The organism is Streptomyces sp. CG 926, assembly GCF_003148825.1.
Lineage (GTDB): Bacteria > Actinomycetota > Actinomycetes > Streptomycetales > Streptomycetaceae > Streptomyces.
Genome location: NZ_QGGZ01000013.1, coordinates 1 through 113,017 on the forward strand (window position 1 = coordinate 1; position 113,017 = coordinate 113,017).

The window sequence follows — 113,017 nt, forward strand, 5'->3', positions numbered from 1 at the left end:
CCGATGCGACAAACTCGCCATCTCCTACCAGGCCGCACTCCACCTCGCCGCCATCCTCATCTGGGCACGGCGATGACCAAAGAGACAGAACCTAGCCGCCGAGGTCCAGGTGGGGGAACTGGGCGAGGAACGGTTCGGCGGTGGCGGAGATGCCCCGCCCGAACGGCGCGTCGAAGTCCCAGATCAGGAAGAGCAGGAAGGCGATCAGGGCGCTGAACAGGCCGGCCAGCAGCATCTCGCGGAACGACCGCCTGATCTGCAGGGTGAAGATCAGCCCCACGGTCACCAGGGCGCCGACGATCAGCCCGAACCACACCACCCCCGGCATGGTGGCCCCGGCACTGGACCCGCGTGCGCTGCGGGCGTCGTCCACCACCGCGACCTGGTCGACCAACGGTTGGTAGGCCTGTCCCTCGTGATCGGTCTGCGGCTCGTAGTCGGTGACGTCCCGGCGGATACGTTCCAGCAACTCCCCGCCGTGCTCGTCGAGCTCGCCGTGGTCGGCCATCCGCTTCCACTCCGTGTCCACGACGTAGGTCACGTACGCGTCGACGTCGGAGCGGATCCTCTTGCGCACCTCGGCCGGGTAGACCTCGGAGCGGACACTGATCTCGTGCAGGGCCTGGGCCTCCTGGCGCACGTATTCCTGGGCGGCCCCGCGGCCCTCCCAGACGCCGGCGATCGCGAGGCCCAGCACGATCGCATAGATCACCCCGATCATCATCGTCATGTACTCGATGACGTCCGGGGTCTCGTTGGGATCGTCGTCGTCGCCGATCCTCCTGTGGTTGAAGAAGGCGATGGACAGCACCACGGCACAGGCCGCGGCCATCGCGATGGACAGGACGAGCCATTCCGACAAGATGACTCCCAATCGGTTACTGGTGGGGCGGAAGAAGCGCTAGCGCGGGCGCAGCGCGACGATCGCGAGCACCGCGGGAGCGGCGGTCATCAAGGTGAAAGTCACCGGCGAGATGTGGTGCTCGACGGGTTTGCGGGCCGCCGCGTGATACGCGGGTCGGGCCACCGGTTTCGGCGGTACGGGTTTCACCTCTGGGGCGGGTGGTGGCGGTGGGGCAGGTGGTGCCGGTGGTGGTGGCGCGGGAGCCTTGACCACGCGGGGCGCGGGAGGCGCCGGCTTCGGCGGGGGCGGCGCCGGCAGGACCGGCTTCGGTACGGGCTTCGGCGCCGGCTCGGGAGGCGGCGGGGGCTTCGGCGGCTCGGGTTTCGGGGGCGGTGGGGGCTGGGGCGGTGGCGGCGGGGGAGTGGGCACGGGTGGCGGCGTGGGCTTCGGCGGCGGCTTCGGCGGGCACGGTGGAGGGGGCGGCGGCGGTGGGCAGTGGGGGTGGCCGTGATGACCCCCGCCATGCCCGCCTCCACGACGTTTCCCGTGGTCGGAGCCCTGGTCGTCACCGTGATGTCCGCCACGCGGGCCGCGGCCGCGGTCGCTGCCACCGGCCACCGAGGCCTTCACCGAGGCCACCACGGTGGCGGCCGGTCCGTCGCCGGAGTCGGTCGTCGGGTAGGCGCGGCTATCAGCCACGGCCGGCGTGACGGACAAGGCCGCCCACAGCAGGACCGGGACTGCCAGCAGGCGCCTGGCGCAGGCTCTGTTCACCCCGGGAGCATGGGCCCGCGCGCGCCCGGGCACGCGAGGCTCGGCCCCGGTTCGCCTGAACGGGTGGAGTGCCGACCAGTAAGGTTTGAGCCACTCGGGGGTCGGTAGTGTGGTGACTCCGATCGACCCTCGGTCAATTCCCATAAGGGACTTGTCGGTATCGGTCATTCCCTCGCCCGGGGCGGCGGCGCCTTTGGTGTGTGACGAAGAACGGATCGCCAATTTCCGCTTTTGCTCGCCCTGTTGGGAAATGATCAGTACATTCGGCTCGGACAGGAGTCCGACCGCACACGGACGACCGCAGGACCAACGCTTGGAGACCCCGATGGAGCGCCCCGCCTGGGCCCCGCCAGGCATCGACATATCGGTGCCGAGCGTGTCCCGCATCTATGATTACTACCTGGGCGGGTCCCACAATTTCGAGGTCGACCGCCAGACCGCGCGCCGCGCCATGGAATTCATGCCGGGCCTGCCCAAGATCATGCAGGCCAACCGGGCATTCATGCGCCGCGCCGTCCGGCACGCCGTGGCCGAGGGCGTCACGCAGTTCCTCGACATCGGCTCCGGCATCCCCACCTTCGGCAATGTCCACGAGATCGCCCAGGCCGCCAGCCCGCAGGCGCGCGTCGTCTACGTCGACCACGACCCGGTGGCCGTCGCGCACAGCCGGGCCGTCCTCACCGGAGACGACCACAGCGACATCGTCGCCGCCGACCTGCGCAAGCCCAAGGAGATCCTGGCCGCCCCCGAGGTCGGCCGACTGCTCGACCTCGAACGCCCGGTCGCCCTGCTGCTCGTCGCCGTCCTGCACTTCCTGGAGGAGACGGACGACCCGTACGCCGCCGTCGCCGAACTGCGGGACGCGCTGGCCCCCGGCAGCCTGCTGATCCTCACGCACGCCTCGTACGAGGGTATTCCGCTCACGCAGGAAACCGCCGCCGGCACCGTGGGCGTCTACCGCGACATGCGCAACCCCCTCGTCATGCGTACCCAGGATCAGATCAGCGGCTTCTTCGATGGATTCGAGATGCTGGAGCCCGGCCTCGTCTCCATGCCCGACTGGCGGCCGGACCGGCCCGACGACGGCGAGGACGGCGAGACACCGGAGGACCCCTACGCCTTCTCGGGCTTCGGCGGCGTGGGACGCAAGGCGTGAGACTTCCGGCACAGACGGCGGGCTCGCCGAAGGTCGCCGCGGCGCCCACCGCGGCACCGGCCACCGGGTCTTCGGCGGCCCCGCACGGCGGCATCGAGGACCGGATCGCCCGCTTCGCCACCATCTGGGGTCGGGCGATCTTCCCGGTCACGGCGACCTCGCTGACCCGCCCCGAGTTCGAGCGGCACCTCGTACCCCTCACCCGGACGCTCACCACGGCCCTGCACGCCCGGCCCTTCGACGCCTCGGTCGCCCAGCAGGTGGGGGCGGAACTCGTCGCCGTGCACTGCACCGACCCCGAGGCCCTGGCCGGCACCCTCGGCGTGATCGAGTCGTACCTGGTGCTCTACTGCGGGCCGGACGGATCCGAGGGGTCCGGCGTGGAAGGCACCGAGGAGTACCGCTCCCGCTGCGCCCGGCTCCAGCACGCCATCGCGGCGGGATACGCCCGCGCGCTGCGCGAGCGCACCCTTCGGGAGCAGGAGGCCATCGCGCGCTCCGCGCTCACCGCGCGCAGCGACGCGCAGCAGGCCCTGCACGCGAGCGAGGAGCGCTTCCGGGCGGTCTTCGAGGGCGCGGCCGTGGGCATCGGCATCGCCGACCTCGACGGGAACGTCCTGGAGGTCAACGACACCCTGCTGCAGATGTTCGGCGGCCTGGAGGGACACGTCCGCAGCCGCAACGTCAGCGAGTGGGGACACCCCGACGACACCCCGCACGTGTGGCGGATGTACGGCGAGCTGGTGCGCGGCGAGCGCGAGAGCTACCGCGTGGAGAAGCCGTACTACCGGCACGACGGCACCGTGCTCTGGACCAACCTGACGGTGTCGCTGCTGCGCGACGCCGACGGCAAGCCGCAGTACCAGCTCGCCCTGATGGAGGACACCACCGAACGCCGGCTGCTGAATCTGCGCCTGCGCTACGAGGCCACCCACGACGCCCTGACCGGTCTGCCCAACCGGACGCTGTTCTTCGAGCGGCTGGAGAAGGCCCTCGCCGGGTCCGGAGGCGACCGCTACGGCCTGTGCTACCTCGACCTCGACGGATTCAAGGCGGTCAACGACAGCCTCGGGCACTCGGCGGGGGACCGGCTGCTGGTGGAGGTCGCCGACCGGCTGCAGAGCTGTGCGACCGGTCCCGGCGAGGTGGTCGCCCGGCTCGGCGGCGACGAGTTCGTCGCCCTGACCACCGGCTCCGACACCGAAGAGAAGGTGACCGAACTCGCGGTCCGCATCCTGACCGCCCTGTCCACGCCGATCCGACTGGAGGGCCGGGAGCTGACGGTCCGGGGCAGCATCGGCATCGTCGAGGGCCGGGCCAAGGAACGCACCCCGGCGGAGGTGCTGCGCAGCGCCGACATCACGATGTACCGGGCCAAGGCGGCCGGCGGCAACCGCTTCGAATTCGCCGACGCCGAGGCGGACGCCCGCGCGATCACCCGCCACGGTCTGACCAACGCCCTGCCCGCGGCATTGGAACGCGGCGAGTTCTTCATCGAGTACCAGCCGCTGGTCCACATGCGCGACGGCAGCGTCCACGGAGCCGAGGCGCTGGTGCGCTGGTCGCACCCGCAGTACGGGGTGCTCGGCCCGGACCGCTTCATCCCGCTCGCCGAACGGACCGGGCTCATCGTGCCGCTCGGCCGCTGGGTCCTGGAGGAGGCCGTCCGCCAGGCCCGTATCTGGCAGCGCGAGCACGGGGGCGCGGCCCTGCGGATCAACGTCAACCTCTCGCCGACCCAGCTGCACCACCCGGGCCTGGTCGCCGACACCGTGGCGGTGCTGGAGAAGTCCGGCCTCGCCCCGGGTGCGCTGTGCCTGGAGGTCACCGAGTCGGCCCTGATAGGGGCCGACGACGAACTCCTGGAACCGCTGCGCCGGCTCGCCGCCCTCGGTGTGGACATCGCCCTCGACGATTTCGGTACCGGCTACTCGAACCTGGCCAATCTGCGGCGCCTGCCGGTCAGCGTGCTGAAGCTCGACCGCTCCTTCACCCAGGGGATGCAGCAGCAGCCCGCCAACCCGGTTGACGTGAAGATCGTGGAGGGGATCGTCGCCCTGGCGCACAGCCTCGAACTCGCGGTCACCGTCGAGGGAGTGGAGACCGGAGCCCAGGCCGCCCAGCTGCGCGCCCTCGGCTGCGACACCGCGCAGGGCTGGTACTACGCCCGGCCCGGAGCCCCCGACCGCATCCACACCCTCTCCCTCTCGGACGCGGTGCCCACACCTTCCTGACCTCCGCCGGCGGGAGGCCGGTGCCGGTGCCCGGGCGGGAGGTGGCCCGGGCCGCTGCTGGTTCCGGCGCGCGCACCCCGTCATGCCAGGCCGACCTCCGTCCCGCGGCCGGGGGTCCGGACGGCTTCCACGACCCGCTCGTACCGTTCGGAGGTGTCGGCCAGGAGCCTCGCGGCCACCGGCAGCCGCTCCGCCTCGTAGGCGTCGAGCGCCGCGTCCGCGTCCGGCCCGGTGAGGGCGGCGGCGAGGGCCCGGCCGAGCGCCGCCGCGTCCTCGATGCCGGTGTTCATGCCGAGCCCGCCGGCTATGGGGTGCACGTGCGCGGCGTCCCCGGCGAGCAGGACCCTGCCCTCACGGATCCGCGTGGCCATCCGGACGTTGACCCGCCAGGAGGAGAGCCAGGTGGGGTCCTCCAGCCGGATGCCCGGCACCCCCGCGCACCGCTCGAAGATCCGCTGGAAGCTCTCCAGGGAGGGCGGCACCGGCTCGCCGTGCTCGTCCTGCTCGGGTGCGGCCTGCAGTTGGAAGGAGTCCGTCCCCGGCATCGGGCACAGGAGTATCCCTCCGCCCTCCGAGGTGAACCACTGGTGCCAGGCGTCCCGGCCGAGCCCCGGAGCCCTGACGTCTCCGACGACCATCGCGGGCTCCTTCTCCCCGTTCCCCTCGAAGGGGATGTCGAGCAGCTTGCGGGTGGTGCTGCGTCCGCCGTCGCACCCGGCGAGATAGCGGGCCGCGATCACGCTTCCGTCCGCCAGCTCGACGCGCACAGCCTCCTGGTCCTGGGTGATGCCGACGAGCTCCGCCCCGTACTCGACGTGCACGCCCAGTTCGCCGAGCCGGTCGCGCAGCGCCTCTTCGGTCTGCCACTGGCCGATCAGCAGGCCGGCGTCCGCCGGGGTGGGTGTGTCGTTGATGTGCTCGCCGTCGAAGTACTTGCGCAGGACCATCCCCGCGGTGCCGGTGGCGATCAGGGGTTCGGCCATGCCGAGCTCCTTGAAGATCGCGAGGCTGCTGGTCCGCAGCCCCTTGCCCCGGGACTCGCGGTGCGGTGCGGTGCGCCGCTCGATGACACGCACGGCGACTCCGCGCTGTGCGAGGGAGCAGGCGAGCGTCAGGCCGGTGGGGCCGGATCCCGCGATCAGTACGTCGGTCATCGAGTCGGTCTGTACGTCGGTCATCGGAGGTTCCTCTCCTCGTCGGTGCCTCAAGGAAAGCGGCTTCCGACAGAAAAAGCAACCCGGTTAAAAAAGTAACTTGGTCACGTATTCGTGCTACGCTCTGCGGTATGGAGAACACGACGGGTCTGCGCGAGAACAAGAAGCTCCGTACGCGCCACCGGCTGGCGGCCACGGCGCTGGAGCTCTTCCTGGAACGGGGCTTCGATGCCGTGTCGGTGGCGGATGTCGCCGCCGCGGCCGAGGTCTCCAAGCCCACCCTCTTCCGCTACTTCCCGAGCAAGGAGGACCTGCTGCTCGACCGGTTCGCCGACCACCAGGACGAGGCGGCCCGCGTGGTGCGCGAGCGGCCCGCCGGCAGCACCCCGGTGGGTGCGGTGCACGCGCACTTCCTGGCGGCCCTGGCCGAGCGGGACCCGATCACCGGGCTGTGCGACCATCCGAACGTGCTCGCCTTCATGGGGCTGCTCAACAGCACCGCCAGCCTGAAGAGCAGGCTGAACCACTACGCCGACCGCGAGGTGGAACTGCTCGCCGCCGAACTGGAGTCGGAGGCGGTGCCCCCGCTCGCCGCCCGCCTGGCGGCCACGCATCTGGTGGCGGTCCGTCACGAGTTGGGCCGGGAGAACTGGCTGCGGATCGTTTCCGGTCGAAGTGCCGACCAGGCCTACGCGGCCGCGGTGGCCGACGCCGACCAAGCCTTCGCGATGCTGGCGGAGGGTCTCGACAAGGCACTACCGGTAGCCCCTGCCCCGCCGATATCCCCCGCGGCCCCCTGACGGCCGCCGCGCCCGCAGGGGCCCGGTCGCGGCGGAGTCAGCCGAGCAGTATGCGCTTCAGTTCGCGGGCCGCGCGCGGCGGAGCCACGTCGGTGCGGTGGGCCAAGGCGATCGTGCGGCGCAGCGGGGATCCGGCCATCCGGGTCACCCGCAGGCCCGGACCGGCGCGGTCCACCACCATCGCCGGGACCACCGCGATACCGAGCCCCGCCCGGACGAAGCCCAGGAGTGCGTCCATCTCGCCGCCCTCCACGGTGAAGACCGGTTCGAAGCCCTCCGCCCGGCAGGCCGCCACCGTGAGCTCCCGCAGGTCGTAGCCGTGCCGGAACATCACCATCGGCTCGTCCCGCAGCCCCGCGATGGTCAGTTCGCCGCCCCCGCCCGGCGCGGGCCGGTCCGCCGAGGAGACCACGACGAGGTCTTCCGTCAGCAGCTCCACCGTGGTCAGGGCCGGGGCCGAAGGGGGCAGCGGCAGTGCGATCAGGGCCAGGTCCAAGGCCCCGCGCGCGAGTTCCCGTACGAGGTCGAGCGACCCGCTCTCCTCGATCAGCAGCTCGATTCCGGGATGCGCGTCGTGGAAGGCGCGTAGCACGTCCGGCAGCAGCCCCGTGCAGATGCTCGGTGTCGCGCCGAGTCGGACGCGTCCGCGCCGTAGCTGCGCCAGTTCCTGTACCTCCAGCCGCGCGGTGTCCGCGTCCGCCAGGATCCGCCGCGCCAGCGGCAGCAGCGCCTCTCCCGCGTCGGTGAGCGTGATGTTGCCCCGCGCCCGGCTGAACAGCTCGGCCCCGAGTTCCCGTTCGAGTGCCTTGATCTGCTGGGAGAGCGAGGGCTGCGCCACGTGCACGCGCTCCGCGGCCCGAGTGAAGTGCCGGGTCTCGGCGACGGCCACGAAGTACAGGAGCTGCTGGAACTGCATCTCCCCAGACTAGCGGGCTCGATAGCCGCAGCCTATCGATATCAGCTCAATCATGTCTTTGCCCTTTCGGGGGTCGCGTCCTTACCGTCGAAGACATGGCTCTGGCAACGCGGACGGATCGACGGCCGTCCACCGCACGCACGATCTGGGACTCCTCCGTCGGCAAGAAGTCCGTGATGGCCGTGTCCGGCCTGATCATGCTCGGCTACCTCGTCGTGCACATGCTCGGAAACCTCAAGATCTTCTTCGGGTCGGCCGAGTTCAACGGCTACGCCCACTGGCTGCGCACCCTCGGCTCGCCTTTCCTGCATCACGAGTGGGCCCTGTGGCTCGTCCGCGTGGGACTGCTCGCCGCCGTCGTCGCCCACGCCGTGTCCGCGTACCAGCTCAGCCGTCGAGACATCAAGGCCCGCCCGGTGAAGTACGCCCACAAGCGGCGCCGCGCGAGTTATGCCACGCGCACCATGCGCTGGGGCGGGATCATCCTCGGCCTGTTCATCGTCTGGCACCTGCTCGACCTCACCACGCTCACCGTCAACGAGCGCGCCTGGTCCGGCCACCCGTACGAGAACGTCCTGTCCACCTTCTCCACCTGGTACGGGAACACCATCTACATCGTGGCGATGGCCGCCCTCGGCCTGCACGTCCGCCACGGCTTCTGGAGCGCCGCGCAGACCCTCGGCGCGGGCAGCGCCCGACGCGAGCGGACGCTGAAGTTCCTGGCCAACGGCCTGGCCCTCGTCCTCTTCGCGGGCTTCGTCTCCGTCCCCGTCGCCGTCATGACCGGAGTGGTGAGCTGACATGAGCAACGCCTACGCCCGCTTCACCACCGGCGAGTCCCTCGCCGACAGCAAGGCCCCCGAAGGCCCGATCGCTGACCGCTGGGACCGCCGCCGCTTCGAGGCCAAGCTCGTCAACCCGGCCAACCGCCGCAAGCACACCATCATCGTCGTCGGCACCGGCCTGGCGGGCGGTGCCGCCGGCGCGACTCTCGCCGAACAGGGCTACCACGTGGTCCAGTTCTGCTTCAGCGATTCGCCGCGCCGCGCTCACTCCATCGCCGCCCAGGGCGGCATCAACGCCGCCAAGAACTACCGCAACGACGGCGACTCGGTGCACCGCCTCTTCTACGACACCGTCAAGGGCGGCGACTTCCGCGCCCGCGAGTCCAACGTTCACCGCCTCGCCCAGATCTCGGTGGAGATCATCGACCAGTGCGTGGCCCAGGGCGTCCCCTTCGCCCGCGAGTACGGCGGCCTCCTGGACACCCGCTCCTTCGGCGGTGTCCAGGTCTCCCGCACCTTCTACGCCCGAGGCCAGACCGGCCAGCAGCTCCTGCTCGGCGCCTACCAGGCACTCTCCCGGCAGATCGCCGCCGGCAACGTCGAGATGCACGCCCGCACCGAGATGCTCGACCTGATCGTCGTCGACGGAGTGGCCCGCGGCATCGTGGCCCGCGACCTGATCACCGGAGAGATCTCCACGTACTACGCCGACGCCGTGGTCCTGGCCAGCGGCGGCTACGGCAACGTCTTCTACCTCTCCACCAACGCCATGAACTCCAACGCGACCGCCGTCTGGCGGGCGCACCGGCGCGGCGCGTACTTCGCGAACCCCTGCTTCACCCAGATCCACCCCACCTGCATCCCGCGCACCGGCGACCACCAGTCCAAGCTCACCCTCATGAGCGAGTCCCTGCGCAACGACGGACGCATCTGGGTTCCCAAGGCCGAGGGCGACACCCGCGCCGCGGTCGACATCCCCGAGGCGGAGCGCGACTACTACCTGGAGCGGATCTACCCCTCCTTCGGCAACCTCGTGCCCCGCGACATCGCCTCCCGGGCCGCGAAGAACGTCTGCGACGAGGGCCGCGGCGTCGGCCCCGGCGGCCAGGGCGTCTACCTCGACTTCGCCGACGCCATCCGCCGCATGGGCCGCGACAAGGTCGCCGAGAAGTACGGCAACCTCTTCGACATGTACGAGCGGATCACCGCCGAGAACCCGTACGAGGTCCCCATGCGGATCTACCCCGCCGTGCACTACACGATGGGCGGCCTGTGGGTCGACTACGACCTGCAGACCACCGTCCCCGGCCTCTTCGCCATCGGCGAGGCCAACTTCTCCGACCACGGGGCCAACCGCCTCGGCGCCTCCGCCCTGATGCAGGGTCTCGCCGACGGCTACTTCGTGCTCCCCTCCACGATCAACGACTACCTCGCCCGCCACCCCCACCGGAGCGCCGTCGACGACGCCCACCCCGAAGCGGTGGCCGCCGTACGCGAGACCCGCGAGCGACTCACGAAGCTCCTCGCCGTCGACGGCGACCGCACCCCCGACTCCTTCCACCGAGAGATCGGCGAACTCATGTGGGAGTACTGCGGAATGGCCCGCAACGCGGAGGGGCTGCGCAAGGCGCTCGACCGGATCCCCGAGATCCGCGAGGAGTTCTGGCGTCGGATCAAGGTCCCGGGCAGCGGCGAGGAGTTCAACCAGTCGCTGGAGAAGGCCAACCGCATCGTCGACTACCTCGAACTCGCCGAGCTCATGTGCCTCGACGCGCTCGCCCGCGCCGAATCCTGCGGCGGCCACTTCCGGGAGGAGTCCCAGACCCCCGACGGTGAGGCGGCCCGCCAGGACGAGGCCTTCTCCTATGCCGCGGCCTGGGAGTTCACCACCACCGGGGCCGCCCCCGTCCTGCACAAGGAAGACCTCGTCTTCGAGTACGTCCACCCCACCCAGCGGAGCTACGCATGAAGCTCACCCTGCGCGTCTGGCGCCAGCGCGGCGCCGACGACCCCGGCCACATGGTCTCCTACGAGGTCGACGGCATCTCGAAGGACATGTCCTTCCTGGAGATGCTCGACACCCTCAACGAGGACCTCATCCTGCGCGGTGAGGACCCGGTCGCCTTCGACCACGACTGCCGCGAGGGCATCTGCGGCGCCTGCAGCCTCGTCATCAACGGCGACGCCCACGGCCCGGAACGCACCACCACCTGCCAGCTCCACATGCGGTCCTTCGCCGACGGCGACACCATCGACGTCGAGCCCTGGCGGGCCGCTGCCTTCCCGGTGGTCAAGGACCTCGTCGTCGACCGCGGCGCCTTCGACCGGATCATCCAGGCCGGCGGCTACATCACCGCCCCCACCGGCGCCGCACCCGAGGCGCACGCCACCGCCGTGCCCAAGGCCGACGCCGACTTCGCCTTCGAGCACGCCGAGTGCATCGGCTGCGGCGCGTGCGTGGCGGCCTGCCCCAACGGCTCCGCGATGCTCTTCACCTCGGCCAAGGTCAACCACCTGAACGTCCTCCCGCAGGGCTCTCCGGAACGCGAGACCCGCGTGCTGGACATGGTGGCCCGGATGGACGAGGAGGGCTTCGGCGGCTGCACCCTGACCGGCGAGTGCGCCACGGCCTGCCCGAAGGGCATCCCGCTGCCGTCGATCGCCGCGATGAACAAGGAGTGGCTGCGGGCGGTGCGCAAGGGCCCCCGCTGACCGGCGGACGCCGCGCTTCGGCCGTCCCCGTCGGGGCGCGTTCCGTGGGCGCCGTCACGGTGGTGAGTCGCCCGCCGCGCGGTGCGCCCGGGCGACCTGTGCCACGTCGCCCAGCCGGTCCAGTCCGTGCACGGCCCGGGACATCCGCGGATTGCCCTCCAGCTGCGACCGGTGCCGGTCGAGGAAGGCCCAGTAGCCGACGGTGTAGGGGCAGGCGCGTTCGCCGGTGCGGTCGGTGGGCCGGTACCTGCAGCCCCCGCACAGGTCGCTCATCCGGTGGATGTAGGCGCCGCCCGAGGTGTACGGCTTGGTGGTCATCAGGCCGCCGTCCGCGTACTGGGACATGCCCACCACGTTGGGAAGCATCACCCAGTCGTAGCCGTCCACGAAGCACCGGTGGAACCAGTCGGTCACCTGCGTCGGCTCCCAGCCCCGTTGCAGGGCATGACTGCCGAGGACCATCAGGCGGGGGATGTGGTGTGTCCACCCCGTGTCCCGGACCTGAGCCAGCACGGTGGACAGGCAGCGGGCCGCGGGCGCGTCCGCATCCAGCTCCGCGAACCACGTGGGCACGGACGCGGTGTGGCGCAGGTCGTTGCGGTGGCGGTAGTCCTCGCCGAGGTGCCAGTACAGGCCCCATACGTACTCGCGCCACCCGCACACCTGCCGGATGAAACCCTCGGCGCTGTTGAGGGGCACGTGTCCGGCCCGCCAGGCCTCCTCGGCCCGGCTCACGCATTCCCCGGGGTCGAGGAGCCCGAGGTTGAGGGAGGAGGACAGCAGGCTGTGACTCATCACGGGGTCCCCGGCCAGCATGGCGTCCTCGTACGTGCCGAAGCCGGCCAGGCGGTGCGTGACGAAGTGGTCGAGCGCGGCCAGTGCCTCGCGGCGGCTCGCCGGGAACAGCCGTGGGCCGTCGCGGCCCACGAAGGTGATCCCTTCCTCGCGTTCCCAGCGGTCCAGGTCCCGCCGGACTCCTTCGTCGATCTCGTCCTCGCGGGGCCGGTACGGGGGCGGCGCGCCGAGGGTGTCCCGGCCGCGTGGCGGAGGTTCGCGGTTGTCGTGGTCCAGATTCCAGCGGCCGCCCGCCGGCCGGTCGCCGTCCATCAGGATGTCGTGGGCACGCCGGATGTGTTCGTAGAGGTTCTCCTGGAGCAGCCGGCTGCCCCTCTGCCGCGCGGTCCAGTCCGCGAACTCCCGGTGGCTCAAGAGGAACCCGCGGGCCGGGTGGACCGTTACCTGCGGCAGCGAGGACACGAGGGCGAGAGCGGCGCGGGAGGTCGGGTGGTGCACGGAAACGGGTGCGTCACCCACGGCCCCTTCGAGACCCTCCCGGTAGGTCTCCGCCGCGACGTACCGCGCGCTCGCCCCGAGATCCGCCGCCCGGTGGCGCATGGCGCTGAGGACCAGATGGGCCTTGGCCCGGTGGAATCGGCGACGTCGGAACACGGACCGCGACTCGATCAGCAGCCACCGGGTGTCGCGCGGTGTCCCGCCGCCGGCGGTCGCCGTGAAATGCGGGCCGAGCTGGTCGCCGAACAGCCAGTGGACTGGACTCATGCCCGCATCCAACCAACTCGGCACCGGCCGGCGGCGCCCGACTCGACCGCCCACACAATTCGAACGTCCCTGCCATACATCTCCCCGGCGCGCATCGCGCCGGGGACCGCCGCAGCCGCCGAGGCGGCGGACCTCCCGCCCCGGCCCGCGACGCCGGCCGGCGTCGGCGACGCCCGTGGTCACCCGCCCCGGACGGTCCCCAGGGCCCGCGCCAGGTACGGAGCCGTACGGCTGCCCGCCGCGGAGGCCACCTGCGACGGCGTACCCGCGGCGACCACCCGGCCGCCCGCGGTGCCGCCGCCCGGGCCCAGGTCGATGACCCAGTCCGCGCCCGCGACCACCGCCATGTCGTGCTCCACGACCACCACCGAGTGCCCGGCGTCCACCAGCCCGTGCAACTGCCGCAGCAGCACCCGCACATCGGCCGGATGCAGCCCGGTCGTCGGCTCGTCCAGCAGGTACAGGGTGTGGTCCCGGCGCAGCCGCTGCAGTTCCGTCGCCAGCTTGATCCGCTGTGCCTCGCCGCCCGACAGCTCGGTGGCCGGCTGCCCCAGCCGTAGGTAGCCCAGCCCGATGTCCTCCAGAGCCCGCAGACTGCGCGCCGCCGCCGGCACCTGCGCGAAGAACGCGGCCGCCGACTCCACCGTCAGGCCCAGCACCTCCGCGATGTTCAGGCCCTCGTGGCGGACCTTCAGGGTCTCGGCGTTGTACCGGGCCCCCGCGCACTCGGGGCACGGGGCGTACGTACTCGGCAGGAACATCAGCTCCACCGAGACGAAGCCCTCGCCCTGGCAGGTCTCGCACCGGCCGCCCGGCACGTTGAAGGAGAACCGGCCCGCCTTCCAGCCGCGCGCCCGCGCCTGCGGGGACGCCGTGAACAGCTTGCGCACCACGTCGAACAGCCCGGTGTACGTGGCCAGGTTGGACCGAGGCGTCCGGCCGATCGGCTTCTGGTCCACCTCCACCAGCCGCCGCACCGGGAAGTCCGCCTCCGCCAGCCGTTCGCCGACCTCCCGGGCCAGCACCTGCCCCACCAGCGTGGACTTGCCCGACCCCGACACCCCGGTCACGGCCGTGAACACCCCGAGCGGGAACTCCGCCTCCACCTCGCGCAGGTTGTGCCGGTCCACCCCGCTCAACCGGATCGCCCCGGTCGCCGGGCGCACCGGCCCGGGCGCACCGGCCGGCTCCCGCGCCGCGAACAGGTGCCGGGCCGTCGCCGACCCCGCCACCGAGGCCAGGTCCCGCGGCGGCCCGCTGTACAGCACCTGCCCGCCGTGCTCCCCGGCCAGCGGACCCACGTCCACCAGCCAGTCCGCGTGCCCCACCACATCGAGATGGTGTTCCACGACGAAGACCGTGTTCCCGGCCGCCTTCAGCCGGTCCAGTACGCCCAGCAGCGCCTCGGTGTCGGCCGGATGCAGCCCCGCCGACGGCTCGTCCAGGACGTACACGACCCCGAAGAGCCCCGACCGCAGCTGCGTCGCCAGCCGCAGCCGCTGCAGCTCGCCCGCGGACAGGGTCGGCGCGGTCCGGTCCAGGCTCAGATAGCCGAGCCCCAGCTCCGTGACCGGCCCGATCCGCGAGCGCAGGTCCTCGGCCAGCACCCGCGCCGCCTCCCCGGCCGACGGCGCGGAGGCCGGTACCGAGGCCGGTACCGAGGCCGGTACGGAAGCCAGTACGGCGTCCAGGTCGGTCAGCGCCAGCGCCGCCAGCTCCGCGATGGTCCGCCCGGCGAAGGTCACGGCGAGGGCCTCGGGGCGCAGCCGCCGTCCCTCGCACACCGGACACGGCGAGTCGGCGAGGAACTTCTCGGCGCGGGCGCGAAGGGTGGCGCTCTTGCTGTCGGCGAAGGTTCGCATGACATAGCGGTGGGCGCTCATGTACGTGCCCTGGTAGGGCCGTTGGATCCGCTCGGCCTCCCGCACCGGGTGCACGGTCACCACCGGCTGCTCCTCGGTGAACAGGATCCACTCACGGTCCTTCGCGGGCAGCTCCCGCCAAGGCCGGTCCACGTCATGGCCGAGCGTGTCGAGGATGTCCCGCAGGTTCTTGCCCTGCCAGGCGCCCGGCCAGGCGGCGATGGCACCCTGACGGATCGACAGCTCCGGGTCGGGGACCAGCAGCTCCTCGCTGGTGCGGTGGATCCGACCGAGCCCGTGGCAGGAAGGGCAGGCCCCGGCCGCGGTGTTGGGCGAGAAGGCGTCGGAGTCCAGGCGCTGCGCCCCCGGCGGGTAGCTCCCGGCCCGGGAGAAGAGCATCCGCAGGGAGTTGGAGAGCAGGGTCACCGTGCCGACCGAGGAGCGCGAGCCGGGCGAGGAGCGCCGCTGCTCCAGCGAGACGGCCGGCGGCAGCCCGGTGACGGAGTCCACCTTCGGCGCGCCGATCTGGTGGATCAGACGCCGGGCGTACGGGGCCACGGACTCGAAGTACCGGCGCTGGGCCTCGGCGTAGAGCGTGCCGAAGGCCAGCGAGCTCTTGCCGGAGCCGGAGACCCCGGTGAACACGGTCAGCGCGTCACGCGGGATGTCCACGTCGACGCCGCGCAGATTGTGTTCCCGGGCGCCCCGGACCCGTACGTAGGGGTCGAGGGGCGTGGGGGGAGGGACGGGGGTACCGGCGGCCTGGTGCATTCGTCCCATTTTAAAGGCTCGGGTTCACAGGCCCGCGATCCGGGCCAGCCGCGCAGAGGAGTCCAGCAGCGCCGCGCGGTCGTACGTGGAGGTGGTGACCAGCAGTTCGTCCGCGCCGGTCCGTTCCCAGACCTCGGCCAGTTCCGCGGCGACCCGCTCCTCCGTGCCGTGGATGTGGCCGGCCAGGGCGCCCTCGTAGAGCTCGCGCTCCTTCGCGGTCATCTCCAGCCCCTCGATCTCCTCGGCCGGGCGCAGCGGCGGGAAGCTGCCGCGGGTACGGGAGTGCGCGAGGGCCCAGGCCTCCGGGACCAGGATGCGGCGGGCCTCCTCCGGGGTGGCGGCGACCGCCACCGTCCCGGAGACCACGACGTACGGCTGCGCGCCCGGGGCGGAGGGCCGGAACTCCTTGCGGTACGCCTCGACGATCCCGCTCACCCGGTCGCGGGCCCGCAGGTCGCCCACCACCAGCGGCAGCCCGGCCCGGGCGGCGATCCCGGCGCCTTCGCCGGTGGCCAGGACGTAGGTCGGGATGCGCAGCCCTTCGGCGGGGTGGGCGTGCACCTCGGGGTGGGCCCGCTGGGTGCCGTCGAGCCAGCCCAGGAGCTCGGCCAGCTGCTCCTCGAAGCGGTCGGCGTCCCCGGTGTCGCGGCCCAGCGCCCGCCGGATGCCGCCGGTGAAGCCGACCGAACGGCCGAGGCCCATGTCGATCCGGCCGGGGAACAGGGCCTCCAGGACCCCGAACTGCTCGGCCACCACCATCGGCTGGTGGTTGGGCAGCATGACCCCGCCCGTGCCGACCCGGATCCGGTGCGTGGCACCGGCGACGGCGGCCGCCAGTACCGTCGGCGCCGATCCCGCGACACCGGGCACGCTGTGGTGCTCCGAGACCCAGAAGCGGTGGTAGCCGAGCTCCTCGGCGGTCCGGGCCAGCTCCACGGTGTCGCGCAGGGCCTGCGGGGCCGGGTGGCCCTGGCGGGTGCGCGACCGGTCGAGTATCGAGAGTTTTCGGATCACACAGGACTCAACGCCCGGCGGCCGTGAGGATTCCCCGGACGGCTCTCCTACGCTGGCGGCATGAGTGAGCACACGACCCGGCCGCTGGCCGTCTTCGATCTCGACAACACCCTGGCGGACACCGACCATCGCCAGCACTTCCTGGAGCGCCGGCCCCGGGACTGGAGCGGTTTCTTCGCCGCTGCTCCGGCCGATCCGCCGCTCGTGCGCGGGGTGGCGCTGGCGGTGGAGAGCGCTGACGACTGCGAGGTGGTGTACCTGACCGGGCGGCCCGAGCGCTGCCGCGCGGACACGCTCGACTGGCTCGCCCGCCATGAACTGCCCGAGGGACGGCTGTTCATGCGCGGCGACCAGGACCGGCGGCCGGCCCGCACCACCAAGTTGGAAGTGTTGCGGCGGATCTCCCGGGGCCGGGAGGTGCGGATGCTCGTCGACGACGACGAACTCGTCTGTCAGGCCGCGCGCGCCGCCGGATTCCGGGTGGTGCTCGCGGATTGGGCGGCGGACGCGCCGGAGCTGGAGTCCGCCCAGGAGGTCGACGGCCGGACCTGATCGGGGGAGCCGGGCCGGGCCACGGGGACCGGTGGGGTCCGCGGGTCCCACGGCCCGTAGGTTCCGGGAGGTCCGTGATGCGGACGGGCTCGGGATCGGGCTCGGGATCGGGCCCCGGGCCTTGGGGTCCGGGGTCCGCGGGCGTCGATCCGGGGCTCAGTCCTCACCGTCGAGGCGGAAGCCGACCTTGAGCCCCACCTGGTAGTGGGCGATCTCCCCGTTCTCGATGTGGCCGCGTACCTGAACCACCTCGAACCAGTCCAGATTCCGTACGGTCTGGCCCGCCCGGGCGATCCCGTTGCGGATGGCCTGATCGATGCCCTCGTGGGAGGTGCCGACGATCTCGGTCACCCGGTACGTGTGATTGGACATGGAGGTCTCCCGACAGTGGGTGGCTTTTGCCTGGTTCTACGGTGCCCCAGTAAGTCCGGGTCCGCGAACTTTGGGCGAACAGTCCCGAGCGAAAGGCCCTTGACCGGCCTATTGGTCTATGCCAATTTCGAGCCATCTGAGTCCGAGCCCAGAAGGTGGCCCTCTTGAAGATGCGATTCCTCGCCGTGTGCACAGCCCTCGTGGCCGCGACCGCCCTCACGGGCTGCGGCCGGTCGGCCGACCCGGCCGACGGGTCGCGGAAGGTGACGCTCTGGCTGATGAAAGGCAGCGCCTCGGAGGACTTCATCGGCAAGTTCACCGCGGCGTTCGAGACGGAACACCCGGGCATCGACCTGGACGTCAGGATCCAGGAGTGGACGGGCATCGGTGACAAGGTCGACGCCGTCCTCGACGGCACGAGCAAGGAGAGCGCCGACGTCATCGAGGTCGGCAACACCCAGGTCGCCCGGTACATCGAGACCGGCGGCCTCGAAGAGCTCACCCTCGAAGGCCTGCGCGAATGGGGCAGCAAGGACTGGCTCAAGGGCCTCGCCGAACCGGGAACCATCAACGGCGCCCAGTACGGGGTTCCCTGGTACGCCGCCAATCGGGTGGTCATCTACCACAAGGACCTCTTCGCGACCGCCGGGATCAAGACCCCGCCCCGGAACCGCCAGGAGTGGATCCAGGCCACCCAGAAGCTCGACAAGGGCGACCAGCAGGGCATCTACCTCGCGGGCCAGAACTGGTACGTCCTCGCCGGCTTCATCTGGGACGAGGGCGGCGAACTGGCCGTCGAGACCAACGGCAAGTGGGTCGGGGCCCTCGACGACGACAAGGCTCTGGCCGGCATGGACTTCTACAAGCAGCTCCAGGCCCTCGGTGACGGCCCCAAGGACGCCGACGAGGAGACGCCGCCGCAGTCCCAGGTCTTCGCACGCGGCCAGGTCGCCCAGATCATCGCCCCGCCCGGCCAGGCCGCCGAGATCGAGGCGGCCAACCCGGCCCTGAAGGGCAAGCTCGGCTTCTTCCCGATCCCCGGCAAGACCTCCGACAAGGCGGGTGCCGTCTTCACCGGCGGCTCCGACCTGATCATCCCGGCGCGGACCGGACAGCGGAAGGGCGCCGTGGACGTGATCACGGCCCTCGTCAGCGAGAAGTGGCAGACCGAACTCGCCCGGACGATGAGCTACGTGCCCAACAAGACCACCCTCGCCCATGTCGTCGACGGGAACGAGGGCGCGGCCAACATGGCTCCCGGCGCCGCGCAGGGCCGGGCCACCCCGACCTCCGCCCGCTGGGCCGAGGTCGAGGCGAAGAACCCGATCAAACCCTTCATGACCGCCGTACTCACGGGCCGGGACGCCAAGCAGGCCGCCAAGGCTGCCTCCGCGGAGATCGGCAAGGTGCTCAGCTCCGACCGCTGAGCCGCCGCCGAGCCGCCGCCGAAACGGGGGTACCGCCGAGTTCAGCGTCCGCACATCCGAGGGCCGCTGAGCGGTCATGTCGAATCCAGCCGGTCACGGAAGAAGTAAAGGAGCCAGGCCACGCACCTGCGGGTCTGGCCCTACGTGCCCGGATCAGGAGCCGCCATGACCATCGCACCCCTGTCCCCGTCCCCCCTCCCCGCCTCGGCGCCGGCCCCCGCAACCGCGACCGCAACCGCGACCACGCCCGCGCCCGCCACCCGCCTCACCCCCGTCAGGGCGCACGTCGCGGCGCCCGCCGCGCCGTCCGAAGGACCGCGCTACGCCGTCCGCCTCGCCCGTGACGAGGACGAGGTGCGCGCCGCCCAGCGCCTGCGCCACCAGGTCTTCGCCGGCGAGCTCGGCGCCCGCCTGGACGGGCCCGAGCCCGGCCTCGACGCCGACGCCTTCGACGCCTACTGCGACCACCTCCTCGTCATCGACGAGGAGACCGAGCAGGTCGTCGGCACCTACCGGCTGCTGCCCCCGGAGCGCGCCGCCGTCGCCGGCCGGCTCTACTCCGAGGGGGAGTTCGACCTCTCGGCCCTCGCCCCCATCCGCCCCGACCTCGTCGAGGTAGGTCGCTCCTGCGTCCACCCCGACCACCGCAACGGCGCAGTCATCGCCCTCATCTGGGCCGGCCTCGCCCACTACATGGACCGCACCGGGCACAACTGGCTCGCCGGCTGCTGCTCGATCCCGCTCGCCGACGGCGGGGTCCTGGCCGCCGCCACCCGGGAGACCGCCCTGACCCGCAGCCTCGCCCCCGAGGAGTACCGGGTCACCCCCCACCTCCCCTGGAGCCCTGAGGGCATCGCCTTCCCCGACCGCATGGAGCTGCCCCCGCTGCTGCGCGGCTACCTCCGCCTCGGCGCCTGGGTGTGCGGAGAGCCCGCCCTCGACGCCGAGTTCGGCTGCGCCGACCTGTACGTGCTGCTCTCCCTGCGCCGGACCAACCCGCGCTACCTGAAGCACTTCCGCTCGCTCGTCCCGGGCGCATGAGCGTCTGGCTGCCCACCTCGCCGTGCACCCCCGAGGCCTGCGCCGGCCACGAGGGGGACACCGCGAGCGTGCCCCGGGCGGTGCTCAGGCTCGCCGCCGCCGTCGCCCTGATCCTGCTGGGGATCCTGGGCGCCCCGCCGGTCCGGCTGCTGCCGGCCGGTCCCCGGCACGCGGTGGTACGGGCCTGGTCGGCCGCGCTGGTGCGGGCCTTCGGGATACGGATCACCGTCCACGGCAGCCCGGGGCCGGGCGGCGGCCGGCTCCTGGTCGCCAACCACATCTCCTGGCTGGACATCCCGCTGGTGGCCGCCGCACTGCCCTGCCGGATGCTGGCCAAGAGCGACATCCGGGCCTGGCCGGTGCTCGGGCGCCTCGCCGGACAGGCCGGCACCCTGTTCATCGAGCGCGACCGGATCCGCGCCCTGCCCGCCACCGTTACGGCGGTCACCCGGGCGCTGCTGGCCGGGGATCGGGTCACCGTCTTCCCCGAGGGCTCCACCTGGTGCGGGCGCGCCCAGGGCACCTTCCGCAGGGCCGCCTTCCAGGCCGCCCTGGACGCGCGGGTCCCCGTACAGCCCCTGCGCCTCACGTATCTGCGGTGCGACGGGCAGCCGGCCGGGGCGCCCGCCTTCGTCGGCGACGACCCGCTGACCGCCTCGCTGTGGCGGATCGCCCGGGCCCGCGGGGTGCGGGCCGAGGTCAGGTTGCTGCCGCGGATCCCGCCGGGCCGGTACGCGCACCGGCGGGACCTCGCGGCGGCGGCTCAGCGGGCGGTCGCCGGATCCGCGGCCACAGCCGCGATCACCACCCCGCTGAACCCGCTACCGGGCATACCCGCTCAGCCGGGCACACCGTCGGCCACCGACAGGGACAGCGCGAACCGGCCCGCCGCGTCCGTCCACCACTGGGTCAGCTCCAGCCCGGCCGCGGCGAGCTCCTTGCGCACGCCCTCCTGACGGAACTTCGCGGAGACCTCCGTCAGGATCTCCTCACCCGCCGCGAACGGGACCACCAGATCCAGTGCCCGGATCTTCACCACCAGGTCCGAGCGGGCCCGCAGCCGCATCTCGATCCACTCCTGCTCCTTGTTCCACACCGCCACGTGCTCGAAGTCGGCCGTGTGGAAGTCCGCCCCCAGTTCCCGGTTGATGACCACCAGCACGTTCTTGTCGAACTCGGCGGTCACCCCCCGCGCGTCGTCGTACGCCGCCACCAGCACGGCCTCGTCCTTCACCAGGTCCGTCCCCATCAGCAGCGCGTCCCCGGGCGAGAGCATCGCCCGGACGGACGCCAGGAACACCGCCCGCTCCGGCGGCAGCAGATTCCCGATCGTGCCGCCCAGGAACACCACCAGCCGGGGCCCGGGGGAGTCCGGCAACCGCAGCGCCCGCGTGAAGTCGGCCAGCAGGGCGTGCACCCGCAGCCCCGGATGCTCCGCCAGCAGGGTCTCGGCCGCCCCCCGCAGCGCGCTCTCGCTCACGTCCACCGGCACGTACGTGTCCAGCGCGGGCATCGCCTCGATGAGGTGCCGGGTCTTCTCCGAGGACCCGGAACCCAGTTCCACCAGGGTGCGGGCGCCGCTCTCGCCGGCGATCTCCCGCGCCCGCTCCAGCAGGATCTCCCGCTCCGCGCGCGTCGGGTAGTACTCGGACAAGCGGGTGATCTCCTCGAAGAGCTCACTGCCCCGCGCGTCGTAGAACCACTTGGGCGGCAGCACCTTCGGAGAGTGGGTCAGCCCGTGCAGCACGTCCTTGCGCAGCGCCGTCTCCGCGGCGTGCTCGTCGAGTGTCCGGGTCAACTGAAAGTCGTTCACGGGGAGTTCTCCTTGAGCGGGGTCAGTTCGACCCTTGTGCGGGTGGCGGTCAGCAGGGTCCGGTCGGGCGCCTCGCGCCACCGGGTGTCGTCGTCGTACGGCTCGGAGGCCACCACGGTGCGCCGCCGCTCCGCGTCGGCCAGGTACCAGAGCGAATCGCCCCAGGCCGTCGCGGCGATCGTGACGCCGTCCGTGAGCAACAGGTTCAACCGGGAGCCGGGAGCGGCCGAGGCCAGCTCCCGTACGGGCTCGGCGAGCGCCGTGCCCAGGTCGTCCCCGGCCCGCAGCCGATGCAGGACCAGCGCCCAGATCAGCGCCGAGTCCGTGCGCGCGGCCAACCGGAGCAGCGATGCCGGCGGCAGCCCGGCAGCGAGCGGGGCGGCGGACTCCGGCCAGCCGCGCACCGCGCCGTTGTGGCTGAACAGCCACGGCCCGTCCGCGAACGGAGCGGCCGCAGCCTCCCCGTCGGCCCCGGGATCCGTGGCGTCGCGAACGGCGGCCAGCACGGCTCGGCTCCGGACCACCCGGGCGAGATCGGTGAAGGTCAGGTCGCCCCAAACGGGCCCGGAGCGCCGGTACCGGGCGGGAACCGGGTCGCCGTCCGCGTACCAACCGACGCCGAATCCGTCGGCGTTGACCGTCCCGAACCGCTGGCATCGCGGCTCCCAGGACTGGCGGACCAGCGAGTGCTCCGGCTCGCTCAGCAGCTCCCCGAGGGCCATTTCCGGTCCCAGGTAGGCGAGATGACGGCACATCAGAGATCCCTCGCGGTCCGGAAGCCGGCGAAGATCTGGCGTCGCACCGGAAGGTCCCAGTTGCGGAAGGTGCCCCGGCAGGCCACCGGGTCCACGGCGAAGGAGCCGCCGCGCAGCACCTTGTGCTCGGGGCCGAAGAACACCTCCGAGTACTCCCGGTAAGGGAAGGGCCGGAAGCCCGGGTACGGCAGGAAGTCGGAGGAGGTCCACTCCCACACGTCGCCGATCAGCTGACGCACCCCGAGCGGGGAGGCCCCGGCCGGGTAACTGCCCGCCCGCGCCGGGCGCAGGTGCCGCTGCCCGAGGTTGGCGTGGGCGGGGGTCGGGTCGGCGTCGCCCCACGGGTAGCGGGTGGAACGGCCCGTCGCCGGATCGTACCGGGCGGCCTTCTCCCATTCCGTCTCGGTGGGCAGCCGCCGTCCCGCCCAGCGGGCGTAGGCGTCCGCCTCGTACCAGCTGACGTGCAGAACCGGTTCCTCGTCCGGCACCGGCTCGATCACCCCGAAGCGGCGGCGCAGCCACTGGCCGGCCTCCTGGTGCCAGAACAACGGCGCTTCGATGGAGTGCTCGCGGATCTGCTCCCAGCCCGGCGCCGCCCACCAGCGCGGATCGCGGTAGCCGCCGTCGGCGATGAACGCCAGGTACGCGGCGTTCGTCACCGGAACGGTGTCGATCCAGAACGGCGCGGTGTCCCGCACGTGCGACGGACGCTCGTTGTCCAGCGACCAAGGCTCGGCGGAGGTGCCCATGGTGAACGGGCCACCGGGGACGAGGACCTCGGCGGCGAGCGACGGATCGTAGGGGCCGTCCGGATCCGGGGCGGTCAGCACGGGAGCGCCCCGCCGGAGCTGATGGGTGATCAGCATGGTCTCGTCGTGCTGCTGCTCGTGCTGGGCGATCATCCCGAAGGCGAAGCCGTCGTCCAGGAGCGTGCTGCCCTCCAGCGGCGTGCTCTCCAGCAGGTCGAAGACCCGGCCGCGCACCTCGGACGCGTACCGGCGGGCCTCGGCGGGCCCGAGCAACGGCAGCTTGGGCCGTTCGGCGCGGGGGTGCTGGAAGGCGTCGTAGAGGGGCTCGATCTCGGGGCGCATCGACTCGCGTCCGGCGACGCGTCGGAGCAGCCAGAGCTCCTCCTGGTTGCCGATGTGCGCCAGGTCCCAGACCAGCGGCGACATGAGCGGGGAATGCTGGGCGACGAGCTCCTCGTCGGTCACGGCGTCGGTGAGGCCGGCGGTGCGTATGCGCGCCGCGGTCAGGGCGGCGGCCGCCCGCTCCCGCAGCCGGGAGGCGGACTCGGGGGCGGCGGGTGAGCCGGTGGTCATCGGCGGGCCTCTTTTCCGGTGAGCACCTGCGTGGATGCGTCGTCGGCCGGACATCGGCCGCGCAGTACATGGCGTTCGGCGAAGGCACCGACCGTGTCCCGGACGTGCGTGCTCGCGCCGAGCCGGGGCAGCGCCTCCATGGCCGCTCGGAAACAGGCCTTCGCGGACGCCCGCAGCTCCGGATCGGCCAGAGCGTCCCTGGCCGCCGACCGCCAGAGCGGATTGCGGGGCGCGGGCCGCGTGCCGTAGGAGTCGGCCAGCCCCTTGGCCACCCGGTACGCGGTCTCGGTGGCTTCCGGATCGTCGAACAGCGCGTGCACGACGGCCACCGGGACCAGCCAGCCGTCGTCGCCGGGCTGCGCGTCGATCATCCGCAGTTCCAGGTGACCGCGCGGCCGCACCGGTGGGAAGAGCGTGGTCAGGTGGTAGTCGAGGTCCTCGGCGGTGGGTGCTCGCAGCCCGGCGTCCCCGCCCGTGCGCAGCCAGTCACGGAAGGTCGTCCCGGGCGGGGCCTCCCACGAACCGTCGCCCTCGTAGGACCGGACGCACATCACCTCGGTGTCCAGGGCCTGCCGGGTCCAGGCGGCACGGGGTTCCGCGTCCAGCGGTGGGGCGAGCGCGCGCCGGGTGTCCAGGTCGCTCCAGATTCCCTGGCGGGCGCAGCGCCAGCCGGCGTACGGGCCCTCGTGCGCGGGGGAGTTGGCGAAGGCGGCCACCAGGACCGCGCCCAGCAGGTGGGCGAGGCGCCAGCGCCGGCCGTGGCCGAGCATGCCGGGCTCCTCGTACCCGGCGTCCACACAGACCTGCACGGAGGCGGAGGCGCACATCATCGCGCGTCCGGCCGGTCCGGTCCGGTCGAAGTAGGCCTCCATCGCGTCGTAGCGCGGGCTGTTCAGCAGCCGGCGGTACGGGAGGCGAGGATCGCGGCCGAGGCCCCGTAGGACCAGGCCCTGCGCCAGCAGGGCGGCGCGTACGGCGGTGAGGTCGGCCTGCAGGTCGTCCACGCAGCCCGTGAGGGAGGTGGCGGGGGCCGAGCTGAGTTCGAGCTGGCCGCCGGGTTCGACGGTCACCCGGGAGTGCAGGGGAAGTGCCCGGGCCGCGGCGTGGGCGGCCCGTAGTCGCTCAGGAGGCACCGGCTGCTCGGGACGCTCGGCGTCCAGGACCAGCCATTCCAGCTCGGCACCGAGGAAACGGGGCGGGCCGGTCTTGAAGCAGATGCCGTGGATCAGATCCTCGGCCTGCGTCTCGCTGATCGAGGGCACGGGGGTCGGGCCGGGCGCGGGTGGGGGAGCGGTTGAGTCCTGGGACATACCGGGTCCTCGTCTCCTGTCGTCGGTCGTGACATCACCCGTGCCTACCCCTCCTCGGGGCACAAATTCCTTTGCCGCCGGGAATCGCAGTACGGAGGATGGCGGCGTGAGCAGCAGATTGCGCGAGATCGCGCGGGAGAACGCGGAGATCCTGGCGGCCGGGGGGTACCGGACGCGGTCGGGACGGCAGGTTCCGCTGGCCGCCGCCCTGGCGGAAGCCAAGGCCGGAACCAGGATATATGGACCAAACCGAGTCATTCCAGATGAAAGACTCCCTTCCGGTGGCGGTGCGACCGTCGTCGAGGTCACGGGCGAGAGCAGCACGGTCGCCGCCCGTAGGCTCGCGACCCCCACCCCGGACCGGACGGATCCCTGTCCCGTCGCGGTCCTGAACTTCGCCTCGGCCCGTAACCCCGGGGGTGGGTACGTCCGCGGGGCCAAGGCCCAGGAGGAGGCGCTGTGCCGTGCCTCGGCCCTGTACGAGACCCTGCTCGAAGCCCCGGAGTACTACGAGATCCACCGTGCGGAGCGCAGCACCTTCTACACCGACCGGGTGATTCACTCGCCCGGGGTCCCGGTTTTCCGCGCCGACCGCGGCGAGCTGCTGGAGACCCCGTTCCGGGTCGGCTTCCTCACCTCACCTGCGCCGAACGCGGGCACGATCCGCCGGCAGGAGCCGGAGCGGACCGCCGAGATCCCGGTGGCACTGGCGCGGCGCGCCGAGCTCGTACTGGAGGTGGCGGCGCTCCACGGCTACCGGCGGCTGGTGCTGGGTGCGTGGGGCTGCGGGGTGTTCCGGAACGACCCGGCGCAGGTCGCCGAAGCCTTCCGGAGCCTGCTCGCGGACCGGTTCGCCGGAGTCTTCGAACGGGTCGTCTTCGCCGTCCTCGACCGCGACCCCACCACCCGCGAGGCATTCGCCCGGGCCTTCCCGGACCCGTCCTGCGGTGCGGCTTCGTGATCCAAGCGAGGAGCCGCCGTCGGTAGCGGCCGCGTCCGGCGGTGGCCCGGCGGTGTCGGCGCCGGTCCGACCCGCGTCACCGCACCCGGGCGGTCTCGGCGAGAGCCTGCTCGCGCCGGTCGGGGTCCGTGAAGCGGCCGTCGCGGCGGCACTCGTCGGCCGGCCGGCCGGCAGGCAACCCACCCCGGCTCCCGGGCACCTCACCGAACACCTGACCGCGCGCCCTGTCTCCGGCGGTGCCACGGTCGTGGGGTGGGGCGTCGGCCAACGACGCACATCGACCGCCGATCCGGCGATCCGAAAAGCGTGGACAAGCGTAAAGACATGTACATCATCGCAGGCCGGCGGCCTTTCTCCTAGGACGGAAAGCACAGTTCGTGAGCCTTGTCCGATCCGCACCCCAACTCCCAGAATCTGCATCTCGGATCATCCGCTGACAGGGGGAACATGGGGACGATCGATCACGACGCGGTACTACGGGCGCGTGTGCTGCTGCTCGCTTCCGGCCGGCCGGAACAGGGCGAACTCGTCGACGCCTACCGGACTCTGATGGAGGTGAACCCGAAGGCGTACGCCCCGCTGCTCGTCGACGCGCTCCTCTTGACGAACCACCGGAACCCGAAGGTGCGCCTGGCGTCGGCCCTCGAGGCCGTCGAGGCCGGCCGGAGGATCGAAGTGGGAGCGCCCGCCAGGAAGGAACGGCTCCGCAGGGCGCTGAACGCCTACCAGGCGGCCCTGTTCGCGCTCGGACGCCGAGCGGAAGGGCGCGCCGTCTGCGAAGAACTGGCCGAGGAGGGCTGGAGCGGGCGGCTCGCGACCGTCCTGGCCGAGGAAGGACGCTTCCGGGAGGCCGCGGAGCTCAACGAGAAATCGGTCCGCAGCGGCGCACCGGAGCACTCCGTCCCCGCCCTGATCGGGTGGGCGGCGAACCTGGAGGGCGCCGGCCTGCACGACGCGGCATCGGACGTCTTCCGCGAGGTCATCGACGTCGCCCGGCGCCGGGCCGACGAGCAGCGCACGTCGCCGGCCGTGCTCGTATGGGCGCTGGTCCACCACTCCCGGATGCGCGAGGCCGCCGGGCACCCCGGGCAGGCCGCGGCCGCCCGGCGGGAGGCCCTGACCGTCCTGGAGCGGACGGCTTCCACGGACGGGTCGAAGGGCGTCGACCACCTCACCGACTGGGTCAGGCTGTTCGTCCTGTCGGGACGGAGGGAGGAACCGGCCGCGAGCGCCGAGTCTCCGATGCCGCCGTTCGGCGCCGACCTCGGATGGTCCCAGGACACGTGGGATGCCTTTCTCGGCGCTCTCCCCTCGCTCGAAGCGGAGGCGGCGGCACTGCGCGAGGACGACCGGCTGCCCGAACTGGTCGACGTCCAGCGCCGGATCGGCATCCGCCTGGCCGCCCGGGACGGCCACCACCGTTACGGGTTCGCCGAGCGGCTCGAGCCGCACTTCGACGAAAGCGTGGCGCTCGCCCGCCGTCTGCCCGACGACCCGGCACGCCTCGCCCGGGCCCTGACGGACCGCTCGATGTTCCTCGTCGCCGCGGGGACCTTCGGGCCCGCGTACGCCGACCTCGCCGAGGCCGTGACCCTTCTCGACGGCCGGTGGTCGCAGGCGGATCCGGGGCGCCCGAGCCCGGCCTGATCGGCAGGGCACCCCTCGGTCCCTGGCCGGGTGGCGGTGGCCCGGCCCGCCGCGCTCAGAACGGCTGCGCCGCCCCCAGCAGGCTGTCCGGGAGATACGCCGACGAGACCCGGATCCGCCAGCCCCGACGACGGGCGTGGCAGGCCAGCGCCAGGATGTCGAAGTCGACCGCGGCGTCCGCCCCGGCACCGACCGGGCGGTCGCCCACCGAGTGGTGGTCGCGGTGGGCCTCCAGCGCGTCGGCCAAGGCCAGGTTGAAGCTCTCCTCGTCGCCCTCCACCAGTTGGGAGAAGAGCACCGCGGGCGACGGGGCGAACCCCCAGTCCCGGATCTGCTTCACGTCGGAGACGGCCCGATCGGTGGCGGGCTCCGGGTCCTCTCCCCGCAGGTAGTCGTGCAGGGCCTGCCGGTACGAGGCGAAGGCGGAACGGTCTTCTTCCAGGGCGGAGGGGCCGCTGAGGACCAGCGGGGCGAGTTCCGCACGGTTGCCGGTGATCAGGGCGCGCTTCAGGGCCTCGTACCAGTATCCGGGGCCGAGCGGGCGATCCGAGGGGGCGGAGCCTCCGGGCCCACCTCCCGCGCGTACGGCCTCGTACAGCTCGCGTACCAGGTACTCGGCGTGCCCGGCGGCCTCCGGCATGTCAGGGCGCTCGACGACCAGCGGGCCCGCGGCCAGCGCGGCGACGGCGTCCGCACGCCGCTCGGTCCCGTAGGGCCCCACGCGCGGCGCCGGCGTCGCGAAGCCGGTGACCAGCGCCCGCGGCAGGTAACCCGAATCGACGGGCGGCAACCAACCCTCGCGGCGCCGGCCGAGCGCGGCCAGCGCCAGCGGCAGCAGGGGCAGCAGGGTACGCGGCTCGGCCCGTGGGTCCCGCAGGCGGGAGTACGGCAGCAGCAGCGCGGTCAGCTCGACGCCGAAGGCCTCCCGGTCCCGGGCGGCCAGTGCGCGCAGCGCACGGAGCGCCCCGGTGGCGGGGTCGGCCGCCTCGACCGTCGCGACGGCCACGGGTTCGTCTGCCGCGGTCCGGGCTCCGGCCCGCCGGTCGGCGACCCGGCCGAGCGCGGCGTCCAGTGCGGCGAGCTTCTCCCGGGGGGTGGGCGGGAACTTCTGGTCCTCGTTCCCGAGGTCCCCGCTGACGTACGCCAACAGGCCGTTGATCAGCTCCACCGACGGGAGCCCGGGCCCGCCCGCCCGCTGCGGTGCCCGGCGCGCGAAGTGGAAGGCCTCGCCGTGCCGTTCGGCCTTGTCGGCGAGGACCGCCAAGCAGAACGCGTCGATCCAGCGGGCGGCGCTGACCGGCTGCGGGCTGCCCTCCGGGTCGGCGTCGTAGTCGAGCCCGAGGTTGACGTAGGTGAGGAAGACGTGGAAGTACGCATTCGGGTAGTAGGCGGCGAACGACACGGCGCCGGCGGCCGCTTCGGCCGCGTCGTCCAGGATCGCCTTGGCTTCCGGGGTGTCGAGTTCGGGGGTCACCGCGGAGAACGCACCGAGACCGTCGAGGAGCTGCAGCGTGATCTCCCACCAGGCGTAGGCGTCGATCCCGCCGCCCCGGGACCTGGAGTACACGTCGGAGATCATCCGGTTCGCGAAGTCCTCGCGCGCCGCCGCCAGGGCGGCCTCGCTCACCCTGTGTCGTTCTATTCGCATGACCGCTACTCCCTGTGTGCGCCTACGGCCCCACCCTAGGGGGTGTTCTGCCGATCGGGCCGGGTTCGCGGGGTCCGGCATCGCGCCCCGATCCGGGCTGGTCGACAAGGCTCCCGGGAGATCGCCCGGACGGTCCGGCCACGGACGCGGGAGAGCGGGGCCGTCCCGGACGGTGGCCGCGGGTGCGGACGCGACCACCGCCGGCGCTATTGCCAGCCGTAGCGCTCGCGAAGCCGGTCCACGACCCGGTCGAAGCGGCCGCGGTCGAGCGCGCAGGCCTCGCGGCGCATCCCCGACTCGTGCACCCGCAGCACCCGGTCCACGTCCACCCAGGACTCGCGTCCGGCGCTGTCCCACGGACCCGTCCCGATCGGCACCCACTCCCGGTCGTGGTCGTGCCGCTTGCTCGACAGCTGGACGGCGAGCAGGGTCCGTCCGCCCGCCTCCCGGGCCACGACCAGCACGGGGCGGTCCTTGCCGCGCCCGTCGTTCTCCTCGAAGGGGACCCAGGTCCAGACGATCTCGCCGGGGTCGGGATCGCCGTCGGGGTCCGGGGCGTACTCGGTCCGCACGGGGCCGATGGCGTGCGGATCGGCTTCCGTGGTCGCGGTGTCGCCATCGCGCCCGGGCTGCTCGACGTGGCCGTTGCTGTGGTGGGAAAGTGCCGTCATCCGGGTGAGGCTACTGGTTGCCGTGGCCCCGGTGCAGGAGGCGGGCATGCGCGCCCGCGCCACGGTTCAGTCGGTGACCAGGGCCATGACGAACCCGTCGTAGCCCTTGCTGCCGACGGTCTGCAGGGCGGTAGCGGTCAACCGCGGGTGTTCGGCGATGAGTTCGGTGAAGCGGCGCACGCCTTGGGCGCGCGGGTCGGAACTGTCCCCGTCGACGACGGCGCCGTCGCGGACGACGTTGTCGCCGATGATGACGCTCCCGGGCCGGGTCAGCTTGAGGGCCCACTCCAGGTACTCGGGGTTGGACGGCTTGTCGGCGTCGATGAACACCAGGTCGAAGGGGGCCTCGCCGGTGAGCCCGGGCAGCAGGTCGACCGCGGGGCCGCGCCGGATCTCGACGACGTGGTCCAGCCCGGCCCGGGTGATGTTGGCGGCCGCGACATCGGCGCACCGCTCGTCGACCTCCAGCGTGACGAGCCGCCCGTCGGCCGGGAGGGCGCGAGCCAGCCAGATGGTGCTGTAGCCGCCCAGTGTGCCGATCTCCAGGATGCGGCGGGCGCCGCGCACACGGGCGAGGAGGTTCAGCAGCTTGCCCTGGTTCGGAGCCACCTGGTGGGCGGGCAGGCCGGCGGCCTCCGAGTCGGTGGCCGCGGCGACCAGGGCCTCGTCCTGACCGACCAGCAATCCGTCGAAATAGTCGTCAACAGCCGTCCATGTCTGCTGAGTCATGGGTGGTGTCGCCCCTTCCGGTGATGTGACGCTTGTTAGTTCCCTGTGGGAACTTACAGGAAGGGGGTGTGGGCCCCGTCACCGACCCTGGCCCGGCCGTACCGCCGACCAGCCCTCCGCGGCCTCCACCTGCGCGGCCAGGCCGAGCAGCAGCGGCTCCGAGTCGGCCGGGCCCAGCAGTTGGGCACCCATCGGCAGTCCGTCGGCCGTGAGGCCCGCCGGGATGTTCACCCCGGGCCAGCCCAGCACGTTCCACGTCCAGGCGTACGGGCAGGCCGCGATCATCGCCCGGTCCGTGGCCATGGCCCCCAGCCCGGACAGGGCGCCGATCCGCAGCGGCGGGGTGGCCGTCGTCGGGGTCAGCACCACGTCGAAGCGGTCGAACACCTCACCGACCCGCCGCCGCAGGACCGTTTCCGCCCGGCGGGAGACCCGTAGCGCGACCCCGCCCAGGATCCGGCCCGTCCGTACGGCCTCGTGCGTGCGCGGGTCCAGCAGCGCGGGATCGGGCACCCGTGCCACCCAGTCCCGTACGCCACTGGTCGCGCGGGGTACGAAGGTCAGGCCGATCGGGCCGTAGCGCGGGTCCTCCGGAACCACCTCGTGACCCAGCGACTCCAGCCGCGCGACCAGCCGCTCCACCGCGGAACGGACCTCGGGGTCCAGGGATTTGGGCGTCGCCGTGAAGGCCATCGCGAAGGAGAGGGCGATCCGCAGCCGACGGGGCGTGCGGCGGACCGCCTCGACGGCGGAGATCCGCGCCGGACGGTGCAGGTCCTCGGGGTGCGAGCCGCTCGCCGCGTCCAGCAGGAGCGCCGCGTCGGCGACGGTGCGGGCCAGCACGCCGTTGACCGTGAGCCCGTGGAAGGACTCCGGCTCGGGCCAGGTGGATATCCGCCCGCGCTGAGGCTTCACGCCCACCAGATGGGTCCAGGCCGCGGGGATCCGGACCGAGCCGGCTCCGTCCGAGCCCAGGGCCGCCGGGACCAGACCCGCCGCCACGGCAGCCGCCGAGCCGCCCGAGGAGCCGCCGGGAGTGTAGGCCCGGTTCCACGGGTTACGGGTCTCGCCGAAGGCCCCGCCCTCGGTAAAGGGCCACTGCCCCAACTCCGGTGTCTGGGTCTTGCCGACGATCACGGCGCCGGCCGCGCGCAGCCTGCGTACCGCCTCGCTGTCGGCGGTCTTCGGGGCGAAGGCCCCCGCGCAGCCGAAGGCGGTCGGCTCACCGGTCACGTCCATGTCGTCCTTGACCGCCAGCGGAACGCCCAGGAGCGGCAGCCGCTCGCCCGCGGCCAGCCGCCGGTCCGCCGCGTCCGCCTCGGCGAGCGCGGCCTCGGCGCGGACGGTCCGGAAGGCGTTGAACTCCGGCTGGGCCGCGGCGATCCGGCGCAGCGCCTCCTCGGTCAACCGCCGCGCCGACACGGTCCCTTCGGCGAGTGCGCCGACCATGTCGACCAGGCCGGAGGCCGTCGGAACAGCTGACTCGGACATCGCGTACCACTCCCCATTACCCGTCGGTAGGGGAGACCGTAACGGGGAGTGGCCGGGTAGTTCTAGAGCCAGCCCTCCAGGGAGGCCATGAACCCGTCGAAGTCGTCCCGGTGGATGGTGTGTCCCGCCCCGGCGACCGAACGCACCTCGAAACCACGGCTCTTGAGCAGCTGCGCCCGCTCCCGCGTGATCAGGGTGCTCGGGTCGGCGAGCTGGACGAGGGAGGGGACCATCGGCGCGGGCGGCATCAGGTCGGCGCCGACCAGCGGCGCGAGGCTCAGCGCGGTCCGCTCGTCCCACAGCGCCAGCGTCTCCAGTTCGATGTCGACGTCCACCTCCTCCCAGCGCGGGCTCATCGCCTGGATCTGCTCCTTGGTCGCCGTCTTGAACTGTGCGAGCAGTTCCGGGCCGAAGCCGTCGGCCGGGGCGGACAGGTGGAACGCCGGGTCGGAGAAGACGGCCCGGGCGGGCCGCAGCCGGTCCACCGCGAGCGACAGCGTCAGGCCGCCGAGGGAATGGCCGATGGCGAGCTCGGCGCCCGTCGGGAGGGTCTCGACCACGTCATCAGCGAACAGCTCGGGGCTGTACGCGCCGCGGCCGCTGGCGCCGTGGCCCCGTAGGTCCACGGCGATGACGCGGTAGCCGTGGTCGGCGAGGGCGGGGCCGACCCGGCGCCAGGTCCGGTGGTCGGCCATGATGCCGTGGATCAGGAGGGCGACGCGGTCGCCCTCGCCCCAGGTCTGGGTGTGCAGGTGCACGATGTGCCTTTCTCGGCGGTGGATCTCGGTCGAGGAGTGGAAGGTGCGGACCGCCGGCGCGTCGGTGCATCGACGCGGGGCGGTGGCGCGGTGGCGCGTCAGCGCACGCTGCGGATCGGCTTCACGGCCAGGGCCCCCGCCACGGCCAGCACGGCCGCGACGACGAACAGCGCGGTGTACCCGCCGCTGACCGAGACGATCACCGAGGCGACGAACGGCGCGATGATCTGCGGGCCGGCGTTGGCGATGTTGAGCACACCCATGTCGCGGGCGGCGTCCTCGGCCTTGGGCAGCACCATGGTCACCAGGGCGGTGTCCACCGCCATGTAGCACCCGAACGCCAGCCCGTTGACCGCGGCGAAGCACAACATCGCGGTCCAGCTCGTCGACACGGCCGGGATGACGAGCGCGACGGCCGACAGCAGCGCGGAGGCACCGACGAAGAGCTTGCGCCGGTCGAACCGGTCCGACAGGTACCCGCCGAGGACCGTGGAGACGACCATCGCCACGCTGGTCAGCGGCATCAGCACCGCCACCGCGGCCTCCGGCTCCATGCCGTCGGGCAGCACGGTGTGGTCCTGCAGGATGTAGAGCTGGTAGCCGCTCACCGCGAAGTAGCCGAGGACGAGCAGCGCCCGCCCGATGAAGGCCCACCGGAAGTCGTGGTCGCGCAGCGCGCCGGTGAAGGCGGCGAGCTGCTCCTTGACGGGCATCGGGGCGCGGGCCGGGAGCCGCTGTTCGCGGCTGCAGGCGGTGAAGAGCACGGCGGCGCCCGCCACGAGCGCGCCGAAGACGAGGTAACCGGTGCGGAAGTCGTCGGAGAAGGCCGCGCCGATGAGCGCGCCGAGGGTGGAGCCGAAGGGCAGGCCGAGCCCGACGGCCGCGGAGGCCTTGCCACGGGCGTCCAGGGGCACCCGGTCGGGGACCACGGAGGTGATGGCCGCCTGGTAGACGTTCATGACGGCCTGCCCGAGGCACCAGGCGATCGTGATCAGCAGGATCGTGTCGGCGAGGCCCAGCAGGAACATCGCCGGTACGGCGGCGAGTCCACCGCCGAGGATCCAGGGGTTGCGCCGTCCGCTGCGGTCGGACAGGGCGCCGGCGACGGGGTTGAAGACCGTGGCGAAGATCGCCGAGACCCCCGCGATCAGGCCGAAGTTCGCCACCTTGTGCGCCGGATCGATGTCCTCGACCTGAAGCGCGAGCAGGACGCCGGCCACGCCGATGTAGAGGGCGTACATGGCGCTGTTGCCGACGAGCAGCAGGGTCAGCAGACCGCGGCGGGCGGGGCCGGGTCCGGCGCCGGAAGCGGCGGCGGACCCCGGGGGCGTGTCGGTGGTGGCTGCGGCCGAGCCGGTGCCGGGGGAGGAAAGGGCCACGGTGCCCTCCTGGGCAGATGGGGGCGGATGAGGGGAGGGGGAGATGCGATGAGGTGCGGTGGGGTGCGATGAGCTGCGGTGGGGTGCTCAGGGGTACGCAGGGGTGCGCGCCGCCCTGTCGCGACGGCGGGGGTGCGACGGAGCGCGGCAGGGCGGCGGCACGGCGGGGCACGGCGTCGACACATCGGACGTTGTGGGATGTGACGCCGTGGTTACACGTGTCAATGACTCGTGTAACCACTGTGTAGCATCCGTTTCCGGCCATCCGCTAGCCCTCGGGCGCAATCGGTCTGGAAAGATGCCACGGCAATGTCTCAGTCATCGAAAACGCCGAAGCCTCCCGCCCCGGCCTCGGGATCGGCCACCACGCCGCCGCCCCCCGTTCCGACGAGCGCCGACGTGGCCCGCCTCGCGGGCGTCTCGCGCGCGACGGTCTCGTACGTGCTGAACAACGCGGAAGCCGTACGCATCAGCGAGCCGACCCGCCGCAAGGTCCGCGAGGCGGCCGAGGAGCTCGGGTACGTCCCGCACGCCGCCGCCCGCAGTCTGCGCGCCGGACACACCAGGATCGTGCTGCTGCCCACCTCCCACGTGCCGGTCGGGCCGCTCTACAGCACCTTCCTGAACGAGCTCCAGTGGGCGCTGCGCCGCCTCGACTACACGGTGGTGCAGTACGGGAGCCTCGGACTCAGCGGCGACGAGGCCGTGCGGGCCTGGGCGGAGCTGCGTCCGGTGGCCGTGATCTCCCTCGGCGAGATCACCCTCTCCGCGCGCAACGTCGCCACCCTCAAGCGGGCCGGAGCCCGCGCGGTGATCACGATGGGGCCCGTCGGCGTGCCCGGGGCGCACGCGCTCGTCATGGACCAACAGGAGGTCGGCGTCCGGGCCGCCGCCCATCTCGTGGAGCGCGGGCGCACGCGGATCGGGGTGGTCGTCCCGGAGGAGGAGGGCCTGGAGCTGTTCTCCGTGCCCCGGCTCACGGGCGCGCGCTCGGTGCCGGGCGCCGAGGTCGCTGCCCTCCCGATGGCCTACTCCGAGGAGTCGGCCGCAGCGCTGGCGGCCCGCTGGCGCGGGCTCGGGCTGGACGCGGCGTTCGCGTACAACGACGAGTACGCGATGCTGCTGATGCGGGCCCTCCAGGACGAGGGGCTCCGCGTCCCCGAGGACGTCGCCGTCATCGGCGCCGACGACCTGCTCATCGGGCGGCTGCTGCGGCCCCGGCTGAGCACCGTTCGGTTGGAGATGCCGACCGGTGCCCACCTGGCCTCGCTGGTGGACCACGCGGTGCGCGAACCGTCGGAGGTCACGGAGCGGCACGACCTGATGGCGGCGGCCGCCATCCACCGGGAGTCGACCTGACGGTGCCCCGACGGCCCTCCGCAAGGACCGGACGGCCCGTCCGGTCCGCACGGTCAGGACGGTCAGGCGCACACGGGGTCCGGACGGCCAGGTGCACGTAGGGCCCGGGCGACCATGGGCACGCGGGGCGCGGGCGACCATGGGCACGCGGGGTGCGGGCGACCATGGGCACGCGGGGCCGGGCGCCTGCCGCCCCAGGGGGTGTCCGGTCGACCGGGCCGGGCCCGGGTCGCCTGCACCCGCGCGCTCGCCGCGTTCCCGCCGGTCGCCGGCGTTCCCGGACGCCCCCTCGGTCCGGGGAGCCGTTGACAGGCGGTGACGTGCGGACGGAGACTGCGGGCGCGCCCCACCGGGCGTGCCCGGCGGCGTGCCCCGGTGTCCACACCGGCACCGACGCGCCACCGCCCGTACGGATCCGCCCAGGAGAGACCCCATGAGCATCCGCACCGTCCGCGACGTCTACGTCGTCGACGCCGTCCGCACCCCGATCGGCAAGTTCGGCGGCGCCCTCGCCGGAGTCCGGCCGGACGACCTGGCCGCGCACGTCGTGCGCGCGCTGGTGGAGCGGACGCCGGACCTCGACCCGGCCCGCATCGACGACGTCGTCTTCGGCGACGCCAACGGCGCGGGCGAGGACAACCGGGACGTGGCCCGTATGGCGGTGCTGCTGGCCGGGCTGCCGGTGAGCGTCCCCGGCGTCACGGTCAACCGGCTGTGCGGCTCCGGCCTCGAAGCCGTGATCCAGGCCGCCCGCGCCATCGCGCTCGGTGACGCCTCCGTGGCCATCGCCGGCGGCGTCGAGTCGATGAGCCGCGCCCCCTGGGTCGTGCAGAAGCCGGAACGGGCCTTCCCGGCCGGGCACCAGCAGATGTGGTCCACGACCCTGGGCTGGCGGATGACCAACCCGCGCATGCCCGAGGAGTGGACGGGCTCGCTCGGCGAGGGCGCCGAACTCGTGGCGGACAAGCACGGCATCACCCGCGAGGCGCAGGACGCCTTCGCGTTGGAGAGCCACCGCAAGGCGGCGGCCGCCTGGTCCGCCGGGCTCTACGACAACGAGGTCGTCCCGTACACCGGCGCGGACCTGGTACGGGACGAGTGCATCCGGGAGGGTTCCACGCCGGAGGCGCTGGCCCGACTGAAGCCGGCCTTCCGGACGGACGGCACGGGCACGGTCACGGCCGGCAACGCCTCACCGCTCAACGACGGCGCCGCCGCGCTGCTGTTGACCGACGAGGCGGGGCTGGCGGCCACCGGCCGGGAGCCGCTCGCCCGGATCAGCGCGTCCGCCGTCACCGGGATCGAGCCCCAACTCTTCGGTCTGGGACCGGTGGACGCCGTCCGGCGGGCGCTCGCCAAATCCGGTCGCGGGCTCGCCGATCTGACCACCTTCGAGCTGAACGAGGCCTTCGCCGCACAGGCGTTGGGCTGTCTGGCGGCCTGGCCGGAGCTCGACCCGGCCGTGGTCAACCCGCGGGGCGGCGCCATCGCGATCGGCCATCCGCTCGGTGCCTCGGGCGCCCGGCTGGCCGGCTCCGTCGCGCACCAGCTGGCGGCGGCGGGCTCCGGCACCGGCATGGCGGCCCTGTGCATCGGGGTCGGCCAGGGCATCGCCCTCGTCCTGGAGCGCTGACCCGAGCCCTCGGGGGCGCCGCTCGGGGTGTCCCCGTACGGCCCCCCGGGGGGTTTCGTGACGTCCGGGCGTCGATCGTTTCCGGTCACCGCTCGGCGTCAACTGCCCAATAACTGAACAGATGTTGAGCCTCCTGTCTGGCACGATGGCGCGTGCTGCCGCCCCCCGCCCCGCCCATCCGCACCCGGAGGCCCCGCGCCATGCCGCTCCTCGATCCGACGCTCTGGCAGGACGGACCCACCCTCACCGGCGGCTCCGCCCCGGTCGTCGAACCCGCCACCGGCCGTACCCTCGCCACCATCGACCTCGCCGCGCCCGCCGATGTGGCGGAGGCCGCCGCACGGGGCCTCGCGGCGCAGCGGGACTGGGCGCGCACCACCCACCCGGAGCGAGCGGCCGTGCTGCGCCGCGCCGGGGACCTGTTCACCGCCCACGCCGACGAGCTGCGGGAATGGCTGGTCCGAGAGTCCGGCTCGATACCCGGCAAGGCCGACTTCGAGCTGCACGTCGCCGCGCAGGAATGCTACGAGGCCGCCGCGCTGGCCTCCCGCCCCGCAGGGCAGGTGCTGCCGAGCGAGGCGCCCCGGCTGTCCTTCACCCGCCGGGTGCCGGCCGGCGTGGTCGGGGTCGTGGCTCCCTTCAACGCCCCGCTGATCCTCGCGATCCGCTCGGTCGCGCCGGCGTTGGCGCTCGGCAACGCGGTGCTGCTCAAGCCGGACCGGCGCACCGCCGTCTGCGGTGGTCTCGCCCTCGCCGCGGTCTTCGCCGCCGCCGGGCTGCCGAGCGGGCTGCTGCAGGTCCTGCCCGGCGGCGCCGGCACGGGCGCGGCGGTGGTCGCGGACCCGCACGTCCGGGTGGTGTCCTTCACCGGATCCACCGCCGCCGGCCGGTCCGTCGGCGAACTGGCGGGCCGTCACCTCAAGCGCGTACAGCTGGAGTTGGGCGGGAACTCGGCTCTCGTCGTGCTCCGCGACGCCGACATCGAGTCCGCCGTGGCCCAGGCCTCCTGGGGCTCGTTCTTCCACCAGGGCCAGATCTGCATGACCGCCGGGCGGCACCTCGTGCACGCCTCGCTGTACGACGAGTACGTCGAGCGGCTCGCCGCGCGCGCCGAGGAACTGGCCGTGGGAGACCCGTACCGCGAGCGGGTCCACCTGGGCCCGCTGATCGACCGCGCCCAGCTGGACCGGGTCCACGCCCTGGTGGAGGCCAGCACCGGGCAGGGGGCCAAGCTCGTGGCCGGCGGCACGCACCGGGAGCTGTTCTACCGGCCGACCGTCCTGGCGGGCGTGGCCGACGACACCCCCGCCTACGCCGAGGAGGTCTTCGGCCCCGTGGCGCCCGTACGGTCCTTCGCGACGGAGGAGGAGGCGGTGGCGCTGGCCTCGGCGGGCCCCTACGGCCTCTCCCTCGGCATCGTGACCCGCGACGCGGCGCGCGGGCTCGACCTGGCCGATCGGATCCCGACCGGGATCGCCCACATCAACGACCAGACGGTCAACGACGAGGCCGTCGCCCCCTTCGGCGGAGTCGGCGCTTCCGGCACCGGTGCCCGCTTCGGCGGCGAGGCGAACCTGGACGCCTTCACGGAACTGCGCTGGACCACGCTCCGCAGCAGCCCCGCGGGCCACCCCTTCTAGGCCGTCTCTTTGGGATCCTGCCGGGCCCGCGACGCCCGGCACCGCACCCGGCCGCGTTGTCGGGGCGACCGAGTACGTCCAGTACGCGGGCGCCCCTCCGCCTTGCCGGGCACGGCACCGGACGCCGCGGGCTCGGCCGACACGATCCGAAAGAGACGGCCTAGGCCGTGCGGAATGCGGAAGGCGAGCCTTTCGTTCAAGGGAGCAGACGGCTCACAACAGGAGGTCTGGACACCGTGGCTACAGTCGAGCTCACCAAGGAAAACTTCGACCAGACGGTCAGCGAGAATCCGTTCGTGCTGATCGACTTCTGGGCGGGCTGGTGCCGGCCGTGCCTGCAGTTCGCCCCGGTCTACGAGCGGGCCTCCGACGCCCATCCCGACCTGGTGTTCGCCAAGGTGGACACCGAAGCGCAGCAGGAGCTGGCCGGAGCCTTCCAGATCACCTCGATCCCGACTCTGATGATCGTCCGGGACCAGGTGGCCATCTTCGCGCAGCCCGGCGCGCTGCCCGAGGCGGCCCTGACGGACCTCATCGAGCAGGCCCGGGCCCTCGACATGGAAGAGGTCCGCGCGAAGATCGCCGCGGAGCAGCAGGGTGCGGGTGACGGGGACGCCGGTACGGCGCAGGCCTGACGCCCGTCGATCCGCCGGGCTCGTGGGCCCGGCGGATCGGGCGCCTCAGCCCGCCGGGCACACCGGCTGCGCCGGGACGCGGACCGGGAGGCTCCTGCGCTCCTCGGCGGTGAACGTCCGGTTGCCGATGGTCTTGCACAGGCCGCGCTGCCACGCCCCGGGGTCGAGCGACAGGACACCGCCGGGGCCGGAGGGGTCGGCGTAGATCACCGTCGTGGAGTCCTCGGAGACGCCCAAGAAGGAGTACGGACGGGTGCCGGAGCCGAAGACCGAGCTCAGGATCGGGTTCGGCGGCGGACCGAATTCGTACGACTCCACAAGGGCGCGTTCCTCGATGCCGTAGGTCCGGACCGCGTTGTCGGCGGCGATCAGGAAGTGGCCGTCGCCGTCTCGGAACCGGGTGACGGTCGGGGTGTCGGAGTCCTCGGAGGTGCTGCGCAGGGGACCTATCTCCTTGCGCAGCGGGTAGCGCCGCCACAGCTCGACGATCGAGCCCCGGCGCATCAGAGCGAAGTAGCGGCCGCTGGGGTCGAACTGCACGGCGAGGACGTCCTCGGTGGTGCGGACGGTCTCGGTGACGGTGCCCGTGGTGATGTCGACGATACGGACCGCCGGGTCGCCCCAGACGGTCACGGCGACCTTGTTCGGAGCCGGGTAGGGGCCGATGTTGGTCTTCGGCGCGGATCCCGCGACGGGCAGCAGCGCCTTCGCGTCGTAGTGGGCGAGTTCCCGTCCCGTCCGCGCGTCCCACTGCTGGACCACGGTCCCGGAGACGGTCAGGACGTTGCCGGCGACGTCGAAGAAGTGTAGGAAGTCCGGTTCCTCGCCGATTCCCAGGATCGGTGGCGTGGTGTCCTGGGCCGGCGGCTCGGCCGCGGTGATGGTGGTCAGCCGGCGCAGGGTGGAGGCGTCGAGGACGGACACGACGTTGGGCCCCTCCAGGTCCGCGAGCAGGCGGCCGTCCTTGCTCAGTCTCATGAGGTCGGTGTTCCCGGGCTTCCGGTACGGCGTCCGGCGCGGGGCCTCGGCGATGAGCCGGTCGTTGGCGCCCGGTTCCGCGGGCCGTACCTGCAGCGCGGAGCCGTCGCCGAGCAAGCTGATCGTTCTGCCGCCGTCGTGGGTGAGGATCTGCTGGCCCACCTGGAGTACGGATTCCCCGACGGGGAGTTCGGTGTAGGCGATCACGGAGTCCTGGAACGTGATGTAGGAGAGCCTGCCGTCGGCCGATGCCAGCCGGCTCGACCCCTTGGTGAAGGTCGAGGGGACGGTGGAGAGCACCTTGTGCTGCGGCAGATCGATCAGCCGCAGCGAGTCGTTGGCCCACAGCGCGACCCGTGTGCCGTCCGTGTCGACCGCATGGGGAAGGCATACTCCGGATCTGTACCGCTTGTCCTGTTCGATGTACGGCTCCCCCTGTCGGGTGCCGTCGGAGATCCGCAGGAGGCTCACCGTCGCGTTGTCGGGCTGCTCGGTGCACGCCACGGCTGTCGTCCGGTCTCCGGAGAGCTCGATGATGTCCACCCTGTCGCCGACGACACGTGTCGCGTCGGTCGCCGGGTCGTAGGCGAGCAGGACCGTGTTGTTGGTGCCCGCGGTGCTCCGCCGAAGCAGCAGGGTCCGGTTGTCCGCGCCGATCCACAAATCGTCCGTACTGCCACCGGGGACGTCCGTGGGCGCACGCGTGGAGCGGGTGACGGCCCCGCTGTCCAGGTCCCACCAGACCAGGTGGTCCAGCACCCGGTGGACGATCAGTGTCCCGTCCACCGACATGCTGGGGCCCAGCCCTTTGTTCGTGCCGATGGCCGCTCCCGGAGCGGGGGCGAGCTTGTGCAGCTCGCCCAACGGCTCCTCACGGTCGGCGTGTACCGGGAACCAGGCGGCGACCCCGTCCTCCTGGACGTAGCCGGCCCGCTTCCCGTCGGCCGAGACCAACGGGAACTTCACCTGCCCGACCGAGGGCACCTGCGCGCTGCGTATACGGCCGGTGGTGACGCCCGTGAAGAGCGTCGCCCTGCCGTTCTTGGAGGTGGCCAGCACCACGTTGCCGTCGAAGCTGGCCTGCATGCTCAGTACCGTGCCCAGCAGGCCCGAGACGACCCGGCTCTTGTCCGAGTACTCCAGGTGTTGGCGCAGCAGCTGATTGCGGGCCTCCTGGGTCGGTGAGGTCCGGTAGGCCGCGAGCGCGAGCATCACGGACTGGGCGGGGTCGGTGGCCGCGACGTCCTGGGCCGCCTGCGTCAGGGCCCGCGAGGTGGCGAGTGCGTCGCGTCGGAGGCTCTCCTGCCGCGTGAGCAGGAACAGTGACCCCAACAGGACGGCCACGACCACGACGAGGGAGACGGCGGACCGGGCGCCGCGTACCCGGCGGGCCCGGGAGCGCTGGTGGGCGCGACCGGCATCCAGGTAGGCGCGTTCGCCGGGGCTCAGATCGTCGGCGCGTCGGGGCACCCACTGCCCGGCACCCGCGAGGATCACCTTCGTCGGCAGTAGCTCCGAGGGCCGCTCCGCCCGCTCCCAGCGGTCCATGTCGTGGCGCAGGGACTCCCGCCACACGAGGAAGGACCGGTCGCTCTCGACCCATCGCGCCAGTTTCTCCCAGCCGCCGATCAGGGCCTCGTGCGTGAGCTCGACGCTCTCACCGCCCTCGGCGCTGCGGCCGGTCATCAGGAGCCGTGTGGCGGCGAGCCGTTGGGCGACCTGCCACTGCTCCTCGTCCAGGTCGCCGCGCAGGGCCAGTCGGCGCGTCGCGGCCGGTGATCCCACGGGGACCCGGATGAGCTGGGTGAACAGCCGCCGGGCGACCGGCGCGTCCGCTTCGGGGACGTATTCGGCCCAGACCTGATCGGCGTGCAGGCTGAGCGCCCCGGTGACACCGCCGAGGTCCTGGTAGGCCTGGTAGGTGAGCAGTCCTCCGCGCTGCTCGCGCCACAGCAGGTCCAGGGTGAAGCCCAGCAGGGGCAGTGCGCCCGGCTCGGTGCCGGTGTCTTGCAGGATGCGGTCGACGAGCCCGGCCTCGTACCGCACCGAGGGGACGGCGTCCACGGGTGCGGTCACGACCTCGCGCAGTCGCTCGGGTCCCAGGGGGCCGAGGGCGTGGACACGTCGGCCGATGACCGCCCCGAGCCGGGGATGCGCCAGCGCCGTCTCCAGGAAGTCGGCCCGCAGTGTGGTCAGCACCCGGACCTGCTGCGGCAGGGCATCGGCGAACAGGACATCGGCCAGTTCGTCGACGGCTTCCGGAGCGAGCGCGAGGAGCTCCTCGAACTGGTCGACCACGACGAGCAGTCGACGGCTGCCGGACAGGTCGAGTACGCGGGCCACGACATCGGCGAGTCCGCCGCGGCGCAGTACCCCGGTCAGGTCGGAGATCCGGGCGAGGCGCTCCGTCTCGGACAGCTCGGGCTCCAGCAGCGGCAGCAGCGCGGCCGCGAGGACGGCCAGGGGACTGCTGCCGTGGGTCGGTCGTACGACGACCGCCGAGGCCCCCGACCGCCGGAGCCGGGGGACGACCCCGGCCAGGGCCAAGGAGGACTTGCCGGATCCGGAGGCGCCCACGATGGCCACCCATTGTTCGCCGGCCAGCGCGAGGTCCAACTCCTCGCTCTCCGCCTGCCGGCCGTAGAAGTGCGGGGCGTCGCTCTCCCGGAAGGCCGTGAGGCTGCGGAACGGCGACGGCGGCAAAGTCAGCGGGCGCAGCTCGGGCCAGGCCTGAAGGATGCCGGCCGTCGGGATCAGGTAGCTGACCGGTGGCCGGCCCGACTCGGCGACGGCGATCATGCCGACCACGCCGACGCGGTTCTCGTCCCATACCGGGGTGCCGCTGAAGCCCCGGGAGACCGGGTAGCCTCCGTCGGCCAGGTCCGCCTGTATCCAGCCGTACGCCTGCGCCTCCCGCAGAACTCCGGAGTGCCACACTCCGCCCGGGCGTCCGGCGGGGAAGCCGAAGGCCCGTACCGGATGGCCCCACACCTGCTCGGCCTCGATCAGCCGTACGGGGTGGGCGCCGGCCAACGGGGCGTCGAGCCGTAGGAGTGCCATGTCCCCGCCGCCCGCCTCGCGTGGCGGCAGCAGGCGTTCGACGCTCGCGGACACCCCGGCGCCGTCCGGGGCGCCGGCGGATGCCAGGGGCAGGTCGACGCGGATCCGGGCGGCGGGTGGGGGCTCCTCGTCCTGCGGCGTCCCGAGCGCCGCGGCCACCACGTGGGCGCAGGTCAGGGCGAGTTCGGGAGAGATGAGGAAGCCCAGGCCGACGGGATCCCCTCGCAGGTCGCGGATCCGCAGCACCGCCGCGTTCAGGGCCTTCGGGCCGACCCCCTCCCAGGTCTGCGGCCCGGTCACGGCGTCGGCTCCGCCGCGACGGGGCCGGGCGGCGGGTGGGGCGTCGGTTCGGAGGGCGGTTCGGACGGCGGGTCCGACGGGGAGCGTGTCCAGGTGAGCGAGATCTTGAAGTTGGCCTCGGCCGCCGTACTCGAGATGACGACGTCGGCCTCGGCGGAGATCGACAGCCCGAATTCGAGGTTGAGTTCGTCGGGCGCCTGCGCCATACCCCGGAAGCCGTCGACGAAGCTCTGAGCGACCGGTCGGATCCCGGTCACCATCTCCGCCAACGACCGTGAGGCGCGCACCATCACCTGCCCCGGCCGGGCGACCCGGACCAGGCCGTCCTCGCCGGTCTCCACGACCTCGACCCGCACCACGTCCTGCGGCCCGTCCGCGCCGCCGATCGGTAACTCCACGTGATACACCACGTCTCCCCCTTCTCGTGTCCCCAGTCCCTCGGCAGCGCACGCCGCCGTCCGAGCCCAGGGCGGCCCAGTGTGGACCCCGCCCTCCCGGAATGAAAAGTATTTCTAGAAAAAAATCCAGTAATGGTGGTGCCTTAGGCTGAACCCGACGAGGATCGAGGAGATCCGCCGCCGCGAGGAGACCGAGGACGCCTGCCCGATGCCGAAGCAACAACGCGGCGAAGCCACCGTCGAACAGGTCCTGGACGCGGCGCTGCACCTCTACGCGGCGTCCGGGGAGGCCGGTCTCAACCTCGGAACCATCACCGGGGCCAGCGGGGTCAGTTCCGGAAGCATCTACCACCACTTCGGCAGCCTCGACGGCGTGGTCGCCGCACTCGCGACACGCTCCCTGGAGGAGCTCCTGAAGGAGCTCGCCCCGGCGCTGCTGCAGGCGGCCGACGCCCGCTCCGGCATACGCGCCGTCGTACTGGCCTACCTGGACTTCGTACGGGACCGACCCGACGCGGCCCGCCTCATCCACTCCGTCACCGCGGATCGTCTGGGCATGGCGAACGCGCGCCGGATGCGTGATTCCCAGGAGGCCCGGCTGACACCGATCGCCCACTGGATCCGGGCCCACCAGGAATCGGGCGAACTCGCCGCGCTCTCCACGCCCTTGATCGAGTCCCTGGTCCTGGGACCGGTGGTCGCCGTGGTCCGGCGCTGGCTCACCGTGGGAGACGTCGACCTGGAGGAAGCCGCCCGTGAACTGCCCGACCACATCTGGCGTTCGGTCGGCGCCTGACCCGGCCGCCGTGGGACCTCACCACGCCGACGCCGCCCATCATCTCGCGCATCCCGCGCGGACCACACGTAGAGTGACGGAGCATTAGCCCCTGACCGGGATTCTCGCGGGTCCTGGTGGACCCTCTGGAACCCTTGGAAGGTGCCTGTGTCGGAAGCGGTGGAGTACGACGTGGTGGTCCTCGGTGGAGGGCCGGCCGGTGAGAACATCGTCGACCGGACCCGCGCCGCCGGGCTGAGCACGGCGCTCGTCGAGAGCGAACTGGTGGGCGGCGAGTGCTCGTACTGGGCGTGCGTCCCCAGCAAGGCACTGCTGCGCCCGGTGCTGGCCCGGGCCGACGCCCGCCGCGTGCGGGGTCTGGCCGACGCCGTCCAAGGGCCCCTGGACACGGCGGCGGTGCTCGCGCACCGCAACTACTGGACCGGTGACTGGAAGGACCAGGGCCAGATCGACTGGATCGACTCGATCGGTGCCCACGTGTACCGGGGTCACGGCAGGCTCTACGGGGTCCGCAAGGTCGCCGTCACCAGCCCCGAGGGCGAGCACCACATCCTGTCGGCCCGGCACGCGGTCGTCGTCGCCACCGGCACCCGGGCCGTGATCCCGGACCTTCCCGGGATCGCCGGGGCCCGCCCCTGGACCAGCCGTGAGGCGACCTCCGCGCAGGAGGCCCCCGGCCGGCTGCTGATCGTGGGCGGCTCGGTGGTGGCCGTCGAGATGGCCACCGCCTGGCAGGCCCTCGGCTCACAGGTCACCGTCCTCGCACGCGGCCCCGGGCTGCTGCCACGGATGGAGCCCTTCGCGGGCGAACTGGTGGCCGAGGCGCTGCGCGAGGCCGGGGCGGTGGTCCGGATCGGGGTGTCGGTGGAGGCCGTGGTACGGGACGGCTCGACCGGCCCCGTCAGCGTGGTCCTGGAAGGCGGCGAGACGCTGGAGGGCGACGAACTGCTGATGGCGACGGGGCGCGCGCCGCGGACCGAGGACATCGGACTGGACACCGTCGGGCTGCCGGTCGGTCGGTGGATCGATGTGGACGACACCTGCCGGGTGCCGGGGCACGACTGGCTGTATGCCGTCGGAGACGTCAACCATCGCGCGCTCCTCACTCATCAGGGCAAGTACCAGGCCCGGATCGCGGGCGCCGTGATCGCGGCCCGCGCCGCCGGCACCCCGCTGGACACCGCGCCGTGGGGCGCGCACACGCCGACCGCCGACACCCGCGCCCTCCCGCAGGCGGTGTTCACCGACCCGGAGGCCGCCGCCGTGGGCCTGACCCTGGCCGAGGCCGAACGGGCCGGGCACCGGGTGCGCGCCGTGGACTACGACATGTCCAAGGTCTCCGGCGCCGGTCTGTACGCCGACGGCTACAAGGGCCGGGCCCGCATGATCGTCGACCTCGACCGCGAGGTCCTCCTCGGGGCGACCTTCGTCGGCCCCGGCGCCGCGGAGCTGGTGCACGCGGCCACCGTCGCGGTCGTGGGTGAGGTCCCGATCCAGCGGCTGTGGCACGCGGTCCCGTCGTTCCCGACCATCAGCGAGGTCTGGCTGCGACTGCTGGAGACCTACCGGGGGTGAGCGCAGGCCCTCCGGGGGACCGGATACGGCCCGGCCGCGCCGCATGGCGCGGCCGGGCCGTTCTGTTGCGCCGTTCTGTTGCGCCGTGCGGATGGCGTGAAGTAGGCGTGCCACCTTGATCGAAATGAGGTTAGCCTTACCTTAATTCTTGCGACAACTCCTGTGCCTGAAAGGTGTCCCAGTGATGCGTGCTGCCTCCCTGCCCCGTACCGCCGCCCGCGCGGCCGTCGCCGCCTCCGCCGCCGTGGCGCTCGCCGTCGGCGCGGCCGGTTCCGCCTCGGCCGCCACCTCCACGCGTACGGTCACCGACGGCGCGACCACCTTCGACCTGAACCTCACCGCGCCCTCCGCCGCCGCGGCGACCGGTCAGAACGTCACGGTCACGGGCAGCGGTTACAACGCCGCCAAGGGCATCTACGTGAGCCTCTGCGCCGTCAGCGGCGCACCCGGCGCGAGCAAGCCCACCCCCTGCCTGGGCGGTTCGGACCAGTCGGGCACCACCGGCGCCTCGCACTGGATCAACAACACCTTCGGCGGAACTCTCGCCAACACCTCCAAGTTCGGTACGGGCGGCACCTTCAGCGTGACCATCCACGTGAAGGCCGACCTCGGCGGCGGCCAGATCTGCGGCGAAACCGTCGAGTGCGCCATCGTCACGCGCGCCGACCACTTCAACTCCTCGAACCGCAAGTACGACGTCCACGTCCCGGTGAACTTCAACTAGGCGCTGTCCTGTGGACCTTGACCCGACCCGTCGACGAGGAAGCCATGACACCCCGACACCCCCTCACCCCCGGTCGCGCCGGCGCCGCAACCGCCGCGCTGGCGCTCGTACTGGCCTCGGCCGCCACCGGAAGTCCCGTATCGGCAGCCGGGGGTGAGGGGGCCGACGCACCGCACGGCGCCGTCGTGTACCGGTCGGTGGCGCAGTTCGCCGCAGTGGGCAAGCCCCGTGACCTGATGCTGCACCCGGACTCGAAGAAGCTGTATGTCGGTTCGGACGATCTGCCCGAGACCGCCGACGTCGACGAGAGCGGGCTGCACGTCCTGGACCCCGCCGACGGCAAGGTGCGGAGCACCGTCGGCCAGGCACCGGGGCCCACCGGCACCCTCGGCCGGCGGGCGGTGCGGCAGCTCCTCGCGCCGCTGGCCGGTGACGGGGCGGTCTTCCTCTATCCCCTGCGCGGCATCGGTACCGCGAAGGACGGCGACGCCGCGGCGGCGGGCGCGTGGGTGCCGGGTGCGGCCGTCACCCACGCCACCGCCGGGCTCACCCCCTCGACGGTGCTGGTCGCGCAAGGCCCCGTACTGTCGGAGGTCGACATCGCCACGGCGGCGGTGAAGCGCTCCGTCACACTGGAGGGCGGTGACGGGTTCGCGGTCGACGCGGCGCGCGGCACCGTGTGGTTCACGGACATCGCCCACCGCCGGATGTACCGGATCGACGCCGCCTCCTTCCAGGTCACCGGGACCGTGGCACTCCCGGCCGGGGAGGGTTTCGGCGGGTTCACGGAGGTGGATCCGCAGACCGGCGCGGTGTGGGTCGGGCTCGACTCCTCCGTCGTCGTGCACGACGCGACCGGCAAGCGGCTCGGCACCCTCCGGGGCACGGGTACCGACATGCCCCGGGCTGCGGCTTTCGACGCCACCACGCACCAGGCGTACGTGGTGTGGCAGGACGCGGGGGACAGCTCGCAGCCGGGCAGCGACAACGACGGAACGCTCACCGTGCACCGCACCCGTGACCTCCAGGAGATCGTGGAGCCGGTCGTACTCCCTGGCATCCACGTGCAGTTGGGCAGCGCGGCCGTAGCCGTCGAGCCCGGCGGCGCGAGCGTTTTCGTATCGGACCCGGTGGCCGGCCGGATCACCCGGCTGGAACGGGCCACCTCCCCACGGGTCACCCGGAGCCCGGCGGACCGCTCGGTGGCGGCCGGGACCGAGGTCTCGCTGACGGCGGAGGCCGAGGGAATGCCTCGGCCCACCGTCGTCTGGCAGGTCAGTACGGACGCGGGCCGGACCTGGCAGGCCGTGGCCGGCGCCATCTCGCCGACGTACACCTTCACGGCGGCGCTCTCCGACAGCGGCCGGCGCTACCGGGCGGAGTTCGCCAATGACGCCGGTGCGGCCCGAACCGCCGTCGCCACGCTCACCGTCACCATCCCGGACCCCACCGCCGGCGGCAGCGGCGACGGCGGCCCCGCCACGAGCGGGGGCGCCGGGCACACCGACGGGACGGGCTCCACCGGCTCGGCCGGGAGCACGACGGGCGGCTCCGGCGGCGGCTCCGTTCCCGATGGCGGCTCCGGCGGCGGCTCCGGCGGCGCTTCCGGTACCCCGGGCACCGTCGGCGGCGGTTCGACCGGAGCCACGGTCGGGGGCGGCGACCCCACCACACCCGGCGATGGTGCGCTCGCCTCCACCGGCGTCGCCGTGGCCACCCTCGCCGGGAGCGCCGTCGTCCTCACGACCGCCGGCGCGGTACTGCTGCGCCGCACCCGCACCCGCACCCGGCTCCGCCCCGCAACACCGTCCGACGGTCGGTGACCCGGTCGGCGGGGGTCGGTGGTGGTTCGGCGTGTTGAATGGGTGTCAGCCCCACTGTCTTGACCGGAGACGAAGGAGACACCGCACGTGATCGTGATCGCCCACCTCAGCGACGTCCATCTCGACGGTGACCGGCGCGCTGCCGACCGCACCCGTGCCGTCATGGAGTATCTCGACTCCCTTCCCCACGACTTGGACGCCGTACTCGTCAGCGGGGACATAGCCGACCACGCCACGGACGCCGAGTACGAGGAGGCCGCGAAGCTGTTGCGCTCGCGCCACCCGCTGGTCGTCTGCCCCGGCAACCACGACGAGCGGGCCGCCTTCCGGCGCGGCCTGCTGGGGGAGACGTCCCCCTCCACCGAGCCCGTCAACCAGGTGCTGCGCGGCGAGGGCTTCGTCCTCGCCGTCTGCGACTCGTCCGTTCCCGGTGAGCACCACGGACACCTGGAGGAGTCCACCCTGGCCTGGCTGGACGGCGTACTGACCGAGACCGCGCCGGAGATCCCGGTGCTGGTCGCCTTCCACCACCCGCCGGTGTCGCTGCACACCCCGTACGTGGACGAGATCCGCCAGTTCGGTGAGGAGCGACTCGCCGCCCTCGCCGAGCGCCACCCGCACCTGACCGCTTTCCTGTGCGGGCACGCGCACACCGCCGCGGCCACCACGTTCGCCGGTCGGCCGCTGTTGGTCGCGCCCGGGGTGGTCTCCACGCTCCGGCTGCCCTGGGAGCCGCGGACCGGGGCCGACGAGCACGTGCACCTCGACGAGCCGCCGGCCGTCGCCTTCCACGTGATCGGTGACGACGGCCGACTGACGACCCACTACAGGGTGGTCGCCGCCCGTCGGTAGGCACGGCCGTCACGGGTCCGGGTGAGCCGGCCCGAGGTGATCAGATAGCGCCGCAACGCCGAGCAGTCCTCGTGAACGGTCCGCAGCGCGTCGTTCACCTCGGGCTCCGTGTACTCCCGGTCCGCCGTGAACAGGGTCTCCGCGAGGTGGGCCAGCAACTGCTCGCGCCGGGCGACCTTGCGCGGGATCACGGTGAGGCGGCCGCCGGAGAAGAGATCGGAGACGTCCCGGCGCGGCGGGCGCGGGGCGGCGGACTGCGAGGGTTGGTGCTCGGTGCTGTGAGACATGTCGGCGAGCTTCGCCCGTTCGCACGCGCGGGGGCAACGCATTTTCCGCACGGCGGCGAACGACCGCACCCGCGGTTAAAAGTGACGGTCGTTCATCTTACTGAGTGGTAGTCCCGCCAGTACCCTCCCCGTGACCGGTTCCTTGCCCCCACGGAGGAGCACGTATGCGACGTCCCACCGCTCGCCTGAGAACCGCCGTTGCCGCCGGGCTGATCGCCCTCGGTGCCGCCCTGCTCTCCCCCCCTCGCCCCCGCGGTCGCGGCCACCCCCGCCGACGATCCGATACCGCTCCCGATCGCCGACTACTGCGGCGGCCAGTGCTCCGACATCCTGCCGCCCGGCCAGAACGGCAACGCGACGCTCACCCAGATCCTGCTGCACAAGGCCTTCGGCACCATGCCCGCCCACGCTTCCGACCAACTGGTGCGCTACGACTTCCTGGTGGCCGGATATCCCGGATTCACCGACGCCAAGGTAAACGACTTCTTCAATGTGTTCTAGCCAGGACTTCCGGCCCGTTAGGGCTCGGAAGGTAAACGACTTCTTCAATGTGTTCTAGCCATGACTTCCGGCCCGTTAGGGCTCGGGAGGAATGGCTTCTTTGGGCTGCTCTGACGTCCGCGTTACAGCGGGCGTTTTTGCTGCTCGTGTACTCCGTGATGACGGACATCGAGGCTGTCGGCGGAGGTCGCGAAGTACGAGAGGGACCAGAAGTGCTCGCCCCACGGGTACTTGCGGATGTGGTCGGCGTACTCCTTGCAGAGGTAGTGGGCGGATGGATACTCCCATGAGCGATCCGACCAGCGTCGACGACTAGGCCGTCTCTTTCGAATCTTGCCGGGCCCGCGATGCCCGGCACCGCACCTGGCCGCGTTGTCGAGGCGACCGAGTACGTCCAGTACACGGGCGCCCCTCCGCCTTGCCGGGCACGGCACCGGACGCCGAGGGCTCAGCCGACACGATCCGAAAGAGACGGCCTAGACCTGCAGCGGGTATTGAATGAGAGGTGGACGTGATCGCGCTCGCCGTTGCACTCGCGCAGCTCGGCATTGTCCTTCTCGCAGACCTTCCGCCTGATCTCTTCGCAGCGCGTCAGGAGCACGTCGGTGAAGACTCAGCGCCGGGTACCTTCGGGACGAAGACCAGATGGGCGTGAAGGGTGTGGACGACGCTTCGACCCCCTGCGTATATCGGGGCTCGATTCCCCCCTTGGTGACACAGACACGATGCTACGGTGATATGCATGAAGATCGTCGTGCAGGTTCGCCTCATGCCGACGCCCGAGGTGGCGTCGGCGCTCGAGTGCACCCTGCGCGCGGCGAACGATGCAGCGAACTGGCTGTCCGGACAGGCGCATGAGCGGGGTGAGTTCTCCCGCAAGGCGCTGCAGGGCTTCGCCTACCGCGACCTGAAAGACCGGGGACTGTCGGCGCAGCCCGCGCTGCACGTACTGCGGAAGGTCGCCGACGCGTACACCACCTTGCGGGCGAACATCCGCAACGGGAACCTCGGCAAGGGAGGCTCGAAGCGCCGCGCCAAGGCGGAGGCCCAGCCGATCGGCTTCCGGCCGGCCGCGGCCCAGCCGTACGACGACCGGTGCTTGAGCTGGCGGGTGGACGAGCGGACCGTCAGCATCTGGACTACCGCAGGACGTATCCGGGGCGTACGGTTCATCTGCTCTGAGCAGGCCCGCAAGCTGCTGTCCGATCACCGCAAGGGCGAGACCGACCTGGTCCACCGTGACGGCATGTGGTTCCTCATCGCCACGTGCGAGGTCCCCGAGGCCGAGCAGTACGAGCCGGCCGATTTCCTCGGCGTAGACCTGGGCATCGTCAACATCGCCACCACCTCGGACGGGAAGATCCACGCCGGACGCAAGCTGAACCGCTACCGCAAGCGTCAGCTTGCCCTGCGGGCGAAGCTCCAGAAGAAGGGCACCCGGTCCGCCAAGCGGGTCCTCAAGCGGCAGCGCCGCAAGGAGCAGCGCAAGGCGACCGAGGCCAACCACATCATCTCCAAGCGCATCGTGATCGAGGCTGAACGCACCGGGCGCGGAATCGGCATGGAAGACCTTGCCGGTATCCGCACCCGGGTACGGCTCCGTAAGCCCCAACGGGTCGCGCTGCACTCCTGGGCTTTCGCCCAGCTCGGACAGTTCGTGGAGTACAAGGCCCGCAGGGCCGGTGTCCCCATGCTGTTCGTCGACCCCGCGTACACCTCCCGCATGTGCGCGGAGTGCGGATGCACAGACAAGCTGAACCGTGTCTCTCAGGGACGGTTCGCGTGCCGGTCGTGCGGATTCGTTGATCACGCCGACCGCAATGCCTCCCGCAACATCCGCGCCCGTGCGTGGCAGTTGTGGCGGAGCGGGGCGGAGTCACACGCCCCTGCACCCGCTCAGGGTGCTGGACGGAGGAGACCACCCAGCAGCCAGTTGGGCTCTACCTCCAAACCTGGCCCTTCAGGGCCGGGTAGTTGACCAACGCCTCCTTCGGAGTCCCAGCCGAGCAGGTCGAATCGACCACCAGCGCACGCCCGACGTCACCATCACCCGCGACAAGAAGACCGGCGCCCCCACATCAAGGGCACCACCCGCTACGGAACCTCCCGCGGCGCGGGCTACGCCGCAGCCTAGGACCGCCTATGGCAGATGGACCTCTTCCGGCACGTCGGCCGCGGGGACCTGACCCCCTTCGCCAGCGACGCCCTCGCCAACCAGGGCCTGGAGCAGCAGTTCTGGCCGTGGGCCCCGTACACCGAGGCCCACCTGTAGGCCCAGGTGGACCGCATCCGCAACACCGAGGGCGAGCGAGGCGCTTCACCATGGAGGACGCCCAAGCGCACGTGGACGGCATCAACCTCTACCGCACCCATTCCAGAACGGCCGCTATTTCCCGGGCGAGTACGTTCTCACCGGGCACATCGACTCGATCACCAACGACGGTGAGATCAAGCCCTTCAAGATCACCGACCTGATCGCCCTCGCCTCCGTCGTCGGCGGCCTGTTCGGCGGTGGAGGCGGCGAGGTTCAGGCAGCCCTGTCCCTGCTGGCCGCCCAACGGAGGTACGGACTGGTCGAGCGGCCGCCCCGTGGCCGTCTTCGGGCCGCAACCGGCCACCTCGCCCCCCAACTCCTCATCCTGCAGGAGCTCCAGGGCCTCGGCATCAGCGCCTGCGGCGAACACCCGCAGTCCATCGGGCTGCACTACTGCATCAGTTGGAACAACAAGCAGGCCAAGGACTACGGGGCGGCTGGTTTCGGGATGGGCGCCGTGCACCGCGGCGACCTCGGCCTCGATCAGCAGCGGCCACCAGGCGTCTATGATCCGGACGGCGTCCGCGTGCGCGTACGTCTTCGAACCCTGGGCGGTCTCCATGCGCTGGGTCCCGCTCGCCTGCCAGGCGGCCAGCTTGTCGATCGCCGCGCTAACCGCCGCATCGGTGACGGGTGCACTGCGCAGGACGGCGAGCAGCTCGGGCAGCAGGTTCTAGGCGCGCAGGTCGGTGACCGCGGCCTCGGCCATGGCGCCGGTCAGCTTGGCCCGGGTCACCCCGCCCGCCGCCACCAGCGCTTTGACTCGGCGGTCGAGGATTCAGGCCCGGCCTCGGGGCCCCTCTACGACGCCCTGCGCGCCTCCCTGACCGTGGAGGAGGCGCCCAACGCGGGCCACGGGCCCACCGGTTCGCACGCCGGGTCGGCCTTCCAGTACGGCTGGTGGAGCTACGCCGACGAGGACCTGCGCATGGTGCTCGGGCGGCCGGTCGTCGATCCGCCGTCCCAGGTCCATTGCGGGGGCGGCTCGCTCACCGCGTGCCGGGACCTATCAGCAGGTGACGGAGTTCGCCGCGCACCGCTGACGGTACGAGCCGTACGAAAGGCTTGAGGCGCACGACGGCCCGTCGGTTCCCGGAACGCTCCGGGAACCGACGGGCCGGGGCCGCTCGGACGGCTCAGGGACCGACGGTGATCTGCTGCGCCGGGTCGGTGGTGTCCGTGACCTTGTACACCGCGTTGAAGATGGACGTGGTCGCGCTCGTCGGGCAGCCGAACCCGCCGGTGACCGTGACCGGAACCGAGACGTTCGTGAAGGTCAGGGTCGAGGGCGACCCGTTGGTCCAGGTACCGCCGGCGTTCGCCGGGGCGGTGGGTGCGGCGGTGACCGTGCAGGAGGCGAGCCCGCTCGTCTGGACCACCAGACCGCCGACCGGCAGGCCCAGGGTGGTGGTGATCGGGGCGCCGTTCTGCATCGACACCGTCCAGGCACCGCTGGTGGTGACCGTGGGCGTCACTCCCCACATGCTGGACGTGCAGGAGCTGTAGGTGGGCGCCGAGATCGGCGAGGACACCGCCCCGGCCGGGTTGGTGTTGCCGGGGGCTGCCGGCACGCTGCCGGTGGCGACGGAGGCCGTACAGGTCACGGTGACCGAACCGGCCTTGAAGGTGGCCTTCCCGCTGAGGGTGGCCCGGAACGCGTGCCCGGCCGGGGTGACGGTGGTCGACCCGGCCAGCGGTAAGGGGGCGGCGGAGGCGGTGACCGAGGCGAGCGTGATGGCTCCGGCGACGGCCGTCCCGAGGGCGAGCGCGGTGCGCGTACGGCTCATGGCTGTGCTCCTTGGGGATCGTGGTGCGGGGTGGGGGGAGAGGGTGCGGCCGCGGCGGACTCCGCCTTCGGGGCACTGCGGGCGCCCCGGGCGACGTGCGGCTGCCAGGCGAACATCAGGCCGCCGCCGAGGATGCCGAGGAGCGTGCCGATCAGGAATCCGCCGAGGTTCGACAGGACCAGAGCGGCGGTGGCGATCAGGGTGGTGAGGACACCCGCGAGGGAACGCTGTGGGGGAGAGAACCACGCGGTGAGCCCGAGCACGATCATCACGATGCCCATCAGGACGGACGGGATACCCGCCACCCCCTGCTGGAGCATGATCTTCAGCGGTGCCAGCGGCAGGACGCAGATCCATGACCCGGCCAGGATCGCGAACAGCCCGCCCCAGAAAGGTCTGCTGCGCCGCCACCGCTGCCAGCGCCGCCGTAGGTTCAGAAGCATTCCTTCTTGCCCTTGCTGACGTTCATGCTCAGGCCGGAGAGCTTGAAGGTGCCGGCGTTCGTCGCCCACGCCGTCTGCCGGAGGTCGGTGATGCTGACCGTGTCGGCCTGCTGGGCGAAGAGGTCCTGCATCCCTTGGGCCTCGGCGGGACCCTTGTCGAGGGTGGAGGCGTCCCGCCCGATCTCGATGTTGCTGAAGACGGCGTCGCCCGAGAGCTGGGTGGCGTCGACGAAGAGGTTGCTCGCCTCGACGGGGGACTTGTCCCCGGCGGTGAGGTTGAGCGAGATGTCCCCGATCACCGGGAGCGAGGTGACCACGGACTGGCAGAGGCTGTGGAGCTTGGCCTCCCTGATGGCGGTGACTGCCACCGGGATGAGCTCCTGGCGGGCGTTGACGTCCACGCTGCCGTACTGGGCGAAGCCCTCGCCCTCGAGGCTGCTCGCCGACACCTTGAACTGCTGTCCCGACACGGCGAACGAGGCGGCGAGCACGCCCTGCGCGAGGGCGATACCGAGGCCGGCGGTCACGGCGACGGCGGGGAGGGTCAGGACGGCGAACCGGCGCCAGCGGACGCGGCCGGAAGTATCTTCGGACGGGTCGGAGGCGCCGGACGGGTCGGATAAATGGGGAGAACCGGTCATGAGAACGTCCCTTATTTCGGCTGTGCACCGTTGTTACCGACGAGTTGAATGTAAGAGTGCCAATGGGGGTTGGCAAGGTTGTGCGAGCGCACCCTTTGAGCCGACTCCTACTGCTCCGTACGCAGGAGTTCGGCGACCTCCGCGTCCACCCGCCGGGCCATCGCCCGCGCGAACTCCGAGGTCACCACCTCACCGGCCACCGGCCGCAGAGCCGCCACCGCCGCCGTGATGTGCTGAAGTTGTGTGGCCGAAAGCCGTTCCAGCCCCTCCAGCCCTGCCGGACCGGCCGCGTCGATCACGTAGCGCCGGAACAGCCCCACGAACCGGTCGGCGACCGCGGCGGCCTGCGCCTGTACGAACTCCCCGGCGTCCAGGATCTCCGCGAGCGGCACGCCCTGCCGTACCAGCGTCAGCGTGGCTTCCAGCAGCCGACGGTTCGGGTAGGTGACCAGATCCCCGTCGATCGTCACGTAGCCCAGCTCGGCCGCGCGCCGGGTGTCCTCGGCGGTCGCGGTCGGACCGAACAGCTCCCGCAACTCGCGCCGGGACAGCGTCACCGGCTCCTCCTGGACCCAGTCGCGGGTCATCTCCCGTTCCAGACCCAGCAGTTGGGACAGGCCGCCGCCTTCCTCCCAGGCCTGCAGCAGCTCGGCGATGCCGTTGACCGTGTAGCCGCGGCCCAGCAGGTCGTCGATGAGCCGCAGCCGGGTCAGGTGATCGTCGGAGTACCAGGCGATCCGGCCCTCCCGGCGCGGCGGTGGCAGCAGCCCGCGCTCCTGGTAGTAGCGCAGGTTGCGCACCTTGACGCCGGCCGCCCTCGCCACGTCCTCCCGGCGGTAGCGCCCGCCACCGCCGCCCGTGCCGCCGCTTCCGTCGCTTCCGCCACCGTTCCCGTTCTCCACCTGGCTGCTCACGCGCCAGAGTGTAGGTCGTACCGGCAGGTCACATGGGGCGCGGACGATCCTGCTTGACCGCGCGCAGGACCACGAACTTCGGCTCGCTCGCGACGACTTCGCTGTTGCCGAAGAGCCGGCGCAGGTGGGTGTGGTAGCCCATGTGCCGGTTGGCGACGATCCACAGCTCGCCACCCGGGCGCAGCACCTTGCGCGACTGCGCGAACATCCGCAGCGCCGTCGCGTCCGTCGTGGCCTGGTGGGAGTGGAAGGGCGGGTTGCTCAGCACCAGATCGACGGAGCCGGGGGAGAGCATCGCGACGCCGTCGCCGACGTGGAACTCGGCGGTGCGCCGGCCCTCGCGGATGTTCGCCCGGTAGGTCTCCCGCGCGGAAGCGACCGCCTGGTAGGACTCGTCGGTGAACACGACCTCCGCGTCCGGGTCGTGGGCCTGGACGGCCGTGCCGACGACGCCGTTGCCGCAGCCGAGGTCGACGACCCGGGCGCCGTCGGTGTTGGTCGGCAGGTTCTGCAGGAAGAAACGGGTGCCGACGTCGAGCCGATCGGCGCAGAAGATCCCGGCGTGGTTGACGACGGACAGACCGGAGGCCGATCCGGCGTCCTCGTCCACCGTGTACGTCAGCGGCCACGGCCCGGTGGAGGTGGGGCGGGTCGCCCCGGGGGTCCCCGGCGTGCAGAAGATCAGCCGGGCCTTCTTCTCCGCGAGCGAGGTCTTCGTAGGGCCGAGGATCTTCTCGAAGAGGCGCAGCGTGGAGGTGTGGATCTCCTTGACCATGCCGGTGCCGACGACGACGGTGCCCGCGTGCACGTGCGGAGCGAGCCGGTACAGCTGGTCCTCCAGCAGCGCCAGGCTCTTGGGTACGCGCACCAGCAGGACGTCGATCCGCTCGGGCGGCGGGTCCTGGGTGGTCAGCAGGGTCACCGTCGACTTGGCCGTCCCGATGCCGGCCCGGTCCAGGTTCGCTGCGGTGGCGGCGCGGGTGAGGGCGGAGTCGGTGATCTGCGTCGGGCGGTGCGCGGCGAGCGCCGTCGTCAGCGTTCCCCAGCGGTCCCCGAGCACGGTGATCCGGCCGGCGGCGGCGGTCAGGTCCACCGGTCCCCGCTCACCGGTACCGGAGTCGAGGTGGCGCAGCAGGTACTCGTCCGCCGCGTCCCAGGCACGGAGCCGGTCGCGCGGGTCCTCGGGGAAGCGGGTGAGCTCGTAGGAGCCGAAGGGTGTGGTGAGGCGGTTCATATGGGCCCCAGGCTATCCGAGCCGGAGGCCCGACCCCGCATGCGCGGGGCCGGTCGGCGCGCTACTCGGGGAACTCGCCCGCCATGGCGGCCGCCATCCGCAGATACGGGCGGGCCTCGGCGGCCCGACCCAGCCGCTCCAGGGTGCGACCGAGCATCAGCTGTGCGTAGTCCTCGACGGGCCAGCGGTCCAGGATGGCGCGCAGCTCGCGCTCGGCGCGGGAGAGCTGGGCCGAGTGGTAGTAGGCGCGGGCCAGCAGCAGCCGGGGTGCCAGCTGCTCGGGGGCCTCGCCGGCGAGGGTCTCCAGGACGCGGGCGGCCGTCGCGTACTCCTTCGCGTCGAAGAAGAGCTGGGCGCGGGCCCAGCGCTCGGCGGCCGTCCCGTGCCCGAGGTACGTCGTCGGCGCGTCCACCGCGCTCTTCGGGTCCATCGGGTCCATCGCGTCCCTTCCTCCGTTCAGGTGATCTGTCCGCTGCCTCCAACACGCCTTGGTCATGGAACATTCCGCTCTCCGCCGCCACCGGCTCGGGGCTAGGTTGTGCACATGAGCAATCTCGATCGTCAGCCCGCTCTTTCCGCCTGCGGCGGCCGCGGCTTCGTCGTGGCCGAACCGGTGCGCGAGCTCCTCAGCCCGCGCACGGTCAAGCTCGGGGAGTCCACCGAGGTCCGCCGACTCCTGCCGAACCTGGGCCGCCGCATGGTGGGCGCCTGGTGCTTCGTGGACCACTACGGCCCGGACGACATCGCCGACGAGCCCGGTATGCAGGTCGCGCCGCACCCGCACTCGGGGCTCCAGACGGTGAGCTGGCTGCACGAGGGCGAGGTGCTGCACCGCGACAGCGTCGGCAGCCTGGAGACGATCCGCCCCCGGGAACTGGGCCTGATGACCTCCGGCCGCGGCATCAGCCACTCGGAGGAGAGCCCGCGTTCGCACGCCCGCTTCCTGCACGGCGCCCAGCTGTGGGTGGCCCTGCCGGACGCCCACCGCGACGTGGAACCGCACTTCCAGCACCACGCCGACCTCCCGACGGTCACGGCCCCGGGCCTGACGGCCACGGTCATCCTGGGCACCCTGGACACGGCGACCTCGCCGGGCACGGCGTACAGCCCGATCGTGGGCGCGGACCTGACCCTGGCGGCGGGCACGGAAACCCGCCTCCCGCTGGACCCGGACTTCGAGTACGCGGTCCTGTCGATGTCGGGCGAGGCCCACGTGGACGGCGTCCCGGTCCTCCCGGGCTCGATGCTCTACCTGGGCTGCGGCCGCACGGAACTCCCCCTGCGGGCGACCTCGGACGCGGGCCTGATGCTCCTGGGCGGCGAACCGTTCGAGGAGGAGATCGTGATGTTCTGGAACTGGATCGGACGGTCACACGATGATATCGCGCAGGCCCGCGAAGACTGGATGAACGGGTCCCGCTACGGCGAGGTCAAGGGCTACGACGGCCCTCCGATTCCGTCCCCCGCCCTCCCCCCGACCCACCTGAAGCCCAGGGGAAGGGTGCGTTGACCTGCTGTTTTATATGGATCCTGGCTGGGTGCGGTACTCGTGCCCAGCCTTCCGTTTTTGGTGTCGGAGAACAGGGCGGCGGGCGCGGCGCATCAGCCGCAGGTGCGAGTGGTGGAGTCTCATGTGTCGCAGCCTGTAATCAACTCTGGTCGGACGAATGCTGACCTTTTGCTGACTTTACTGACGAGTAGTTAGATCGGACGGGTTGTGTCGAGCAGCCTCGCCTGCAAGGGCTAGTGGCGGCAGTCTCTGCGCTGTCGGCTCCTGCGACCTGGACGGCCGACCTGGCCGAGATGTGCGTGATCCATCACTGAAGTGCATCCATGGCGGCGCGGACGACCTTGTGCACAAGTGACAACCCCTTGCTGGTGCGACCCTGCACCAAAGGGCCTCGGGTCCGTGTGAGTGCTCGTGGCCACTGTTTCCCGGGGGCGGCTCTCTGCGCCCGCGATCTCCGGGCCGTGCGCGGAGGTGTACGGGTCGCCGGCCTCCGGCTCAACGGCCCGGCCTAGAGATATCGGTTCCCCCTCAAGCTCCTGCGGGCAGCCTGTCGCGGTCCGCGCGGTTCCCGCCCGAGCGGCGCGTGCGCAGGGAGTCCGCGGGATGGATTCTGCCCCTGGATGGTGGTCAGGGTGGCGAACGGCGGCAAAGGTGACTGGCCCGCTGCGGCTTCGCGTGATGCGTATGTGCCCGTGCGGGCCGCCGAGGCGGTGGCCGTGACGGCCACGTGGCCGAACGCGCCGATGGGCCAGAGGTGTTCAGTCGCATGATCACACTTCGAGAGCGGCGCGGCGGTAGTGGATCTTACGAACCCTTTACATATGTTTGCGGCGATTTGCCCGACATATGAACGTGTGTTCGCTCCGTGTTCGGAAAGGTTCGTGCCTCGCATGACACGTATCGCCGTATCCCGCACGATCGCCGCGCTCGCAGTGGCCGTCGCCGCTGCCGCCACCTGCGCGGTCACCGTCCCCCACGCCCCGGCCTTCGCCTTCGTGCGCGCCTTTGACGACCCGCCGCCCGCCGAGGAGCCGTGCCCCGGCGGCGAGCCCAAGCCGTGCGCGGCCTCCTCGGAGGACCGGAAGGAGGTCGAGGACCAGAAGGAGCAGGTGGAGAAGGACGAGGCGAAAGCGAAGGAGGACATCGCCGCTGCCAAGGACCAGGCCACGAAGTGCGCTCCCACCTCGAAGGAGTGCATGAGCGACCTCGCCGGCGACGGCAAGGAGCAGAAGGAGGGCATGACCAAGGCGCAGGAGCAGCTGGACGCGGTCCACCCCGCGCCCGCGGACAACGCGGCCACCGTCATGGACGGCGCGTGCCAAGCGTTCGCCGCCGAACTGCCCCCCGCGCTGACCTCCGCCGCCGACCCTGCCGAACTGACGCGCGTCTGCGAGCTGATGAACCCGTGACGACAATGAACCGCCCGATCCGCGCCCTGGGCGCCGCCGCCGTCGTCATCGCACTCACCACTCCGGCCACCTCCGCCGCCGCTGCGGCCACCGACCCCGGCCGGACTGCGTCCGCCGCGCAGGCCTTCAACGGCGACAAGCCGCTGACCTCCGTCAAGGAAGTGAGCGACTACTGCGCCGCGCACGCCGGGGACTGCCGTTTCAAGGTCGACCGGGTGGCGTCCAGCGAGTACCACACGACCGTGAAATCGCTGGGCAACGCGGTCGTCAACTGCACCAAGGAAGACATCAAGGTCACCCGGCAGGTCTCCCTCCAGATCTCCGCCTCTGACAACCTCGGCGGGGAGATCACAGGCCAGATCACCCTCGAGGGCCAGCTGAACGCCACCGGCTCGGTCACCGCCGGCGTGAGCGGCGAGGCCGGCGGCACCTTCAAGACCCCGGACCAGTCCAAGGGCCCGAGCGCCGAGGCCACCGCGAAGGGCGGCGCCAACGGCAGCGGCACCATCGGCGGCTCCGCCACTCTGCGGGCTGCCTTCGAGGGCGCCTTCAAGCTGTCGTACTCCAAGTCCTGGAACACCCAGCAGACCGAGTCCACCTCCTACGAGGTCATCGTGAAGCCTGGTGACGCCCTCATGTTCGGCGCCAGCGCCGCGATGCAGCGCGTCGCCGGAAGCGTTGCCACCGGCAGCGGACTCGGCGTGCGCAACGTCTTCGTCGACGGCCCCTCCAGCGTCAACACCACCACCTTCGTCGCCGACACCTTCACCGTCCCCGGCAACACCTGCCTCAAGCTGCGCCCCGCAGGCAAGACCGGCCTGGAGGACACCACCACCACACCCCCCGCCGCCACCCGGGCCGCCGCCGCACCGGCCACCACACAGCTGCCCAAGGGGTCCCGCTTCAAGCAGCGTGTCGAACTCGACGGGAAGCCCTCATGACCGCCCACGAGCCGTCACATGCCGACGCCGCCGAGCCCGTACGCGTCCCCGCCCCGGAAGGCCCGTCCGTGAGAAGACGCTCCCGCGCCCTGCGCCGCCCGGCCGTCGCCGCCCTGTGCCTCGGCCTGGTCGCCCTCCCGGCGGGACCGGCGTTCGCCGGGCGCGCCACACCGGAGCCCGTCGAAGTCATCAACGGCGACCTGGCGCTGCCGGCGTTCACCGGAACCGCCCTGAACAATGCCAACGTCAGCGGCTGGTCGGTGGGTTCGACCTCGGCGAACAACGGCGCCGGAACCGCCACGGGCGTGTACCGCTTCTCGGGCGAGGCTTCAGGGCATCCGGACAAGAAGGTCGCGGTGATGCTGCGCCAGAACGCTGCCGCCCACCAGTTCAAGCAGCGGCTGCGGGGAGTGCGCCCCGGCGCGAGGGTCACCGTCACCTTCGACGACAGCCCCGCCGTCTCCATCTACTGCCCCGCGCGCACCGTCGAGCAGGGGCAGACCTACACGGTCCAGGGCGAGGGCGGCACCGTGCAGGAAGAGCTGACCGAGCCCGATCCGGACAAGGAGTACAACGTCCTCGGCTCCGGTGTCTGGCGCACGGGGCGGACCTACACCTTCACCGCCGACCAGTACGAGCCCCTGCTGACCTTCGCCTCCACCGTCCCCGCCACAGGGTGGGGAGCCGGAAACGGCACCGGCACCAACAACGGCAACTGCGGCGCGATGATCGCCGACATCAAGGCGGTCCAGGTCGCGCCCCCGCTGGACAAGACGGTCCGCAGCAACGAGCTCCCGCCCTCCCTCGCGTTCAAGGGCAACGACAAGGTCACCGTCGCCCAGGCCGTCACCGAGTGCAACAGGGCTGCCGCCCAGTGCGCGTTCACCCCCGAGGCGGACTACTCCTTCGCCTACTACGAGCCGGCCCGGCAGACGGGTGAGGGATACATCAACTGCACCCGCGCCACCCTCGACCGCGAACGCCCCCTGAAGTTCTCCGCCCGCTCGATCGGCGACCTGCCCGCCGCCGCGGGACTGCCCCCGGCGAGCACGGCCGCCACACCGTCGAACATGAACAACCAGTTCACCACCGGCTCCGGCAGCAGCCCCGCCTGGAGCCCCACCGCCCAACGCACCGTCAAGGAGAAGATCAGCCCCGGCGAAGTCTCCTGGATCGAGACCCAGACCGGACGCCAGCGCACCGAAGGCTGGTTCACCTCCAACCCCACCCCCGCAGACCCCCACCAGGACTGGCGCCTCTACACGGTCCTGGACTACCCCTCCCCCCAGCTCGCCGACCGCTTCTACCAGCGCACCGGCCCCCTCACCGCCGCCGAGCAGGCACGCTGCCGCTCCAACCGCCCCTCCGCCGAAACCCCCAACGACGCCGGCTCCCCGGCAGCCGGAGCCGACCGTGACTGACACCACCCCCACACCCCCACGCACGCAGCCGAACGCAGAGCGGGCCGTGTCGCCCCGTCGCACCCGGCGGCCCGTCCTGAACGCCTTGGCCGCGCTCGGTGCGCTGGGTGTATTCCTGGCCCCCACCGCCCCGGCCACCGCAGCGCCCCAGCCGTCACCCCGCCAGGCCGCGGTGACCGACTGGGACACCCTCGGCTGGGGGGATGACACCTACGGCCAGGCCACCATCCCCACCGCAGCCCAGAAGGGTGCGAGCGCGGTCGCCGTGGGCGCCTTCCACTCGCTGGCCGTCAGGGACGGCAAGGTGCTCGCCTGGGGCAGCAACCTCTACCAGCAGACCGACGTACCCGCCACGCTCTCCTCCGGCGTCACCGCCGTCTCCGGCGGCTACCTGCACTCCCTCGCCCTGAAGAACGAGGCGGTCGTGGCGTGGGGCAGCGACCGCTACGACGCCACGACGGTCCCACCCGCCGCGAAGACCGACGTCACCGCCGTCGCCGCAGGCCAGTACTTCTCCCTGGCCCTCAAGCACGGAGCGGTCCTCGCCTGGGGCGACGACCGCTACAAGCAGACCGAACTCCCCACTGAGACCCACTCCGGCATCACCGCGATCGCCGCAGGCGCGTACCACGGCCTCGCCCTCACGGACGAGGGCAAGGTCCTCGCCTGGGGCGACAACCGCAAGAAACAGACCGATATCCCCGCCCCGGTCACCAACGGCGTCGCCACCGCGATCGCCGCCGGCCGCGACTTCTCCGTCGCCGTCGTGGGCGGCCGCGCCTACGCCTGGGGCACCGGCATCGCGAACCAGAACGTGCCCGCACTCGCCCAGTCCAAGGTCACCCAGGTGGCCGCCGGCAACGGCCACATCGTGGCCCTGCGCGACGATGGCCGGGCCATCGAATGGAAAGCCCACACCACCGCCCTGAGCACCGCCCCCGCCACCGCCAACACCAAGGTCCTGTCCATCGCGGCAGGCGCCCACCACTCCCTCGCCCTCCGCGGAGACCCACCCGCCACACCGTGACCGTGTGACCCGCAGCCGCCTGCCCGCACCCCCGGACCGGACAGGCGGCCGCTCCACGCCCAGGTCTGTCCAGGCTTCGGCGATCGTGGCGCGAACCCCCGGACCCCGCGAACACCGTGCAGTTCGAACAACGCTTCCCGCCGGCTGGAGCGTAGGCGTGGACACCCGCGGGGCCTCGCGGTCGATGAGGCTGAGAGGTATGGGTTGCTGGACATCGCGGGAGTTCCCACTGCCCGCACCGGCCGGGTCGTGCGTCTCTGGTCGGTGACCTCGCCTTCCGGGCAGACTCCGGAGCGACGTGACCGTCTCGGTCGAAGCCGTCGAAGAGGTCCGGCCTGAGCGGCGGCAGACCTACTGGACGACCAGTTGATCGGGCAGCTGGTCGACCGGGCCCGAGCGGGCGGTCTGCAGCTGACCGGCGAGGGCGGCCTGCTTCAGCAGCTGCGTTCGGCCCAAGACCGTGCTGACCGGCGTCGGTCGGGTCGAGATCGAGGACCCGCGCGGCCGCGAGGGCGGCTTCGAGCCGCAAATAGGAGGGGCGCGCCATTTTCTTGGCAGACCTTCACCAAGCACCGGACACCGAGGGCTGACCTGCGAGTGACGGCGACTGAGCCGACGGCCGTTTCGCCATCGCCTCGCGGTGCGAGCTGCTGCCTGGCTTGACGGGCGCGCCCCTACAAGGCGTGGCCCCGCGGGGGGCGGTCCTCGGCGCGGTCGGGCCGTGTGTTCCGTGCGTCCGCCGGTCCGGTCCCGCCCCGGTGCAGGCGCCCCCTGGCCACGTCTGGTGCCGGGCAACTGGAGGGACGGGCTGGGGTATTCAGTCCTGCCTGGTGATGGTGATGGTTTTGATGGTGATGTCGTTGAGGGGCACGTCACGGGGGCCGGTGTCGGTTTTGGCGATCTTGTCGACGGTTTCCTGGCCCTCGGTCACCTCGCCGAAGATGGTGTGGCGCTGGTTCAGGTGGGGTGTGGGGGCGACTGTGATGAAGAACTGGCTGCCGTTGGTGCCGGGGCCCGCGTTGGCCATGGCCAGGAGGTACTTCCGGTCGAAGGCGAAGCCGGGTGCGAACTCGTCCTCGAACCTGTAGCCGGGTCCGCCGGTGCCGGTGCCCAGGGGGTCTCCGCCCTGGATCATGAAGCCGTCGATGACCCGGTGGAAGACCGTTCCGTCGTACAGGGGGTCAGTGCTCTTCCGGCCGGTTTCCGGGTGGGTCCATTCGCGGGTTCCTTCGGCGAGCCCGACGAAGTTGGCCACCGTCTTGGGTGCGGCCTCGGGGAAGAGCCGCACGACGATGTCACCGAGCGTGGTGCGCAGGGTCGCTGACAGGGTCTCAGCCATGAACGGGGTCTCTCCTCTTGTATGCCGTGCTGACGCGGTGTCCGGTGGGCCGGGACCCGCGGTGGAGTGGAGACGCGGAGACCGAAAACCTGCATCCGGAAGGAGTCGCAAGGCGTTGGGATGCCGGTGGTCGGCCGGCAGCCAAAGGTAACCCAGGCGAGCGAATCTGTAGCGTTTGGTAGCGGTTCGTTCCGTCGGATTTCAGGAGTTCGGCGTACGGGGGCGAAAGGGTCCCGCGGAGTGGCTGCCGTCCGAGGGTTTCTCCCACTGCACCTATGCGGCGACCTGTGTGGGAACCAAACGGGCCGGCTTACGGCCACCGTCGCGGTCCGCCCGATGCGCGAGCGCTGCAGATGATTGGCTTGCGGCCGTAACTGCTGGCCCAGACGGTCTGCCTCAAAAGCCAGGCGGATTCTCCTGGTTCCTTGGCCTCCTCGACCACACGGCACCTGCCTTCGCCCTGCTGGCCGCTCTCATGGCTCAGCCGGACGCTGGGGTGAAGTTCATCCTGCACGCGGATGACCCCGACCTGGTGGGTGAGAACAGTGAGCTGAACCGAATTTGCGTCGATGCGCTGACTCAAATACGCGAGGCCTCAGCCCTGCATGCTCCTGTGATCGTCCTGACCGAGGGCGGCACGGACGTGGTAATTCTGGAGCCCGCCCTCTCGCTGCTCTACCCGCATCTGACAGACCTCGTACGCTTCATGTACGCCAATAATGCACAAGGTGGAGCAGGCTCCCTCGTCAGCGTGACGACCGGACGTTCCGGAGGCTGGTGGCGGAGGGGAAGACCAAAGCGGCCACGGATTTCTGCATTGGCTGGGCGTCGGACACCTCCAACGCCCATTTCGGGGACTGGATGAAGGCACTGGACGAGGTCACCGCCATCAACCAGAAGCAATTCGACCTCGCGGTCCGGGAAGGCCGCGGGGCGCTCACGACGCGGGTGCCCGCGGCCGTCGCGACACTGCTACTGACGGCCGGATTCACCGCGCTCGGGCTTCGGCGCCGGCTGGCGGAATTCGGCTGAGGAACGGCCTGCACCCCCGACGTGTGTTCACCGGGCCGGGGTGCAGGACCAGCTGCCCCCTGCCGGACCGCAATCCATCAATGCTTCGTCAAGGGGCTGTCAGAGCCCTTGAGAGCTCAGACGCAAGCCAGTTGGATGGATGACGTGAACACCGGCTCGCGCTACGACGACCGGCCGCCGAATCAGGTGGCGCCGGGGAAGCACCCTGTTCACCTGCCGCTGAGCTAGCGCCCGTCGGGCCGAGGGGCGGACTTCCCCGGGGCCCGCAATCAACTTCACCGCATGGCTGTGGTCCGGCTTCCAGGGCCTCGCGCCGCCATGCCCTTCTTCAGGAACCACTCATGCCTTCCTTCCTGTCCGGCCGGACCGTCATGGTCACCGGCGCCACCACCGGCATCGGCTACGAGACCGCCCGCCTGCTCGCCGAATCCGGCGCCACCGTGCTGCTGCACGGCCGCACACTTCGGTCAGGTCGGTGATGTGGACGCCGTCGGGTTCGAGGATCAGGGCATGGGCGTCTAGGACGAGTGCCGCAGGCAGCAGGCAACGCAGCGTGCTGCCGACGAGGTTGCCACCGACCGTGGCCGTCCTGCGCACGGCTCCGGTTCCCACCCCGGCTGCGGCCTTGCGCAGTACTTCGGGCACCCGCTCGTCGATTCGGTTCAGTACCACGGCCGAGCCCAAGGTTTCGGGCCCGATCTCATTCGCTTCCGGGAGATCGCGTAGCGACATGGCGTGGGCGGGGAAGCCGTCCCGCTGCCAGGTGGCCCACACCAGGGTGGCGCCGCCCACCGGCACCGCTCCCTCAGTCATGCACTCCTGTGCTTCGGACATGGACGTGGGTGAGCGCAGCATCGCGACAGCCGACCTGCTTCCCGGTGACTTGACGGTGGGTACGTGGCGTTCCGGCCAAAGGCCTTCGGCAGGCGCATTTTGGCCGTAAGTAGATGGGCGCGTACAGGGCGCACACCACTTCCGTGGTGCGCTCCTTCATGCTTCAACTGAAGACGCTGGTGCTGAGGGCCTGTTCTGCCGCATTCGCCGTTCTCGTCGGCTCGCCGTCGCAGCCTTCATCAGCAGTTCAGGATCGTAGGCCGGTGCACCAGCGTGTCGACCTAACTGTCCGTGCTGTGGCAGGCGGCGGGGCGACCAACACCGGCGCCTACGCTCGAGGGACAGCTGGCGGCTGAGCAGGAAGATCTGGAGTGTCAGGGGCGCCAGAACGGATGGCTCCGCAGCTGAAACCGGCGGCTGCCCACCCCCTGGGGTGTCGGGGGGCTCAGTCCGTGCCGACATGGGCAGCGCGGATCAGGTCCGGCGCCTCAGCCGCACTCTGGGGCAATATGCCGGCGACCGCCACGGTTCCCCGGGGCCATGCCATTTCCAATCCGCGCCTGGCCCCCGCCACGCCGTGAGAGTAGCTGCTACTTGTGGCTAGCCCGGAGGCAAGAAGGCCCCTCCGGCCAGGTGGACGGAGGGGCTTCGAGTGGGCAGGGGCTACTGGCGCCAGCGGTTCTGACCTGGTCCCTTGCACGTGTAGGTCTTCCCGTTGGCTGTGCCTACCGCTCCTGCCGGCGAGCAGAACGACCCGGGGTTCACGGTCTTCGCACCGCCGCCGGTCGACCCGCCCGAGGTCGAAGAGTCGTCATCTCCCGTTGAGGTACCGGGACGCTTGTAGTCCGGATCGTTCGCCGGGATCTGGTAGGTGGTGCCCTTCGCCGCCGGGCACTTCTTCACCAGAGATGCGTCACTCCACTTGCCCAGGTCCAGACGGACCGTCGTGGTCGACGTGACCTTGCCATCCTTGCCCGGGTCCTGGAAACAGACGTGCCATTCCTCCCCGTCCTTCGCGGCCTGCTCCGCAGTCGGTGTGTCCGTGTCCAGGTAGACGTCCTCCAGCTTCACCCGGTCCAGCGGCACACCCGCCGCCTTGAGATCCGCCATCGCCTTGTTGTACGTGGCGCCCACCACGTCCGGCATCACCGGCCACGGCAGCGCACCACCGTCCTCCTTCGGACACGGCTCGCCCTCCTTCACTACGGAGAAATCGACGCCCTTCTTCCCGTCGGCCAGGTCGGAGACCTTCTGGAAACAGACAGTCCAGTTCGCTGCCAGGACGACCCCGCGGGACTCGCTTGAGGCATCACGATTGCCGACCGTGTACCCGGCCGCCTCGGCGCCCTTGCGTGCCTCGCTCAGAGCCTTGCCCGTGTAGTCCGACAGCTGCGGCGCTGCCGCCGGTGCGGGCGTCTCCGGTACCTTTGACACGGAGGTTGCCGCGGGCGTCGCCGCAGCCTTCGCGTCGTCCTTCTTCTTCACCGGGTGCGCGATGCCCGCCACGATCAGGCAGAGCAGCAGGGTGCCGACCGTTGCGGCGATGCGCTGCCACACCCTCCAGGGATGCCTCAACCCACCTGTGCTGATCCAGATCATGGCTATGGACGCGAACATGAAGAGGATGCCCAGCGCTTCGACGATCGCAATGATGACGGCCGCCGCGCCAATGAATGCGAGGCGGGCTCCCGAGGTCTGCCACCAGGGGCGTAGCGGAGGCGGAGGGGTGTACGGATATGGCGGCTGGCCGTAGGCCACTGCAGACTCCTCGGTGACAGAAAGCATCGCTTGACTGCCGGATAGTAGCGAGGACGGCGAGCGAGTTCTGTTCCGCCCGGCATACGGACCATCCGCCGGGAGGGGCGCCTCCCGGCCGTGACGTCTTGTCTCAGCGGGTCATTGCGAGAGGGTGAGTGGTGTCTTTCCGGGCATGATGGATGTGCTTCCGCTGGTCAGGTATAGGTCGGCGGTCCCGCGGCTGATGACGTGTCGTGTCGTCGCTTGGATGGAGGTCGGGGATGCCGTCGGTCGTGGGGTTGCTGCAGCAGCGTGAGCTCACCGCTCACCGCCGCGTGGACGAGCTGCGGCAGGAGGCCGACCGCACCCACGCCGAGCTGGATGTGGCCGAGCGGGAGTGGAACGAGTGGGTCATCGCCCGCTCACGCGTCGGCGAAGTGCTGGCCCGGGGCGACGGCACCTCCATTACCGACGAGGCGATCGCCACCGCTGGGCCACATCCGTATTCACTGCCCTCCGTCTGGGTCTGCTGGCGCTCTGGCTACCGATTGCTCGGGGTGGGAGCGGCGCCGTAAGAGCTCTTCTCCTCGACGGTGCCGCCGATCGTGGCGCGGAGAGACTCCATGTACTCCTTGGACTTCGCCGAGAGCGCCCAGCGGTCGCCGACCAGGTAGACGCCGCCGTACATTTGCGCGTAGTCCAGCCAGGCGCGCTGCCCCTCGGCGGTGTCGAAATCCAGGAGCACGTAATCCGCCTCGCCGGTCTTGCAGGTGGCCTGGCGGTAATCGGCGGCGTTCGTCGTGAGCTCGGCCGTGCAGCCGACCGTTGCGGCCAGCTGCTGCACGGTTCTGGGCGGGGCGGTCGCGGCACTTGGGCTGGTGTCGGCTTCTGCGCCGCCGACGGACGACGCTGCATCGGGCGCGGAGCCTCCAGCGCAGCCGCCGATCAGCAGGGCGCAGGAAACCGTCAGAGCGGTGCTGGTGAGCGCGCGGACGAGTGGACCGCCGGAACGTCGAGCAAGGGCCGGGTGGGACAGTTGGACCATGAAACGCCCTCTCGTGGGTGTGAACCCCTGGTCTCCGACTGCGCACCGAGGCCTCGAAGAGGACCGCCGCCCTGCATTCTGTGTGAAGGCCGTGAAGGAGTCTGACGGTCGGATCTCGGCGAAGGCGTGCGAGGGTGGTCAGCCTGCCCCGCTGAGGCCTTCTCCGGTTCTCTTTAGCGGAAGTTGCTCAACAAAAGCCCAGGGTGAGTCGGCGCCACTATCGTCCAGATCTCCGTGCGCGAACCGCGCTGCCGCTGCCTGGATCAGCACGTTGTCGGGCGGTGCCGCTGAAGCATCCTCGGAGGCTGCCTGCCCATGCGCCCAGTACTGTCGCCCGCCCGGACTTCCCTGACCGTACTGGCGTTGCTCGCCGCCGTATTCGCCCTGCTCGTCGGAGGGGCGGGTTCGGCTTCTGCGCACGCGAGTCTCAGCGGCTCGGACCCCGCCGACAGCAGCGTGTTGAAGGAGGCGCCGCGGCAGGTCACGCTCACCTTCACCGAGTCCGTGACCTTCTCCGAGGATTCGGTGCGGGTGCTTTCGCCGGAGAACCAGCGGGTGAACCCGGCCCCAGCGGAGCACGTGGACGGCAAGGGCAACACGGCGCGGGTGCAGTTGTCGGACGGGCTGTCCGAGGGCACCTACACGGTGGCCTGGCGGGTCGTCTCCGCTGACGGCCATCCCATCTCGGGTGCGTTCGTCTTCTCGATCGGCAAGCCGTCCGATACTGCCGCCGTGGTGCCGGACGGTTCGTTGGACGACTCGGCGGTCGGCCGTCTGTACGGACTCTTCCGCTACGTCGCCTACAGCGGGCTCGGGCTCCTGGTCGGAGCGGCTGCTTTCGTCGCTGTCTGCTGGTCGGATGCGGGTGCGGTTCGTGGGGTGCGCCGGATGCTGGCCTCGGGGTGGATCGTGTTGGGGGCGTCCACCGTCGCGCTCTTGTTGCTGCGCGGCCCGTACGAGACGGCCGGCGGCCTGACCTCGGTGTTCGACCTGTCACAGCTCGGCCGAACCGCCGCCGGGCGGCCCGGGCTTGCGCTGATCGTCCGGCTGGTGCTCTTGGCGGCCGCTGCCGTGCTGCTCAAGTGGTGTGCCGTCCGGATGCGGAGTCAAGGCGATGGAGCCGAACCGCGAGGCATCGGAACGCGTGTCCGCTGGACCGGGGTGGTACTCGCCGTGGCGTTGGCGTTCACCTGGGCCGCCGCCGAGCACGCCTCCGCCGGCATCCAGGTGCCGCTCGCCATGCCCGTCGCCGTGCTTCACCTGCTGGCCATGGGGGTCTGGCTGGGCGGCCTGATCACCCTGGTGATCGTCCTTCGGTGTGCGGGTTCGGGTGGCGGTGTGGTTCCGGCTTCTGTCGTCGGCCGTTTCTCCACGTTGGCATTCGCTGCCGTTGCCGTGCTGGTCGGCACGGGCGTGTACCAGTCCTGGCGGCAGGTCGGCTCCTGGGGTGCGCTGACCACCACGTCGTACGGAAAGACCCTCGTCGTGAAGGTCGCTGTCGTGGTCCTCGTCCTGTGGGTCGCGTCGTTCTCGCGCCGTTGGACCGCCCGCTTCCTGCACGAGACGGCTCCGGCCGTCGAGACGCGGACGGTACGGGAGCCCGAGCTGGTGGAGGCGACCGTTGGGGCACCGGCGGCTCCGGCGGCTCGGGCAGCGACGGATCAAGGTGGCGTGCCCGATGCGCCCGGTGGCGGAGAGGTGCCCGACGTCGACGCACATCGGCGCCGGCTGCGCCGGACCGTCGCCGTCGAGGCGGTGCTCGGCGTCGTGGTCCTGGCGCTGTCCACCCTGCTGACCGGCACCCAGCCCAGCCGTGCCGAGGGCGAGATCGCGGCTGCGGTGGCAGCGGCGGCGCAGGAGCCGCAAGCCAAGGTGGCCACGGTGCCCTTCGACATGGGCAAGCCCGGCCACCAGGGCAAGGTGCAGGTCACCCTGGCACCTGGACGCGTCGGGGAGAACACGGTCGAGGCCGTGGTGTTCAGCGCCGACGGTGGTCTCGCGAGCGTTCCCGAACTCCGGCTCTCGCTCACACAGGAGAAGCTGGGAATCGGGCCGATCGACGCCAAGCTCAAGGATCAGAAGGGGTTCTGGGCCGTCTACGACCTGCAGCTGCCCATGCCCGGCGAGTGGACCTTGAACATCACGGTGCGTACGAGTGAGATCGACCAGGTCACCGTGCGCGGGAGCGTCGACATCACGCCGGTGCCGGGGCGACCGGCGAAGTAGTCCACCGGTCGCCCCGGCACCGGTCGGTCGGTCAGGTCTGGCGGCCTCGGCGCGTCCACCAGAAGGCGCCCGCACCGCCGAGAACGACGACGGCCGCGACCGCTGCCACGACGATGCCCGTGTTGCCTTCCGAATCCTCCGCAGCCGTCTTCTGCGTGTCAGGGGCCGGGGTGGGCGCCGGCGGAGCGGCGGAGGACGGCTGCGCGCTCGGGGCGCTCGGCGTCGGTGTGGGTGACGGGCTCGGGGCGATCGGCTTGGCGCCGGGCGCGGCGGGTTGCAGCTTCAGGATCGGGGCCGGGTTGTCGACCTTCTGGCCGTCCGTCGGGGTCTCGATCCACCGGGAGACCTTGCCGTCGCTGTAGGTCTCCAGGGTCTTGAACGCGAGGGACTTCGCGTCGGGCAGTTGGCGCACCGTGATGCTGTACTCGGCGTCGGTGCCGGTTGCCAGCGCCGCCCCTCCGACGCTGTACCCATCGGGGGTGGCGGTGAACTTCCAGTCCTTTGGCGCTTCCTTGAGGGCTACGGCGTCCGGGGCAATGCCTTCGGGGAGAACGACGCGCAGCTCCGTGATGCCTGCGGTGTCCGACTCCGCCTCGGAGGTGAAGGACAGGGTGACGTTCTCGGCGAGGGCGCGCGGCTCGGAGGCGGAGACCTCGGCGTGGGCGACCGCCGGTCCGGCCGCGAGGCCCAGGAGCACCGTCGCGCCGACGGCGGCGAGGCCGAGGCGGCGGAGCTGGGGGTGATGGTGCGAGGTGTGCATGCTGAAGGAACCCTCTCGGTACGTGGAGCGGGCCTCTGGGGTGACCGTTCAGCCCGCCGGGATCAGGGGATCGTCTTCTGCACATCGGAGGGGAGGGCCCCGGCGGACCACTGTGTCCTGGAGCATCGTGCTCACCAGCGGCCGGGGGGTACGAACATCGAGCGGGAGGCGGTGGGTTCGAGGGTACGGACGGAGCCGCGACCGGCAGAGGTCACCGAGCGCCGCAGCGGCGGCCGCAACGGCCCTGTGCGCCCAGCGGCCCACCGTCTCCGGCAGGCGGCTGAGCGCCCGGTCCGCGCGGTACATCAGCACAGCCATGACGCCGGCGGCCACACCATGGACCGCCGTCATCACCCACGCGCTGTGGTGCGCCGTACGCACGATGTGCGTTAAGGCGTTGTGGGCCCCGTCATGTTCGTGGTGGACCGGCTGCTGCGCCGACAGGGCCCGGTGCAGGACGAGTTGAGCGGCTCCTGTGGCCGCGGCGACGTGCCACCAAGGTCGGGACCTCGCTGCAACGAGCCATGACAGGGCGGACACGCACACCGCTCCGCCGGCCATCCGCCGCCAGGCGACCGGGTCTCCCGAGGCCAGGGGATGGCCCGCGGCCGCCAACACCGAGCTGAGCAGAACGAACATGGCGGCCCGCAGCCACCGTCCGCTCGGCCGCTCGGGCTGCGGACGCGAGCGCATCCCTGCTGGGGCTCCGGTCATGTCCGGCTCATCATCCACCGGGCACCGCTGCCCACGAGCCCCAACTGTCAATTGAGGAGCAGTTTTCCGTGTCGGGGACGGCTTCTGGTCAGGTGGTACGGCCTCCTCGAAGGAGGCCGACCGACACGTCAACGACGATGAACGCGGCCAGGGTCAATCCCAGGACCGGCAGGGCCCAGCCGAGCACGACAACGGCCGGGACGCCCGCAAGGATCACCGGCGTCGGCAGCCCCCTCCATGCACCGCGGGCGGGTGCCTTGCCGAAATGGGCCGCACGGTCTTCACGGGAGGGCCGGCGTAGCCACCACATGCGGTATCCCCAGCCGGTGATGAGGATCAGGCCGACGGCGATCGCGGCCAGTACGACCTGGTTCGCGATCCCGAAGAGGACGCCCATGTGCGCCTGCGTACCGAGCTTGCTCAGCTTGGCCGGCGCAGGATAGTCGGCCCACCTGGTGCGGGACGTGACTTCGCCGCTGGAGGTGTCCACGGCCACCTGGTCGTAGTGGACCGGCCACGTGTTGTCGGTCTGAGCCACGACCCAGGCACGCGAGGCATCGCGTGGTGGTGTCACCGTGACCGTGCCGCTCAGGCCGGCGCCACGGGCGACCGCGAGCGCGGCGTCGAAATCCGCCGGATCTCCCGTCAGACCCGCGGGTGTCGCGCCGTGCTGGGAGTGCCCGGCGTGTTCGCCGCCTTCCGTACGAGGGGGCTGCTGGGGCTCGGGCAGCACTGTGTCCAACTCCGGCGCACGCCCCTTGACCGCGGTGAGCAACTGCCCGAACCGGTCGCCCGCATAGTGGGACCACGTCAGGCCGGTGGCACTGAGGAAGAGCAGGCCGAGGGCGAGCCAGATCCCGGTCGCGGCGTGTCGACTGCGCGTACGTCGCACCCCGCGGGCGGTGCGGTCGGGGAGGAACAGGGACCGCGCACGCCGCATGCCCTTCCTCCGGTTGCGGCCGATCCACAGGACGAGTCCACCGGCCACGAGCACCCACAGCCAGCTGGCGGCGGTCTCCGAATAGAGCCGCCCCGTCTCTCCCAGAAGCAGGTTGCGGTGCAGGTCGTCCAGCCACGTGGTCAGCGGTGTCTTCCCGAACCGCGTCGTCAGATCGCCCTGGACCCGGGCGGTGTAAGGGTCGACGAAGACCGTGCGCTGCTTCTCCCCGAGACCGGGGACGGCCAGTACGACCCGAGTGGTCGCATCAGGTTCGGCCGGGGTGACGACCGAGGCCAGAGCGCCGTCGGGGTAACCGGCGCGTGCGGCGGCGATTTGCTCCGCCAGCGGGCGGGACTCGTCGCCCACCCTCGCGACGCTCAGGCGGTCGCCGTAGACGAGCTGGTCGAGTTGGGGAGTGACGGTGTAGGCCAGCCCCGTGAGCGCGGCGGTGAGCAGGAACGGGGCGACGAACACCCCTGCGTAGAAGTGGAGCCGGACCAGCAGGGCCCGTAGGCCCTTTCGAGTTCGTCCGGATGGCTCCGGGGCGGGGGCCGAATCTCTGGACGGAACGTGCTCGATGGTCGAAGACATGTCTGTCCTCCGGTGGAGGCACGCGTAGCCGGGTCGGGTGCGCATGCGGCGAAGTCGGTCTCGGTGAGGGGAGCTGCCAGGGGGAGTGGCAGCTCAGGAGCGTTCACCGGAGGGCCTCTTCGCGGACGGAGGGTGGCGAGACGTACGCCGTAGCGGGCGGGCAGGGGTGGGGAGTGAGGGGCTCGGTCGGTGTTCGGCGATGGGAGGAGCGGGCGTGGGGTGGCGAGGCGTACGGGGCGCAGCAGCAGAGCGGCGAGGTGGCGGAGCAGCGCCTCCCCGTAGATGACGTACAGGGCGGCCCCCAGCGTGGCCAGCCCGTGAGCCAGCGCCATCGCCGAGCTCATCGTGGGCATGCCGCTCTCGCCGATCGCATCCATACCTGAGTGGACTTCGGCCAGATGACCCGTCGAGGCGTGACGTGTGTGCGCCGAGGATCCCGATGCCGTCAGGTGGGGTCCGGTGGTGAGCGCGTGGAGGGCGAGGTGCAGGCCGTACTGGAGGGCAGCGAGGGCCATGGCGGTGCGAGCGAAGGTACGGTGGCGGGTCGCGCAGAGTGCGGTGCACGGTACGGCGGCGGCTACGAGGAGCAATCCGTACCCGGTGGCATCCGGTGGCTGCCCGCCCGCCGCGATGTGGCTCACCAATCCCAGGGCAAGGCAAACGCCGGAGGCGAGCAAGCCGTTGAGGGCCTGCCTCAACCAGAGTTCCGGACCACTCACCCACGCAAACTATCCGGCCATTTCCGGCATTTCTGCTCGCGCGGCCGCGGCTGCCCAAAACGGCCGACGAATGCAGCAACGGTTCACCCGCTCCGTGCGAAGGCGCGCCGGGTGGCTTGTCCGTCCTGCCGAGTGGGCATGCCCACTCGTGCAAGGGGCGTGACGGTTCGCAACGCCAACGGACAGCAAGCGAAGGGTACGTGTGATGGCCGACAGCAGTTCCCTGACACCGATAGCCACCTTCTGCGGCAAGTGCGACTGCGGCTGCCCGCAGCTGTTCGTCGACGAGTCCGCGCCGGCCGATCGGCGTGTGGTGATCACCGACGACTTCGGGCAGCGCGTCGAGATGAGTGCCGACCAGTTCGGTTCGCTCGTGGAGGAGGCCAAGGCGGGACGGCTCGACGCCGTCGTGTCGGCCTAGCTGCGGCGTTCAGTCGCAGCAGGCGTTCGTGTCGGCGGTCGCGCACGTCCGGTCCGCTTCGACCGCCAGCACCGCGGAGCTCAGGTCTCCCAGCGCGTGACCGAGGCGGGCATCGGCGAGTTCGTACCGGGTCCGGCGCCCGTCGGGCACTGCGACGACCAGACCGCAGTCCCGCAGGCAGGCCAAATGGTTCGACAGGCGGGTGCGGGAGATCCCCAGGGCATCGGCGAAGTCCGAGGGGTAGCCGGGCTCCTGCTGGAGCGCGAGCAGGATGCGGCAGCGAATGGGGTCGGCCAGCGCGCGGCCGAACCGCGCGAGCGCCTCGATGTCCGTGTCGGTGGTCAGCACATCCCCACAGTACAGGGGATCCTGAATTCATGCAGTGGTGAACTGGTTGTGTCTGGCGCCGCCGGGCGCCAGGTACGTAGTCTGCCTGTCCTTCGCCGATGGGGAGGAATCGTGGTGCGGTGGGTCCAGCGTGAGTGGGTGAACCCGGACGGTCGGCGGATGTGCGCGATCGTGACGGAAGCCATGGCCGCCCTGTCCGACGAGGAGCTTCGCCTGGGCTTCGCGCTCATGCACGGCGTGCCGTACACCGGTACCCAGGACAGCTCCGTCGCGTCGGAGCCGCCGGGGTGCGCCGAGGCGGCCCGGCGGGCGGCCGGGGACGGGCAGGCCGACGGATAGCGGCCGACCTGCCCGTACGACGGCTACGCCCCGACCGGAACGGGGCGCGGCGCGGACAGCCGGCCGGTACGTGTCAGCCCGGCGAGGGCAGCCGTGCACGCGAAGCCGACCACGGCCAGGACGAGCCAGGCGAGGGCCGGGTGCGCGCCGGTCCGTGCCGTTCCCAACAGGGCGCCGGTGGCGAGGTTCCCGAGGGTGATCCCCACGCCGCAGACGGTGTTGTAGAGGCCGTAGTGGGTGGCCACCCAGCGGCCGCCCGCGAGGGCGACGATGGTGTCCATCTCGAACGGGTACAGCACCGCCGTGGCGACGGCGAGGAGTCCGGCGCACGCCAGGAGAGGGATGACGGCCGCGGCAGCCGCCCACCCCTGCGCGGCCGGCCCGGCCGAAGAGCTGAGCAGGGGTGGGAGGAAGGCTGCGCCCATGAGGGCCATACCCGCGCACAGGCACCGCGCAGGGCTCCAGACCCGCTTGCACCATGCGGTGATGCGCAGCTGCCCCAGGATGGCGACGCCCCCCGAGACGACGAACAGGGCGCTGGTCGCGGCGGTGGCGAAGGTGCCCTCGCCCGCGAGGCGTTCGACCTCCAGGGGCAGTGCCAGGTAGATCTGGAACGACAGGACGTACGAGCCGCTCATGGCCAGGGAGAACAGCCAGAAGGTCCGGTTGCGGAGCACGGTGCCGGCCTGCTCGCGCAGCGCCGGCCGGTCCTCGCGCGGGCCGGATGCGTTCTGCGGCAGGCGTCGGAGTTGCAGCAGGGTGAGCGCGGCGAAGACCGCCGAGGCGACCGTGCAGGTCAGGGGGAAGGAGACCGAGGTCAGTGCGAGCCCGACGAGCGGGCCGAGGAGGATGCCCCCCTGGTAGAAGACGTTGAAGAGGGCGAAGGCGTCCACCCGGCGCTCGCCCGCCTCCGCGGCCACGTAGGCCCGGACCGCCGGGTTGAACAGGGCGCCCGCCAGTCCCGTGGCCGCGGACGCGGCGACCAGGGCCGGCAGGGTGTCGGCGAACGCGAGCGCGGCGAAGCCGACGGTGCGCAGGGTGCAGCCCGCCACGATCAGCGGCTTGAAGCCGAGGCGGTCGGCGAGCATCCCGCCGACGAGGAACATGCCCTGCTGGGAGAGGTTGCGTACGCCGAGGATCAGCCCGACCGCCCAGGTGGCGAGCGCCAGGCTGCCGGAGAGGTGGGCGGCCAGGTAGGGCATGAGCATGTAGAAGCCGAGGTTGATGCTCAGCTGGTTGACGAGCAGCAACTGCACGGTGGCGTCGAAGGAGCGGTACTGCTTCCAGGTCTGCCTCATCGGCCCGCGCCGGCCGTGCGTGCGGTGGCGGGGGCGGCCGGAGCGGGCATGGGGTCGAAGACGTCCGTGCAGCGCGTCCACCGGGCGATCTCGCCGGAGAGGGGCGATGCGACGGTCTCGGGTGCGGAGGGCGGGTCGGTGCCCAGGAGCTGGTGGGTGCGGCAGTACTCGTCGTTGAAGACGGTGTCGAAGTACCGGTGCGGTCCGTCGGGGAAGACCGCGGCGATCCGGGTGCCGTCGGGCTGGGTGCGGGCGAGCCAGCCGGCGACGAGGGCGACGGCGCCGACGCTCCACCCGCCGGTGGCGAAATGCCTGGCCGCCAGCCTGCGGGCGGACCAGACGGCTTCGGCCGGAGCCACCCAGTGGACCTCGGAGAAGGCCGGGTAGTCCACGTTCCGGGGGTAGATCGAGGAGCCGAGGCCGCGCATGAGGCGGGGTCGGGCGGGCTGGCCGAAGATGGTCGAGCCGATCGTGTCGACGCCGACGAGGCGTAGCGCGGGGTTGGACTCGTGCAGCCGGCGGGCGATTCCGGAGGAGTGGCCGCCCGTGCCGACCGCGCACACCAGCACGTCCACCGTCCCCAGCTGGTCGGTCAGTTCGTCGGCGAGGGGGCGGTACGCGGCCACGTTGTCGGGGTTGTTGTACTGGTCGGGGCACCAGGCGCCCGGGTGTCGGCCGAGGAGCTCGGCGACCTTGCGGCGCCGTGCCTCCTGCCAGCCGCCTTCGGGATGCGGCTGGTCGACGATGTGGAGCCGTGCGCCGTGCGCCGTCAGCATCCGTTCCATGATCGGTTCCATGCCGGGATCGGTAACCAGGTGCACGGGGTGTCCGTGGAGCACGCCGGCCGGGGCCAGACCGAGACCGAGCGTGCCGGAGGTGGACTCGATGATCGGCGCGCCGGGGCGCAGCGCACCGCGTTCGCGTGCCGTGTCGACCATGTACAGGGCGGCACGGTCCTTGATGCCCCCGGGGTTGAAGCCTTCGAGTTTGGCCCAGAAGCCGCGGGGGGCCGGGGTGAAGGGCTCGTCGATGAAGAGCACGGGGGTGTTGCCGACGGCTTTGAGCACGCTGTGCGGTGCGGGGGCCGCCGACGGGGAGACGGGCAGGGACAGTTCGGTCATCGCGGGTTGTCCTTCGTGCGGCACGGCGCGACCGGGAGCCCACCGGGACGCGGTGGGGAGGTGACGGACCGTGCAGGGTTGAGAGGGCGCGCGGGGACACTCCTGAATACGGCGCTACGGCAGCCGCGCGGAGGGCCCGGGCCCGCTCAGGTTCTGCTCACGCACGCCTTGCACAGCAGATCGCGGCCGGATCCGACCGCGGACGAGGCCGGCCCGTCCGCCGGGGCGTGATCGGCACGGGATGAACCGGTCTGCACGGAGGCCGGCTTGAGGACGGCCGCTCCATCGGGGGTCCTGCGCTCTTGCAGCTGAGTCGCGGTGTGATCGTCGGCGTGTTCGCAGGGACGGTCACCGTCAGGGCAGCCGACAGCGAGTTCCGGATGGGCTCCGGCCTGCGTGGCCGCCGAGGAGGGGACGGGTGCGCGGTGGTGGCCGCCGGTGTCGCACACGCCGAAGACCAGCGCGACCAGGGCGGCTGTCACGAGGACAGCCACCCAGCCGCCGTTCCGGCGGCCGTCACGTGACCACAGCACATTCCACACAGTGATCTCGACGCTACCGTGTGTGCATGAAGAGTGCCCGGCTGTCGCGTTCCGTGACGTGGTGTGTCCCGGCGGTCGGATGCGACGCGGACCCCCATGTCACAGCGGGAGCCGGCGGATCTACGCAGCCGTGAAGCATGGTCGCCGCCGTGTGTGTCGATTCACCGCTTGGGGTGAACGCGTACCTCCGGGTTGCCGTGCGCGGTGTCGAGGACGGGAAGAGTGTGGCCTCGGCTCCACTGGGGTCGTGACGTGCGGGGGAGTGCCGGATGTCCGCACCGGCCGACGTCCGGGCCGGCTCCAGTCTGCACACCGGGCTCCCGCCGGGACGTGGCCCGTTCGCCCGGGGCGCCACGTGGGCCGTCGCCACGGCGCGGTAACGTTTGGGCAACGAGCCGCATGCTGAGGAGGTGGAGGGCACGATGCGACGCACAGCAGCCCTTCTCCTCCTGCTCGTCGCGGCGGTCTTCGTCCACGCGGCCGTTCCGCACCACTCGGTGGCCGCGTCCTTGGTGAACACCGCGACCGCCGCGCCGGTGGAGAGCAGGGCGACCGCGCCGGGCAGCCATGCGCAGAGCATCGGTCAAGAGCCCCTGCACCACGACGCCGTCGGCGAGCCCGCGATGGCGCGCGGACAGAGCGGCACCCTCGACGACGCACCCTCGGTGCTCCTCGACGAAGAGGGTCCGGCAGCCGGATCCGCGGAGCCTGCGCCGCCGCTCGACCGCACGGCCAGGAACAGCTGGAGCCCCGCGGCGCCGGCGCAGCCTGCCGCCGCGTCACTGCAGACCTTCCGCTGCTGAGCGGCCTCACGCCGCAGACCGCCCCAGCCCCTTTTCGGCCCGCCCTTCGTGGGCCGGCCCTGCACGGGACCGGTCTGCGCGCGCACCTGCTCCTACCTGCCGCAACGAGCATGTGAGGCCGACCTCATGCAGTCCCTGATCGACCATGCCCGCGCCTTCCCGGTGAAGATCGCCGAGACGTCGCACGACTTCTCCCACCTCGCCCGGGGCCAGCGCCCGATGGCCGCCTTCGTCTCCTGCTCCGACTCCCGGGTCATCCCCTCGCTGATCACCGGGGCGCGTCCCGGTGAACTCTTCGAGGTGCGTACGGCGGGCAACATCGTGCCCCGCTATCGCGCATCCGCCGCCTGCGCGGTGGCCGCCAGCCTGGAGTTCGCCGTCAAAGTCCTCAAGGTGCCCGACATCGTCGTGTGCGGTCACTCCCACTGCGGCGCGGTGCAAGGGCTCATGCACCGGCAGAGCCTGGAAGCGCTGCCGCTGATGCAGCGGTGGCTGGTCGGCGCCGGCCGCGCGGTCCGCAGGCCGGCCACCGACCGGATCGAGCCCGTCGGCGCCGACCCCGTGCAGGTCGCGCAGGCACACCTGCTCGCGCAGCTCGACCATCTGCGGAGCTATCCGTGGGTTTCGCAGCGACTGGTCGTCGGCCGCCTGCGGCTGCACGCCTGGTACTACACCGTCGACACCGGTGAGGTCCTGGCCTGCCAGCCCGGTTCTCGCGTGTTCCGGAGGCTCTGATGGGATCCCGAGCCCGTACGAGGGCCTCCGACCGCCACAACAGCGCATCGCAAGGGAGGGGCGACGGGCGACGCGCTCGTCGTGGGTCCCGAGGGGCGGCCATGTTTGCACTGTCGAGTGACGTTTCCGCCTCGGTCGTCGTCTTCCTCGTCGCTCTGCCCCTCTGCGTGGGCGTGGCGGTCGCATCGGGCGTGCCGGCCGAACTCGGACTGGTCACCGGGATCGTCGGAGGTCTGGTGACGGGGCTTCTGCCGGGCAGCAGCCTCCAGGTCAGCGGCCCGGCCGCCGGCCTGACCGTCCTGGTGGCCGAGGCCGTGCGGTCCTACGGCCTGGCCGCCCTCGGGCTGATCGTCGTAGCGACCGGCCTCCTGCAACTCCTGCTCGGCGTGTTGCGGCTGGGGCGCTGGTTCCGGGCGATCTCGTTGTCGGTCGTGGAGGGCATGCTCGCGGGCATCGGCCTGGTGATCATCGCGGGGCAGCTCTTCGCCATGGCCGACCGGCCCGCCCCGCCGACCGGCCCGGACAAGCTGCTCGGCCTTCCCGCGCTGGCGGCCGCGGTCATCGCTTCCCCCGGTGCGCGAACGGCCTTCTGCCTGGGCGCCGGGGTGATCGCCGTCATCGTCGCGTGGCCGTACCTGCCCGAGGTCGTCCGCACGGTGCCCGGCGCCCTGGTCGGTGTCGGTCTCGCCGTCGTTGCCACCCAGATGCTGGACCTGCCGGTGGAGACCGTGAAGATCAGTGGAATCCTGGAGGCCGTCACCACGCCGGACTTCACCCTGCTGCCCTCGTTGCCCGCCCTCTTCCTGGTCGGCACGATCACGGCCTTCACCCTGATCGCCTCGGCGGAGAGCCTCTTCAGCGCGGCGGCCGTCGATCGGCTCCACAACGGTCCGCGCACCGACTTCGACAAGGAACTGATCGCCCAAGGCGCGGGCAACACCGTCTCCGGTCTGCTCGGCGCCCTGCCGCTGACGGCGGTCATCGTTCGCTCCTCCGCCAACGTCCGGGCCGGCGCCCGGACCAAGGTCTCACGCGTACTGCACGGTGTGTGGCTGCTGTTGTTCGTCATGCTCCTGCCCGGTGTCCTGGCCATGATCCCCGTTGCCGCGCTCGCCGGAGTCCTCGTCCATGCAGGGGTGAAGCTGCTTCCCGTGAAGCAATTCGTTCCCCTGTGGCGGCGACACCGCGGGGAGGCTCTGGTGCTGCTCGCGACAGCGCTCGGCGTCCTGGGCGTCGGGATGTTCGAGGGTGTCCTGATCGGACTGGGGCTGTCCGTGGTCAAGACGGCGTGGGACACCTCCCGCGTGAAGATCGAAACGGTGGGGATCCGGCCGGACGAACTGACCGTGAAGATCAGCGGCAACGCGACCTTCCTCAATCTGCCGAGGCTCCTCGACGCACTGGAGGCCCTGCCGTCCGGCTGCCCGATCCGCCTGGACATGACGGATCTGCGCCATCGCGACCACGCCTGCACCATGGCCCTCCTGTCCTGGGTCGAACGCCGGGACGGCCAGGACGTGACCCTCGTCCAGCTCACTCCGTCCCTCTGACCCGAGGTGTGGGGGTGGGCCACGGCTGCCTGCCCCCACTCCATTGATTCAGACTTTCCTGAATTCAGGATTCTATGTACTGTCGAGTCGTGTCGAGGATCTCGGCCGCGGACACCCGTAGATGGAGGAACCCGTGGAGAACTGGTCGTGGGTCGCGCTGACCCTCTTCGTGGCCTGGGCGGTGACGGCTTTCGGAGCCCGCTCCGTCCTGCACCGCCGCCGTACGGGCGACACCGGGTTCCGGGGCATCTCGGGCCGGCCCGGATCCGCTCCGTGGTGGGCGGGGGTCTTGTTCGTCCTCGCCCTGATCGGCGGCCCGGCAGCGCCTCTGGCCGCTCTCGCCGGGATGCTCGAACTGCCGGGCACCGAAGGCAACGGCGGTCTGCAGTGGGGCGGGCTGCTCGTGGCCCTGGTGGGCATGGCCGCCACGTTCGTCGCCCAGAGTGCGATGGGATCCTCCTGGCGCGTCGGAGTCGACGCCGACGAGCGCACCGAACTCGTCACCTCCGGCCTCTTCGCGCACGTCCGCAACCCGGTCTTCACCGCGATGACCGTCACTGCCGCGGGACTTGCGGCGATGGTGCCCAACCTCGTCGCCGTCCTCGCGTGGTCGGTCCTCGTCGTCGCGATCGAACTCCAGGTCCGCGTGGTGGAGGAGCCCTACCTGGCGCGGGTCCACGGTCCTGCCTACGCCCGCTATGCCACGCGGGCAGGGCGCTTCGTCCCCGGTGTCGGACGGAGCGTCAGCCGTGCCGGTGCCTGATTCTCACCGCGCATCGGGACGGGTGAGGAAGCCGATGAGCGCGGCAGTGGTCTCGGCAGGATGGGTGAGCAGCCCACCGTGCGCCGCACCTGCCACCACGGCCAACTCGCCCTGCGGCAGCGCCTCGACGGCCACCCGGCCGGTGCGCGGCGGGAAGTACAGGTCATGCTCGAAGGTCAGTACCAGCGTGGGCACCTGGATGCCGGCGAGGGATGCGAGCCGGTCGGGGGCGCGGAGCCAGCCGTCCGACGCCGCCGACTGTCCGGCCGCGCCTTCGGGGGAGGCCCACACACCGTCCTGTGCTCCGAGCAGTTCGAGCCAGCCCCGTACCTGCTCCTCGTCGTCGCGGAGCACCGGCGCGGGGAGCGAACTGAGCAGCGTCTGCAGCCGCATGAAGGCCGGCGGGAGGCTTCCGGTCGCCGCGATCAGCTCCGCCTCCGTGTCCAGCACCGCCTCCACCACGCCCGTCGTCGGCCCCGCACCCGCCATCAGCACCAGCGACCGTACGAGGTCGGGCCGGGTCCGCGCGAGGAGTTCCGCCGTGAAACTGCCCAACGAGTACCCCACCACCGCCGCCCGGTGGACGCCGAGAACGTCCAGCAGCGCTGCCAGATCACCGGCCAGGTCCTCCATCGAGTACGGGGCCGGCGGCGCGTCCGAGGGGGCGACCCCGCGCGCCGCGTACGTCACGACCTCGTACCCGGCGCGGACCAGTGCGTCCCGTACACCGCAGAACTCCCAGGCGACCGGCGGCATTCCCGTGCCGCCCGCCAGAACCACCACGGGCCCGGCCCCCGTTCGCACGTATGCGATGCGCACACCGTTCACCACGACCGAGTCCATTCCCCCACCTTCCGACGCGACCTGAGCGTGCTCCCCAGCATCACCACCGGAGCCGAAAGCTCAAGTCCCGCCACCGCCCTCTCGTGTCCTCGACGCCACCACCCCGCCCCACTGCCACGCTGCCGACACCGGCCGCCCGACACGGACAGCACCGATCCAGTACCAGGAGGAACACCCACATGCCACACGGCCACAGCCACGGCTCCGACCCGGACGGAGGGGACGGGCACGCGCACGGACCCAGGATCGGCAGTGCCGGCGAGCGCCACCAGAAGCCCCTGGCGATCGCGTTCGCCATCACGGCCGCCTACGCGCTGGTCGAGGTCGTCGCAGGCTTCACCACCGGCTCACTCGCCCTGATCAGCGACGCCGCGCACATGGGGACCGACGTGCTGGGGCTCGGCCTCGCGCTCGCCGCCATCCACCTCGCCAAGCGGCCGGCCGCGGGCCAGCGGACGTACGGCACCTACCGGCTCGAGGTCCTGGCCGCCGTGATCAACGGCCTGCTGCTGTTCGGCGTCGCCTTCTACGTCCTCTACGAAGCGGTCGAGAGGTTCCGCAACCCGACCGAGGTCCCGGGCGTGCCCATGCTCGTCGTCGCCGTGATCGGCCTCGTCGTCAACCTGATCTCCTTCCGCCTGCTGAGCGCCGGCGCGAAGGAGAGCCTCAACCTCAAGGGCGCCTACCTCGAAGTCTTCGCCGACATGCTCGGATCCGTCGGAGTCATCATCGGCGCCGTCGTGATCTGGACGACCGGCTTCCAGTACGCCGACCCGATCGTCGGCACCGTGATCGGTCTGTTCATCCTGCCGCGCACCTGGAAGCTGATGCGCCAGGCCCTGCGGATCATCATGGAGGTGGCCCCGCCGGACGTGGACGTCGAGGCCGCCACCCGTGACCTGGCAGCCATCCCCGGTGTGATTCAGGTCCACGACCTGCACATCTGGACCATCACCAGCGGCATGGAGGCGGCCTCCGCCCACATCGTCATCAAGGAGGGCGCGGACTGGCACGCCGTTCTCGACCAGAGCCGTCAGATCCTCGCCGAGACCTACGGGGTCACCCACCCCACCATCCAGGTCGAGCCGGCGGACCACACGGAAGTGTCCCCGGGCTTCTGACAGGGAAGGAAGCCGGTGGTTGAGAACCCGTCGGGCGGACCGCACGCGCGGTCCGCCCGACCGGTCAGTGGTGCTGCGGCGCGGACGCCGCCGGCTGCTCGGCAACGAGCGTCACCGGCTGGGCGCCGCGTTTGGTGAGCATGCCGTTCATCAGGTCGATCTCGGCCTGCTGAGCCAGCACGATCCCCTCGGCCAACGCCTTCACCTGGTCGTTCTTGCCCTGCTTCACGGCAGCCTCGGCCATGACGACCCCGCCCCGGTGGTGCGGGATCATCAGCTGGAGGTAGAGGACCTCGGCATCCCGGCCCTTGGCGGCCTTCAGCTGCTCCAGCTGTGCCCGGGTGGCCATGCCCGGCATCTCGGTGACGGCCATCCCGCTGCCGTGCCCGTCCATCCAGGCCATCGCCCCCTCGGGGGCGAGCTTCGGCGACTGCCACATGTCGAGCCAGCCCAGCATCATGCCGCGCTGGTTGGCCTGGGTGTTGATGACGTCGAAGGCCAGGGTCCGGACCTCCTCGTCGGTGGTGTTCTCGCGAACGAGGAAGGACATCTCCACGGCCTGCTGGTGGTGGGCCGCCATGTCACGGGAGAAGCCCGTGTCCGCGGCCGTCGCCGGTGCGGGGCCGGTGGTGGCCGCGCCACCGGAGGGGAAGGCGAACACCACCGCACCCGCCACCGAGCAGAGCAGCAGCCATACGAGACCCCAGGCCGCCCAGCGGGGCCGGTGCGCGGAGCCGCTCACGCGGTCAGACCGTTCGTGCAGGCCGCGCCGGGCTCCGGAGTCTGCGGTCCCTGAACGTACTTGGTCAGGAAGGCGTTCACCCGGGGGTCGGAGGCGCTGTCGACGCTGACCTGCTTGCCCCAGGCCGACAGGGTGATCGGACCGGCCTGCTTCGAGTGGGGGCTCAACAGGGTGTAGGGGGTCTTCCGTACGCGCTCGCCCAAGGACTTGACGTCGTCCGGCGCGGCCTTGTCGCTGTACGTGATCCAGACGGCGCCGTGCTCCATGGCGTGGACGGCGTTCTCCTGCGGGACCTCCTTCTCGTACACGTCCCCGTTGCAGTTCATCCACCGCTGGGAGTGATCGCCGCCCGCAGCCGGGGTCATCGGATAGGTCACGGCCTGGGTGACGTGGTTCTGCGAGAGCTTGTCCCAGGTCTTCTCCCCGTCGATGGGGGCGGCCTTGGCGGCTTCCTTCCGCTGTTCTTCGCCCTTGATGGTGAAGAGCAGATAGGTGGTACCGCCGGCGAGGGCGGCGAAGATGAGACCGCAGACGACCACAGTGATGATCTTGTTGCGGCGGTCGCGCGCCGCCTGGGCGCGGCGGACGGCATCGAGCTTGGCGCGTCGCTGTGCGGCGGCGCTGTTCTTGGGCAGGCCCATGATCGGTTCCTTCACTCCCCGGTGCGGGGCAGGTGGCGGGTCGGTTGACGGATCACGACTGCATCCGCGCACGCAGGCACGCGCGGACGCGGTGACCGTCTAGATCCGCAGCACCTGGAGGGAGTGGAGATCGACGCCCCGAGCCGTGAGCGGGGCACCGACGGCCGGTCCGGCCCGCGCCGGCGGGCGAGCGGCAGCGGCGCTCTCGCCGGGCAGCGCGACGTCTTCGGGCAGGGGCAGGATGCTTCCGGGCAGGTGGTGCAGTGCGGTCAGGCACGTGTCGCCCGGCCGGTGGTCCACGCAGCCTTCGACGCTGCCCGACGTGTCGGCGTTCTGGACCGTTGAGGCGGTGGAGGGCATACCCCAACCCGCTCCGGCGGCGGGTGGAGGTCCGGACCGGTGGCACACCGTCACGGCGAGCAGGAGTGCGGCGACGCAGCACATCCAGCTCAGCAGTGCGCGCAGCCGCAGGCCCGTGGAGGGACGCGGCAGCGGTGACGGGGTGCTCGTCATGGTGGGGAGATCCTAGGTGGACGGGGCGGGCAGCGCGGGTCGGCGACCGCGATTCACAGCTTTCGGGTGCTGTCCAGGGCGTCGGCGAGGGCCTGGGGCGTCCGGGTGGACAAGTAGACGTACGGGGTGGGGTCCTCCGGGTCGGTGTTCTCGATCCGGACGGCACCGCTGATGTAACTGCGCATCAGGAGGTGTGCGCGGAGGTCGGCCTTGTACGTGCGCCAGGCGCGCGCTTCCTCCCCGTCGAGGACTTCCACGCGGCCGAGCGCCGTCAGCGGGATCCTGGCCTGGTCGGCGACCAGCAGCTCGTTCGTGACGCGGATGCGGGACGAGCCCTGGGCGCTGACCCACATGCAGGCGATCAGGGTGCCCACGATGAACCCGCCGAGAGCGGCGAGGCCACCGTAGGGCATGACGATGAGTGCCATGGAGAATCCGGCGGCCACGGCGATCAGCCACCAAGTGCGCGGCGCGGTGAGCCGCTCGTCGTAGGTGAGAGGGGCGGGTGAGGTCATGAGGTGTTCCTCGTCGTGCGGTGTGGGGAGGTCACAAGGGCCGGAAGGAGTTGAGGTGCGGGCGGAAGGAGACGGTGGAGCCGGTGCCCAGATCGTGGTACCAGCCGTGGAGACGAAGGCTGCCGTCCGCCAGCCGGGGCGCCACACAGGGGTAGTCGCTCAGCACGTCCATCTGCTTGAGGACGTGCCGGTGTCCGGCGGCCGTGAAGTCCCCCGTGAGCGCTTCCCCTTGGCGGGTATGGCCTGCGGAGACGTCGACGACCTCGCAGAGGGAGTGGCCGAGGACCACGATGTCGGTGATCCGCAGCGTGGCCACGGCGTACTCGATGGTCAGGGCCTCACCCGTGTGCTGCTCGGGATCGAACCGGGGGACGAGGCCGCCGTGGGTGCGCAGTTCCAGGACCTCGCCCGGGCCGCTGCCCGTGATGAGCGAGGGGAGCAGGCGCGCATCGGAGCAGGCGATGAGCATGGCCTTGGGGCGCTGGCCGTCTGCCGGGTCCGTGAGCGGAACCCGCAGGGCCGCGGCGCGGGCCCGGTAGGTCCGCGTCCCCTCGACGAGCGAGTCGACCGGCAGGCCGTCGGGCCCGCTCACCGGACGGGCCGTTCGTCGATCAGCGCCTTGAACGCCTCGTACGTCGCGGGAGTCGGGACGCGCCGGCCGAGGACGCGCCGCCGACGGGTCGCGGCGACGGCGAGCAGATACCTCTTGAGCCTCATGATTCCTCCACCTCTGCTCCCCGGGCCGTACGGGCCGTGTGTGGTGGGCTCGCCGTGCCACCCGAGCGGGTGACGGCAGCCCGGAGTCGGCGATCCCGTGCGTGGAGACTCGCCAGGTAGGCGTTGTACGCCGCCAGAGGGTCACCGGAGTCGCCGCGGTCGATCCGCCGGTCGACGCGGCGGGCCTCGCGGCGATCGGAACGGACCCACTGCGCGGCCAGGATGATCGTCGTGATCAGCACCGGAATGTCACCGGTGGCCCAGGCGATCGCCCCGCCGTTGTACTGGTCCTGCGCGAGGTCGGGCCCCCACGTACGGCCGACCGCATTCCACCAGCCGGCGCCGATGATCGCGGTGGAACTCATCAGGGAGATGCTGAACCACGAGTGGAACGGCATCGTCAGCATCAGGACGAAGAGCCGGCCCAGGTGCGGTGGGCGGCGGGGGCCAGGATCGACACCGATGATCACCCAGAAGAACAACAGCCCGACGGCCAGGAAATGGAACAGCATGGCCGTGTGACCGAGGTGGCTGGACATCAGGGTCTCGAACCACGAGGTGGAGTAGACGGCGAACGCGCTCCCGATGAACAGCACCCCCGCCACGGCCGGATGCGAGATGACCTTCACGTACCGGCTGTGCAGCAGCCACATCAGCGCCTCGCGCGGCCCTGCAGGCTCGCCCTTGCCGGCCGACGGCAGGGACCGGAGTGCCAGAGTCGCCGGTGCGCCGAGGACGAGCAGGATCGGGACCGTCATCGCGAGGATCATGTGCTGGCCCATGTGGACGCTGAACATGACCTTGCCGTACACGGCCAGCCCGCTCATCGTCGAGACGACGGTGACGAACAGGCCGAGCAGCCAGCTGATCGTGCGGCCGACCGGCCAGTGGTCGCCGCGCGCCCGCAGCCGCCGGACGCCGACCCCGTACAGCACGGCGGCGGCGCCCGTACCGAAGGCGAAGACCGGGTCGAAGTGCCACTGGGTGAACAGGGGCGTCCAGGGGAATCCGCCGAGCTCGGGCGGCATCGGGAACCCGAGCAGTTCCTCCGTCGGCGAGGGGGAGCCCTTCGCACCGGGCGGCGGCGAAGTCCGGGACAGGGCCACGGCCAGGCCCATGGCCGCGGCCATCACCAGCACCTCACCCGCGGCGAACCGCAGGAACGGACGCCGGGTGCCGTCGGCGATGGCCGGGAGGGTCCGGCGGCGGTGCCACCATCCGACGGCTCCCAGGATCAGGAGGGCGGCGGTCTTCAGCAGCACCATCCGCCCGTACCCGGAGGTGAACCACGCGGCCGAAAGCGGCAGCCGGACCAGGGCGTTGACCAGTCCGCTCGCCGCGACCGCCAGGAACGCCCCGCCCGCCAGCGGGCTGAAGTGCCGTGCCGCGACGGCGGCACCCTCCGTGCGGTGCACCGCGGCGGCCAGGACGAAGAGCAGGCCGCCGACCCAGACGGCGACACCTGCCACGTGCAGGGCCAGGCTGGTGACGGCCGCGTCATGGTTCCCGGCGGCGGCCGAGTGCCCCGTGAACGCGGGAGGCAGGACGGCCGCGACCGCGAGGACGAGGGCGAGGCGCGCCCACCGGACGGTGGTGACGCCCGGGCACAGCGTCGCCAGGGCCAGCCCGGCCGCCGCCATGGCCGCGTAGGAGCGGCCCTGCGCCGACGTGAGGGCGAAGTCCGCCACCATCGCCGGGTCGAGGACCGCGGAAACGGGCCGGGCGAAGAGGTCGGACAGCGTCAGGACCAGCAGCGCGACGGAGGAGACCGCCCACAGACCGGCCGCGACCGCTGCCGCCGTGAGGTACGGCATCCGGGACGGGCCGAGGCCCCGCCCGCCGGGCAGCAGTACCCCTGCCAGGAGGAGAGCGCCCACCGTGGCCACCGCGGAGATGTCGGCGGTGACGCGCGCGAGGGGGAGCCCCCAGGAGGTGAGCGGTCCGGCGTCCTCGATCCCGGGAACCTGCTGCGCGGTGGAACCGGCCGCCCACAACCCGAGCAGGGTGACGCAGAGGGCCAGGACCACCGGAGCCAGGAAGAGCAGCGGCAGCCGCCGACGGCTGCCGGTCACGACGTCAGCCGTCACGGCGGGCCCTCCGGCGGCGCCCGACGAACACGGCGGCTCCGGCACCCGCGACGATCACGGCGCCCAGGGCCGCCACCGTGCCGTACCCGCCCGACGACGCCACGGCTCCCGCGCCGTCCGTGGAGGCGGGCCCGGCGCTCGGGCTGTCGGCGGTGGGCCCCGCCGAGGGCGACGCGGGACCGGCCGGCGCCGCAGGTGAGGGGGCGGCCGCGCGCAGGGTGAACGTGTAGGAACCGCTGACGGGATGACCGTCTGCGGAGACCACCCGGTAGCCGACGGTGTACGTACCCGAGGGCAGCCCGGGCTTGACCGGCAAGGACGCGGTCCTGCCGGACACCTGGGGATCGCCGGCCGCGGCGGGGCTGCCGTCCGGCCCCGTCAGTGCGACCTTCGCGTACTCCTGCGTCATCTCGTCGCTGAAGGTCAGCCGGATGTCCGCGGGCAGTGCGTCGAGGGTGGCGCCCTCGGCCGGTGTGCCGGAGGTCAGGTCGGTGTGGGCGGAGGCGGCCGGAGCCGCGGCCCACAGGAGGGCGGCGCCGAGAGGTACGACGAGGAGGCGGGTCGCCGCACGGGCGACGCGCCGGGAAGGGCGAGGCATGGGAAGGAAAGGTCTCTCTCTGGTCTCCGGACGAGCCGGAGCAGGGACGCCGACGTCGGCGGACCGCCCCTCCACCCCGTCGTCAGGGCAGGCAGAGACCTCCGCCGGGCATCGGCCCGGTCAACGTGAGAGGTGCGCGCCACATCGCGGCACGCCGGGACCGGGGCGGCGCCCGGCCCTCGTTCGACCGTGCCACCACGGCGGACGGAGGCAGCGCACCGCTTTCCAGCGCACGCAGATCCGTCTTCGGCCCGGTCGTGACGCCGATCCGCGGCCAGACGAACAGCAGCAGGACGCCCAGCGCCTCCAGGACCGGCTTGCCGCGCCATAGGAGCAGCTCGGTGAGGCCGAACAGCTGCGCGGCGATCACCAGCATGATCACGTGTCCGGACAGGAACACCTCGGGAGGTATGCCGGCCGCCGAGGCGTGCTCGACCATCGACGCCGGGCCGCTGCCCGCTCCCGCGACGGCCGCACAGGCGCCGGGAAGCGCGTAGGCCGCGTGATACGCCAGCTGGGCACCGGTCAGGGCCGCCACCACCTGGCCGTCCGACAGCCGCGCGCGCGTCAGCAGCACCGAACCGGGGACCGCGACCGCGGCCATGCCCAGCAGTACCGCCCAGCGCGGAGCGTGCCCCTGTGACAGCAGGTGGCCGGCCAGTGGCAGCAGCACGCACAAGGCGGCCAGTGCACCGGCACGCAGCCCACGCGCCAGTCCGCGCGCCGGCGACGGAGGCCGGGACGATGCGGTGGCGGACATGGCTGCTGCACTTTCCGGGAGGTGAGCTGGAGACGGCTCCGAGCCTCCCACGAGGCCGGAGCATCTCGCAGGGTATCCCGGAGGGACCGGCAGCCTTTCCAGGGGTGCACGGAGACCTCATATCAACGTCCATTAGTCTGTTGATTCGAAACCTGAGGTTCCGGGAGCGCGTCTGCCCGGTCCGGTCGTTCCCCTCCTCCCATTGACGGGTGTCATGACGAAGAACGTGAAGATTTCGCTGGTCCTGGGCGTGGTCGTGCTGGCGGTGATCAGCGGCCTGCTGGTGTTCGGCGCCTCCTCCAAGAAGGACGAAGCCCCGGTGGGCGCGGGCGGCGAAGCGGCGGCCCGGGCCTCCAAGCTCGTGCGTCCGGACAGCCACCGGCTGTCCACCGCCGAGGACGGCAAGGTCACCGTGGTGGAGTTCCTGGACCTCGAATGCGAGTCCTGCCGGGCGGCCTTCCCCGACGTGGAGAAGCTCCGTGAGGAGTACAAGGGCCGGGTCACCTTCGTCATGCGGTATTTCCCCATCCCGAGCCACCGCAACGCCGAGCTCGCGGCCGCGGCCGTGGAAGCGGCCGGCAAGCAGGACAAGCTCGAGGCGATGTACCGGAAGATGTACGAGACGCAGGAGTCCTGGGGCGACCAGCAGGTCTCGCACGAGAAGACCTTCCGCGGCTTCGCCGAGGAGCTGGGCCTGGACATGGCCCGCTTCGAGAAGGACTGGAAGGACCCGGCGACCGCCGAGCGCGTCAACAAGGACCGTGAGGACGGCATCGCCCTCGGGGTGCAGGGCACGCCGACCTTCTTCATCAACGGGCAGCGGCCGCAGATCAGGTCGTTCGAGCACTTCAAGGCCGCGATCGACGCGGAACTCGCCAAGTGACGACCGTCGCGTCGCGCGCCGGTACCGGGGGCCCCGAAGCCGCTCGGGACGCGGCGGCCGCAGTCTCCGCCCGGTTCCTGGGCTGGGTCCTGACCATCGGCGGGGCGCTCGGCCTGCTGGCCGCCTTCACGCTCACCGTGGAGAAGATCGCCCTCCTGAAGGACCCGTCCTACAAGCCGTCGTGCAGCATCAACCCGGTGCTGTCGTGCGGGTCGGTGATGACCACGCCGCAGGCGGAGGCGTTCGGCTTCCCCAACCCGCTGATGGGCATCGCCGGCTTCGCGGTCGTCGCCACGATCGGCGTGATCCTGCTGGCCGGGGCCGAGCTGCCGAAGTGGTTCTGGCTCGGCCTCCAAGCGGGCGTCACGTTCGGCGTCGTGTTCGTGCACTGGCTGATCTTCCAGAGCCTGTACCGGATCGGCGCCCTGTGCCCGTACTGCATGGTCGTGTGGACGGTCATGATCCCGGTCTTCTGGTACACCACCCTCCACGTCGCGGGCCGTCGGGCGCCTTCCGCCCGGTGGCTGCGGGGCGCCACCGCCTACCACGGCGTCGTCCTGACGGCCTGGTACCTGCTCGTGGTCGTACTGATCACGGAACGCTTCTGGCTCTACTGGAGCAGCCTCGTCTGAGGCGCCCCACCCCCGATCCCACCCAGGAACAGGTCCTGCCCCGTGTTTCAGCGTTCCCCCTCCGGCCGTGGCGGCGTGTCGCGGCGTACGGCCCTGGCCGGTCTCGCCGTACTGACCGTGTCGGCGGCCACCGGCTGCGGCGCCGGCGACGACTCCGGAAAGCCCGCCGCGGCGTCCGCCGACCAACGGCTGACGAGCACGCCGGCCGCCGAGCGGAATCCCGCCCCGGACATCAGCGGCGAGACCCTCACGGGGGAGCCCGTCGCGCTGGCGGACCTCCGGGGGAAGATCGTGGTCCTCAACGTGTGGGGTTCGTGGTGCGCGCCGTGCCGGGCCGAGGCCCCGCACCTGCAGAAGGTGCACACCGAGCTCAGGGACCAGGGCGTCGCCTTCCTCGGCATCAACACCCGCGACGGCTCGAAGGAGGCGGCCCGGGGATTCGAGGAGACCTTCTCCATCACCTACCCCAGCCTCTGGGACCCGGACGGCCGGGAACTCCTCAAGTTCAAGGGCACGCTGCCGCCCTCCGCCATCCCCACCACCCTGGTGATCGACCGCCGGGGCCGGGTGGCCGCGCGCGGGCTCAAGGCATTGACGGAAGCCGAACTGCGCTCCCTGATCGACCCCGTGCTGAAGGAGGGCTGAGCCGTGAACCTGGCCCTCGACGCGAGCACCACGGTCCTGACCGGATCGGTGCTGCTGGCCATACCGATCGCGGCGCTGGCCGGTCTGGTGTCGTTCTTCTCGCCCTGTGTCCTGCCCCTGGTGCCGGGCTACCTCTCCTACGTCACCGGAGTGACCGGCGCCGACCTCGCGGACGTCCGGCGCGGCCGCATCCTCGCGGGGACGCTGCTGTTCCTCGCCGGATTCACGGCCGTCTTCGTGTCCTTCGGCGCCGCCTTCGGATACGCGGGCAACACCCTCCTCGAACACCAGGACCTCCTCATCCGTGTCCTCGGCGGTGTGACGGTCCTGATGGGGCTGTCCTTCATGGGGGTCCTGCCGGGTATGAGCCGCGAATGGCGCCTGCACCGCAAACCCGCCGCCGGGCTGGCCGGGGCGCCGGTGCTGGGTGTGCTCTTCGGCCTGGGCTGGACCCCCTGCATCGGACCCACGCTCGCCGCCGTACAGGCGCTGGCGTTCAGTGAGGCCAGCGCCGGCCGCGGGGCCCTGCTGACCGTCGCCTACTGCCTGGGCCTCGGCGTGCCCTTCCTCGCGGCGGGGCTCGCCTTCCGCAAGGCCATGGGGGTCTTCGCCTGGGTCAAGCGCCACTACCAGTGGGTGATGCGCGCGGGCGGCGCGATGATGATCGCCACCGGACTGCTGATGATCACCGGAGTGTGGAGCTCCCTGATCAGCCAGATGCAATCCTGGACCGCCGGCTTCACGGTCGGCATCTGACCTGCCGAAGCCCCGCCGTGCGGCCCCCACCGCTCCGTACGACCCGAAGGACCCGACGTGACCACCCAGCCGCCCGCGGACGCCTGCGACCTCCTCTGCCTGGACCTGCCAGTAGCCGAGGCCCTGCGCGCCCGCATGCCCGACCTGCCGCAGACAGAGCCCGCCGCCGCGGCGGCGAAGGCACTGGCCGACCCCACGCGCCTGACGGTGGCGGCGGTGCTCGCCGAGGGTGGCGAGCTATGCGTCTGCGACCTCGCCTGGGTCACCGGCTACGCCCAGAACCTCGTCTCCCACCATCTGCGCAACCTGCGCACGGCCGGCCTGGCGGCCTCGCGCCGCCAGGGCCGACTCGTCATCTACACCCTCACCGAGCGGGGCCGGCAGCTCGTGCACGCTGTCCTCGGCTCCCCACTCGCCACTACGGAACGGAACTGACCCCGATGCCCCGCGCCCTTACCCGCCCCCGCCTGGCGACCGCAGTCACCGTGTCCGCGGCGCTCCTCTTCCTCGCCGGCTGCGGTACGACCGACAAGGCGGGCGACGGCACCAAGCCGGCCGCCGTGTCGAAGAACGATGCGTCGCCGTACAAGGGCACCGTCGTGGACCCGGCGTTCCCCAAGCCCGACCTGCGGCTGACCGACACCACCGGCAAGCCGTACGACCTGCGCGAACAGACCGCAGGAAAGACGACCTTGGTCTTCTTCGGCTACACGAACTGCCCCGACGTCTGCCCCACGACGATGGGTGACATCGCGGCGGCGCTGGCCAAACAGCCCGCGGACGTCCGGGACAACACGCGCGTCGTCTTCGTCACCACCGACCCGGAGCGGGACACGCCGGAGAGCCTCGGCGCGTGGCTGAAGGCGTTCGGGCCGAACTTCACCGGCCTGTCCGGAGACTTGGAGCAGGTCAAGAAGGCTGCCCGCGGCCTCGGGGTGCTCGTCGAGGACCCGAAGATGAAGCACGACGGCACCATGATGTCCAGCCACGGAGCCCAGGTCGTGGCCTTCACGCCTGCCGACGGCAAGGCCCAGCTCGTGTACACCGCCGGAACCACCGTCGACGACTACGCGCACGACCTTCCGCTGCTTGCCAAGAACGCGATGTAGTCAGGGTAGGTCATATTTCCCTTCAGTCGGGAAAGGTTAATATTCTCCAGGCTGAATCATTTGTGCTGCCCCGGTTTTTCCTGACATCCCACCGGAAATGCTTCGATCGGAGAAGGGGTGCAGAGTTCCTCCTTCTCCAGGAGTGAAGGGAGGTGCAGGGGCGGCGTGGAATTCGACGAAGGTGAAAATGGCGACCCCGGTCAGGCGGCGGTCGTCGGCCGACCGGTGAACGCACCGCCATGTGGAACGGGTTGGTGGCTCACCCCGATGGATATCCGGAATCAAGTTTTCACCACCGTGCGGTTGCGTGAAGGCTATGACCTCGTCGAGGTGGACGACTTCCTCAGCCGTGTCGAGGCGGCGATGACCGCGGTGCTCCAGGAGAACGCCGCCCTGCGCAGCCGGGTGGATATCGCCACGGAGGCCACCCGGCAGGCGGAGGAGGGTGCCCGGCAGGCGGCGGAACCGAGGTCCGGGAGGGCGGAGCGGATCATCGCCCTCGCCCAGACGGTCGCCGACCAGGCGGTCGCTGATGCGTACGTGCAAGCCCAGTGCATCGTTGCGGATGCGGAGGAGCGGGCGGCGGCGATCGAACGTCAGGCGCGGGACCAGGTTGCCGGAATCAGACTGCAGGCGGACGGCCTGCACGTGCACGCCCAGGAGTATCGGAGTCAGCTTCGCGCGGGTCTGGAAACGCAGATTCGTTCCGCCGAGGAACAGTTGAGACGGCTCGAAGCCGAACACCATGTGTCCGCACCCGGACAGGCCCCGGCGGGCGCGCATTCCGCGGCCGTCGCCCTGCTGCGTCAACCCGGCGCCGACTGGGGAATCGTCCAGCAGAGGGATGGTCGCGGCGGCTCCGAGAACTCTGCCTGACCAGGATTCACCGTTTCCGGCGCAGCGGAATCACTCCGGCCGCCACGATCCGCCCCGTGCGCCTTGATGCGCGTTCTCTGGTACGGACGGCAATATGAAGTCTGTTGACGTGCGGCACATGCCGCCAGCGCGTGCATTTCTCGACATCGCAGGTGATTCCTACGAACGGAACTCCCCAGGGAAAGGAGCCTGGACCGCCGTCCTCCTGATCTGCCTGGCGACCCTGCTGGGCGCCTGGCTGGCCCGCCGCTACGAGCACCGCATGGGTCTGTGGCTCTCCCTCGCGTCGGCCGTGATGCTGGTGACGGCGATGACCGACATCATCCCCGACGTGTGGCGCGGAGCCGTCGACAACGACGTCTCGCTCTGGTGGTGCGGCGCTGCTGCCGGCATCGGCTTCCTGGTGATCACCTACTTCACCCGCAAGGGCTGCGGGCACGGCCACGACGACGAGGGAAAGCCCCGGCCCAAGCACGCGGCCGGCCGCCACAGGCGGGTCAAGGAAGCCATCGGCGCCGCGATGTTCGGCGGCATGGGGACCGCCGCGGCTCTGACCACGCACCGCGTGATCGAGGGCACCACCCTCGCCCTCCTGGTCTCGCTGCCGGTGATCTTCGCTCTGGTGCTGCACTCGGCCAGTGAAGGCCTCGCTCTGGCGGCCCTGTTGAAGGAGGCCAGGGAGCGACTCGCGCCCTGGCTGCTCGTCTCCGCGATCAGCCCGGCCGCGGGCGTCATCGCGGCCACGATCCACCCGCTCCCGCCGACGGCGACGCCCGTCCTGCTGGCCGCCGTGGGCGGCGTACTGCTCCGTACGGCCGTCGTCGGCATCAAACTCGCCGCTGCCAAGCGGCGCTCCGGCGAGCTGCGGAACTGGCACGTGGCAGCGTCCGTCGCCACTGCCTCGGCACTGGCGGCCGTCATGGCGATGGCCCACTGACCCTCCCGCGTACTGCCCGCTCCGCTTGCCGGCCGCGTGCCCCGGAGCGGGAACCCTGGCGCGCCCCCACCGGGCGTCGCCGAACCGTCGCAGAAAGGAATCCGTCATGAGCGCCGCATGCTGCTCCCGCAACAACGGCCCTGAAACCGCTGCGGAGTCGGGGGAGGAGCCGCAGGCCGCGGCCGCCGACGCCGCCCCGGCGGACGGCTGTTGCGCACCGGCCCCCGAGGTGCCGGCGGCCGAAGCACCGGCCGCCGGTACACCGCCCTGCGCGTCCGGCTGCTGCTGACGTCGGCCCGCATCCGCCCCTGCTCGTCAGGGGCGGTGGCCCCGGTCCGCCGGCACCGCCCGAACCCGAGGAGCTCACCTTGAGCAGCCATGCACGTCACCGGTCCAGCCATCATCATCACGATCACCACCTCAAGCCCGATGCCGACCGCCGCTACCTCTCCGCAGCCCTCGCCCTCATCGCCGGGTTCATGGCCGTCGAGGTCGTGGTCGGCCTGCTGGCCGGATCGCTCGCGCTGATCTCGGACGCGGCGCACATGCTCACCGACGCCCTCTCCCTCGTCCTGGCGCTGTGCGCCATGCGGCTGGCCCGTCGCCCTGCCCGGGGCCGGTGGACGTACGGACTGCAGCGGGCGGAGATCCTCTCGGCCCAGGTCAACGGGATCACCCTGCTCCTACTGGCAGCCGTGCTCGGCTACGAGTCCCTGCGCCGCCTGATCGCCCCGCCTCCGGTGGAGGGCGGCCTCGTCCTGGTCACCGCCCTCGTGGGCCTCGCGGTCAATGCCGTCGCCGTGGTGCTCATCGGCAAGGCCAACCGCGGCAGCCTGAACGTGGAAGGTGCCTTCCAGCACGTACTCAACGACCTGTGGGCCTTCGCCGGTACAGCGGCCGCCGGAGCCGTCGTGCTCCTGACCGGATGGCGCCGGGCGGATGCCGTCGCCTCGCTGGTGATCGTCGCCCTGATGGCGAAGGCCGGATACGCGCTGGTCAAGGAGTCCTGGAAGATCCTGCTGGAAGCGGCGCCCCAGCATCTGGACCCCGACGTCATCGGGGCGGAGCTGGCCGCCAGGCCCGGGGTGCGCGAAGTGCACGACCTCCATGTCTGGACGATCACCTCCCACTACCCGGCTCTGTCGGCGCACGTCCTGGTGGACCCCGACCGTGACCGCGAGGCGGTGCAGGCGGAGCTGCGGGACCAGCTGCTGCACACCCACGGCATCAGCCACGTGACGCTCCAGGTCGACCACGTGGCCCCGGGTGCCCCCGATGAGGAGCACTGCGCGGACCCGCACGGGCCCGTGCACCGGGCGCTGCGCTGATGTCGGGCGCCTTCCCCGGCCCATCGGATTCAGGCTGGGCTTAATTCAGGATCGACTGTATCGTTTGGAGCATGGAGATGAGTCACCCTGGCGGCCCCGCTGTCGCCGTGAACGCCGAGGCGCTGGCCAGAGTCGGTACCGCGCTGGCCGACGAGAACCGGCGCCGGCTGCTGCTGGCCCTGCTGGAAGCGCCCGCCTACCCCTCCGACCTCGCCGAGGCGCTCGGCATGACGCGGGGGAACGTCTCGAACCACCTGTCCTGTCTGCGCGGCTGCGGCCTGGTACGGACCGTCTCCGTGGGCCGCCGGGTCCGTTACGAACTGGCCGACCCCAAGCTCGCCCACGCGCTGGCCGACCTGGCCGCCCTGGTCCTGCTCGTCGACCCCGAGAACACCTCGGACGAAGTGTGCGCCCCCGACGACTACGCCTGCGCGGCCGACGGCAACACCGAGGACGCGATGACCGAGGAGGCCCGGCGTGGCTGACGCCTGCTGCGGAACCGACACCCCCACCAAGCCCCTCTCCGTCACGGAACCGGCCGCGCCGCCGGCCGCCGTGTGGCAGGTGCGCGAGCTCCAGGCGGCCGCCGTCTCCGGCGTTCTCCTGCTGACCGCTCTCTTCCTCCCCAGTCCCTGGGACACGGTCGGCGAGCTGGCGGCCCTGGCCGTCGGCGCGGCCACCTTCGTCCCCGGCACGCTGCGCGGCCTGCTGGGGGGCCGCCTCGGTGTCGGCCTGCTCATGACCATCGCCGCCGTGGGCGCGGTGGCACTCGGCGAGTACGGCGAGGCCGCCACCCTGGCCTTCCTCTTCTCCATCGCCGAGGGCCTGGAAGGCTACGCCGTCGCCCGCACCCAGCACGGCCTGCGCGCACTTCTCGACCTCGTCCCCGCGACCGCCACCGTGCGCCGCGGCGGCACCGAGCAGGACGTCGCACCCGCCGACCTCCGCGTCGGCGACGTACTCCTCGTGAAGCCGGGCGAGCGGATAGCCACCGACGGGATCGTCGTCGCCGGACGCAGCTCCCTGGACACCGCGGTGGTCACCGGGGAATCCGTACCCGTCGAAGCGGGGCCCGGCGCCGAGGTGTTCGCCGGCTGCATGAACGGCGCGGGCGCGCTGGAGATCAGCGTCACGGCCACCGCCGAGGACAACTCCCTCGCCCGCCTGGTGCACATCGTCCACGAGGCCCAGGAACGCAAGGGATCCAGCCAGCGCCTCGCGGAGCGCTTCGCCAAGCCCCTCGTCCCCGGCGTCCTCGTCCTGGCGGCTCTGATCGCAGGACTGGGCGGCCTCTTCGGCGACCCGGGTGTCTGGATCGAACGCTCCCTCGTCGTCCTCGTCGCCGCCGCCCCGTGCGCCTTCGCGCTCTCCGTCCCCGTCGCCGTCGTCGCGGCCATCGGTGCCGCCTCGAAGGCCGGCGTCCTGGTCAAGGGCGGAGCAGCCGTGGAGGCCCTCGGCAAGGTCAAGGTCGTCGCGCTCGACAAGACCGGCACCCTGACCCGCAACGAGCCCGTCGTCATCGACGTCGTCACCGCCAACGGCACCGACAAGGCCCGCGTCCTGCAGGTGGCCGCGGCCCTGGAAGCCCGCAGCGAGCACCCGCTCGCCGCCGCGATCCTCGCCGCCGTCGACACCCAGACCCTCACCCCGGGCGACGGCGTCGAGGCCGTCCCCGGCAACGGCCTCACCGGTACGGTGACCGGCCGCCCCGCGCGCCTGGGCAAGCCCGGATTCATCACGCCCGGCCTCCTCGCCGACGACGTCACCCGCCTCCAGGACGCGGGAGCCACCGTGGTCCTCGTCGAGCACGACGGCACCCTCCTCGGCGCCGTCGCCGTCCGCGACGAGATCCGCCCCGAGGCGGCCGAAGCGGTCGCCGCCCTCCACCGACAAGGCGTCCGGGTGGTCATGCTGACCGGCGACAACGCCCGTACCGCCGCCGCCATCGCGGCAGCCGCGGGCATCGAGGACGTACGCGCCGAGCTCCTCCCCGAGGACAAGGCCCGCATCGTCACCGAACTCCAGGCATACGGCCCCGTGGCCATGGTCGGCGACGGGATCAACGACGCTCCCGCCCTCGCCACCGCCGATGCCGGCATCGCCATGGGCGCCATGGGCAGCGACGTCGCCATCGAAGCCGCCGACATCGCCCTCATGGGCGAGGACCTGCGCCGCCTCCCCGACGCCATCGCCCACACCCGCGCGGCACGCGGAGTGTTCACCCAGAACCTGCTGATGTCGGGCGCCATCCTCGTCGCCCTCGTCCCGCTCGCCGCGACCGGCGTCCTCGGACTCGCCACCGTGGTCGCCAGCCACGAACTCGCCGAAGTCCTCGTCATCGGCAACGGCATCCGCGCCGGACGCAGGAAGCACCTGCCCACCCACCCCGCCCTGCGCACCGCCACCGCGCACCGGGCCATTCCGTCCCTTCGGGTCCCCGTCCAGCCCACCGCGGCGGAGGTCGACATCGTGGTCCCGGCGGGCAGGTCCCTCCTGCCGCTGGGCCCCGCACCGGCCGCCAAGCCCGAAGGAGGCTGCTGCTCCGGCTGCGGCAACGACTGACCAACCCCTCATCCCGCTGGGGCAGTCCACCCTCGGTGGATGGCCCAGCGGTGACGAGGCGCGTCGGTCAGCGGGCCGTCTCATGACTGCGGCAGGCTGCGCAGACCATCGGGCTGCGGGAGCCGTATCGGTGAATCGGGGTGGCGCACAGCATGCACGGGCCGATCCCCCACGGCGGACACCGGAGTTCTGCCGCGATGACGCGCCGCTCGTTCTCCGTCAGCTGGAGTCGGACGGGGCGGCTGTGGGGTCGTCGGACGTCCTCGATGTGATCGAAGGACTGCAGGCCCGTCGCGGAGGACAGCTCGCGTCGAGGGCGCGGGTCACTGACGAACGCCCCCTCTTCCCCGTAGCGGCAGGTGCTGTCCAGCTCCTCCTTGGCGAAGGAGACCGCCTCTTCGTCGTCGGGCGGCGCTTCGACAGCGGCGTCCGTCTCTCCGGTGAGCTCGTGCCAGCGGCGGACGTCGGCCGCCGGCGCCCAGAGGTGGGAGACCTTTCGGGGACCCGAGCGGTCGCGGATGCGCAGGGGGAGGTGGTCACCGTCGGCGCTGGTGACCACGAGCTCGTCAAGGGCGGTGGAGCGTTCCTCCGGTACGCACAGGGCGGGGAGGAACCAACCGCCGTGGAAGCGCCCGCACGCATGCCCTGTTTCCGGGCAGGGCCGCGGGCTGGACGGCATGCACTTCCATATCTGGAGGTGTCGCACGCCGCCGCGGACGAGCATCGTGAGCGGTGAGGCGATGCGCTGCCAGGGGACGTCGTCCACGCGGGCCCACGGTGCCCGGTCGATCAGTGCGGATGCGGGGTTGCCGGTGACCCACAGCGGGGCGATCCCGTTCTCGCGGGCATGGGCGGAGCGCCGGTGGACGGTGCTCGCGCTGATGGGGGAGTACTGCGCCTCCCAACCCACGCGGCCCGCAGACCCGGAGACCAGGACGTCCGTGACGATCCGCCGGTCGGAGGAGCGGGCCTCGACCTGCACGGCGAGGCCGTGGCGGGACGCCGTGCGCGCTATCCGCTCCTTCATCGCCTTGTGCTTGTCGCTCTCCTGGGGCGTGGCGACATGCGTCAGCGGAAGGTGGGCGGCCACCAACGTCAGGCGCCCGCCGCGGCGTTGCCGACGGACGAACATCCAAGGGCTCTTCTCGGCCTGTGCGCACTCGCAGGAGCCGCCGTCGTAGTCCTGGAGGCACTGGAGCAGGTCGCGGGGGCGCTCGCCCACGGACCGGGTGATCTCGTCGAGGAGACCGGGCCGGTCGTCATGGCCCAGGTCCTCATGCGTCAGATTGATCTTTATGTCGTACTTGGTGTGGTACACCCCGTTGGCCATGTGTATGACGGTAAGGCCGCTCGACGCTGTGCAGAAGAGGGCGTCCCGGTGCTGTGGCGCCCTCTTCCGGCACTCCGGTCAGCGGTCGGCGGGGCGCTCGGCGATCCAGCGGGCCGCGAGGAGCCCGGAGCCGGCGGTGAGGACGGCCGCCGCGATGACGGTTGCGTTCAGCCCGAAGGCGTCGGCGAGGATGCCGGCGACGAGGGCCCCGGCCGCGTAGCCGATGTCGCGCCAGAAGCGGTACGTGCCGAGCGCGTTGGCGCGCCAGGCGGGGTGGGCGTGGTCGGAGACGGAAGCGATCAGGGCCGGGTAGACCATGGCGGTGCCGAAACCGAGGAGGACCGCGGAGAGGATGCCGGCGAGCAGAGGCCGGTCGAGGAGGGCGAGGGCGAGGACGAAGCCGGCGGACTGGACCAGCATGCCGGTGACGATCAGGGGCTTGCGGCCGATGCGGTCGGCGAGGTGGCCGGTGGGGATCTGGCCGAGGCCCCACACGATCGGGTAGAGGCCCTTGATGAGGCCGACGGCGGCGAGTCCGAGTCCGTGGTCGGTGAACAGGAGCGGGAAGACGCCCCAGGTGAGGCCGTCGTTGAGGTTGTTGACCAGGCCGGCCTGGCTGGCGCCGCGCAGTGACCGGTCGCCCCAGGACGTCCGGGCGAACGTGGCCTTCAAGCCGGTGGCCTCGCCGGTGGGCAGGGGCTTGGAGTGGTGGGCGAGTTCGAGGGCGACGTGGGCGGCGGTGTCGCGGACGACGAGGGAAAGGGCGAGGCCGGCGGCGACGAAGACGACGCCGATGAGTTCGGGGACCGGTCGCAGGCCGTACGAGGTGGCGAGGTAGCCGGTGAGGAGGGCGGTGACGCCGACGGCGGTGTAACCGGCGGCTTCGTTGAGGCCGGTGGCCAGTCCTCGGCGGGCGGGGCCGACGAGGTCGATCTTCATGTTGACCGTCATCGACCACGTCAGGCCCTGGTTGAGGCCGAGCAGGACATTGGCGGCAACGATCCAGCCCCAGGACGGCGCCCAGGCGAGCGCGAACGGGACCGGGATGCCGATCAGCCAGCCGGCGATCAGGAGTTGCTTGCGGCGGAAGCGCGCGGTCAGGGCGCCGGCGGCGAGGTTGGTCAGGGCCTTGGTGACGCCGAAGGCGATGATGAAGGAGAAGACGGCCAGGTCGCTGGTGAGGCCGAAGGTCTCGGTGCCGATCAGCGGGACGGTGGTGCGCTCCAGGCCGACGAGACCGCCGACGCAGACGTTGACGACGACGAGCAGGGTGAACTGCAGCCAGTTCGCACGGAGGCCGAGGCGCACGGGCCGCCCGGCCGCGTCGGTCGGCGTGGCGGCGGAAGAAGGAGCGTTCACGTGTTCCTGCCCTCGGCGAGCTGCCGGCCGTGGGCTGCGGCATAGTCGGCGGGCCCGCCGTCCAGGACGGCGGCGTCGGTGTGACCGGCGCGTTCGAGGAGGCTTGCGGCGGTCATCGCCCGTTCGCCGTGGCCGCAGGCCACCACCGCTCCCTTGGGCGCGTCCAGGGCGGCAGCCGCCAGGCCGCCCAGCTCGATGTGGACGGAGCCCGGGACATGCCCGGCGGCGAACTCCGCGTCCTGCCGTACGTCGAGGTAGGGGCGGTCGGCGGCCTGGTCGGCCTTGACGAAGGCGGTGGTGGACTGGGTGTTGCCGTCTGCGATCCAGGCTGTCATGCCTCCGGCGAGGCGGCCGGCGAGCCGCTCGTACCCGATCTTGTACGCCTGCCACACGATCTCGGCGAGGTCCTGCTCGTCGCCTACGACGAACGCGACGGGGGCGGTGTCGGGCAGGAGCCAGCCCAGCCAGGTGGCGAACTGCCCGCGGAGCGGGATCGAGAGCGACCCGGGGATGTGGCCGGCCGCGTAGTCGGCCGCCGGGCGTACGTCGACCACCTGACCACCGTCGGCCAGGAGGGTCTTGACCTGCCCGGCGTCGAGGGCGGGCAGCAGCGGGGCGGCGGTCAGGACGGCGGGTCCGCGCCGGTTGGCTTCCGCGAGGCGGTCGAAGTAGTCCGGGTAGGTGCCCAGGCCGGCGATGAGCTGACGGACGAAGGTGTCCTCGTCGGGGGCGGCCAGCAGCGGGTTGGTCCGCTTCTGGGCGCCGATGGTGGAGGTGCGCTCGTCGCTCTGTACGGCGGAGCAGAAGGAGCCGGCCCCGTGAGTGGGCCAGACGGCAGTCGCGTCCGGGAGCTCGGCCAGGCTCCGCAGCGATCGGTACTGGGCGCGGGCGAGCTCTTCCGTCCGGTGGGCGCCGAGCAGGTCGGTGCGGGCGGCCGAGTTCACGATCATCGAGCCGCCGGTGAAGACACCGAGTTCCCGGTCGCCGTCGAGGAGCAGGAAGGACAGGTGCTCGTCGGTGTGGCCCGGGGTGGCCAGGGCCCGGAGCGTCAGGCCGCCCAGGTCCGTCTCGTCCCCGTCGCCCAGGGGCGTGTGGGGGAAGGTGCGGTGCCCGGTGGCGGAGGCCAGTACCCGGGCACCGTCGTCGTGGGCGAGCTGTACGGCGCCCGAGAGGAAGTCGGCGTGCAGGTGGGTGTCGGCGGCGAACGCCACGCGCAGTCCGCGCCGGGCGGCAGCCGCCCTGAGGGCCCGCAGGTCCCGGCTCGCATCCACGGCGAGGGCCCGTCCGTCCCCGAGGTCGACGAGGTAGGCGCTGTTGCCCAGTCCCTGGTCGACCAGGGGTATCAGGTGATCATCTGTGAAGCTCATGGCGTGCCCTTTCACCTATGACGAGCATGCGGCGGCAGACTCGGCCCCGCTCAATTACAATAATCCATAGATCTTTGGAGGAAGCAATGTCGGACGCCGTCACCAGCCCCGCCAAGGCCGCGCTCTACGAGGCCTTCGCCGCCACCGGTAAGGCCCTGGCCAGCGGAAAGAGACTGGAGCTGCTTGATCTCCTCGCCCAGGGCGAGCGCACCGTCGATGCCCTGGCCAAGGCCGCCGGGCTGAACCTCACCACCGCCTCCGCCCACCTCCAGACCCTCAAGCAGGCCGGACTGGTCGCCACCCGCCGCGACGGCGTGCGCATCCACTACCGGCTGGCCGGGGAGGACGTCGCCGCGCTCTACGCCCTGCTGCGCAAGGTCGCCCATGCCCATCAGACGAAGGTCGAGCCCGCACGCACCGCCTACCTCGGCGACGAGCCCGGCCCCGAGGTCACCCGCGAGCAGCTCCTCGCCCGCGTCGAGGCGGGGGATGTGGTCGTACTGGACGTCCGACCGGCCGAGGAGTTCGCAGCCGGCCACATTCCGGGCGCCATCTCCATCCCCGTCGCCGAACTCGCCGACCGGATCGGTGAACTCCCCGACGGGGTGGAGGTCGTGGCCTACTGCCGGGGCGAGTACTGCGTCATGGCCCACGACGCCGTACGCCTCCTCGGCGACCGTGGCCGAAAGGCGGTCCGGCTCAGCGACGGCATGCTCGAATGGCGTCTCGCCGACCTCCCCGTCACCGCAGGAGCCGAGGAATGACCCTCCCGCCCCACCCCGGCCTCGCCGAAGGACCGGTCTACCTGGACTACAACGCCACCACTCCGGTCGACCCGCGGGTCGCGGAAGCGATGGCGCCGCACCTGACCCACTTCTTCGGCAACCCCTCCAGCAGCCACCCCTACGGATCCGAACCCCGACGCGCCCTCGCCGCCGCCCGCGCGCAGGTCGCCGCCCTCGTCGGCGGCCGACCCGAGGAGCTCGTCTTCACCGGCTCCGGCTCGGAGGCCGACCTGCTCGCCCTGCGCGGCGCGGTCCTCGCCTCCGGTCGCCCCCACCCGCACGTGATCACCCAGGCCACCGAGCACCCGGCGATCCTGGAGAGCTGTCGCGCCCTCCAACGCCTGCACGGCGCGCGGATCACGATCCTGCCCGTGGACCACGTGGGCCTGGTGCAACCGGCCGACCTCGCCGAGGCGCTCACCGACGACACGGTCCTCGTGTCGGTCATGGCCGCCAACAATGAGACCGGCGCCCTCCAGCCAGTCGCCGAACTCGCCGCCCTCGCCCACGCACGGGGCGCACTCTTCCACTGCGACGCGGCACAGGCAGTGGGCAAGGTCCCCCTCGACGTCCAGGCCCTGGGGGTAGACCTGCTGACCGTCGTCGGGCACAAGACGTACGCCCCCAAGGGCGCGGCCGCACTGTACGTGCGCGACGGCGTACGGCTCGAACCGGCCGCCTACGGCGGCGGGCAGGAGCACGGCCTGCGCGCGGGAACGGAGAACGTGGCACTCGCCGTCGCCCTCGGCGCTGCGGCCGAACTGGCCGATGGAGAACTGGCCGCCGGCGCCCCGGCCCGTATCGAGGCCCTGCGCGACGACCTCCATCGGCGGCTCGCGGTCGCCCTTCCGGGCCGCGTCCACCTCAACGGGCCCGAGCGGGAGCGACTGCCGAACACGCTGAACATCAGCATCGACGGCACCCTCGGCCACGAACTGCTCGCCGCCGTCCCCGAGATCGCGGCCTCCACCGGATCGGCCTGCCACAGTGGGGCGCACGCGCCCTCACCGGTCCTGACCGCCATGGGGAACGGACCCGAGCGCGCCCTGGGAGCCCTGCGGCTGTCGCTGGGCCGGTGGACCACGCAGGCCGAGATCGAGACGGCGGCCGCACTGCTCGTCGCCGCCGCAACCCGGTGAACCGTCCTTCGGGCACTACGCCCGGCCGGCGCCCCTTCACCCTCCCCGTGCCACCGTGATGCCCACCGCCACAGGGTGAAGTCCAGCTGATGTGTGAACACTTTGTTGCAGGACTGTCCGCCCCCGCCGCCCCCGGCCGATACTGGCCCGGCGCCAGGCTAAGGAGCGGGGTAGGTGGAGTGGACGTTGCCGGCCGGGCTGATGGCCGGTCTGCTCATCGCGGTCGTGACGGCGCCGGTCGGGGTTTCGGGTGCCGTGTTCCTCTTGCCGGTGCACTTGAGCGTGTTCGGAGTGGCGTCGCCGGCGATCACCCCGACGAATCTGCTGTTCAACGTGGTGGCCGGGCCGGGTGCCCTGTGGCGGTACCGCCGCGACGGAGCCCTGCGCGGCAGCTTGGCCCGCCGCCTCGTCGCGGGCACCCTTCCGGGCGTCGTCCTCGGCGCCGCGATCCGCGTCTACGCCCTTCCCGGCCCCGGCGTCTTCCGGCTCCTGATCGCCGCCCTGCTGCTCCCGCTCGGGCTGTGGCTGTGCCTCCGTACCCTCGTCCCGGCCCGAGGCCGTACCACCGCGCCCGCGGAGCCGTCCCCGGGCGCCCTCACCACCCTGGCCGTGGCGGTGGGCGTGGTCGGCGGGATCTACGGGATCGGCGGCGGTTCCCTCCTCGGCCCCATCCTGGCCGCCCGCGGGCTGCCCCTGACACGGGTGGCGCCGGCGGCCCTCGCCGCGACCTTCGCCACCTCGATCGTCGGCGCCGCCACTTACGCCGTGCTGTCCCAGGTCAGCACCGGGGACATCGCCCCCGACTGGTGGCTCGGCCTGGCGTGCGGCGTCGGCGGCCTGGTCGGCGGCTACCTCGGCGCGCGCCTCCAGCCACGGCTGCCCGAGACCGCGCTGCGCCTCCTGCTCGGCACCCTCGCCGCAGCCCTCGGCGCGCTCTACGCACTCCAGGCCCTTGCCTGAGCGGACCGCCGGGGGCGGGGCGGTGCCTGCCGCTCGCGCGGAGCCATCTCGTGTTCACTTCGATCGCCTATCGTCCGCGCGGTCCACAAGAGCCATGAGCAGTACGAAACACCGGGAGAGACGACGTTGAGCAGCACCCCCACACCCGCGCCCGGGGTCCCGGAGCAGCTTCAGCGCCGCCTGGGGGTGCCGGACGCGGTGCTGATCGGGCTCGGCTCGATGATCGGCGCTGGCATCTTCGCCTCCCTCGCCCCTGCCGCCCGGGCCGCAGGCTCCGGACTGCTCCTCGGCCTGGCCGTCGCGGCGGCCGTCGCCTACTGCAACGCCACCTCCTCCGCCCGCCTGGCCGCCCTGTATCCGGCGTCCGGCGGCACCTACGTCTACGGCCGCGAACGACTGGGCGAGTTCTGGGGCTTCCTGGCCGGCTGGGCGTTCGTCGTGGGCAAGACGGCCTCGTGCGCGGCCATGGCCCTGACCGTCGGCTCCTACCTCTGGCCCGGTCAGGCCCACGCGGTCGCGGTGGCCGCGGTGGTGGCGCTGACCGCGGTGAACTACGCGGGCGTGCAGAAGTCGGCGCTGCTGACCAGGGTCATCGTTGCTGTGGTTCTGGCGGTCCTCGCCGCGGTGGTGGTCACCTCGCTGACCTCCGGGACGGTGGACGCGGCGCGGCTGGACGTCGGCTCGGACGCCACCTTCGGCGGCATCCTGCAGGCGGCGGGGCTGCTGTTCTTCGCGTTCGCCGGCTACGCCCGCATCGCCACCTTGGGCGAAGAAGTCCGCGATCCGGCCCGCACCATCCCGCGGGCGATCCCGCTCGCGCTCGGCATCACCCTCGTCGTGTACGCCGCCGTCGCCGTGTCGGTGCTGCTCGTCCTCGGCCCTGACGGCCTCGCGGCTGCCGAGGCGCCGCTGACGGAGGCGGCCCGGACGGCGGGAGCGGACTGGCTGGTCCCGGTCGTACGGGTCGGTGCGGCGGTCGCGGCCTTGGGCTCGCTGCTCGCCCTCATCCTCGGCGTCTCCCGGACCACCCTGGCCATGGCCCGTGACCGCCACCTGCCACACGCCCTGGCCGCCGTCCACCCGAAGTACAAGGTCCCGCACCGGGCCGAACTGCTCGTCGGCGCCGTCGTGGCCACCGTGGCCGCGGCCGGGGACGTCCGCGGGGCGATCGGCTTCTCCTCGTTCGGTGTCCTGGCCTACTACGCGGTCGCCAACGCCTCTGCCTTCACCCTCAGTCCGGCCGAGGGCCGACCGGCCCGGGTGATTCCCGTCGTCGGCCTGGCGGGCTGCCTCGTCCTCGCCTTCGCCCTGCCGCTCTCCTCCGTCCTGACCGGGGCCGCGGTACTCGGCGTCGGTGCCGCCGCGTTCGGGTTCCGGCGAGCACGGGCCCGGCGGGCGTAACAGCCGCCCGTAGTCAGGTGACTCTCAGGCGTTCGACTTGGCGTCGATCTCGGCGATGAGTCCCTCGATGAGGCCCTTGATCGCGTCGCGGATGGGGCGGACGGCCTCGACGCCCTGGCCTGCCGGGTCTTCGAGCTGCCAGTCGAGGTAGGTCTTGCCGGGGAAGTACGGGCAGGCGTCGCCGCAGCCCATGGTGATGATGTAGTCGGAGGCCTGGGCGGCCTCGGGGGTGAGGACCTTGGGCTTCTGGTCGGAGATGTCGATGCCCAGCTCGGCCATGGCGGCGACGGCGGAGGGGTTGATCTGTTCGCCGGGCACGGAGCCGGCGGAGCGGACCTCGACGCGGTCGCCGGCGAGGTGGCGCAGGAACCCGGCCGCCATTTGGGAGCGGCCCGCGTTGTGGATGCAGACGAACAGGACGGAGGCGGCAGGAGCGGAGGACATCTGTTCTTCCTTGGGGCGACGCGACCATCGTGGACACGGAGGGGCTTGTACGGGCTGGTATCAGCCTCGACTGATGTGAAAATATCAGCCCATGATGATGTCAGTCGACACTGATCTGATCCGGGTTCTGGCCGACCCGCTCAGGCTCAAGATCGTGACCCTCCTCGCCCAGGAGACGCTCTGCACCACCCACCTCATGGAGGAGACGGGTGCCAAGCAGACGAACCTCTCCAACCACATGAAGGTGCTGCGCGAGGCCGGGGTCGTGGAGACGGAGCCCTGCGGGAGGTACATCTACTACCGCCTGCGCCCGGAAGTCATCGAAGCACTCGCCGGCCAGTTCGCCGACCTCGCCCGGGCCGCCCGCGTCACCGCCGAGGCGAACCTCAAGCGGTCCTGCCCCTAGTCTTCGCGGCTCGTCCGCCCTGCCTCACCTGCCAGAGGAGAACCAGCCGTGACCGCCACCGAGCCCGTCGGCATCCCGATACCTGCCGATGCGCCTCAGCCTGAACCCGGCGCGACCCCACCCCGTACGCCGCTGATCGCCCGTGCCGCCGCCGAGCTGGTCGGCACCGCAGCCCTGGTCGCGATCGTGGTCGGCTCCGGGATCCAGGCCGCCGAACTCACCGACGACGTGGCCCTGCAGCTGCTCGCCAACTCCACCGCCACCGTCTTCGGGCTCGGCGTTCTGATCACCCTCCTCGGGCCGGTGTCCGGCGCGCACTTCAACCCGGCCGTGACGCTGGCCGAGTGGTGGACCGCCCGCCGCGGCGGCGCCGGCGTCAACGCCCGCGAGGTCGCCGTGTACGTCCCGTCCCAGACCGCCGGGGCGATCGCGGGCGCGATCCTCGCGGACGCGATGTTCGGTGAGCCGCTGGTGGAGTGGTCCACGCACGACCGCTCGGCCGGCAACCTGCTGCTCGGCGAAGTCGTCGCCACCGCCGGCCTGATCCTGCTGATCTTCGGCCTGGCCAAGACCGACCGGCTCCGCTTCGCGCCCGTCGCCGTCGCCTCCTATATCGGCGCCGCGTACTGGTTCACCTCCTCCACCTCCTTCGCCAACCCGGCCGTCACGATCGGCCGTGCCTTCACCGACACCTTCGCGGGCATCGCACCCGCCTCGGTGCCGGGCTTCATCGCCGTGCAGCTCATCGGCGCCGTGGCCGGCCTGGCCCTGGTGGCGGTCATCTTCATGCGCGGCAACACAGAGCAGGGGCAGCCCTCGGCATGACGCAGCGAACGGACGTGGTGGTCGTCGGGGGCGGCCAAGCCGGGCTCGCCGCCGCCTACCACCTGCGCCGCCTGGGCATCGAGCACGTCATCCTCGACGCCGCTGCCGCTCCCGGTGGCGCCTGGCGGCACACCTGGGACTCACTGCGCCTGTTCTCGCCTGCCGCCTATTCCTCTCTGCCGGGCAGGCTGATGCCGGTGCAGGAGGGCCAGGTCCATC

At 71.6% G+C, this 113,017-nt stretch carries 106 protein-coding genes and 6 pseudogenes (1 of these 112 cut by a window edge); 61 read left to right on the forward strand and 51 right to left on the reverse strand.

What is annotated here, in order from left to right; all coding sequences use genetic code 11:
* Positions 1-91 precede the first annotated feature (91 nt).
* Positions 92-862: a bestrophin-like domain gene (locus BCL76_RS30210; RefSeq protein WP_109782540.1), complete on the reverse strand. Its 771-nt coding sequence runs from the start codon at positions 860-862 to the stop codon at positions 92-94.
* 1,081 nt (positions 863-1,943) lie between these two features.
* On the opposite strand from BCL76_RS30210, the gene BCL76_RS30220 reads away from it, so the two are divergent.
* Together BCL76_RS30220 and BCL76_RS30225 are read left to right on the forward strand one after the other, a co-directional pair.
* Complete coding sequence (locus BCL76_RS30220; protein ID WP_109782730.1) at positions 1,944-2,774, forward strand: SAM-dependent methyltransferase; 831 nt, start codon at positions 1,944-1,946, stop codon at positions 2,772-2,774.
* Positions 2,771-5,008: a putative bifunctional diguanylate cyclase/phosphodiesterase gene (locus BCL76_RS30225; protein ID WP_375137981.1), complete on the forward strand. Its 2,238-nt coding sequence runs from the start codon at positions 2,771-2,773 to the stop codon at positions 5,006-5,008. Before BCL76_RS30220 ends, BCL76_RS30225 begins: the two co-directional genes overlap by 4 nt.
* 80 nt (positions 5,009-5,088) lie before the next feature.
* Here BCL76_RS30225 and BCL76_RS30230 read toward each other — a convergent pair whose 3' ends face one another.
* The gene (locus tag BCL76_RS30230) at positions 5,089-6,186 is read right to left on the reverse strand and encodes an FAD-dependent monooxygenase (RefSeq protein ID WP_258309981.1); all 1,098 of its coding nucleotides are present in this window, start codon (positions 6,184-6,186) and stop codon (positions 5,089-5,091) included.
* Positions 6,187-6,293: 107 nt separating this feature from the next.
* On the opposite strand from BCL76_RS30230, the gene BCL76_RS30235 reads away from it, so the two are divergent.
* The gene (locus BCL76_RS30235; protein WP_109782541.1) at positions 6,294-6,962 is read left to right on the forward strand and encodes a TetR/AcrR family transcriptional regulator; all 669 of its coding nucleotides are present in this window, start codon (positions 6,294-6,296) and stop codon (positions 6,960-6,962) included.
* 37 nt (positions 6,963-6,999) lie between these two features.
* Here the strand turns inward: BCL76_RS30235 and BCL76_RS30240 are convergent, their stop codons facing one another.
* On the reverse strand, positions 7,000-7,878 hold the full coding sequence (locus BCL76_RS30240; RefSeq protein WP_109782542.1) for a LysR family transcriptional regulator: 879 nt from the start codon (positions 7,876-7,878) through the stop codon (positions 7,000-7,002).
* A 95-nt stretch (positions 7,879-7,973) separates the two neighbouring features.
* On the opposite strand from BCL76_RS30240, the gene BCL76_RS30245 reads away from it, so the two are divergent.
* From BCL76_RS30245 to BCL76_RS30255, 3 genes are read left to right on the forward strand one after another with little or no spacing between them, the layout of a single operon-like run.
* On the forward strand, positions 7,974-8,678 hold the full coding sequence (locus BCL76_RS30245) for a succinate dehydrogenase (protein WP_109782543.1): 705 nt from the start codon (positions 7,974-7,976) through the stop codon (positions 8,676-8,678).
* A 1-nt stretch (position 8,679) separates the two neighbouring features.
* The gene (locus BCL76_RS30250) at positions 8,680-10,632 is read left to right on the forward strand and encodes a fumarate reductase/succinate dehydrogenase flavoprotein subunit (RefSeq protein ID WP_109782544.1); all 1,953 of its coding nucleotides are present in this window, start codon (positions 8,680-8,682) and stop codon (positions 10,630-10,632) included.
* Entirely contained in the window at positions 10,629-11,375 is a 747-nt protein-coding gene (locus BCL76_RS30255) for a succinate dehydrogenase/fumarate reductase iron-sulfur subunit (RefSeq protein WP_109782545.1), read from the forward strand. The genes BCL76_RS30250 and BCL76_RS30255 overlap by 4 nt, the downstream gene beginning before the upstream one ends.
* 54 nt (positions 11,376-11,429) lie before the next feature.
* On the opposite strand, the gene BCL76_RS30260 is transcribed toward BCL76_RS30255, so the two are convergent.
* From BCL76_RS30260 to BCL76_RS30270, 3 genes are all read right to left on the reverse strand, one after another.
* A complete protein-coding gene (locus tag BCL76_RS30260; RefSeq protein WP_109782546.1) occupies positions 11,430-12,935 on the reverse strand; it encodes a cryptochrome/photolyase family protein in 1,506 nt (501 codons plus the stop codon).
* A 179-nt stretch (positions 12,936-13,114) separates the two neighbouring features.
* Positions 13,115-15,568, reverse strand: coding sequence for an excinuclease ABC subunit UvrA (locus BCL76_RS30265; protein WP_109782547.1), 2,454 nt, complete (start codon positions 15,566-15,568; stop codon positions 13,115-13,117).
* Between the two features lie 24 nt (positions 15,569-15,592).
* Complete coding sequence (locus BCL76_RS30270) at positions 15,593-16,582, reverse strand: LLM class flavin-dependent oxidoreductase (RefSeq protein ID WP_258309982.1); 990 nt, start codon at positions 16,580-16,582, stop codon at positions 15,593-15,595.
* Between the two features lie 60 nt (positions 16,583-16,642).
* Here BCL76_RS30270 and BCL76_RS30275 point away from each other — a divergent pair, with 60 nt between their 5' ends.
* Positions 16,643-17,134 (forward strand): phosphatase domain-containing protein, encoded by a 492-nt coding sequence (locus tag BCL76_RS30275; RefSeq protein WP_109782549.1) that lies wholly within the window; start codon positions 16,643-16,645, stop codon positions 17,132-17,134.
* A gap of 156 nt (positions 17,135-17,290) precedes the next feature.
* On the opposite strand, the gene BCL76_RS30280 is transcribed toward BCL76_RS30275, so the two are convergent.
* Complete coding sequence (locus tag BCL76_RS30280; RefSeq protein ID WP_030012846.1) at positions 17,291-17,506, reverse strand: dodecin; 216 nt, start codon at positions 17,504-17,506, stop codon at positions 17,291-17,293.
* 164 nt (positions 17,507-17,670) lie between these two features.
* On the opposite strand from BCL76_RS30280, the gene BCL76_RS30285 reads away from it, so the two are divergent.
* The 3 genes from BCL76_RS30285 (at position 17,671) to BCL76_RS30295 (ending at position 20,930) form a co-directional block, all read left to right on the forward strand.
* On the forward strand, positions 17,671-18,933 hold the full coding sequence (locus tag BCL76_RS30285; protein WP_375137982.1) for an extracellular solute-binding protein: 1,263 nt from the start codon (positions 17,671-17,673) through the stop codon (positions 18,931-18,933).
* A 165-nt stretch (positions 18,934-19,098) separates the two neighbouring features.
* On the forward strand, positions 19,099-19,974 hold the full coding sequence (locus BCL76_RS30290) for a GNAT family N-acetyltransferase (RefSeq protein ID WP_109782550.1): 876 nt from the start codon (positions 19,099-19,101) through the stop codon (positions 19,972-19,974).
* Complete coding sequence (locus tag BCL76_RS30295) at positions 19,971-20,930, forward strand: lysophospholipid acyltransferase family protein (protein ID WP_146228444.1); 960 nt, start codon at positions 19,971-19,973, stop codon at positions 20,928-20,930. Before BCL76_RS30290 ends, BCL76_RS30295 begins: the two co-directional genes overlap by 4 nt.
* Here BCL76_RS30295 and egtD read toward each other — a convergent pair.
* The 4 genes from egtD to egtA are packed head-to-tail and all read right to left on the reverse strand — an operon-like array spanning position 20,813 to position 25,174.
* Positions 20,813-21,787: an L-histidine N(alpha)-methyltransferase gene (egtD, locus tag BCL76_RS30300; protein ID WP_109782551.1), complete on the reverse strand. Its 975-nt coding sequence runs from the start codon at positions 21,785-21,787 to the stop codon at positions 20,813-20,815. The two genes, BCL76_RS30295 and egtD, sit on opposite strands and share 118 nt — an antisense overlap.
* Positions 21,784-22,542, reverse strand: a complete 759-nt coding sequence (gene egtC, locus BCL76_RS30305) for an ergothioneine biosynthesis protein EgtC (RefSeq protein ID WP_109782552.1) — start codon at positions 22,540-22,542, stop codon at positions 21,784-21,786. Before egtC ends, egtD begins: the two co-directional genes overlap by 4 nt.
* Positions 22,542-23,864 carry an ergothioneine biosynthesis protein EgtB gene (egtB, locus tag BCL76_RS30310; RefSeq protein ID WP_109782553.1) on the reverse strand — a complete coding sequence of 441 codons (1,323 nt, stop codon included), beginning with the start codon at positions 23,862-23,864 and terminating at the stop codon, positions 22,542-22,544. The genes egtC and egtB overlap by 1 nt, the downstream gene beginning before the upstream one ends.
* Entirely contained in the window at positions 23,861-25,174 is a 1,314-nt protein-coding gene (egtA, locus tag BCL76_RS30315) for an ergothioneine biosynthesis glutamate--cysteine ligase EgtA (RefSeq protein WP_109782554.1), read from the reverse strand. Before egtA ends, egtB begins: the two co-directional genes overlap by 4 nt.
* 106 nt (positions 25,175-25,280) lie before the next feature.
* Between egtA and BCL76_RS30320 the strand changes: the two genes are divergently transcribed.
* Entirely contained in the window at positions 25,281-26,135 is an 855-nt protein-coding gene (locus tag BCL76_RS30320) for a TIGR02452 family protein (RefSeq protein WP_109782555.1), read from the forward strand.
* Between the two features lie 447 nt (positions 26,136-26,582).
* Positions 26,583-27,782 carry a hypothetical protein gene (locus BCL76_RS30325; RefSeq protein ID WP_109782556.1) on the forward strand — a complete coding sequence of 400 codons (1,200 nt, stop codon included), beginning with the start codon at positions 26,583-26,585 and terminating at the stop codon, positions 27,780-27,782.
* Positions 27,783-27,837: 55 nt separating this feature from the next.
* Here the strand turns inward: BCL76_RS30325 and BCL76_RS30330 are convergent, their stop codons facing one another.
* The 6 genes from BCL76_RS30330 to BCL76_RS30355 all read right to left on the reverse strand — a co-directional run bounded on the left by BCL76_RS30330 (position 27,838) and on the right by BCL76_RS30355 (position 34,458).
* Positions 27,838-29,430 (reverse strand): immunity 49 family protein, encoded by a 1,593-nt coding sequence (locus tag BCL76_RS30330; RefSeq protein WP_109782557.1) that lies wholly within the window; start codon positions 29,428-29,430, stop codon positions 27,838-27,840.
* Positions 29,431-29,636: 206 nt separating this feature from the next.
* Positions 29,637-30,101 carry a type II toxin-antitoxin system PemK/MazF family toxin gene (locus BCL76_RS30335; RefSeq protein WP_109782734.1) on the reverse strand — a complete coding sequence of 155 codons (465 nt, stop codon included), beginning with the start codon at positions 30,099-30,101 and terminating at the stop codon, positions 29,637-29,639.
* A gap of 66 nt (positions 30,102-30,167) precedes the next feature.
* On the reverse strand, positions 30,168-30,830 hold the full coding sequence (locus BCL76_RS30340) for an O-methyltransferase (protein WP_109782558.1): 663 nt from the start codon (positions 30,828-30,830) through the stop codon (positions 30,168-30,170).
* Positions 30,831-30,908: 78 nt separating this feature from the next.
* The gene (locus BCL76_RS30345; protein ID WP_109782559.1) at positions 30,909-32,321 is read right to left on the reverse strand and encodes an amidase; all 1,413 of its coding nucleotides are present in this window, start codon (positions 32,319-32,321) and stop codon (positions 30,909-30,911) included.
* 62 nt (positions 32,322-32,383) lie between these two features.
* On the reverse strand, positions 32,384-33,079 hold the full coding sequence (locus BCL76_RS30350; RefSeq protein ID WP_109782560.1) for an alpha/beta fold hydrolase: 696 nt from the start codon (positions 33,077-33,079) through the stop codon (positions 32,384-32,386).
* Between the two features lie 98 nt (positions 33,080-33,177).
* Positions 33,178-34,458, reverse strand: coding sequence for an MFS transporter (locus tag BCL76_RS30355; protein WP_109782561.1), 1,281 nt, complete (start codon positions 34,456-34,458; stop codon positions 33,178-33,180).
* A gap of 309 nt (positions 34,459-34,767) precedes the next feature.
* On the opposite strand from BCL76_RS30355, the gene BCL76_RS30360 reads away from it, so the two are divergent.
* From BCL76_RS30360 to BCL76_RS30375, 4 genes are all read left to right on the forward strand, one after another.
* Positions 34,768-35,817, forward strand: coding sequence for a LacI family DNA-binding transcriptional regulator (locus BCL76_RS30360; protein WP_109782562.1), 1,050 nt, complete (start codon positions 34,768-34,770; stop codon positions 35,815-35,817).
* Positions 35,818-36,250: 433 nt separating this feature from the next.
* A complete protein-coding gene (locus BCL76_RS30365) occupies positions 36,251-37,450 on the forward strand; it encodes a thiolase family protein (RefSeq protein ID WP_109782563.1) in 1,200 nt (399 codons plus the stop codon).
* A gap of 200 nt (positions 37,451-37,650) precedes the next feature.
* Positions 37,651-39,090, forward strand: coding sequence for an aldehyde dehydrogenase family protein (locus BCL76_RS30370; protein ID WP_109782564.1), 1,440 nt, complete (start codon positions 37,651-37,653; stop codon positions 39,088-39,090).
* 236 nt (positions 39,091-39,326) lie between these two features.
* A complete protein-coding gene (locus BCL76_RS30375) occupies positions 39,327-39,725 on the forward strand; it encodes a thioredoxin family protein (protein ID WP_109782565.1) in 399 nt (132 codons plus the stop codon).
* A gap of 45 nt (positions 39,726-39,770) precedes the next feature.
* Here BCL76_RS30375 and BCL76_RS30380 read toward each other — a convergent pair whose 3' ends face one another.
* Positions 39,771-44,063, reverse strand: a complete 4,293-nt coding sequence (locus tag BCL76_RS30380) for an nSTAND1 domain-containing NTPase (protein WP_181382793.1) — start codon at positions 44,061-44,063, stop codon at positions 39,771-39,773.
* Positions 44,060-44,461, reverse strand: a complete 402-nt coding sequence (locus tag BCL76_RS39185; protein ID WP_309136873.1) for a CU044_2847 family protein — start codon at positions 44,459-44,461, stop codon at positions 44,060-44,062. Before BCL76_RS39185 ends, BCL76_RS30380 begins: the two co-directional genes overlap by 4 nt.
* A gap of 208 nt (positions 44,462-44,669) precedes the next feature.
* On the opposite strand from BCL76_RS39185, the gene BCL76_RS30385 reads away from it, so the two are divergent.
* From BCL76_RS30385 to BCL76_RS30405, 5 genes are all read left to right on the forward strand, one after another.
* Complete coding sequence (locus tag BCL76_RS30385; protein ID WP_109782567.1) at positions 44,670-45,257, forward strand: TetR/AcrR family transcriptional regulator; 588 nt, start codon at positions 44,670-44,672, stop codon at positions 45,255-45,257.
* Between the two features lie 147 nt (positions 45,258-45,404).
* Positions 45,405-46,832 (forward strand): dihydrolipoyl dehydrogenase family protein, encoded by a 1,428-nt coding sequence (locus BCL76_RS30390; protein WP_109782568.1) that lies wholly within the window; start codon positions 45,405-45,407, stop codon positions 46,830-46,832.
* A gap of 184 nt (positions 46,833-47,016) precedes the next feature.
* Positions 47,017-47,556, forward strand: coding sequence for a hypothetical protein (locus BCL76_RS30395; protein WP_109782569.1), 540 nt, complete (start codon positions 47,017-47,019; stop codon positions 47,554-47,556).
* A 17-nt stretch (positions 47,557-47,573) separates the two neighbouring features.
* Complete coding sequence (locus BCL76_RS30400; protein WP_146228445.1) at positions 47,574-49,379, forward strand: hypothetical protein; 1,806 nt, start codon at positions 47,574-47,576, stop codon at positions 49,377-49,379.
* Positions 49,380-49,466: 87 nt separating this feature from the next.
* Entirely contained in the window at positions 49,467-50,231 is a 765-nt protein-coding gene (locus tag BCL76_RS30405; protein WP_109782571.1) for a metallophosphoesterase, read from the forward strand.
* Here the strand turns inward: BCL76_RS30405 and BCL76_RS30410 are convergent.
* Positions 50,204-50,518, reverse strand: a complete 315-nt coding sequence (locus BCL76_RS30410; protein WP_109782735.1) for a DUF2087 domain-containing protein — start codon at positions 50,516-50,518, stop codon at positions 50,204-50,206. The two genes, BCL76_RS30405 and BCL76_RS30410, sit on opposite strands and share 28 nt — an antisense overlap.
* 222 nt (positions 50,519-50,740) lie before the next feature.
* On the opposite strand from BCL76_RS30410, the gene BCL76_RS30415 reads away from it, so the two are divergent.
* A complete protein-coding gene (locus BCL76_RS30415) occupies positions 50,741-51,019 on the forward strand; it encodes a hypothetical protein (RefSeq protein ID WP_109782572.1) in 279 nt (92 codons plus the stop codon).
* A gap of 448 nt (positions 51,020-51,467) precedes the next feature.
* On the opposite strand, the gene BCL76_RS40545 is transcribed toward BCL76_RS30415, so the two are convergent.
* A complete protein-coding gene (locus BCL76_RS40545) occupies positions 51,468-51,620 on the reverse strand; it encodes a transposase (protein WP_375137983.1) in 153 nt (50 codons plus the stop codon).
* Between the two features lie 141 nt (positions 51,621-51,761).
* Here BCL76_RS40545 and BCL76_RS30430 point away from each other — a divergent pair, with 141 nt between their 5' ends.
* Complete coding sequence (locus tag BCL76_RS30430) at positions 51,762-52,997, forward strand: RNA-guided endonuclease InsQ/TnpB family protein (RefSeq protein WP_109782573.1); 1,236 nt, start codon at positions 51,762-51,764, stop codon at positions 52,995-52,997.
* 2 nt (positions 52,998-52,999) lie between these two features.
* Positions 53,000-53,598: pseudogene (locus BCL76_RS30435) on the forward strand (penicillin acylase family protein); the annotation flags it as partial.
* 207 nt (positions 53,599-53,805) lie between these two features.
* Here the strand turns inward: BCL76_RS30435 and BCL76_RS40045 are convergent.
* The 7 genes and pseudogenes from BCL76_RS40045 to BCL76_RS30465 form a co-directional block, all read right to left on the reverse strand.
* Positions 53,806-54,111: pseudogene (locus tag BCL76_RS40045) on the reverse strand (penicillin acylase family protein); the annotation flags it as partial.
* 358 nt (positions 54,112-54,469) lie between these two features.
* Entirely contained in the window at positions 54,470-55,120 is a 651-nt protein-coding gene (locus BCL76_RS30440; protein ID WP_109782574.1) for a hypothetical protein, read from the reverse strand.
* Positions 55,117-55,563, reverse strand: a complete 447-nt coding sequence (locus tag BCL76_RS30445; RefSeq protein ID WP_109782575.1) for a DUF6114 domain-containing protein — start codon at positions 55,561-55,563, stop codon at positions 55,117-55,119. The genes BCL76_RS30440 and BCL76_RS30445 overlap by 4 nt, the downstream gene beginning before the upstream one ends.
* Positions 55,554-56,204 carry a DUF6230 family protein gene (locus tag BCL76_RS30450; RefSeq protein ID WP_109782576.1) on the reverse strand — a complete coding sequence of 217 codons (651 nt, stop codon included), beginning with the start codon at positions 56,202-56,204 and terminating at the stop codon, positions 55,554-55,556. The genes BCL76_RS30445 and BCL76_RS30450 overlap by 10 nt, the downstream gene beginning before the upstream one ends.
* 107 nt (positions 56,205-56,311) lie before the next feature.
* Positions 56,312-57,118, reverse strand: coding sequence for a MerR family transcriptional regulator (locus tag BCL76_RS30455; RefSeq protein ID WP_258309983.1), 807 nt, complete (start codon positions 57,116-57,118; stop codon positions 56,312-56,314).
* Between the two features lie 28 nt (positions 57,119-57,146).
* On the reverse strand, positions 57,147-58,352 hold the full coding sequence (locus BCL76_RS30460) for a methyltransferase (RefSeq protein ID WP_109782577.1): 1,206 nt from the start codon (positions 58,350-58,352) through the stop codon (positions 57,147-57,149).
* A 61-nt stretch (positions 58,353-58,413) separates the two neighbouring features.
* Positions 58,414-58,791, reverse strand: a complete 378-nt coding sequence (locus BCL76_RS30465) for a tetratricopeptide repeat protein (protein ID WP_258309984.1) — start codon at positions 58,789-58,791, stop codon at positions 58,414-58,416.
* A 105-nt stretch (positions 58,792-58,896) separates the two neighbouring features.
* On the opposite strand from BCL76_RS30465, the gene BCL76_RS30470 reads away from it, so the two are divergent.
* The 6 genes and pseudogenes from BCL76_RS30470 to BCL76_RS40050 form a co-directional block, all read left to right on the forward strand.
* On the forward strand, positions 58,897-59,862 hold the full coding sequence (locus tag BCL76_RS30470; protein WP_109782578.1) for a pirin family protein: 966 nt from the start codon (positions 58,897-58,899) through the stop codon (positions 59,860-59,862).
* A gap of 890 nt (positions 59,863-60,752) precedes the next feature.
* Positions 60,753-61,271, forward strand: coding sequence for a hypothetical protein (locus tag BCL76_RS30475; RefSeq protein ID WP_109782579.1), 519 nt, complete (start codon positions 60,753-60,755; stop codon positions 61,269-61,271).
* Positions 61,268-62,212: a hypothetical protein gene (locus tag BCL76_RS30480; RefSeq protein ID WP_146228446.1), complete on the forward strand. Its 945-nt coding sequence runs from the start codon at positions 61,268-61,270 to the stop codon at positions 62,210-62,212. The genes BCL76_RS30475 and BCL76_RS30480 overlap by 4 nt, the downstream gene beginning before the upstream one ends.
* Complete coding sequence (locus BCL76_RS30485) at positions 62,209-63,633, forward strand: hypothetical protein (RefSeq protein ID WP_109782581.1); 1,425 nt, start codon at positions 62,209-62,211, stop codon at positions 63,631-63,633. The genes BCL76_RS30480 and BCL76_RS30485 overlap by 4 nt, the downstream gene beginning before the upstream one ends.
* Positions 63,626-64,660: an RCC1 domain-containing protein gene (locus BCL76_RS30490; protein ID WP_109782582.1), complete on the forward strand. Its 1,035-nt coding sequence runs from the start codon at positions 63,626-63,628 to the stop codon at positions 64,658-64,660. Before BCL76_RS30485 ends, BCL76_RS30490 begins: the two co-directional genes overlap by 8 nt.
* Positions 64,661-65,014: 354 nt before the next feature.
* A pseudogene (locus BCL76_RS40050) lies at positions 65,015-65,192 on the forward strand (IS256 family transposase); the annotation flags it as partial.
* Positions 65,193-65,477: 285 nt separating this feature from the next.
* Here BCL76_RS40050 and BCL76_RS30500 read toward each other — a convergent pair.
* Positions 65,478-65,999 (reverse strand): peptidylprolyl isomerase, encoded by a 522-nt coding sequence (locus tag BCL76_RS30500; protein WP_109782583.1) that lies wholly within the window; start codon positions 65,997-65,999, stop codon positions 65,478-65,480.
* Between the two features lie 777 nt (positions 66,000-66,776).
* On the opposite strand from BCL76_RS30500, the gene BCL76_RS30505 reads away from it, so the two are divergent.
* Both BCL76_RS30505 and BCL76_RS30510 read left to right on the forward strand, forming a co-directional pair.
* On the forward strand, positions 66,777-67,031 hold the full coding sequence (locus BCL76_RS30505; RefSeq protein ID WP_109782584.1) for a hypothetical protein: 255 nt from the start codon (positions 66,777-66,779) through the stop codon (positions 67,029-67,031).
* A 341-nt stretch (positions 67,032-67,372) separates the two neighbouring features.
* Positions 67,373-67,492 (forward strand): annotated as a pseudogene (locus BCL76_RS30510) (SDR family NAD(P)-dependent oxidoreductase); the annotation flags it as partial.
* On the opposite strand, the pseudogene BCL76_RS30515 reads toward BCL76_RS30510, so the two are convergent.
* Positions 67,464-67,886 (reverse strand): annotated as a pseudogene (locus tag BCL76_RS30515) (FAD binding domain-containing protein); the annotation flags it as partial. The pseudogenes BCL76_RS30510 and BCL76_RS30515 overlap by 29 nt on opposite strands.
* A 642-nt stretch (positions 67,887-68,528) precedes the next feature.
* Positions 68,529-69,650, reverse strand: a complete 1,122-nt coding sequence (locus tag BCL76_RS30520) for a PASTA domain-containing protein (RefSeq protein ID WP_109782585.1) — start codon at positions 69,648-69,650, stop codon at positions 68,529-68,531.
* Positions 69,651-69,883: 233 nt separating this feature from the next.
* On the opposite strand from BCL76_RS30520, the pseudogene BCL76_RS30525 reads away from it, so the two are divergent.
* Positions 69,884-70,144, forward strand: a pseudogene (locus BCL76_RS30525) (hypothetical protein); the annotation flags it as partial.
* Here the strand turns inward: BCL76_RS30525 and BCL76_RS38635 are convergent.
* The gene (locus BCL76_RS38635) at positions 70,144-70,647 is read right to left on the reverse strand and encodes a hypothetical protein (protein WP_146228447.1); all 504 of its coding nucleotides are present in this window, start codon (positions 70,645-70,647) and stop codon (positions 70,144-70,146) included. The pseudogene BCL76_RS30525 and the gene BCL76_RS38635 sit on opposite strands and share 1 nt — an antisense overlap.
* Before the next feature lie 315 nt (positions 70,648-70,962).
* Between BCL76_RS38635 and BCL76_RS30535 the strand changes: the two genes are divergently transcribed.
* On the forward strand, positions 70,963-72,873 hold the full coding sequence (locus BCL76_RS30535; protein ID WP_109782588.1) for a copper resistance CopC/CopD family protein: 1,911 nt from the start codon (positions 70,963-70,965) through the stop codon (positions 72,871-72,873).
* Between the two features lie 31 nt (positions 72,874-72,904).
* On the opposite strand, the gene BCL76_RS30540 is transcribed toward BCL76_RS30535, so the two are convergent.
* Together BCL76_RS30540 and BCL76_RS30550 are read right to left on the reverse strand one after the other, a co-directional pair.
* Positions 72,905-73,633: a DUF1775 domain-containing protein gene (locus BCL76_RS30540; RefSeq protein ID WP_109782589.1), complete on the reverse strand. Its 729-nt coding sequence runs from the start codon at positions 73,631-73,633 to the stop codon at positions 72,905-72,907.
* Between the two features lie 802 nt (positions 73,634-74,435).
* A complete protein-coding gene (locus tag BCL76_RS30550; RefSeq protein WP_109782591.1) occupies positions 74,436-75,878 on the reverse strand; it encodes a PepSY-associated TM helix domain-containing protein in 1,443 nt (480 codons plus the stop codon).
* A 924-nt stretch (positions 75,879-76,802) separates the two neighbouring features.
* Here BCL76_RS30550 and BCL76_RS30555 point away from each other — a divergent pair.
* Positions 76,803-77,018 carry a hypothetical protein gene (locus tag BCL76_RS30555; protein ID WP_109782592.1) on the forward strand — a complete coding sequence of 72 codons (216 nt, stop codon included), beginning with the start codon at positions 76,803-76,805 and terminating at the stop codon, positions 77,016-77,018.
* 9 nt (positions 77,019-77,027) lie between these two features.
* Here the strand turns inward: BCL76_RS30555 and BCL76_RS30560 are convergent, their stop codons facing one another.
* The gene (locus BCL76_RS30560) at positions 77,028-77,366 is read right to left on the reverse strand and encodes an ArsR/SmtB family transcription factor (RefSeq protein ID WP_109782593.1); all 339 of its coding nucleotides are present in this window, start codon (positions 77,364-77,366) and stop codon (positions 77,028-77,030) included.
* A gap of 114 nt (positions 77,367-77,480) precedes the next feature.
* Here BCL76_RS30560 and BCL76_RS30565 point away from each other — a divergent pair, with 114 nt between their 5' ends.
* Entirely contained in the window at positions 77,481-77,705 is a 225-nt protein-coding gene (locus BCL76_RS30565; protein ID WP_109782594.1) for a hypothetical protein, read from the forward strand.
* Between the two features lie 23 nt (positions 77,706-77,728).
* Here the strand turns inward: BCL76_RS30565 and BCL76_RS30570 are convergent, their stop codons facing one another.
* Together BCL76_RS30570 and BCL76_RS30575 are read right to left on the reverse strand one after the other, a co-directional pair.
* Positions 77,729-79,003 (reverse strand): MFS transporter, encoded by a 1,275-nt coding sequence (locus tag BCL76_RS30570; RefSeq protein ID WP_109782738.1) that lies wholly within the window; start codon positions 79,001-79,003, stop codon positions 77,729-77,731.
* A complete protein-coding gene (locus tag BCL76_RS30575) occupies positions 79,000-80,124 on the reverse strand; it encodes a PLP-dependent cysteine synthase family protein (protein WP_109782595.1) in 1,125 nt (374 codons plus the stop codon). Before BCL76_RS30575 ends, BCL76_RS30570 begins: the two co-directional genes overlap by 4 nt.
* A 332-nt stretch (positions 80,125-80,456) precedes the next feature.
* Between BCL76_RS30575 and BCL76_RS38640 the strand changes: the two genes are divergently transcribed.
* The 5 genes from BCL76_RS38640 (at position 80,457) to BCL76_RS30600 (ending at position 84,517) form a co-directional block, all read left to right on the forward strand.
* Complete coding sequence (locus BCL76_RS38640) at positions 80,457-80,648, forward strand: hypothetical protein (RefSeq protein ID WP_146228448.1); 192 nt, start codon at positions 80,457-80,459, stop codon at positions 80,646-80,648.
* 440 nt (positions 80,649-81,088) lie between these two features.
* The gene (locus BCL76_RS30585) at positions 81,089-81,469 is read left to right on the forward strand and encodes a hypothetical protein (protein WP_146228449.1); all 381 of its coding nucleotides are present in this window, start codon (positions 81,089-81,091) and stop codon (positions 81,467-81,469) included.
* A 126-nt stretch (positions 81,470-81,595) separates the two neighbouring features.
* Positions 81,596-82,204: a carbonic anhydrase gene (locus BCL76_RS30590; RefSeq protein WP_109782598.1), complete on the forward strand. Its 609-nt coding sequence runs from the start codon at positions 81,596-81,598 to the stop codon at positions 82,202-82,204.
* A gap of 101 nt (positions 82,205-82,305) precedes the next feature.
* Positions 82,306-83,754: a SulP family inorganic anion transporter gene (locus tag BCL76_RS30595; RefSeq protein WP_109782599.1), complete on the forward strand. Its 1,449-nt coding sequence runs from the start codon at positions 82,306-82,308 to the stop codon at positions 83,752-83,754.
* A gap of 133 nt (positions 83,755-83,887) precedes the next feature.
* Complete coding sequence (locus BCL76_RS30600; protein ID WP_109782739.1) at positions 83,888-84,517, forward strand: methyltransferase family protein; 630 nt, start codon at positions 83,888-83,890, stop codon at positions 84,515-84,517.
* A gap of 3 nt (positions 84,518-84,520) precedes the next feature.
* Here BCL76_RS30600 and BCL76_RS30605 read toward each other — a convergent pair whose 3' ends face one another.
* The gene (locus BCL76_RS30605) at positions 84,521-85,360 is read right to left on the reverse strand and encodes an alpha/beta fold hydrolase (RefSeq protein WP_109782600.1); all 840 of its coding nucleotides are present in this window, start codon (positions 85,358-85,360) and stop codon (positions 84,521-84,523) included.
* Positions 85,361-85,539: 179 nt separating this feature from the next.
* Here BCL76_RS30605 and BCL76_RS30610 point away from each other — a divergent pair, with 179 nt between their 5' ends.
* The gene (locus BCL76_RS30610) at positions 85,540-86,481 is read left to right on the forward strand and encodes a cation diffusion facilitator family transporter (protein ID WP_109782601.1); all 942 of its coding nucleotides are present in this window, start codon (positions 85,540-85,542) and stop codon (positions 86,479-86,481) included.
* 64 nt (positions 86,482-86,545) lie between these two features.
* Here the strand turns inward: BCL76_RS30610 and BCL76_RS30615 are convergent, their stop codons facing one another.
* The 9 genes from BCL76_RS30615 to BCL76_RS30650 all read right to left on the reverse strand — a co-directional run bounded on the left by BCL76_RS30615 (position 86,546) and on the right by BCL76_RS30650 (position 93,054).
* On the reverse strand, positions 86,546-87,223 hold the full coding sequence (locus tag BCL76_RS30615; protein WP_109782602.1) for a DUF305 domain-containing protein: 678 nt from the start codon (positions 87,221-87,223) through the stop codon (positions 86,546-86,548).
* On the reverse strand, positions 87,220-87,864 hold the full coding sequence (locus BCL76_RS30620; RefSeq protein WP_109782603.1) for a DUF3105 domain-containing protein: 645 nt from the start codon (positions 87,862-87,864) through the stop codon (positions 87,220-87,222). The genes BCL76_RS30615 and BCL76_RS30620 overlap by 4 nt, the downstream gene beginning before the upstream one ends.
* Positions 87,865-87,963: 99 nt before the next feature.
* Complete coding sequence (locus BCL76_RS30625) at positions 87,964-88,377, reverse strand: hypothetical protein (protein WP_109782604.1); 414 nt, start codon at positions 88,375-88,377, stop codon at positions 87,964-87,966.
* A gap of 53 nt (positions 88,378-88,430) precedes the next feature.
* The gene (locus BCL76_RS30630; protein ID WP_109782605.1) at positions 88,431-88,892 is read right to left on the reverse strand and encodes a DUF3093 domain-containing protein; all 462 of its coding nucleotides are present in this window, start codon (positions 88,890-88,892) and stop codon (positions 88,431-88,433) included.
* A 31-nt stretch (positions 88,893-88,923) separates the two neighbouring features.
* On the reverse strand, positions 88,924-89,484 hold the full coding sequence (locus BCL76_RS30635) for a carbonic anhydrase (RefSeq protein ID WP_109782606.1): 561 nt from the start codon (positions 89,482-89,484) through the stop codon (positions 88,924-88,926).
* The gene (locus BCL76_RS40055; protein WP_258309985.1) at positions 89,481-89,609 is read right to left on the reverse strand and encodes a hypothetical protein; all 129 of its coding nucleotides are present in this window, start codon (positions 89,607-89,609) and stop codon (positions 89,481-89,483) included. Before BCL76_RS40055 ends, BCL76_RS30635 begins: the two co-directional genes overlap by 4 nt.
* Positions 89,606-91,696: a bifunctional copper resistance protein CopD/cytochrome c oxidase assembly protein gene (locus BCL76_RS30640; RefSeq protein ID WP_109782607.1), complete on the reverse strand. Its 2,091-nt coding sequence runs from the start codon at positions 91,694-91,696 to the stop codon at positions 89,606-89,608. Before BCL76_RS30640 ends, BCL76_RS40055 begins: the two co-directional genes overlap by 4 nt.
* Positions 91,686-92,294, reverse strand: a complete 609-nt coding sequence (locus BCL76_RS30645) for a copper resistance CopC family protein (RefSeq protein WP_109782608.1) — start codon at positions 92,292-92,294, stop codon at positions 91,686-91,688. Before BCL76_RS30645 ends, BCL76_RS30640 begins: the two co-directional genes overlap by 11 nt.
* 82 nt (positions 92,295-92,376) lie before the next feature.
* Positions 92,377-93,054: a hypothetical protein gene (locus BCL76_RS30650; protein ID WP_109782609.1), complete on the reverse strand. Its 678-nt coding sequence runs from the start codon at positions 93,052-93,054 to the stop codon at positions 92,377-92,379.
* A gap of 214 nt (positions 93,055-93,268) precedes the next feature.
* Here BCL76_RS30650 and BCL76_RS30655 point away from each other — a divergent pair, with 214 nt between their 5' ends.
* The 12 genes from BCL76_RS30655 to BCL76_RS30705 all read left to right on the forward strand — a co-directional run bounded on the left by BCL76_RS30655 (position 93,269) and on the right by BCL76_RS30705 (position 102,782).
* Positions 93,269-93,937 carry a DsbA family protein gene (locus BCL76_RS30655; protein ID WP_109782610.1) on the forward strand — a complete coding sequence of 223 codons (669 nt, stop codon included), beginning with the start codon at positions 93,269-93,271 and terminating at the stop codon, positions 93,935-93,937.
* Positions 93,934-94,569, forward strand: a complete 636-nt coding sequence (locus BCL76_RS30660; RefSeq protein WP_109782611.1) for a vitamin K epoxide reductase family protein — start codon at positions 93,934-93,936, stop codon at positions 94,567-94,569. Before BCL76_RS30655 ends, BCL76_RS30660 begins: the two co-directional genes overlap by 4 nt.
* Before the next feature lie 42 nt (positions 94,570-94,611).
* On the forward strand, positions 94,612-95,214 hold the full coding sequence (locus BCL76_RS30665) for a TlpA family protein disulfide reductase (RefSeq protein ID WP_109782612.1): 603 nt from the start codon (positions 94,612-94,614) through the stop codon (positions 95,212-95,214).
* A 3-nt stretch (positions 95,215-95,217) separates the two neighbouring features.
* Positions 95,218-95,970 (forward strand): cytochrome c biogenesis CcdA family protein, encoded by a 753-nt coding sequence (locus BCL76_RS30670; protein ID WP_109782613.1) that lies wholly within the window; start codon positions 95,218-95,220, stop codon positions 95,968-95,970.
* Positions 95,971-96,027: 57 nt separating this feature from the next.
* Positions 96,028-96,405, forward strand: coding sequence for an ArsR/SmtB family transcription factor (locus BCL76_RS30675; RefSeq protein ID WP_258309986.1), 378 nt, complete (start codon positions 96,028-96,030; stop codon positions 96,403-96,405).
* 5 nt (positions 96,406-96,410) lie between these two features.
* Positions 96,411-97,079, forward strand: coding sequence for an SCO family protein (locus BCL76_RS30680; RefSeq protein WP_109782614.1), 669 nt, complete (start codon positions 96,411-96,413; stop codon positions 97,077-97,079).
* A 165-nt stretch (positions 97,080-97,244) separates the two neighbouring features.
* Positions 97,245-97,955 carry a DivIVA domain-containing protein gene (locus BCL76_RS30685; RefSeq protein WP_146228450.1) on the forward strand — a complete coding sequence of 237 codons (711 nt, stop codon included), beginning with the start codon at positions 97,245-97,247 and terminating at the stop codon, positions 97,953-97,955.
* A gap of 118 nt (positions 97,956-98,073) precedes the next feature.
* A complete protein-coding gene (locus BCL76_RS30690) occupies positions 98,074-98,892 on the forward strand; it encodes a hypothetical protein (protein ID WP_109782616.1) in 819 nt (272 codons plus the stop codon).
* Positions 98,893-98,998: 106 nt separating this feature from the next.
* Entirely contained in the window at positions 98,999-99,181 is a 183-nt protein-coding gene (locus tag BCL76_RS38645; protein ID WP_146228451.1) for a hypothetical protein, read from the forward strand.
* A gap of 79 nt (positions 99,182-99,260) precedes the next feature.
* Complete coding sequence (locus BCL76_RS30695) at positions 99,261-100,220, forward strand: cation diffusion facilitator family transporter (protein ID WP_109782617.1); 960 nt, start codon at positions 99,261-99,263, stop codon at positions 100,218-100,220.
* Between the two features lie 77 nt (positions 100,221-100,297).
* Entirely contained in the window at positions 100,298-100,705 is a 408-nt protein-coding gene (locus tag BCL76_RS30700; RefSeq protein ID WP_258309995.1) for an ArsR/SmtB family transcription factor, read from the forward strand.
* Positions 100,698-102,782, forward strand: coding sequence for a heavy metal translocating P-type ATPase (locus BCL76_RS30705; protein ID WP_109782619.1), 2,085 nt, complete (start codon positions 100,698-100,700; stop codon positions 102,780-102,782). Before BCL76_RS30700 ends, BCL76_RS30705 begins: the two co-directional genes overlap by 8 nt.
* Positions 102,783-102,849: 67 nt before the next feature.
* On the opposite strand, the gene BCL76_RS30710 is transcribed toward BCL76_RS30705, so the two are convergent.
* The 3 genes from BCL76_RS30710 to BCL76_RS30720 all read right to left on the reverse strand — a co-directional run bounded on the left by BCL76_RS30710 (position 102,850) and on the right by BCL76_RS30720 (position 106,838).
* The gene (locus tag BCL76_RS30710; RefSeq protein ID WP_109782620.1) at positions 102,850-104,112 is read right to left on the reverse strand and encodes a competence protein CoiA family protein; all 1,263 of its coding nucleotides are present in this window, start codon (positions 104,110-104,112) and stop codon (positions 102,850-102,852) included.
* 78 nt (positions 104,113-104,190) lie between these two features.
* Positions 104,191-105,471, reverse strand: a complete 1,281-nt coding sequence (locus tag BCL76_RS30715) for an MFS transporter (protein ID WP_109782621.1) — start codon at positions 105,469-105,471, stop codon at positions 104,191-104,193.
* Positions 105,468-106,838, reverse strand: a complete 1,371-nt coding sequence (locus BCL76_RS30720; protein WP_109782622.1) for a rhodanese-like domain-containing protein — start codon at positions 106,836-106,838, stop codon at positions 105,468-105,470. The genes BCL76_RS30715 and BCL76_RS30720 overlap by 4 nt, the downstream gene beginning before the upstream one ends.
* A gap of 86 nt (positions 106,839-106,924) precedes the next feature.
* Between BCL76_RS30720 and BCL76_RS30725 the strand changes: the two genes are divergently transcribed.
* The 4 genes from BCL76_RS30725 (at position 106,925) to BCL76_RS30740 (ending at position 111,123) form a co-directional block, all read left to right on the forward strand.
* The gene (locus BCL76_RS30725; protein ID WP_109782623.1) at positions 106,925-107,602 is read left to right on the forward strand and encodes an ArsR/SmtB family transcription factor; all 678 of its coding nucleotides are present in this window, start codon (positions 106,925-106,927) and stop codon (positions 107,600-107,602) included.
* The gene (locus BCL76_RS30730; protein ID WP_109782624.1) at positions 107,599-108,762 is read left to right on the forward strand and encodes a cysteine desulfurase family protein; all 1,164 of its coding nucleotides are present in this window, start codon (positions 107,599-107,601) and stop codon (positions 108,760-108,762) included. The genes BCL76_RS30725 and BCL76_RS30730 overlap by 4 nt, the downstream gene beginning before the upstream one ends.
* A 201-nt stretch (positions 108,763-108,963) precedes the next feature.
* A complete protein-coding gene (locus BCL76_RS30735) occupies positions 108,964-109,722 on the forward strand; it encodes a TSUP family transporter (protein ID WP_109782741.1) in 759 nt (252 codons plus the stop codon).
* A gap of 126 nt (positions 109,723-109,848) precedes the next feature.
* Positions 109,849-111,123: an APC family permease gene (locus tag BCL76_RS30740; RefSeq protein ID WP_258309988.1), complete on the forward strand. Its 1,275-nt coding sequence runs from the start codon at positions 109,849-109,851 to the stop codon at positions 111,121-111,123.
* Positions 111,124-111,147: 24 nt separating this feature from the next.
* On the opposite strand, the gene BCL76_RS30745 is transcribed toward BCL76_RS30740, so the two are convergent.
* Positions 111,148-111,567 carry an arsenate reductase ArsC gene (locus tag BCL76_RS30745; RefSeq protein ID WP_109782626.1) on the reverse strand — a complete coding sequence of 140 codons (420 nt, stop codon included), beginning with the start codon at positions 111,565-111,567 and terminating at the stop codon, positions 111,148-111,150.
* Between the two features lie 91 nt (positions 111,568-111,658).
* Here BCL76_RS30745 and BCL76_RS30750 point away from each other — a divergent pair, with 91 nt between their 5' ends.
* The 3 genes in view from BCL76_RS30750 to BCL76_RS30760 are tightly spaced (at most 48 nt apart) and all read left to right on the forward strand, a layout consistent with a single transcriptional unit that may run on beyond the window.
* Positions 111,659-111,973: an ArsR/SmtB family transcription factor gene (locus BCL76_RS30750; RefSeq protein ID WP_109782627.1), complete on the forward strand. Its 315-nt coding sequence runs from the start codon at positions 111,659-111,661 to the stop codon at positions 111,971-111,973.
* Between the two features lie 48 nt (positions 111,974-112,021).
* Positions 112,022-112,798, forward strand: coding sequence for an aquaporin (locus BCL76_RS30755; RefSeq protein WP_109782628.1), 777 nt, complete (start codon positions 112,022-112,024; stop codon positions 112,796-112,798).
* Positions 112,795-113,017 carry the beginning of an ArsO family NAD(P)H-dependent flavin-containing monooxygenase gene (locus BCL76_RS30760; protein WP_109782629.1) on the forward strand. It continues 833 nt past the right edge of the window, so only the first 223 of its 1,056 coding nucleotides appear in the window; it begins with the start codon at positions 112,795-112,797; the stop codon falls past the right edge of the window. Before BCL76_RS30755 ends, BCL76_RS30760 begins: the two co-directional genes overlap by 4 nt.

Coding starts and splice junctions, on each gene's coding strand:
- BCL76_RS30275 (WP_109782549.1), top strand. CDS start 16,643: ATGAGTGAGCACACGACCCGGCCGCTGGCCGTCTTCGATCTCGACAAC.
- BCL76_RS30475 (WP_109782579.1), top strand. CDS start 60,753: ATGACACGTATCGCCGTATCCCGCACGATCGCCGCGCTCGCAGTGGCC.
- BCL76_RS30235 (WP_109782541.1), top strand. CDS start 6,294: ATGGAGAACACGACGGGTCTGCGCGAGAACAAGAAGCTCCGTACGCGC.
- BCL76_RS30265 (WP_109782547.1), bottom strand. CDS start 15,568: ATGCACCAGGCCGCCGGTACCCCCGTCCCTCCCCCCACGCCCCTCGAC.
- BCL76_RS30620 (WP_109782603.1), bottom strand. CDS start 87,864: ATGGGCCTGCCCAAGAACAGCGCCGCCGCACAGCGACGCGCCAAGCTC.
- BCL76_RS30745 (WP_109782626.1), bottom strand. CDS start 111,567: ATGTCCTCCGCTCCTGCCGCCTCCGTCCTGTTCGTCTGCATCCACAAC.
- BCL76_RS30520 (WP_109782585.1), bottom strand. CDS start 69,650: ATGCTTTCTGTCACCGAGGAGTCTGCAGTGGCCTACGGCCAGCCGCCA.
- BCL76_RS40055 (WP_258309985.1), bottom strand. CDS start 89,609: ATGAGGCTCAAGAGGTATCTGCTCGCCGTCGCCGCGACCCGTCGGCGG.
- BCL76_RS30330 (WP_109782557.1), bottom strand. CDS start 29,430: ATGCGAATAGAACGACACAGGGTGAGCGAGGCCGCCCTGGCGGCGGCG.
- BCL76_RS30445 (WP_109782575.1), bottom strand. CDS start 55,563: ATGCTTCTGAACCTACGGCGGCGCTGGCAGCGGTGGCGGCGCAGCAGA.
- BCL76_RS30650 (WP_109782609.1), bottom strand. CDS start 93,054: ATGTCCGCCACCGCATCGTCCCGGCCTCCGTCGCCGGCGCGCGGACTG.
- BCL76_RS30370 (WP_109782564.1), top strand. CDS start 37,651: ATGCCGCTCCTCGATCCGACGCTCTGGCAGGACGGACCCACCCTCACC.
- BCL76_RS30710 (WP_109782620.1), bottom strand. CDS start 104,112: ATGGCCAACGGGGTGTACCACACCAAGTACGACATAAAGATCAATCTG.
- BCL76_RS30335 (WP_109782734.1), bottom strand. CDS start 30,101: ATGACGGCACTTTCCCACCACAGCAACGGCCACGTCGAGCAGCCCGGG.
- BCL76_RS30440 (WP_109782574.1), bottom strand. CDS start 55,120: ATGAGCCGTACGCGCACCGCGCTCGCCCTCGGGACGGCCGTCGCCGGA.
- BCL76_RS30325 (WP_109782556.1), top strand. CDS start 26,583: ATGGGGACGATCGATCACGACGCGGTACTACGGGCGCGTGTGCTGCTG.
- BCL76_RS30385 (WP_109782567.1), top strand. CDS start 44,670: ATGCCGAAGCAACAACGCGGCGAAGCCACCGTCGAACAGGTCCTGGAC.
- BCL76_RS30680 (WP_109782614.1), top strand. CDS start 96,411: ATGCCCCGCGCCCTTACCCGCCCCCGCCTGGCGACCGCAGTCACCGTG.
- BCL76_RS30290 (WP_109782550.1), top strand. CDS start 19,099: ATGACCATCGCACCCCTGTCCCCGTCCCCCCTCCCCGCCTCGGCGCCG.
- BCL76_RS30550 (WP_109782591.1), bottom strand. CDS start 75,878: ATGTCTTCGACCATCGAGCACGTTCCGTCCAGAGATTCGGCCCCCGCC.
- egtA (WP_109782554.1), bottom strand. CDS start 25,174: ATGTCCCAGGACTCAACCGCTCCCCCACCCGCGCCCGGCCCGACCCCC.
- BCL76_RS30735 (WP_109782741.1), top strand. CDS start 108,964: ATGGCCGGTCTGCTCATCGCGGTCGTGACGGCGCCGGTCGGGGTTTCG.
- BCL76_RS30340 (WP_109782558.1), bottom strand. CDS start 30,830: ATGACTCAGCAGACATGGACGGCTGTTGACGACTATTTCGACGGATTG.
- BCL76_RS30220 (WP_109782730.1), top strand. CDS start 1,944: ATGGAGCGCCCCGCCTGGGCCCCGCCAGGCATCGACATATCGGTGCCG.
- BCL76_RS30430 (WP_109782573.1), top strand. CDS start 51,762: ATGAAGATCGTCGTGCAGGTTCGCCTCATGCCGACGCCCGAGGTGGCG.
- BCL76_RS30610 (WP_109782601.1), top strand. CDS start 85,540: ATGCCACACGGCCACAGCCACGGCTCCGACCCGGACGGAGGGGACGGG.
- BCL76_RS30500 (WP_109782583.1), bottom strand. CDS start 65,999: ATGGCTGAGACCCTGTCAGCGACCCTGCGCACCACGCTCGGTGACATC.
- BCL76_RS30465 (WP_258309984.1), bottom strand. CDS start 58,791: ATGGACCCGATGGACCCGAAGAGCGCGGTGGACGCGCCGACGACGTAC.
- BCL76_RS30730 (WP_109782624.1), top strand. CDS start 107,599: ATGACCCTCCCGCCCCACCCCGGCCTCGCCGAAGGACCGGTCTACCTG.
- BCL76_RS30485 (WP_109782581.1), top strand. CDS start 62,209: ATGACCGCCCACGAGCCGTCACATGCCGACGCCGCCGAGCCCGTACGC.
- BCL76_RS30450 (WP_109782576.1), bottom strand. CDS start 56,204: ATGACCGGTTCTCCCCATTTATCCGACCCGTCCGGCGCCTCCGACCCG.
- BCL76_RS30585 (WP_146228449.1), top strand. CDS start 81,089: ATGCGACGCACAGCAGCCCTTCTCCTCCTGCTCGTCGCGGCGGTCTTC.
- BCL76_RS30280 (WP_030012846.1), bottom strand. CDS start 17,506: ATGTCCAATCACACGTACCGGGTGACCGAGATCGTCGGCACCTCCCAC.
- BCL76_RS30595 (WP_109782599.1), top strand. CDS start 82,306: ATGTTTGCACTGTCGAGTGACGTTTCCGCCTCGGTCGTCGTCTTCCTC.
- BCL76_RS30410 (WP_109782735.1), bottom strand. CDS start 50,518: ATGTCTCACAGCACCGAGCACCAACCCTCGCAGTCCGCCGCCCCGCGC.
- BCL76_RS30255 (WP_109782545.1), top strand. CDS start 10,629: ATGAAGCTCACCCTGCGCGTCTGGCGCCAGCGCGGCGCCGACGACCCC.
- BCL76_RS30250 (WP_109782544.1), top strand. CDS start 8,680: ATGAGCAACGCCTACGCCCGCTTCACCACCGGCGAGTCCCTCGCCGAC.
- BCL76_RS30240 (WP_109782542.1), bottom strand. CDS start 7,878: ATGCAGTTCCAGCAGCTCCTGTACTTCGTGGCCGTCGCCGAGACCCGG.
- BCL76_RS30605 (WP_109782600.1), bottom strand. CDS start 85,360: ATGGACTCGGTCGTGGTGAACGGTGTGCGCATCGCATACGTGCGAACG.
- BCL76_RS30655 (WP_109782610.1), top strand. CDS start 93,269: ATGACGAAGAACGTGAAGATTTCGCTGGTCCTGGGCGTGGTCGTGCTG.
- BCL76_RS30230 (WP_258309981.1), bottom strand. CDS start 6,186: ATGACCGACGTACAGACCGACTCGATGACCGACGTACTGATCGCGGGA.
- BCL76_RS30750 (WP_109782627.1), top strand. CDS start 111,659: ATGATGATGTCAGTCGACACTGATCTGATCCGGGTTCTGGCCGACCCG.
- BCL76_RS30720 (WP_109782622.1), bottom strand. CDS start 106,838: ATGAGCTTCACAGATGATCACCTGATACCCCTGGTCGACCAGGGACTG.
- BCL76_RS30645 (WP_109782608.1), bottom strand. CDS start 92,294: ATGCCTCGCCCTTCCCGGCGCGTCGCCCGTGCGGCGACCCGCCTCCTC.
- BCL76_RS30570 (WP_109782738.1), bottom strand. CDS start 79,003: ATGAGGCAGACCTGGAAGCAGTACCGCTCCTTCGACGCCACCGTGCAG.
- BCL76_RS30725 (WP_109782623.1), top strand. CDS start 106,925: ATGTCGGACGCCGTCACCAGCCCCGCCAAGGCCGCGCTCTACGAGGCC.
- egtB (WP_109782553.1), bottom strand. CDS start 23,864: ATGACCACCGGCTCACCCGCCGCCCCCGAGTCCGCCTCCCGGCTGCGG.
- BCL76_RS30690 (WP_109782616.1), top strand. CDS start 98,074: ATGCCGCCAGCGCGTGCATTTCTCGACATCGCAGGTGATTCCTACGAA.
- BCL76_RS30345 (WP_109782559.1), bottom strand. CDS start 32,321: ATGTCCGAGTCAGCTGTTCCGACGGCCTCCGGCCTGGTCGACATGGTC.
- BCL76_RS30700 (WP_258309995.1), top strand. CDS start 100,298: ATGAGTCACCCTGGCGGCCCCGCTGTCGCCGTGAACGCCGAGGCGCTG.
- BCL76_RS30590 (WP_109782598.1), top strand. CDS start 81,596: ATGCAGTCCCTGATCGACCATGCCCGCGCCTTCCCGGTGAAGATCGCC.
- BCL76_RS30575 (WP_109782595.1), bottom strand. CDS start 80,124: ATGACCGAACTGTCCCTGCCCGTCTCCCCGTCGGCGGCCCCCGCACCG.
- BCL76_RS30630 (WP_109782605.1), bottom strand. CDS start 88,892: ATGACCTCACCCGCCCCTCTCACCTACGACGAGCGGCTCACCGCGCCG.
- egtC (WP_109782552.1), bottom strand. CDS start 22,542: ATGTGCCGTCATCTCGCCTACCTGGGACCGGAAATGGCCCTCGGGGAG.
- BCL76_RS30460 (WP_109782577.1), bottom strand. CDS start 58,352: ATGAACCGCCTCACCACACCCTTCGGCTCCTACGAGCTCACCCGCTTC.
- BCL76_RS30365 (WP_109782563.1), top strand. CDS start 36,251: ATGAGCATCCGCACCGTCCGCGACGTCTACGTCGTCGACGCCGTCCGC.
- BCL76_RS38635 (WP_146228447.1), bottom strand. CDS start 70,647: ATGGTCCAACTGTCCCACCCGGCCCTTGCTCGACGTTCCGGCGGTCCA.
- BCL76_RS30295 (WP_146228444.1), top strand. CDS start 19,971: ATGAGCGTCTGGCTGCCCACCTCGCCGTGCACCCCCGAGGCCTGCGCC.
- BCL76_RS30360 (WP_109782562.1), top strand. CDS start 34,768: ATGTCTCAGTCATCGAAAACGCCGAAGCCTCCCGCCCCGGCCTCGGGA.
- BCL76_RS30555 (WP_109782592.1), top strand. CDS start 76,803: ATGGCCGACAGCAGTTCCCTGACACCGATAGCCACCTTCTGCGGCAAG.
- BCL76_RS30540 (WP_109782589.1), bottom strand. CDS start 73,633: ATGCACACCTCGCACCATCACCCCCAGCTCCGCCGCCTCGGCCTCGCC.
- BCL76_RS30535 (WP_109782588.1), top strand. CDS start 70,963: ATGCGCCCAGTACTGTCGCCCGCCCGGACTTCCCTGACCGTACTGGCG.
- BCL76_RS30260 (WP_109782546.1), bottom strand. CDS start 12,935: ATGAGTCCAGTCCACTGGCTGTTCGGCGACCAGCTCGGCCCGCATTTC.
- BCL76_RS30245 (WP_109782543.1), top strand. CDS start 7,974: ATGGCTCTGGCAACGCGGACGGATCGACGGCCGTCCACCGCACGCACG.
- BCL76_RS38645 (WP_146228451.1), top strand. CDS start 98,999: ATGAGCGCCGCATGCTGCTCCCGCAACAACGGCCCTGAAACCGCTGCG.
- BCL76_RS30395 (WP_109782569.1), top strand. CDS start 47,017: ATGCGTGCTGCCTCCCTGCCCCGTACCGCCGCCCGCGCGGCCGTCGCC.
- BCL76_RS30625 (WP_109782604.1), bottom strand. CDS start 88,377: ATGACGAGCACCCCGTCACCGCTGCCGCGTCCCTCCACGGGCCTGCGG.
- BCL76_RS30470 (WP_109782578.1), top strand. CDS start 58,897: ATGAGCAATCTCGATCGTCAGCCCGCTCTTTCCGCCTGCGGCGGCCGC.